Annotated in this window: 78 protein-coding genes, 1 tRNA gene and 3 pseudogenes; 25 read left to right on the plus strand and 57 right to left on the minus strand. The window is 43.8% G+C overall.

The features are described from left to right. Positions 1 to 1,054: transposase (locus NG795_RS23645; protein ID WP_367291078.1), on the plus strand; the 1,054-nt coding region annotated here is incomplete at its 5' end. Between the two features lie 47 nt (positions 1,055 to 1,101). Here NG795_RS23645 and NG795_RS23650 read toward each other — a convergent pair. From NG795_RS23650 to NG795_RS23825, 36 genes are all read right to left on the minus strand, one after another. Continuing rightward, positions 1,102 to 2,103 carry an MraY family glycosyltransferase gene (locus NG795_RS23650; RefSeq protein WP_367291079.1) on the minus strand — a complete coding sequence of 334 codons (1,002 nt, stop codon included), beginning with the start codon at positions 2,101 to 2,103 and terminating at the stop codon, positions 1,102 to 1,104. Between the two features lie 2 nt (positions 2,104 to 2,105). Then, entirely contained in the window at positions 2,106 to 3,002 is an 897-nt protein-coding gene (locus NG795_RS23655; protein ID WP_367291080.1) for an NAD-dependent epimerase/dehydratase family protein, read from the minus strand. Positions 3,003 to 3,035: 33 nt separating this feature from the next. Next, entirely contained in the window at positions 3,036 to 4,151 is a 1,116-nt protein-coding gene (locus NG795_RS23660; RefSeq protein WP_367291081.1) for a glycosyltransferase family 4 protein, read from the minus strand. Positions 4,152 to 4,178: 27 nt separating this feature from the next. Next, positions 4,179 to 5,042, minus strand: coding sequence for a methyltransferase domain-containing protein (locus tag NG795_RS23665; RefSeq protein ID WP_367291082.1), 864 nt, complete (start codon positions 5,040 to 5,042; stop codon positions 4,179 to 4,181). Between the two features lie 189 nt (positions 5,043 to 5,231). Beyond that, positions 5,232 to 6,455, minus strand: coding sequence for an ISAzo13 family transposase (locus NG795_RS23670; RefSeq protein ID WP_367291083.1), 1,224 nt, complete (start codon positions 6,453 to 6,455; stop codon positions 5,232 to 5,234). A 405-nt stretch (positions 6,456 to 6,860) separates the two neighbouring features. Further along, the gene (locus tag NG795_RS23675) at positions 6,861 to 7,568 is read right to left on the minus strand and encodes a class I SAM-dependent methyltransferase (protein WP_367291084.1); all 708 of its coding nucleotides are present in this window, start codon (positions 7,566 to 7,568) and stop codon (positions 6,861 to 6,863) included. Positions 7,569 to 7,874: 306 nt separating this feature from the next. Beyond that, positions 7,875 to 9,038 carry a glycosyltransferase family 4 protein gene (locus NG795_RS23680; protein WP_367291085.1) on the minus strand — a complete coding sequence of 388 codons (1,164 nt, stop codon included), beginning with the start codon at positions 9,036 to 9,038 and terminating at the stop codon, positions 7,875 to 7,877. A 73-nt stretch (positions 9,039 to 9,111) separates the two neighbouring features. Beyond that, positions 9,112 to 10,212, minus strand: a complete 1,101-nt coding sequence (locus NG795_RS23685) for a hypothetical protein (RefSeq protein ID WP_367291086.1) — start codon at positions 10,210 to 10,212, stop codon at positions 9,112 to 9,114. A 143-nt stretch (positions 10,213 to 10,355) separates the two neighbouring features. Further along, on the minus strand, positions 10,356 to 10,748 hold the full coding sequence (locus tag NG795_RS23690; protein WP_367291087.1) for a hypothetical protein: 393 nt from the start codon (positions 10,746 to 10,748) through the stop codon (positions 10,356 to 10,358). A gap of 146 nt (positions 10,749 to 10,894) precedes the next feature. After that, positions 10,895 to 11,779: a glycosyltransferase family 2 protein gene (locus tag NG795_RS23695; RefSeq protein WP_367291088.1), complete on the minus strand. Its 885-nt coding sequence runs from the start codon at positions 11,777 to 11,779 to the stop codon at positions 10,895 to 10,897. Between the two features lie 76 nt (positions 11,780 to 11,855). Beyond that, positions 11,856 to 12,812 carry an NAD-dependent epimerase/dehydratase family protein gene (locus NG795_RS23700; RefSeq protein ID WP_367291089.1) on the minus strand — a complete coding sequence of 319 codons (957 nt, stop codon included), beginning with the start codon at positions 12,810 to 12,812 and terminating at the stop codon, positions 11,856 to 11,858. Then, the gene (locus tag NG795_RS23705) at positions 12,809 to 13,258 is read right to left on the minus strand and encodes a dTDP-4-dehydrorhamnose 3,5-epimerase family protein (protein ID WP_367291090.1); all 450 of its coding nucleotides are present in this window, start codon (positions 13,256 to 13,258) and stop codon (positions 12,809 to 12,811) included. Before NG795_RS23705 ends, NG795_RS23700 begins: the two co-directional genes overlap by 4 nt. Then, entirely contained in the window at positions 13,251 to 14,330 is a 1,080-nt protein-coding gene (gene rfbG, locus NG795_RS23710; RefSeq protein ID WP_367291091.1) for a CDP-glucose 4,6-dehydratase, read from the minus strand. The genes NG795_RS23705 and rfbG overlap by 8 nt, the downstream gene beginning before the upstream one ends. Continuing rightward, entirely contained in the window at positions 14,315 to 15,097 is a 783-nt protein-coding gene (gene rfbF / locus NG795_RS23715) for a glucose-1-phosphate cytidylyltransferase (RefSeq protein ID WP_367291092.1), read from the minus strand. Before rfbF ends, rfbG begins: the two co-directional genes overlap by 16 nt. A 14-nt stretch (positions 15,098 to 15,111) precedes the next feature. Then, positions 15,112 to 16,353 (minus strand): glycosyltransferase, encoded by a 1,242-nt coding sequence (locus NG795_RS23720; protein ID WP_367291093.1) that lies wholly within the window; start codon positions 16,351 to 16,353, stop codon positions 15,112 to 15,114. After that, positions 16,331 to 17,266 (minus strand): NAD-dependent epimerase/dehydratase family protein, encoded by a 936-nt coding sequence (locus NG795_RS23725; protein WP_367291094.1) that lies wholly within the window; start codon positions 17,264 to 17,266, stop codon positions 16,331 to 16,333. The genes NG795_RS23720 and NG795_RS23725 overlap by 23 nt, the downstream gene beginning before the upstream one ends. A gap of 137 nt (positions 17,267 to 17,403) precedes the next feature. Then, complete coding sequence (locus tag NG795_RS23730) at positions 17,404 to 17,991, minus strand: class I SAM-dependent methyltransferase (RefSeq protein ID WP_367291095.1); 588 nt, start codon at positions 17,989 to 17,991, stop codon at positions 17,404 to 17,406. After that, on the minus strand, positions 17,988 to 18,524 hold the full coding sequence (locus NG795_RS23735) for a class I SAM-dependent methyltransferase (RefSeq protein WP_367291096.1): 537 nt from the start codon (positions 18,522 to 18,524) through the stop codon (positions 17,988 to 17,990). The genes NG795_RS23730 and NG795_RS23735 overlap by 4 nt, the downstream gene beginning before the upstream one ends. Before the next feature lie 5 nt (positions 18,525 to 18,529). Then, positions 18,530 to 19,732: a hypothetical protein gene (locus tag NG795_RS23740; protein ID WP_367291097.1), complete on the minus strand. Its 1,203-nt coding sequence runs from the start codon at positions 19,730 to 19,732 to the stop codon at positions 18,530 to 18,532. Positions 19,733 to 19,839: 107 nt separating this feature from the next. Continuing rightward, positions 19,840 to 20,667 carry an SDR family oxidoreductase gene (locus NG795_RS23745; RefSeq protein ID WP_367291098.1) on the minus strand — a complete coding sequence of 276 codons (828 nt, stop codon included), beginning with the start codon at positions 20,665 to 20,667 and terminating at the stop codon, positions 19,840 to 19,842. After that, a complete protein-coding gene (locus NG795_RS23750) occupies positions 20,668 to 21,369 on the minus strand; it encodes an acylneuraminate cytidylyltransferase family protein (RefSeq protein ID WP_367291099.1) in 702 nt (233 codons plus the stop codon). It abuts the gene before it with no gap. Continuing rightward, positions 21,366 to 22,286 carry a Gfo/Idh/MocA family protein gene (locus NG795_RS23755; RefSeq protein WP_367291100.1) on the minus strand — a complete coding sequence of 307 codons (921 nt, stop codon included), beginning with the start codon at positions 22,284 to 22,286 and terminating at the stop codon, positions 21,366 to 21,368. Before NG795_RS23755 ends, NG795_RS23750 begins: the two co-directional genes overlap by 4 nt. A gap of 8 nt (positions 22,287 to 22,294) precedes the next feature. Further along, complete coding sequence (locus NG795_RS23760; RefSeq protein ID WP_367291101.1) at positions 22,295 to 22,945, minus strand: LbetaH domain-containing protein; 651 nt, start codon at positions 22,943 to 22,945, stop codon at positions 22,295 to 22,297. A 7-nt stretch (positions 22,946 to 22,952) separates the two neighbouring features. Next, a complete protein-coding gene (locus NG795_RS23765; protein ID WP_367291102.1) occupies positions 22,953 to 23,987 on the minus strand; it encodes a nucleotidyltransferase family protein in 1,035 nt (344 codons plus the stop codon). 11 nt (positions 23,988 to 23,998) lie between these two features. Then, a complete protein-coding gene (hisH, locus tag NG795_RS23770; protein WP_367291103.1) occupies positions 23,999 to 24,643 on the minus strand; it encodes an imidazole glycerol phosphate synthase subunit HisH in 645 nt (214 codons plus the stop codon). Further along, the gene (gene hisF / locus NG795_RS23775) at positions 24,630 to 25,400 is read right to left on the minus strand and encodes an imidazole glycerol phosphate synthase subunit HisF (protein WP_367291104.1); all 771 of its coding nucleotides are present in this window, start codon (positions 25,398 to 25,400) and stop codon (positions 24,630 to 24,632) included. The genes hisH and hisF overlap by 14 nt, the downstream gene beginning before the upstream one ends. After that, the gene (locus tag NG795_RS23780; protein WP_367291105.1) at positions 25,397 to 26,734 is read right to left on the minus strand and encodes an N-acetyl sugar amidotransferase; all 1,338 of its coding nucleotides are present in this window, start codon (positions 26,732 to 26,734) and stop codon (positions 25,397 to 25,399) included. Before NG795_RS23780 ends, hisF begins: the two co-directional genes overlap by 4 nt. Before the next feature lie 104 nt (positions 26,735 to 26,838). Then, on the minus strand, positions 26,839 to 27,480 hold the full coding sequence (locus NG795_RS23785; RefSeq protein ID WP_367291106.1) for an acetyltransferase: 642 nt from the start codon (positions 27,478 to 27,480) through the stop codon (positions 26,839 to 26,841). A 65-nt stretch (positions 27,481 to 27,545) separates the two neighbouring features. Next, positions 27,546 to 27,749: a type II toxin-antitoxin system HicB family antitoxin gene (locus NG795_RS23790; protein ID WP_367291107.1), complete on the minus strand. Its 204-nt coding sequence runs from the start codon at positions 27,747 to 27,749 to the stop codon at positions 27,546 to 27,548. 106 nt (positions 27,750 to 27,855) lie between these two features. Beyond that, positions 27,856 to 28,929: an N-acetylneuraminate synthase gene (gene neuB / locus NG795_RS23795; protein ID WP_367291108.1), complete on the minus strand. Its 1,074-nt coding sequence runs from the start codon at positions 28,927 to 28,929 to the stop codon at positions 27,856 to 27,858. 1 nt (position 28,930) lies between these two features. After that, positions 28,931 to 30,100 carry a UDP-N-acetylglucosamine 2-epimerase gene (gene neuC, locus NG795_RS23800; protein WP_367291109.1) on the minus strand — a complete coding sequence of 390 codons (1,170 nt, stop codon included), beginning with the start codon at positions 30,098 to 30,100 and terminating at the stop codon, positions 28,931 to 28,933. Beyond that, positions 30,097 to 31,272 carry a LegC family aminotransferase gene (locus NG795_RS23805; RefSeq protein WP_367291110.1) on the minus strand — a complete coding sequence of 392 codons (1,176 nt, stop codon included), beginning with the start codon at positions 31,270 to 31,272 and terminating at the stop codon, positions 30,097 to 30,099. Before NG795_RS23805 ends, neuC begins: the two co-directional genes overlap by 4 nt. 13 nt (positions 31,273 to 31,285) lie before the next feature. After that, positions 31,286 to 32,293 carry an NAD-dependent 4,6-dehydratase LegB gene (locus NG795_RS23810; protein ID WP_367291111.1) on the minus strand — a complete coding sequence of 336 codons (1,008 nt, stop codon included), beginning with the start codon at positions 32,291 to 32,293 and terminating at the stop codon, positions 31,286 to 31,288. 58 nt (positions 32,294 to 32,351) lie between these two features. Next, a complete protein-coding gene (locus NG795_RS23815) occupies positions 32,352 to 34,169 on the minus strand; it encodes an ABC transporter ATP-binding protein (protein ID WP_367291112.1) in 1,818 nt (605 codons plus the stop codon). 67 nt (positions 34,170 to 34,236) lie between these two features. Next, positions 34,237 to 34,704, minus strand: coding sequence for a DegT/DnrJ/EryC1/StrS family aminotransferase (locus NG795_RS23820; protein WP_367291113.1), 468 nt, complete (start codon positions 34,702 to 34,704; stop codon positions 34,237 to 34,239). A 60-nt stretch (positions 34,705 to 34,764) separates the two neighbouring features. Continuing rightward, positions 34,765 to 35,001 (minus strand): hypothetical protein, encoded by a 237-nt coding sequence (locus tag NG795_RS23825; protein ID WP_367291114.1) that lies wholly within the window; start codon positions 34,999 to 35,001, stop codon positions 34,765 to 34,767. A 471-nt stretch (positions 35,002 to 35,472) separates the two neighbouring features. Between NG795_RS23825 and NG795_RS23830 the strand changes: the two are divergent. Next, positions 35,473 to 36,363: pseudogene (locus NG795_RS23830) on the plus strand (transposase); the annotation flags it as partial. A 68-nt stretch (positions 36,364 to 36,431) separates the two neighbouring features. Here NG795_RS23830 and NG795_RS23835 read toward each other — a convergent pair. Then, positions 36,432 to 36,779, minus strand: a complete 348-nt coding sequence (locus tag NG795_RS23835) for an ISAs1 family transposase (RefSeq protein WP_367291153.1) — start codon at positions 36,777 to 36,779, stop codon at positions 36,432 to 36,434. A gap of 269 nt (positions 36,780 to 37,048) precedes the next feature. Here NG795_RS23835 and NG795_RS23840 point away from each other — a divergent pair. Continuing rightward, a pseudogene (locus NG795_RS23840) lies at positions 37,049 to 37,537 on the plus strand (IS4 family transposase); the annotation flags it as partial. Between the two features lie 256 nt (positions 37,538 to 37,793). On the opposite strand, the gene NG795_RS23845 reads toward NG795_RS23840, so the two are convergent. Continuing rightward, positions 37,794 to 38,555: a Uma2 family endonuclease gene (locus NG795_RS23845; protein ID WP_367291116.1), complete on the minus strand. Its 762-nt coding sequence runs from the start codon at positions 38,553 to 38,555 to the stop codon at positions 37,794 to 37,796. 169 nt (positions 38,556 to 38,724) lie between these two features. Beyond that, positions 38,725 to 39,162 (minus strand): zinc-binding dehydrogenase, encoded by a 438-nt coding sequence (locus NG795_RS23850; RefSeq protein ID WP_367291117.1) that lies wholly within the window; start codon positions 39,160 to 39,162, stop codon positions 38,725 to 38,727. A gap of 143 nt (positions 39,163 to 39,305) precedes the next feature. On the opposite strand from NG795_RS23850, the gene NG795_RS23855 reads away from it, so the two are divergent. Both NG795_RS23855 and NG795_RS23860 read left to right on the plus strand, forming a co-directional pair. Then, positions 39,306 to 39,644 carry a hypothetical protein gene (locus NG795_RS23855; RefSeq protein WP_367291118.1) on the plus strand — a complete coding sequence of 113 codons (339 nt, stop codon included), beginning with the start codon at positions 39,306 to 39,308 and terminating at the stop codon, positions 39,642 to 39,644. Positions 39,645 to 39,656: 12 nt separating this feature from the next. Beyond that, a pseudogene (locus tag NG795_RS23860) lies at positions 39,657 to 40,373 on the plus strand (ISAzo13 family transposase); the annotation flags it as partial. Between the two features lie 153 nt (positions 40,374 to 40,526). Here NG795_RS23860 and NG795_RS23865 read toward each other — a convergent pair. Continuing rightward, complete coding sequence (locus NG795_RS23865; RefSeq protein ID WP_367291119.1) at positions 40,527 to 41,093, minus strand: alcohol dehydrogenase catalytic domain-containing protein; 567 nt, start codon at positions 41,091 to 41,093, stop codon at positions 40,527 to 40,529. Between the two features lie 308 nt (positions 41,094 to 41,401). On the opposite strand from NG795_RS23865, the gene NG795_RS23870 reads away from it, so the two are divergent. After that, positions 41,402 to 43,075, plus strand: a complete 1,674-nt coding sequence (locus NG795_RS23870; protein WP_367291120.1) for an IS1182 family transposase — start codon at positions 41,402 to 41,404, stop codon at positions 43,073 to 43,075. Between the two features lie 121 nt (positions 43,076 to 43,196). On the opposite strand, the gene NG795_RS23875 is transcribed toward NG795_RS23870, so the two are convergent. Further along, positions 43,197 to 43,436, minus strand: a complete 240-nt coding sequence (locus tag NG795_RS23875) for a DUF2281 domain-containing protein (RefSeq protein ID WP_367291121.1) — start codon at positions 43,434 to 43,436, stop codon at positions 43,197 to 43,199. A 181-nt stretch (positions 43,437 to 43,617) separates the two neighbouring features. Further along, a protein-coding gene (locus NG795_RS23880) for an ISAzo13 family transposase (protein WP_367291154.1) occupies positions 43,618 to 44,846 on the minus strand; the annotation gives its coding sequence in 2 pieces (ribosomal slippage) (positions 43,618 to 44,267 and positions 44,267 to 44,846; 1,230 coding nt in all). A 140-nt stretch (positions 44,847 to 44,986) separates the two neighbouring features. Between NG795_RS23880 and NG795_RS23885 the strand changes: the two genes are divergently transcribed. Beyond that, on the plus strand, positions 44,987 to 46,915 hold the full coding sequence (locus tag NG795_RS23885; protein ID WP_367291122.1) for an FAD-dependent oxidoreductase: 1,929 nt from the start codon (positions 44,987 to 44,989) through the stop codon (positions 46,913 to 46,915). Between the two features lie 598 nt (positions 46,916 to 47,513). After that, entirely contained in the window at positions 47,514 to 48,416 is a 903-nt protein-coding gene (gene hetR / locus NG795_RS23890) for a heterocyst differentiation master regulator HetR (protein WP_367291123.1), read from the plus strand. Between the two features lie 329 nt (positions 48,417 to 48,745). Here hetR and cysW read toward each other — a convergent pair whose 3' ends face one another. The 6 genes from cysW to NG795_RS23920 form a co-directional block, all read right to left on the minus strand. Next, a complete protein-coding gene (gene cysW / locus NG795_RS23895; protein WP_367291124.1) occupies positions 48,746 to 49,624 on the minus strand; it encodes a sulfate ABC transporter permease subunit CysW in 879 nt (292 codons plus the stop codon). After that, on the minus strand, positions 49,617 to 50,468 hold the full coding sequence (cysT, locus tag NG795_RS23900) for a sulfate ABC transporter permease subunit CysT (protein ID WP_367291125.1): 852 nt from the start codon (positions 50,466 to 50,468) through the stop codon (positions 49,617 to 49,619). Before cysT ends, cysW begins: the two co-directional genes overlap by 8 nt. 149 nt (positions 50,469 to 50,617) lie before the next feature. Further along, positions 50,618 to 51,628 carry a sulfate/molybdate ABC transporter ATP-binding protein gene (locus NG795_RS23905; RefSeq protein ID WP_367291126.1) on the minus strand — a complete coding sequence of 337 codons (1,011 nt, stop codon included), beginning with the start codon at positions 51,626 to 51,628 and terminating at the stop codon, positions 50,618 to 50,620. A gap of 87 nt (positions 51,629 to 51,715) precedes the next feature. Continuing rightward, positions 51,716 to 52,762: a sulfate ABC transporter substrate-binding protein gene (locus NG795_RS23910; protein WP_367291127.1), complete on the minus strand. Its 1,047-nt coding sequence runs from the start codon at positions 52,760 to 52,762 to the stop codon at positions 51,716 to 51,718. A gap of 125 nt (positions 52,763 to 52,887) precedes the next feature. Then, positions 52,888 to 53,238 carry an NIL domain-containing protein gene (locus NG795_RS23915; RefSeq protein WP_367291128.1) on the minus strand — a complete coding sequence of 117 codons (351 nt, stop codon included), beginning with the start codon at positions 53,236 to 53,238 and terminating at the stop codon, positions 52,888 to 52,890. An 81-nt stretch (positions 53,239 to 53,319) separates the two neighbouring features. Continuing rightward, complete coding sequence (locus tag NG795_RS23920) at positions 53,320 to 54,480, minus strand: sulfate ABC transporter substrate-binding protein (protein WP_367291129.1); 1,161 nt, start codon at positions 54,478 to 54,480, stop codon at positions 53,320 to 53,322. Positions 54,481 to 54,801: 321 nt separating this feature from the next. Here NG795_RS23920 and NG795_RS23925 point away from each other — a divergent pair. The 5 genes from NG795_RS23925 to NG795_RS23945 all read left to right on the plus strand — a co-directional run bounded on the left by NG795_RS23925 (position 54,802) and on the right by NG795_RS23945 (position 60,765). Then, positions 54,802 to 54,875 (plus strand) — tRNA-Val (locus NG795_RS23925). 740 nt (positions 54,876 to 55,615) lie between these two features. Beyond that, a complete protein-coding gene (locus tag NG795_RS23930) occupies positions 55,616 to 56,647 on the plus strand; it encodes a WD40 repeat domain-containing protein (RefSeq protein WP_367291130.1) in 1,032 nt (343 codons plus the stop codon). 226 nt (positions 56,648 to 56,873) lie between these two features. Next, positions 56,874 to 58,088, plus strand: a complete 1,215-nt coding sequence (locus NG795_RS23935; RefSeq protein WP_367291131.1) for an ABC transporter permease — start codon at positions 56,874 to 56,876, stop codon at positions 58,086 to 58,088. A 78-nt stretch (positions 58,089 to 58,166) separates the two neighbouring features. Further along, the gene (locus tag NG795_RS23940) at positions 58,167 to 58,925 is read left to right on the plus strand and encodes an ABC transporter ATP-binding protein (protein ID WP_367291132.1); all 759 of its coding nucleotides are present in this window, start codon (positions 58,167 to 58,169) and stop codon (positions 58,923 to 58,925) included. Positions 58,926 to 59,706: 781 nt separating this feature from the next. Beyond that, positions 59,707 to 60,765 carry a diguanylate cyclase domain-containing protein gene (locus NG795_RS23945; protein WP_367291133.1) on the plus strand — a complete coding sequence of 353 codons (1,059 nt, stop codon included), beginning with the start codon at positions 59,707 to 59,709 and terminating at the stop codon, positions 60,763 to 60,765. Positions 60,766 to 60,932: 167 nt separating this feature from the next. Here the strand turns inward: NG795_RS23945 and nblB are convergent, their stop codons facing one another. Both nblB and NG795_RS23955 read right to left on the minus strand, forming a co-directional pair. Further along, positions 60,933 to 61,601, minus strand: a complete 669-nt coding sequence (nblB, locus tag NG795_RS23950; protein WP_367291134.1) for a phycobilisome degradation protein NblB — start codon at positions 61,599 to 61,601, stop codon at positions 60,933 to 60,935. Positions 61,602 to 61,744: 143 nt separating this feature from the next. Further along, positions 61,745 to 62,209 carry a CBS domain-containing protein gene (locus tag NG795_RS23955; protein WP_367291135.1) on the minus strand — a complete coding sequence of 155 codons (465 nt, stop codon included), beginning with the start codon at positions 62,207 to 62,209 and terminating at the stop codon, positions 61,745 to 61,747. Between the two features lie 317 nt (positions 62,210 to 62,526). Between NG795_RS23955 and NG795_RS23960 the strand changes: the two genes are divergently transcribed. Further along, positions 62,527 to 62,844, plus strand: a complete 318-nt coding sequence (locus NG795_RS23960; protein ID WP_367291136.1) for a (2Fe-2S) ferredoxin domain-containing protein — start codon at positions 62,527 to 62,529, stop codon at positions 62,842 to 62,844. A gap of 86 nt (positions 62,845 to 62,930) precedes the next feature. On the opposite strand, the gene NG795_RS23965 is transcribed toward NG795_RS23960, so the two are convergent. Together NG795_RS23965 and NG795_RS23970 are read right to left on the minus strand one after the other, a co-directional pair. Further along, entirely contained in the window at positions 62,931 to 63,830 is a 900-nt protein-coding gene (locus NG795_RS23965) for an alpha/beta fold hydrolase (RefSeq protein WP_367291137.1), read from the minus strand. Between the two features lie 202 nt (positions 63,831 to 64,032). Next, entirely contained in the window at positions 64,033 to 65,847 is a 1,815-nt protein-coding gene (locus NG795_RS23970) for a CapA family protein (RefSeq protein WP_367291138.1), read from the minus strand. A 240-nt stretch (positions 65,848 to 66,087) separates the two neighbouring features. On the opposite strand from NG795_RS23970, the gene rfbB reads away from it, so the two are divergent. The 5 genes from rfbB to hpsJ-A all read left to right on the plus strand — a co-directional run bounded on the left by rfbB (position 66,088) and on the right by hpsJ-A (position 70,944). Next, positions 66,088 to 67,197, plus strand: a complete 1,110-nt coding sequence (rfbB, locus tag NG795_RS23975; protein WP_367291139.1) for a dTDP-glucose 4,6-dehydratase — start codon at positions 66,088 to 66,090, stop codon at positions 67,195 to 67,197. Positions 67,198 to 67,729: 532 nt separating this feature from the next. Then, positions 67,730 to 68,458: a DUF4114 domain-containing protein gene (locus tag NG795_RS23980; protein WP_367291140.1), complete on the plus strand. Its 729-nt coding sequence runs from the start codon at positions 67,730 to 67,732 to the stop codon at positions 68,456 to 68,458. A 199-nt stretch (positions 68,459 to 68,657) separates the two neighbouring features. Beyond that, entirely contained in the window at positions 68,658 to 69,497 is an 840-nt protein-coding gene (crtA, locus tag NG795_RS23985) for a cyanoexosortase A (RefSeq protein WP_367291141.1), read from the plus strand. Between the two features lie 11 nt (positions 69,498 to 69,508). Beyond that, entirely contained in the window at positions 69,509 to 70,183 is a 675-nt protein-coding gene (locus NG795_RS23990; protein ID WP_367291142.1) for a cyanoexosortase A system-associated protein, read from the plus strand. Positions 70,184 to 70,221: 38 nt separating this feature from the next. Beyond that, on the plus strand, positions 70,222 to 70,944 hold the full coding sequence (hpsJ-A, locus tag NG795_RS23995; RefSeq protein WP_367291143.1) for an HpsJ-like protein, cyanoexosortase A-associated: 723 nt from the start codon (positions 70,222 to 70,224) through the stop codon (positions 70,942 to 70,944). 61 nt (positions 70,945 to 71,005) lie between these two features. Here the strand turns inward: hpsJ-A and NG795_RS24000 are convergent, their stop codons facing one another. From NG795_RS24000 to rpaB, 3 genes are all read right to left on the minus strand, one after another. Next, positions 71,006 to 71,524, minus strand: coding sequence for a DUF456 domain-containing protein (locus tag NG795_RS24000; protein WP_367291144.1), 519 nt, complete (start codon positions 71,522 to 71,524; stop codon positions 71,006 to 71,008). Between the two features lie 59 nt (positions 71,525 to 71,583). Beyond that, the gene (locus NG795_RS24005; protein ID WP_367291145.1) at positions 71,584 to 72,237 is read right to left on the minus strand and encodes a cofactor assembly of complex C subunit B; all 654 of its coding nucleotides are present in this window, start codon (positions 72,235 to 72,237) and stop codon (positions 71,584 to 71,586) included. 95 nt (positions 72,238 to 72,332) lie between these two features. Continuing rightward, positions 72,333 to 73,061: a response regulator transcription factor RpaB gene (gene rpaB / locus NG795_RS24010; protein ID WP_367291146.1), complete on the minus strand. Its 729-nt coding sequence runs from the start codon at positions 73,059 to 73,061 to the stop codon at positions 72,333 to 72,335. A gap of 169 nt (positions 73,062 to 73,230) precedes the next feature. Between rpaB and radA the strand changes: the two genes are divergently transcribed. Together radA and NG795_RS24020 are read left to right on the plus strand one after the other, a co-directional pair. Then, complete coding sequence (radA, locus tag NG795_RS24015; protein ID WP_367291147.1) at positions 73,231 to 75,066, plus strand: DNA repair protein RadA; 1,836 nt, start codon at positions 73,231 to 73,233, stop codon at positions 75,064 to 75,066. Between the two features lie 219 nt (positions 75,067 to 75,285). Continuing rightward, a complete protein-coding gene (locus tag NG795_RS24020) occupies positions 75,286 to 77,355 on the plus strand; it encodes a WD40 repeat domain-containing protein (RefSeq protein ID WP_367291148.1) in 2,070 nt (689 codons plus the stop codon). Here the strand turns inward: NG795_RS24020 and NG795_RS24025 are convergent, their stop codons facing one another. Beyond that, entirely contained in the window at positions 77,356 to 78,102 is a 747-nt protein-coding gene (locus NG795_RS24025; protein ID WP_367291149.1) for a creatininase family protein, read from the minus strand. 236 nt (positions 78,103 to 78,338) lie between these two features. On the opposite strand from NG795_RS24025, the gene NG795_RS24030 reads away from it, so the two are divergent. The 4 genes from NG795_RS24030 to NG795_RS24045 all read left to right on the plus strand — a co-directional run bounded on the left by NG795_RS24030 (position 78,339) and on the right by NG795_RS24045 (position 83,764). Beyond that, complete coding sequence (locus NG795_RS24030) at positions 78,339 to 79,091, plus strand: response regulator transcription factor (protein ID WP_254565510.1); 753 nt, start codon at positions 78,339 to 78,341, stop codon at positions 79,089 to 79,091. A 260-nt stretch (positions 79,092 to 79,351) separates the two neighbouring features. Next, entirely contained in the window at positions 79,352 to 80,722 is a 1,371-nt protein-coding gene (locus tag NG795_RS24035) for a sensor histidine kinase (RefSeq protein ID WP_367291150.1), read from the plus strand. Between the two features lie 106 nt (positions 80,723 to 80,828). Then, positions 80,829 to 81,512 (plus strand): phosphate signaling complex protein PhoU, encoded by a 684-nt coding sequence (gene phoU, locus NG795_RS24040; protein ID WP_015148120.1) that lies wholly within the window; start codon positions 80,829 to 80,831, stop codon positions 81,510 to 81,512. Further along, a complete protein-coding gene (locus tag NG795_RS24045; protein WP_367291151.1) occupies positions 81,509 to 83,764 on the plus strand; it encodes a PhoX family protein in 2,256 nt (751 codons plus the stop codon). Before phoU ends, NG795_RS24045 begins: the two co-directional genes overlap by 4 nt. 78 nt (positions 83,765 to 83,842) lie before the next feature. On the opposite strand, the gene nadC is transcribed toward NG795_RS24045, so the two are convergent. Next, positions 83,843 to 84,751: a carboxylating nicotinate-nucleotide diphosphorylase gene (nadC, locus tag NG795_RS24050; RefSeq protein ID WP_367291152.1), complete on the minus strand. Its 909-nt coding sequence runs from the start codon at positions 84,749 to 84,751 to the stop codon at positions 83,843 to 83,845. Between the last annotated feature and the right edge of the window lie 221 nt (positions 84,752 to 84,972).

Here is an 84,972-nt window from a genome sequence, read left to right on the forward strand (position 1 = left end):
TTTGTCTTTAGTTAGCGTTCAACAGAGAAAATCCTTTCCTATTCACATCGAACAAACCCTAAAAACTCCAGAAGAAAAGGCGGCAGCCCAAGAAAGAAAGCAAGCTAAATCCCAGGAGAAAAAATCAGCGAAAAATTTTAAATCAGGCTCCCCAGATAAGACGAGCCTTCAGGATAAGGGGGATAAATCTCTAGTCAAAAACAAAGGAGGCCGACCCCCCGGGAGCAAAAATAAAGACAAAACACAAGTAACTTTTACTCCCGAGTTATTGCACATCAAGGCAGCAATTGCGCAATTGCTCGGCTGTATAAATCAATTTCTCCCTTTGACGTATTTATTGCTGGACGGACATTTCGGAAATAATAACGCATTGCAAATGGCTCGTCAATTAAAGCTTCATTTAATTTCTAAATTGCGCCAAGACTCCGCTTTATTTTTTCCTTATGAACCCTCTAATTCCGAACCAAAAACTAACGCCAAGTATGGCCCCAGGCTTCATATTGGTCAAATTCCCGCCAAGTATTTGAAAAAAAAGACAACGGACAAAAACAAAATCACGACAGAGATTTATCAAGCTACTCTTCTGCACAAAGAATTTGCCCAAGATTTGAATGTCGTGATTATAATCAAAACCAACCAGCGGACTTCAAGCCAAAGCCATGTCATTTTATTCTCCAGCGATGTGAACTTAAGTTATGAAAAAATAATGGATTATTATGGACTGCGATTTCAAATAGAATTTAACTTTAGAGATGCCAAACAATTTTGGGGACTAGAAGACTTTATGAATATTAAGGAGACCGGGGTGACTAATGCAGCAAATCTTTCATTTTTTATGGTGAATTTATCCCATTATCTCTTAAAGGTTACCCAGCAGGGGCCTCTGTCCAGTGTTCGGGATCTCAAAAGTCAATTTAGAGGGTACCGTTATGCAGAAGAAACCATCAAACTGCTTAAGGAAAAACCTGACCCAGTTTTATTGGGTCAGATTTTGAAACGCTTATCCAGCCTGGGCTGTATCCATCAACATTCCCATGAGGCCAGTGACCATTAAATTGGCGAAGGTATTGGAATAAGAAACCCCGTTTCTGCCCCCCCAGATTACCCCTTCCCCAAATACACCTCTCCCCCAGCCATTCCCACCCCCACTAGGGCTAATCCAATCCAAGCCCCCACGCCACCCCACAGCAAAATACTCAGGGCAATCAGCAGGGTACAGCCCATATAGGTACTGGCAACTTGTCGATGACTCCACCCCGATTGCTGTAATCGTTGATAGAGGTGGCTCCGGTGGGCTTTGAAGATGTTTTCCCGGCGGATGAGGCGGCGAACTAGGGTGGAGATGGCGTCAGCGGTGAGGGGGAGGGTGATGGCGAGGGCGGTCCAGGCTGGGGTGGGGCGATCGGCGTTGAGCAGGGCAATGGCGACGGAGGCCCCTAGGACGGTACTGCCGACATCCCCCATGAAGATTTTGGCCGGGGACCAGTTCCACCACAGAAAGCCGAGGAGGGCAGCGGCGAGCAGCCACCAGAGGGGTTGGTTGAGGTAGAGGGCGAGGAAGCCGATTTGCACAGTGGTGACTCCGGCAACTAAGCCATCTAAGCCGTCCATGAAGTTGTAGAAGTTAATCAGGGCGGTGATGGCGATGAGGGTGAGGAGGATGGCGATGATGCTGCCCGCTGTTCCCCAGGGGGTGAGCCACGGTTGGGGAAAGGGGCCGAAACAGAAGATGGCGATACTGGCGGCGGTGAGTTGGACTAGGTAGCGGATGCTAGAGGGGAGGTTATGTTTGTCGTCCAGGAAGCCGATGAGGGCGAGGGGAGTGAGGATGGCCCAAAGTTGCAGTAAAACGGGTTGGGGAGAGGTGAGGGGTAACAGGTTTTCTGGGAAAAGTTTGGGGAAATAGCTTGACAAGATAGGGGTTGATAGGGTAATGGCGGCAAAGGCGATGATGAAGCCTAAGCCGCCGCCCCGTGGGGTGGGTTGGCTATGGGAACTGCGATCGTTGGGGATGTCAAGCAGGTTTTGGCTAAAGCGTTGTTTGAGCCAGCCTGTGGTGAGGAGGCTGAGGAGGAAGGAGGTAAGGGCGATCGCAAGATACATGGCTAACTGGAAATCATGCCTAGGCTACGCATTAACTCTACCTCTTGACGCAGACCTTCTTCTAAGGTACGGGGGAAAAAGTCTAAATCTCGTTGGGCGGCATCATGGGGATAGGCTTTGTCTTCTTGTAGGCGAAGGATTTGTTCGCGACGGACGGGCGATCGCTCTTTTACGATATTTTCCAGAAGTGTGGCTGACCAGATACCTGCATTGAGGGGTAATGAAATCTGGCGTACTGGTTTGCCGAGTAGTTTTCCGACTAAAGTTAGCAGTTCTCGGAAGGTGACCACCGTACCACCAGAGAGGTCATAAGCCCCTTGGATATGGGGTCTTTGAAGTGCGGTTAAGATGGTTTGGGCTAAGTCGTCAGCATGAACGGGTTGCACCAGGTTGTCACCAGCGCCAAAGACGGGAAAGAATCCGTAGCGATCGCAGAATTTTATCAGTTTATGAAGGTTCTTATCTCGGTGGGAACCATATATCATGGTTGGTCTTAGCAAACAATAAGACCCTTGATATGTTTGGAGTTGACTTTCTGCTATTTTGTAGTCTTGTGAGTATTCATTATATTGAGAATAAATTCCAGTAGTTCCAATAATAATTAAACGCGGTATTTTTTCCAATTTATTTAAACAAGAAATAATAGTGGGTATATGTCGAAGTTGGGCTAGGTGAATGATGGTATCAGGAATAAAATTACTAAAAATATTTTCCCAAGTTTCAATAGTTGAACTATCGCCAACACAGTAATTTAATTTTAAATTTACATTACTGATGGTAGTGCGATCGCTATTAGGTCGAACCAGACAATTTAATTCTCGTTCTGGAAATACTTGGGAAAAATAATTTAAAAATAGACCTCCAGTTAGCCCCGTACATCCAGTCACTAATATACTCATAATATTTTGATAAATTTTGGTGATTAACTTATCTTAAATGTGAATTACTTTGGAGTATGATGTTAGTGCCTTCTGATAAGTTTGGATAGTACATTGATACATCATTTCAAAGGTATATTCTTTTTCATATCTTTTACGAGCTAATTGACCCATTTTGACGCGGAGTTCTGAGTCGCTGATTAGAGTTTTTAGACGAGTTCGTAAAGTCTCTACATCTCCTTGTGGAATAGAGTAACCTGTTTCACCTTCAATAATTGCTTCAGAGCAACCATTGACATCAGAAACCACAGTAGGCAAACCTGCTCTCATTGCTTCCAAAGTGGAAATAGGAAATCCTTCCCAATTCGTCATCAGTGCAAAAATTTGATATTGAGTAAGTCGATCAGTGACATTACTACAAAACCCTAAAAAATTTACCCGGTCAGCAATCCCTAATTCTCTCGCCATTATTTTATAGGTTTCCATATCAGGCCCATCTCCAAGCAAGTCTAGTTCAACTTCTTTTAACGTTTGGAGTGCCATCAACATAGTTCTATGGTCTTTTTGGGGTTCAAAGCGAGCCACCATGACAATCCTAACTGGATTGCTATGACCAGGACTAGCGATGAGTTCGGGAGAAATATCGCTAATACCGTTGTGAATTTTAACTAAACGATTAGGTTCAATGCCTGCTTTAATCCCTAATTGGCGATCGTACTCTGAAACACAGATAATTCGATCGGTAAATTTAGCCGTCCACTGCTCCAATAGTTGGTAAATGGTGCGCTTCGGTTCGGGAATTCCTTCCGCGAAAGACCATCCGTGAGCAGTGAAGATACAAGGAACCTTGCTTTGCTTACTAGCCCAGCGTCCTAAAATTCCCGCTTTGCTGGAATGAGTAGCCACTAAATCGGGCTTAAATTGGCTAATTGTTTGCTTGATAAAACTGAGGGTTTGCCAATCTTCTAAAGGGTTAATATTGTTTTTAAACGTTGGGCAAGCAACATTCTGAATTCCACTTTTTTCTAATAAATCGTTATACTTTCCTCTGACCCCCGTGAGAACCATGACCTGATATCCATCTCTCAGAAGCCTTAATGCTAAATCTCTGACATGAAGTTGTGCGCCCCCTACTGCATCCGATCTGGTAATAATTAATAAAATTTTCATCGACTCATTTATAGTTACTCAAAATATCTAAACAGGCTGTAAAATTGTTGAAAACTCAGATACCAGTAATTCTTCATCTGGCATATTTTTAAATGGAAGTGCTAAATTTGCCCGTGAAGTTGGTAATTTATCCCATTTTTTGATTTCAACAGATGTAATCTGAAAATTAGCCTCTTGAAATAAATCGATCATTTCAGAATAACGGATTCTATTGGTATAAAATCCTGATTTCACCATAAAATCTGACTCCCAAATTTTTTCCGGGAATCTAAGACTATTAAGATTTCCCCCTAGATGATCTTTTAAGTCAATTACATGAGAACAAGAACCAGTATTTTTAATAATTCGGCGTAACTCTTGCATAAGAACGAGAAATTCATGTTTTCTAATATGCTCTAAAACTGCTTGAGACCATATAAAATCAACTGAGTTATCGGGAATAGATTTTAAAGAAGATAAACCGGATGTCAGATAATGAGCAGAACAACTTTCAAGAATATCTGATACTGATTGCCAATTAGTCCATGTAGAATCGACTGCTAATTCTTTTTGATCAAGAAATTCAGCCATTATTTTGTAGGAGTCGATATCCTGAGTAGCATAGTCTCCAGTATCAACAAGATAGGATGAAGAACCTCCAAAAGCTTTTGTAACTATAGCAGAAAACAAAGAGTCTCCCGGTCCTAATTCCAAGCTAGTAAATCCGGCAGGTGGTTGAATGCGATCGAAGTGCTGCTTAAAAACTGAATAAGCATAAGCAGGATCCTGCATTGAACCATGTTCAAATAAAGAAAAATTTTTCCATAAATGATAACTCGTTGGCAAACGAGATAAAATCACTTTCCCACCAATTTTTGCCCACCAGGGGACATATTTTGTTAAAGGCTTCATAGAAATTTTTTACAGAAAGTTTGTGGTCTGTGTAAAGCTTTAATCTAAATATAATACCCAAATCGAGAATCTTTGGATATTTATACCTTGATATAAACTTTCTTTGTCGTTTTATAATTAACTATTATTTAGCTAAAACCAAGAGAGCGTATCCACCTAGGGAGTTCCACAAAATAAAATCTGCAAATTTTACGGGGTACTATAGAAGATGTCTACAAACCATTTACCCAAGTTGTACTGATTTTCTGGCTCTATGTTGATAAAACGAGTGAGCTTAGTTTCCAGCTCTTTCATCGCTTTAGACGTTAGCTGAACTCCTGTTTTATAGGTCTTTTCCACGAGCTTTACTACGGGATTATTACCTTTCCAAGTCATGGTTTCTGCCCACTGCAAAGCGGTTTTGATATCCTCAAGAATGGTGCCATTCCAATGATTTTCTAACACAGCCCAAGTCCGCTCAATTGGATTGTATTTACTGTGATAGGGCGGATAGTATGCCAGACGCACATTGATTTTATAAGTTTCAACAAACTCGACTATGCGTTTCATAAATTGAGTTCTTCGTGAATGATTCTCGGGGCCATTATCTTGTTTGATTAGCAGGGTCTTACACTCCCCAAACCTGGAGCCAAATTCTTGCCACCACTCTTCTAAAATATCAACGATGCAATCGCTCGTAACTTGGGATTTTATAAAATATAAAAATAAGTCGTCTGACTGAGGTAAAAAGATCCCATAAGGTATGACTTTACTGTTTGAATTAAAATCATGATCGCAAGCTAAAGTTGGGATGCGAGTTTTTCCTTTTCGGGAAAAAGGCCCAATGTTAACGGCAGCTTTGCCATCCATTGATATTTCTAACGTGTCAGGACACAGTAAAGACTCTTCGTTAATCACTTCCATCCGCTCAAAAATTTCATCGGTTTCGGGAATTTTTTTTTGAGGTTTACTTTTTTTCACTTTTTGCGGGTAATAACCTAAGTCGTTAAGTTTCCGTCTAATGGTTTCTGTCGTGGGCAACTCTTCTGACCTATAATTTTTTTGCAGAATCAGTTGCTTTCTAACTTCTTCCGCGCTCAAGCGGGTATATAAGCGGTTACTTTTAAATGTAGGATCCGTTTGACTCTGACTATCTACTATCGATTGAATATCTGCCAATAGATGAGGCAAATGGTTCTCAGATTTTTTGCGCCCCCGGCCTTTATAATTATCTACACAAGTTATGCCGGTCTCTAGTTCCCGCACTCCTTTCCTTACTGTATCCCTATCCCATCCCAATTCTTTGTTAGCTCGACTCTGACCCCCAGCCCCCAATTCCTTAACCGTCTGAGCCATGAAACGACGTCTCGCGGCTCCTTTCAATTGCTTTGCTGTCTCAATTAATAAAGTTTTCACCGAATCTGTTAATTCCATCTGCGTTCTCCTTGCGCACGGGGTTAATGCTTATTTTATCACGGCATTGCAGAATTTATTTTCTGGAAATCCCCTAGTAATCGGACGGCCAGGTCTTGATTGATTTTAAAGGCTACCTCTCTCGGAATTTTTAATATTCTAGACTTTATACTATTTGGCAAATCGTTAGACCCCGCAGTATAAAAATAATCAACTATATTGTAACCGGAATCTTTTAGGCTTTCCAGAGCAGTATCTTTAGAAAAGTAGTGTAAATGTCCTTGAATTTTGGGATTAATAATCTGTTAAGATAAGAAAAAGGCATCAGGGGAAATATCATAGCCATGAAAATCAACATTATCAGGTAATTTTTTACACCGATTATGTTGATTTTAATTTTTATGAAAAATTATTGCTTACAATCTATTATTTTATTTCAAAAGATTGTAAATCCCATATACCCAGACTTTTATCACTAAAAGTTCCTGATCCTTCAGTACATTTTTCATTAATCAATTTTATGGGTTTTGGAAAATTAAAAGGAGGTAACTCCAAGTTTAAAGGTCTCCAATTTCCCGTAATAATATCTCTGTTAATTTGGCAATCAATAAATGTTGTTGTCATCAAATACTTTGCCCCACTTTGTTTAAAATTTTTAAGAGATTTGATTGCATCTTCAAATGATAAATGAACTAAACAATCTCTACATATGATCAAATCAGATATAGGGAGAGGATCAGAAATAATATTTTTGACTAAAAACTCTCGCTTATCGTTACTGTATCTTTTATGGTTTTCATTAATTAAAATTGGTACTATATCTACTCCTATATACTTAAGTACGTCCAGTTTTACTTCTTTCATCCAGTGAAAATCGCCACATGGAGCATCAACAACAACTTGTATATTTAATTGTTCAATAATAATAGGAATTGCCTGTTGTATCGTAGATGTTTGGAGGAGTTCAGAGCCGGTTCCTGAGCGAGAAAGAGGGCTTTTCCAAGTGTTTTTAGTATAAATTTCTACAAATATTTTATCTATAGGTTTGTTTTTTAGTTTTCGTGCTTTAAGTTGAGTTAAGAATATTATAACATCGGGGAATGTTTGTTTTACAAGTGCTTTCAAATGTCGCATTTTTTTATTTCCTCTTCAAAGCTATTTACAAAATATCTGAAAATTGTGTTTGTTGATCCTTATATGCTTCTAAAGCTAACTTTTAAGATGACGATTCCATACCAAATACAATACTATATAGCGACCCCAAATCCTTTTGGCAATGAACCCTCGCCCCCAACTCCTCTCCCAGAACGGGAGAGGGAAGCCGCTCTTTATGTCAAATTGATTTAGACTGGCTATATTTAACTAACATATTGAATGTGTTGTTACCGTGAAATCGGCATAAGTTTTTTTCACGCATCAAGATTAATCATAATACATATTTTACTTTCTCGTCGGGATAGTTTTATAAAAATTTTCATACTGAACAACAAAATTATCTAAAGAAAAATTATTGATTATTCTGCTCCTTGCTAGTTTACCCAAAGCCACTCTGCCTTCTTGCCCCAAATCAATTACTTGTTTCCAAGCATTAGCCAAGGCTAATGGTTCTCGCGGAGGAACTAGGTATCCTGTTTGGTTGATAACATAAGCTAAATCTCCCACATCGGTAGCCACGCAAGGAATCCCACAAGACATAGCTTCAGCAGTTACGTTGGAAAAGGTCTCACTATAAGAGGATAAGGAAGCAATATCTAAAGAAGCAGTAAGGGAGGGTATGTCATTTCGCTCACCCAGTAAATGCATTCTTGTAGTGAGACCTAGTTGAGTAACGGATTTAGATAAGAAAGTATTTTCCCAATTAATACCTTTTCCTGCTAAAACAAAATGGATATCTAAATCAGGAACTTCTTCAATCAGCAAGGCTGCTGCTTTTAAAAAGGTTTTATGATCTTTCATAGGGTGGAACCTAGCTATTAATCCAATTAGTAAAGAATTATTAGATAAACCTAACTCTGCTCTAATCGCACTTCTAGCTTTTTGTGAGGGGACAAATTGACCAGTATCAATACCATTAGGAATAACTATTGTATTTGGTGAGAAGTATCCTAATTGTTCATGCTGACGCTTACTGACGTTAGAAACAAAAATAATACCTGTTGCCAACCTAGAAAGAAAAGCAGATAATTGAATTACATACCTGGTCATTTTTTTTTCATACTCTAGTGAATATAAACAATGATGAATACTAAGTAAAACAGGAATGTTTTGAGAAACAAAAAAATTGCTAACTTGCGCTGCCAAATTTCCGTGATACATCCAACCTTGAATTAAATCTGCTTTAAGCTGAGATAGTGTTTTAATTAAAAAATAAGTTTGTCCTGGTGTTGGTATGGAATTTTTTAGGCCAATGGTATAAACGGGTACACCTAAAGATTGTATTTCTTCGACTAGCTCACCTCCATCCATTAAAGAAATTACGACTGAATCATAGCAATCTCGATTGAGCCGAGACAAAAGTCTATATAATACCATTTGAGCGCCATGTGCTGCCAGATCTGTTGTTACATGAACAATTTTAATAGGACTCTTTTTTAAGTTACTCATTTATTTTTCAAATTAAAAACATATTTTGAAGGTTTGAAATTAATTAATTCAAACAATGATTATGGTAATTATACTATATCAGTGCTTGTTTTGGTTTGCTTTTTAGACATAGAGCATAGGCAAATACAGCTTGTCCTACGATATGAAATATCGTAGCATAATGAAAAGTTGTAACTACTAGAATTATAATGGTTTTATAATTTCGTTTGTTAAGATGCATAACTATAGTGATAATAATAATTAACAAGCCTAGGATACCACTGACAGAAAAAAAGTTTATCCAACCAAAATCGCCTCCTATCTGAGTAGTCTCTTTAGTAGTAAAAATCTGCCCAAACCATATTCTATATATACCATCGCTTAAATTGTAAGATTCAAAAAATTGATTGAATTTAAAATCCCACAAAAATAATATATACCAAGGAGATATCTTAGTTATAGGGATGTGAGTTCCCAATTGTTCAAAAAAACTTGCGACCACAAAATAACTTCCTAATAAGGCAGGCGTTACTGTAATAAATAGAGAGAAATTTTTAAATTTACGAAGCATAAATAAGATACATAACGCTAAATAACCAACTCCAGAAACACAAAGTAAAACAGCAATTACAGGTAAAATCTCAGCAAATTTGTTATTTTTATGTTTGATTTTTATATTATCTTCCTGTAAAGACATCAGAGAAACCAAAACACTACTGGTCACTGATGGTTGTCCGCAAAAACCATAAGGACGTTGATAAAAACCAAACAAGGCTGTACGGACAGTAGCTATATTTGGATCGGGATAATTTGGTAAAAATTCAACAGGCACAAAAGTGTTAACTAAAAATGCTTCAAAAATAGTTAGAAGTGATAAATATAATAATAGCTTTCTCAAATTTAAAAAATTATAATCGTTTAAAGATTTGAAATAAACATAATATACTATAAATCCGAAAGAATACATTCCATCTAAAAGCCCCATATACACGCCACTAAAGGGTAATTTTATCAAACTAAAAATTATGATTAGCGTTATTATCAAAATATCTTTGAAATCAAGTTTAATTTTCCTGGAAAATCCCGTAAGAGTTAAAAATAACGGGTACATGAAAAAACCAACCCCAATATAACAAACAATAAAGGGCAAATAAACCAATATTTTTCGTAACTTTAGCCGCAAAGGAAAATACATAATTAATTTAATACACTTGATAAACCATCTAATAATTCACCCATTGTGCAAGTGATGATTAATAAATAAGGCTATGAATTCTATGTTTGACTAATGCTTCATTTAAATTATAACTCTGAGTATATTGCATACAGAAATCGAATCTAAAAATCATAATTTTCACAATGAAGCCAAGGCTGACCAACAACCAGGATTGATAATCGTAAATCTGAGAAAAATTTAATAGTAGGCAGTAATCCTTTCCGATTCGATACAGAACCGCAATAAATTATATCAAATTCTGGATTTTTTGATGCTCTCTGAAAAAGACCAGAATCAACTCCCATATCGCGGTAAATATAGGGAATTTTCTGGGGAAACGCCAATCCCTCACGTACATAACGATTTGAAAAAATATATCCTGATGGTTGAATATTGATAAGCCGCTTTAAAAGATTCTTGGTTTTTGCAAAAGGGGGAGTTGATAAAGTGGCATAATCATGAACTTCAATAATGTCTTTGTTTTTCGTTTGAGTAAATACTGATTTTATACCCAAAAAATATAAATATCCAATTTTGGGGACAGTTCATATTCATTTCCTAGCTCAACATACCACCCGTTTGATTGCAGATAAGTTTTATAAGCAAATGCTTCTGGCAAATACGATGTAGGTCGTAGTCCAATTCCAACTTTCATGTTAATTTAGATTTTTTTACTTACCAAAGAGAATGTTCCCCTCATTAACACAATTATTAGCATATATAACACCTTGATACTAACAATTAAATCAGTCGATCTAAGTAACAGTAACAACAGAAAATGTTGACAATCTTTGTCGTTGCCAATGAGAAAATTGGCTTTGGATAAGCAATACAACCACCATACAGGGGGCTCTATTTTATGAATTTGAGTGTATGGGCGCATATACAAAAAGTATAAGCGGTTTGAAAAAACCAATAAACGTTGGGGATTACTTATATTATCTCCTCCAACCCAATAATAGCCTAATACCTTGGGAATATAGATGAATTTATCAGTCTCTTGAGCAATCCGAAGCCAACAGTCATAATCTTCTGCTGCAATGAGTTCTGGATCTTCAGACTGCCCACCAATTTGTTTTAGTATTTCAGCTTTTACGACAACACTAGAGTTAAGAAGTCCATTGCCATTATAAAGCAGGTCGTCATAGACAGGAAGAGAAACCGAACGGGAACGTAATCTTCGCCGTAAAAAGCGTTGATTTTCCGACTTAACAAGCCATAAATCATGGGAACAAATATCAAATCCCTGTTCTAGTTGTGGCACACATATCTCTAGCTTTTGGGAAGTCCACCAGTCATCAGAATCAAGAAATGCAATGTAAGTTCCTTTTGCGTGTTGTATTCCATAATTACGGGATGCGGCTATTATTCCATTATTTCTAAAGTTGATTAGCCGAATGCGCTGATCTTGACATTCCCTAACAATAGAAACTGTATCATCAGTAGAAAAATTATTTATAATTATTAATTCCCAATGCTGATAAGTCTGATCAAGCAATGATTTTATTGCCCGACCAATGTAATGTCCATGATTGTAAGTGGGCATTATAACGGAAACTAATAAGCTTTGCATATGAATGATTACAAGTATGAAGTTCTAGGATTCAATTATTGATCGCGGTCTAGTTGTATGTTGATGACACCAAAGATAAAGTATTTAGTATTTCTTCCTTGTCATAACTGGAAGCCTTGAAGTTAGTATTAAAAAATTTTGTCGAGTCAAAAAAGAGAGTATTGTTTTTGAATTCCTCTTTAAAGAGGAATTCAGGACGCTTGATTTTTGGAAAAAACCCTAAATACTCAGAACACAAGTTCGCAATAAGTTGTGCCATTTCCAATATTGTCCTTGATTTTCCAGATCCAAGATTGAATAATCCATCACCAATATTTTCTATCGGTAATTGCAGACAATGATGTACTGCGAATGCAACATTCTCAAGTGCAATAAAGTCTCGACTTTGATATCCTGATGAATGTAACGTAAGACACTTCTTCTGTATAGCTTGTGAGCACAAATCGTTGACCAATAAAGTCCATCGATCAACATTTAAGTGAATTGGTGTTCCGAATGCATTGGATAAGCGGACAACAATACCGATAATTTCTTGTTTTTGATGTGCAGCCAGAACAAAATCTTCAGCAGCATGATGAGTTATCGCATATGGATGAATCGGCCTGGGTATGATGTCTTCAGTAATATGACCAGCGAGAGGTGAACCATAGACATGAGCTGTTGAAAAATAAATAAATCGTTCTACATTAGCTGCAAGCGCAGCTTGCAATACATTTAATGTTCCTAGCGTATTAACTAAAATGGCTTTTTGGGGATCTGCAATACATTCATGTTCATTCATTGCAGCAAGATGTACAACCGCATTGACCCCGATCATTGCTTCTGCAAGAGATGACGGATCAACTACATCCATAGCTATTGTTTCTGCTTGAGGAAGCCAGACTGGTGGAGAATGTCCCCTACGACTACCTAAACGAACTAAATAATTTGGCAGTTGAGCCAGTTTAACGGCTATCCGTCCCCCCAAATAGCCAAATCCTCCGGTGATCAAGACACAATTTCTCATCGATGCTTAAGTTCCCATTGGTAAGGAATAGAAGGGTCAAAAGGATCGCGACGCTCGATTTCATCTGGATCGTGGGGAATGGTAGCACAATTGGCGACGATCGCCATTTCTTCTCCAATTCCCTTAAATCCGTTCCATATCATGGGAGGAACGGTTACTAAACAGTAGTTGTCTGGACCCAAAAAAAGTTCCTGAATCTCTCCATAGGTTGGACTTTCTGGCCGCTCATCATAAAGCACAAACTTAATATGCCCATGAAGTACGGCGTAGTTCAGTGTCATTTGCTTATGAATATGCCATCCTTTGATTGCGCCCGGATAAATACAGGAAAAGTAAATTTCTCCAAATTGCTGAAAATTCGGATCGCTGACTTTGAGCATATGCATGACTTTACCACGCTCATCTAGTATTTGACGTAAAGGTGTCACTTTAACATCTTTAATCATAAATAGTTTCTGTATATCGCTGGATTTGTTCGATACTTTTTTGGGTAATTGATTGACCTTCTAAGAAAGCTCGATACCAATCGACTGTTTCAGTTGCAGTACGCTCAAAGTTCCAACGAGGTCGCCAGCCCAACTGATGATGAGACTTGTCACAATTCAAATGCAGCAGTCCTGCTTCATGCCAATCGCTATCCTGCTGTGCCACATTGATTTGTCCTGAACCCCAAAGGTCAATCATCGCTTGAGCCAGTTCTTTGACTGTACGGTTCGCCTCCCCATGCGGCCCAAAATTCCAAGCCCCTGAAAATTGTTTTGGGTTCTCTGTAAGCGCACCTGCTAAGGTTAAATATCCACTCAACGGCTCTAACACATATTGCCACGGCCTTGTGGATTTTGGGTGGCGTAATACGATTGGCTTATTATGATAAATAGAACGAAAGCAGTCTGGGATAATGCGATCGCTTGACCAGTCACCTCCACCAATCACATTGCCAGCGCGAACACTGGCATAGCCAAAATTCGGGCGTGACGCGAAAAACGAATCCCCATAGGCCGAAAAAACAATTTCTGCTGCTGCTTTAGAGGCACTATAAGGATCGCGTCCACCAAGTTCATCATTTTCGCGATAGCCCCAAATCCATTCTCGATTGCGATAGCACTTGTCTGAAGTCACATAGATTAAAGTTTTCACAGATGGCGTTTCCCGCACGCACTCCAGTAGGTTGACTGAACCCCCAATATTAGTATCAAAGGTTGCTTTCGGATTTTGATAAGACTCTCGTACTAATGCTTGGGCTCCAAGATGAAAGACAAATTCAGGTTGAGCTTGTTGAAAAAAGCGCCTGAGTTGATCGCGATCGCGAATATCTCCATCAAAATGGTCTATGCGATTGCGTAACCCCAGCAAATTGAAATGATCCTCTTCTCTTAGAGGTGGCAGCGCGTAGCCATATACTTCTGCCCCTGCTTCAGCCAGCCAGAGAGCCAACCAAGAGCCTTTAAAGCCAGTATCGCCCGTTAGCAATATTCGCTTACTCCGTAGAGATGCAATTGTATTTACCAGATTAACCATGGGGCTTGCTCCTGCTCTAGCAACTTATTCAACAACTGCCAATCCCGATAAGTATCCATACATTGCCAGAAATCGTCATGTTTGTAAACTGCAAGTTGGCGATCATGTACCAAGGCTTTCATGGGTTCCTGCTCAAACACAAGATTGTCGCGATCGTCTAAATAATCAAATAACTCACGCCGACAGACAAAAAAACCACCCGAAATCCTTCCTTCTGTCGCCTGTGGCTTTTCATTAAACTCCGTCACTAAACCTTGTTTGTCAGCCATCAGTTCCCCAAAACGACCGGGTGGACGAACTCCTGTAACGGTTAGAATTCGGCCATGATTTTGGTGAAATGCCAGCAAAGCATGGAGATCGACATTACTCACTCCATCCCCATAAGTTAATAAAAAATTTTCGTCATTCTCTATATATTTTTTAATTTTCCGAATCCTACCCCCTGTCATTGTTTCCAACCCAGTTTCTGCCAGCGTAATCCGCCAGTCTGTTTCCTGGTGACTAATATGAAACTCAATTGATGTATTTCTTCCCAGAGTAACCGTACAATCACGAGTATAAGCTTCATAGTTCAAGAAAAAATGCTTAATTGAATGCCCCTTATAACCCAAGCAAAGAATAAAATCTTTAAATTTATAGCTAGAATAATATTTCATAACGTGCCAAAGAATCGGTAGACCGCCAATGGAAATCATTGGTTTAGGAATATCGTCACTAACATCACGGATTCGAGTGCCATAGCCACCGCAAAGAATAACAGTTTTCATGTATTTTTATACAATTATTTGTGTAGTGATTGATAAAGATTCAGATATCTATCTACAGCAATTTCAGCAGAAAAGTAGCCTTCAAAACGCTTCTGTCCAGCTTTTCCCATACGATAGATAAGTTCTCGATCATTCAACAGGCTTTGAATTGCATCAGCTAATTTTTTTGAGTTTTTGGGGGGAACCAGATAACCAGTTTCTCCATCAACTATTTGTTCCTGTGTACCTGCCAACTCAGTAGCAATTACTGCTTTTCCTAATGCCATTGCCTCCAGAGTAACATTGGGAAAGTCTTCATTATCTATAGAAGGTAGAATCAAAGCATCTATCGCATTCATAAAATCAAAAACATTCTCTTGATTTCCGATAAACTTGATAACGTCGTTAAGTCTTTTCCGATCAACAATGTTTCTAAGTGTTTTCTCTAAATCACCGTTGCCTTCTAGAAACAAAATCAAGTCATCTCCTAGATGTTGATGATGTTTCTTGAGAATTTCTATGGCTTCAAAAAGGATTTTATGTCCTTTTCGCTCGATCATTAACGCAACAACACCAAACACTACTCCTGAATAATTGCTTGTCAAGCCAAGTTTTTTTCTTACTTGTTCCTTGGTTTCTTTTATCTCTCGTAAACTAATACCATTATGAATTGATCCAATTTGAGATGAATCAAGTTGTAAAACAGATGCAAGTCGTTCAGATGCAGCAACAGAACCAGTAATAAATTGGGTAGTAGATTGCACTACCCATCTATCTAATAAGCAGTCTAGCCATCGATCGATCGTGTTATAAGGAACAGCAAGATTATTGACTACCATTATGATTGATTGACATCCTGCTAGACGAGCAGCTATGGCAGCCGATAGAACTGTTCTTGCAGCAGGATATCCGCCATTATTCAAATGGACAATATCAGGCTTGATTTTTTTAAATAAACAAAAAAACGTCCAAACTTCATAGAGAAAGAATACAAATCTTCCCAAAAGAAAACGATAGGTAAAGCGTATCGCTTTAGAAATAATTTTGAAGGGTGGAAGAAAATGATTGCTAGGCCAGTTCAGGGGAGGTAATTTCAAGGGGATAATTAAAAAATCAGGATCTAGATGGGCATATAAACCCTGTTCATATTGTTTTGATTTTCTGTAACTAAAGCTAATTTTATACTTTTTTCTGAGATTATCGTTGAGCCAGAAATTAACTAACATTTTTTCACAACCAGCAAAGAATAGACAGTCAGAATGATAATGAATTTTCATAAAAATACTTGCGGTAACTTTCAATTGTTAATCTTAGACCTTCCACTAGACTTACTTGCGGTCGCCACCGAAGGTACTGGGTGGCGGCTTCTAAATTTACTGAATAATTTCTGATCTCATTTTTTCGCTCAGGTAAAGCCCCAAAATCTAGTAATTTATCTGCTTCATTACCAATTAAATATGCTGCCAGAAGAGCAATTTCACGAATGGGCAAAGCACGACCACTGCCAATGTTAATAACTTGTCCAATTACATCAGACTCGATCGCCGCACAACAAGCTTCAACAAGATCGTTAATATAAATATAATCTCGGCTTTGATTTCCATGAGTCATTTTAAACACTTGGCCAGAGAGAAGGGATTCAATTAAGGCTGGTAAAAACATATCTCGCCCCTGTCCAGCTCCGTACACTATCGTTGGTCTCAATATAACCGCTGGAAAATCTATTGTTCGATGAAGAGTTTGAAGCAGATGAGTTGCTGCCGTCTTAGAATATGAATACGATGATATTGGCATCTCTCGCTGATTCTCCTGAAAAGGAGCTTGCCCATTTCCATACTCCTCACAGGTGCCAAGCATGATAAATCGATTCACTTGAGAAGTTTTAAGACAACTTTCCACTAGATTCATTGTGCCGAGCAGATTTACTTCGACACTTTTTTTAAAACCAGAATAGTCTCCGAAGAATCTAGTTTTGTCTGCCGCAAGATGAAAGACAACATGGGGTTTGACACAATTAATAGCCTCGCTCAAAGCATCGCGATCGCGCAAATCTACTACTACATGATCGGAAGAAGAGCGAAAAGATGGATTGCGAGTTAATGCAACAACTTTATAGCCCGAATCTATCAATCGCTTTCTTAATGTGGTTCCAATAAAACCTGTTGCACCAGTAATAAGAAATGTTTGCAAATACCCTCTAACCAAAAAACATTAATTGATTTTTTTCGCAATCACAACCACATCTAGGAATAATTCTCCTGAATCTGGAAATATTTTTTGTAAAAATATTCCGAACATTTGGATAGGAAAACAAAGCAGTAATGAAACTAGGCGAGTCCCCCCCTGATTGGGGGTCGAAGATTAGATATGCACCACACTGAAAGTAATTGAGCAATAGCTTCCAGCCCACAAGTTGTTTTTTTACACTCAACTACTTCAAATCCTACTTTAGTAAGCATTTTAATAATTTGAAAGCTAGAAAATCGATAAAAATCATACGGTTGTTCATGCTCTTGATAAACAAATGGTGCAGATAAAATTAAGTTTCCACCAGGTTTTAAAACTCGAAAAGCTTCCACTAAATAGGTTTCAGGCTCAACCACATGCTCAAGAACTTGCGTAGTTAAAATTCCATCAAAAGAGCAATCTTTCTCAGGAATTCTCTGGCCATCATAATGGTAATCTGCTAATTTTAATGTCTTATCTCTACCAGAAACTTCGACATCTATCCCAATATATTCTGCTTTTCCACTAAACAAATACTCATAAGGGCGGTTTCCGCAACCATAATCCAGCCATCTTTCTCCTGTTTGATCCGATTTTATGACTTTATCTACCGCTTTTGAGATTTGTCTGTGTAAATTATATTCAACAATAAAAATTGGCCTCAATGGTGACAAATAAGGCTTTTTCATTTGCATACTCTTAAATAAAAGGTAATATCATCAAGAGGATATAGATGTGACAAATACCACTCATAAGCACTTGGTTTCCAATTCGCAATCATCAAAATTATTTTTTTTAAAATGCTATTTTTCAGAGTTTCATTAAATATTCGCTTTTCAATTTTAAATCGAGCCAAACTGTAATCATAAAGCTTGCAGTGAATATGATCTGGATCGAAATAGCTCATTGAATCTGCTGAAAAAAAGTGCTTATGAGTTGGATCGATACAAGACCAGCGCGATCTGAAATATGGAACAATGATTTTAACTAAGGCATTGGGTTTTCCAATACGGTAAAGTTCTTCTAGTGTTTTAATTACATCATTGAGATGCTCTAGTACATTATCAACATATATTTCATCGAATATAGATTCTTCAAATGGATAAGGAGTTATATTTAAGTCATGGATGACATCAGCTTGCGATCGAGGATTGATATCTATGCCGATCGCCCCTGCTCTCTTCCGATTCCCGCAACCCACATCAAGAACTTTATAAGTCATAATACTTAAAAATAATTATTTTTTTGAATAAAACGTGAAAATTCTTCCCAAGGTTCTTCTTCAACAACTTCGTCGGTTTTGATATAGTTGTTGATATATAATTTATATTTATTTTTATCAATGTTTTTACTTTTTTGGTAAGCATCAGTGTATTGTTTTTGAGATGCTTCCATAAATAGTAATGGACAATTTAGCTGAATATTCCATTCTCTCATTTCAACTCCCCAAGATGACCGATCTAGTTCTTTAGATGTAAGTATAATAATCGGCTTATCCCACAAAATAGCATAAGACAAAGCTGTTGAAATATGTGATAAAACTAGGCTGCTGTGACAGCAAAGTTCTGGTGTTATGCCAAAATAGACATTTCTATCCCCGAAAAAACTTTCATATTGGTTTAGTGATTTCGTAGATGGGTGAGCTGCTATTACTACAGGTAAGCCCACTAATTTTTCGATATTATTGAAGGCTTGTAGCAATAAATTATAGTAATCTTCTGGTTTCATGGCTGGTGATATTCCCAATAATTTGATATCACTAGCCACTGTGATTGCATCATCAATAAATAATATATAATCACCTAAAGCCAATAAATTATTATTTTTTGATTCCGAATTAACTTTCTTGTAGCTGTAGTAATCTCTAGATGCTATCCAGAGAATATTTTTAGATTGATTTGTCCAATAATCCCGGGTTTTAGCCCCTGCCAATAAAGAAATATCGGGTGGCAATGGTCTATTTTCCTTTCTACTCATCACCAACTTATTCATTAATTGGAAGATTAGGTTTTTTGGATTCTTAATTAAACCTTGAATTATTCTATTTTTCTTAGAAGGAGCAGGTAAAGCACCTGTCTTCTGAACAACAAACTTTACCCCATATATTTTTAGGGTTTCTTGGATAAACCGTGTATATCTGCCCAGACCAAGAAAGTCAATTGCATAGTTAGGTTTTATTTGACTAATGACATCTATAAATTCTTTAGCACTCGATATTTTAATTAAATATGGATAGTCATACTCACTGAATTTCAATTCACTAAATCCACTCCTGAGCCAAGTGTTGCAGTCAAGAACAACCACATTGAATTTATGTTTTAGGTATGGAATACCTATTCTTTCATAGTTTTGTTCAGTAAAAGGCGCACCCAAAAGTAGAGCAATTAAAATTTTATTATCGGATAGTGAATTTAGTCTTGATTTAATCATGTTTACTATTTATAATATTAGTTAAATTTCAACGATTCTATAAATTAGACCGTTGTGATTTAACCTTGGTTCATTTTTCACTGATCACTTCAATTGTTCAAATTTTGTTACCAAGTAGTTAAACCACCATCCACAATTATATTCTGACCTGTGACATAACTTGAAGCTTTTGATGCTAAATATAGTAAAGCTCCTACCATTTCAGTTGGCTTTGCCATTCGAGCCAAAGGTACTCTGGCTGAATATTTTTGTTTGAATTCACTATTTTGACCGCTTTCTACCCCGCCAGGGGTGAGAGTGTTGACACGAATTTTCTGGTCTGCCCAATAAGCGGCTAAATATTTTGTTAGCCCGATAACTCCAGATTTAGATGCGCTGTAAACTGCTGGGCTATCAATCTGGCGACCTAGATAAAATGAACCATCATAAATCCGACGATCTGGAGCGATCACTCCATATATTGAAGCCGTTTGGATGATACTACCTCCTTTACCTTGCGTGACCATTTGTTTACCGATCGCCTGAGCCACTAAAAACATTCCATCAAGGTTGACTGACATAATTTGTCGCCATTGTTCCAAACTGTAATCTTCAAAGGAAGCAAAGAAAGCATTAAGATCCTCAGATTTACCTGCGGCATTATTATGCAAGATATTAATTTCGCCAAACTCAGAAATAACTTGCTCAACCATCGCCTGCACAGATTCAGATTTAGATACATCACAACCTATTCCGATCGCCTGATTTGAGTAATCATCTCTAATCTTTTTAGCTAGTTCAATTGCCTTGGCTTCCTGTAAATCCACCACAGCTACTTTAGCACCAGATTCAGCAAGTCCAGCACAAAAATGCTGACCTAGAATTCCAGCGCCTCCAGTGACAACAGCAACCTGGCCTGTTAAATCGAATAAGCTTCGATAAGAAATTTTACTCATTTAATGAATTGATTTTTTCCTCATCAAAAGTTCAACAATTTCAAAATCTAGTTCGCTATCAATGTCGATTGAACGTTCCTCTGGCATCAGAAAAAGCCGAGTATCAGGATTAAATACTGTGGTTGCGTTAAATAACACATCTCGCTGCCAAACATAAATTGAAGCATTCATATCAAAACACTTTGGAGAATCTTGCCGACGAACGATTGGTTGATTCAATGGCTTGGATAAGCGCACTACACTATCACGACCTAACTCTACTAGATTAAAATAGGGAGACCTTCTAGATGGAGTTCCTGTAATCACATTACTAATTTTTTCAGTTTCTAGTAGGCTAACAGCACTTTGGATATCTTCGGGCAAACGCAAAGGTGAAGTAGCATCTAGATCAACTACTACATCAAACTTTTGCCCACTAAGTCGTTCTACTTCCTCCACACAATGCTGAATAGCGGGAATTTTAGCTGACCGATCGGTAGCCAGTTCGGGAGGACGATTTACTAATATATCTACACCGTAATTCTGAGCAATGTCGAGAATCTTTTGCGAATCGCTACTCATAGCAATTATATCGAACAACTGGCATTCTTGTGCTTGCCTGAGAGTATAGACGATCAGGGGTTGTCCTAGCAAATCACGAATATTTTTGTTTTTGACTCCTTTTGAACCGCCACGAGCACAAATAGTACAGATTCGTTTCATCGCTCAATCCAAGTATGACAGATTGCTGCCTGTTCAGACGCTTCGATTGTGAATAAAGTTTCTCTAGCTTCTTCAAAACTACATAATGTAGCAAGATTGCTATCTAAATCTAATATAACTTGGTGTTCTGATCGATAAGTTGCATCTTTTTCTAACGAGATAGCTTCCTCATCTCCATTAATTTTCATTGTGTTTTGACACAAATCAATATGTATTGTATGGCTATCTGTATTAACAAAAATTTCTCGACGTGGTACTTTATCGAGATAATTCATATGAATAGAAACTAACGGACAACAATCCGTTTCCATTAGTATTGAGTAAACATCATCACTATCGATTTCTAATGAACTAAATTTTCCTCCTTGTGCTGTTAACCGTCTCCAAGACCCAAACAACCATAAGACATAATCTAACTCATGGCTAAGGTCTCTAAGTACACCGCCTCCTGCTTGGCGATGAGCAGAATAACTGGTTCTATAGTCTGTTTTTGATCGCCAATAAGGTAGATAAGAACCGACATAGATAGTAACTGTTACTACGTTTAACGCAGATTCCAATATTTTTTTTAGCTTCTTTAATAAAGGATGAAAACGTAAATTGTAAGCAACAGCAGATCGATAAAAATTATGTTTTGGTATTTGAATATTTGTATCAAATAACGGTTTTTCTACTAAAACTGACCCATTAAAATTGTTTGTAATAAGAACTTTAATATCTTCATAATGCTCACTGGTTCTGCTGGCGATGACCACATAATTCGGCTGCCAATCAGTTAAAGCATTAGTCAAATTAGAAAAACACGGGAAGCAATCACTTGAGCGACGACTAACTACAGCGACCTTACAGCCCAACTCTTTTAGTAAAATAACGTGGCGTTGTCCAATCGAACCATAACCAACCACTAAAACTTTCATTCCTGATCTCAATTCCACTCGCGCGAACATACAGAAACTGAATTAGGCTTAAATCTATGATTTGGATACCGGCCAACTACGATAGTGTCGTCCGGTATATCTGTATTAATAAGGAAAGAGTTTGATCCGAAAACAATATTGTTACCTACATGACAGTTTCCCACGAGACTACTTTTAGCATAAAAGATAACTTCCTTACCCAGTTTTGGGTAAAGACCATCGTCAGAACCAATGGTAACGTTTTGATAGATAACGAGGTAATCACTATATTCCGCTTGGCCAATTACTGTACCAACAGGGTGTACCAACATAAAGACTTTTGGCATTTGAACTGAAAAGTATAAATCAAGACTATGCAATATCTTATTTAAGTAGAACAAGCGCGTTGGAAGTTCTTCATCACCTGTAGCTTGCCATACTGTATTTCCTAAGAAGTATAGTAGCGATGCCATATGATCTGTATTGAGGTGGTTAAATACTACTTTCCCTTCATTTCGATAATACTTCCTGTGAATATGAGAAAAACAATAATCAATTCGATCCATCGCATCTTTCAGAAACTGTTTTAACGAATAACCAGTCCATCCATCAGGGATGTGATTGCTAATCGATGATAGCAGGTAGTTTTCAAGTTGATCAATGGTTAGGCTGGTGATCATAACCTTTTTAGGTTTCTTGATTAGCTTTTTCTAAATCACTCATTCTGCCAATATCAAGCCAATATTCTCTTAATGGATAGGCAGCAGTTGCTTGATTGGTAGAAATTAAATGTTCAAATAATGTTGGCATATCAAAAAAAGTATTCTTAGGAATATACTCTAAAACCTCTGAGCTTAATGTATAGATGCCTGCATTGACGGAGAAACGCTGTAAAGGTTTCTCTTCAATCGCCTTAATTTTTGTACCATCCATCCGCACTACACCATAAGGCACTTGAAAATCATACTCGCGAACGGCCATCGTTGCCACAGCATCTTGTGCTTCATGGAATTTGAGTAGACTATCAAAGCTGGTGCGAGTTAGTATATCCCCATTCATTACAATCATGGGGGTGGTAGGTCGTTCTGGTAACAGAGACAAGGCTCCAGCCGTTCCTAAACGCTCTTTTTCATGGATGTAATTAACTTGTACGCCCCACCGATCGCCATCCCCAAAATATTCTTGGATCATTTCTGCCTTGTAGTTCACAGATAAAAATATCTGCTTAAAGCCTTGTTCTGCAAAACTCTCCACAATCATTTCTAAAATAGGCTTGCCCCTCACTTTTAACAGAGGCTTGGGGCATTCTTGTGTTAATGGGTGTAATCTAGTTCCTAAACCTCCTGCCATAATAATAACCCAGTTAGGGCGTTCGACTACACCAATTAAGTCGTCTAGAGTCGCTAAACCGACCACCTGATGTTCTGCATTAACCAATGGTAAATGGTGAATCACCAAGCGGCGCATTAATCGTAACATTTTGCTACGAGGCATAGAAGCCGGAGCTACAGTAGGTTGAGGGTTCATCACCTCGGAAACACTAACATCCAGACTCTTTCCTGCTAATATGGCACGACGAAGGTCCCCATCACTCAACACACCAGCAAGGGTTTCGTCAGAGTTTAAAACCACTGCCAATTGAAGCCCCGATCTATCTATTTTGGCGATCGCCTCTTTCAATGGCGTCTCACGCCTCACAACAACTTTTTTCCAGTCGTTCATTGACGAAAATCCTATGCTAAAAACTGCCTTAATATCTTTAGCCCCGCTTCACCACTTTTTTCTGGGTGAAACTGGCAACCCCAAAGGTTCTCTCGACCAATAACTGCTGATATGTTTACTCCTCCATAGATACAGTCAGCAATACGATGATTGATATCCAGCGGATTAGCCATAAAGGAGTGAACAAAATAAGTAGATTCTCCAGGAGCGACTGTTTCAAGTATGGTATTTCGCCAAGTTGACTTGCTTGGAGACAAAACCAAATTATTCCAACCAATATGGGGAATTTTCTGAGGCTGACCAGTTGTTGAAGTATGAGGCACTGGTATAACACGACCCGGAATTAAGCCCAACCCCTGAGTCAGTCCAAATTCTTCACTTTCGTCTAAAAGTAACTGCATTCCCAAACAAATCCCTAGCAAAGGGATGCCTTCCTGGGCAACCTCCTGAATCACTTCGACAAGCTGTAATCTTTTTAACTCAGCCATAGCATTACCAAATGCCCCTACCCCAGGTAACACTACTCGTGAGGCTGCCAAAATGGCGGAAGGTTGGTTAGTAGTATAAACTTCTGCACCACAATGCTCTAAAGCACGTTGAACACTGAGAAGATTACCTACACCGTAATCAATAACTGTAACTTCAGGAGCTTTCATAACGTCTGACCTCAATCCCAGATGATTCAGCTACCCTGCGAATTTCACCGATGGTAGTACGCTGATAGTGCAAAATATCAGCCATTGCCACGGCATCAGATTCCCCGTTCTGTACGACTTCAATCAAATGGTCGGGCGTACCCATCCCTCCACTGGCAATCACTGGAACGGACACTTCTTGGGTAACGGCTTTAACCAATGGAATATCAAATCCTCGACGAGTTCCTTCTCGATCTACGGATGTGAGCAGAATTTCACCAGCCCCTAAAGATACTCCTTTTTTCACCCAATCAATAACATCAAGTCCCGTTCGCTCACGGCCATTATCAGTATAAACTTCCCAACGTCCAGGAGCAATTTGTTTGGCTTCGATGGAAAGCACCATACATTGACTGCCAAAACGACGAGCAATGTCCGTAATTAAGTCTGGATTAGCAACAACTGCGGTATTTACAGCAACCTTATCGGCTCCGCAACGTAATAAGTGAGTGGCATCCTCTACCGAGCGAATACCACCACCAACAGTTATGGGAACAAAGATATTTTGGGCAGATTTTTCAACAATATGGCTCAGATTATTACGACCATACAGACTGGCAACACAGTCCATATAAAGCAATTCGTCTGCTCCTTGCTGGTAGTAGCGTTGAGCATATTCACTAGGCGATCCAATCACCCGTAAGCCTTCCAAGTGGACACCTTTGATTAAATTAGGCCCTTTGACATCTAGGCGGGCAATCAGGCGAATTTTTCTCATGGGGTTACTGCAACCTTTTTTTCATGCCAAACCGCGTGGCGGAGCTTCCATTCACCATTTTCGTGATACCACAGGTGAGGCGAGCGAAAATGATCGGTTAAAAGTTGAAAATACACTCGATCCATGATTGGTTGTTCAAACATTTTGCTGGCAATGGGGAATTCCTTTTCAGAAAGACTGAGGTAATGAAAAATTTCATCGGCAAAGCGTTCGGGAAACTCATGGTCGAAGCGTTTTACTAAAGCGACTCCTTCCTCTCGTTCTATATCACCCGAACGAATTTCCTGAGCCGCATCATAGCTGGCTCTACCAATACCAAATTTAATTCCTGTTGTGTAATAGTGGAAGTCATCAATGCGATCGTCAATGCTGTTGTACTTACTGTATGTGCCAGGTGTCCGTTCTGGTGATGCCTGAAATCCACCGTGCTGTACTGCATAGTAGTAACAGCTTTGCGGATGCCACTTTAGGTAGTATCCTAAGTAGTGAACTTCTACTTTTTTCTCTGCCAATTGGTTGGGATCGGCTGGCAAATATGGTTGTAAATCATTTTGATCTAACCCGAACTGTTCTTTTAAATCACTAACAGAAACTCCTCCCAGGAACACCTGAGACTGATTCGATGCGGAAAAGTATGCCCAATCTCGTTGCGCCGTGTCCGTATCAGTGATGGGATTGCCATATTCTGCTTCATTTTCACCATAAAAGACCAGTGGAATGTTAAATAGAAGAGCCATTTTAGGGGCTAATGACTTCTGTCCGAACATGAAGGCTTGAAACGGATGAAAGAGTAATTCTGTAGAAAGTCTAGTTAGCAATCGATGAACTCGACCATTAGGAGTCATTAAGTAGTTATCTAATCCGGCATGAATCCAGGATTGAAAGTTTTTCCAGCCCCACTGAGTGTAAATGTGGGGAGCCCAAGTTACTGTTAATGGGTGCATTCCATATTCATTTTTGAGGATATGAGCAGCGTAAAAACTGTCTTTACCTCCCGATCCTGGAACGATACAGTCATAGCTACCATCAGGTTTCCGAAACTTATCGCAAAGTTCTCTTAATTGTTTATCTCGCTCTGTCCAATCAATACTATGCTTCTTGCGTTCGGTAAAATTGCAAGCATCACAAACTCCGTTTTCATCGAAGTTAATCGTTTTCTTTTTGGTCTCTTTGGTATGTTGATACTCAACCGCAGAGTTGGGTCGCTGATTAGAAATTACACATTTCCTACAGAATTTAACTTCAGGGGGCAATCCATATAAAACGTCTGGATTCGTCTGCTCCTTACCAAAACGAGATAGATCAACAGCAGAAGGATAAGAAATTATATTCATTTTGACCTTTTTTTGATTACAGTTCAATTTTCAAATTCATCTACTTGCCTCTCCCAAAGATGTTTCAGGAGAAATAACGATATCTTTCCAATTCGCTTTAGTCATTAGTCATTGACCCCAATCTTAACCGCAGGATTTCCTGCGACAATCCAACCATCTGGAACGGTTTTTGTCACTACTGAACCTGCGCCAACAATTGCGTTTTCTCCAATATTAATATTGGGAATTACTACGGCACCTGCGCCAATAAAAGTAGATGAGGCGACCGTGACATTGCCACACAGCGTTACCCCAGGAGCAATAAAGGAGTGGGAGCTAATCATACAGTCATGATCGATACTGGCTCTTGTATTAATGACTACATTCTCTTCCAGAGTCACTCCAGCTTGGATAACGACTCCAGCCATAACCTGACACCCCTCTCCCATACTGATGGCACTGCTCACAATTGCTGATGGATGTTTAAATGACTTAAATGTAAATCCCCGTGTTTTCATAACAGTAAATATATTTCGGCGTTTGAATATTTTAGGATTAGCACCCAAGCCATTCACTAAAAATGTTTTAGCAATTGTTACACCATCTAAATATTCATCTCCCCCTAAAATGGGAACTCCGAGTAGTTGCCCTGAGAGTTGGGCATTGGCATCGAGAATACCTGTCACTTGAATCCCGTTAGCCAGTAGTGCATCTAAAACAACTCGCCCGTGACCACCTGGACCTAAAATATAGACGGATTCAGACATCTAAGGTTTCATCGCTAGAGTAATTTCTCAAATAAATTCTTTCGCTTTGACTGTAGTAAAGTTGCTCACCATAAAATACTCAATGATTTAAAAATTAAACCCTCTTTAGGTATAGGTTGACTATCTGCTTTTAAACTTTCAAGATATAATTCAATAGCTTCTGTAATATTGTCAATTGTTTCTTCAAAAGTGTCTCCTTGAGAATGACAGCCTTTGAGAATAGGACAAAAAGCATGATAGCCGCCATCTTCTTCCTTATTCAAGTTCAAGAATCACGGTGTAATTATAAATTTGTTTGCTGTTATTGGTCATATCTATTTTTTACTTGAACTGATGTTAGTGTAAAATCTTTTGGGTGAATAGGGAAAAACAGATTCAGACATCAAGAGTTTCATCTATATCGTAATTTCGGGTTGCTACTTGCTCAATTGTTTGCCAATAGCTAAAAGGAGAAACTCCTGTCCCTGGTCTTTTACAAGTTAAGTTTTCTTCTGTAATTACTTCACCAGCCTCGATCGCCTTAGCTGCCACCAAACTCTTACGGGCAACATATCGATTTTTCCACTCTGAGGCTGTAGGTCGTTTAATCCCATCCCCTAATGCTTGCTCAATTTCCCGAATTTGTTGCACTAGCTGATTTAATTCGCGGGGTTCTAAGGATGCCTGATGGTCGGGACCTGGGAGACTGCGATCGCTCGTAAAGTGTTTTTCAATAATTTTAGCACCTCGTGCCACAGCAGCTAAGGAAACGTGAATCCCCGGAGTATGGTCAGAATAACCCACCGGAAGCCCAAAAGCTGCTGCCAGAGTATCCATCGCCCGTAAATTCACCTCCGCAAAGGGGGCTGGATATTCAGTAGTGCAGTGGAGGAGGGTGACGCGATCGCGCAACTCCTGCTGTCCTTGATATGAAGCAAAAGCTTGCTCAAAGTCTCCCCGCTGGGGAATAGCTTTATCCCTCGTGAAACCAAAGGCTAAGACCCCTAAAGCTGCCTCCACTTCCGCTAAGGTACTCATTCCCGTTGAGAGGATGACCCTTTCAGCAGAACGGGCGATTGCTAGTAAAAAAGGGGCATTAGTAATTTCTCCAGAGGGAATTTTAATCGTTTTTAAACCAAAATCTCGTGTCAGGAGATGTAAACTGGGAACATCGAAGGGGGTTGAGAGAAATTGAATACCTCTGGACTGAGCATGATTGATTAAAACCTCGTGATCCGACGTGCTCAATTCCAGTTGACGGATCATTTCTAATTGACTTACCGTTTTCCCTGTCGTTTGAGTTTGATACTCAGCCTTGGGTGCATGACGACTCACCACACGATCAGCTTGAAAAGTCTGGAATTTAACGGCATCTGCCCCTGCATCAGCAGCGATATCAATCAGTTGTTGGGCGAGATGGCGATCGCCGTTATGATTAACCCCTGCTTCTGCAATGATAAATGTGGACATTTTAGAAATTATGCTCAATATCAAAAAAGGCTTTTTGGGTTTGCAGTGGAACAGCTTTTAGTTTTTCCTTGATTTGCTGACTCACGTTTCCTGTTCCATATAAGGATTTGACTAAGGGTAGCATCAATTGAAACTCCTCAGATAGGGCGCGGTGAATGCCCGCCACAATATCCTGGCTTCGTTCTGGCGTATCAATCACTGATTTGGCTTTGAGACGACCCTTTTGGCGATCGCCGATGTTCACGGTTGCTTTTTTCAGGGCTGGCGCTTCTGTAAATCCACTAGAAGAATTTCCAATAATGACATCCACTTGACCCATCAGGCTTAGATACCGTTGTTGACCCAGGGAAATAAAAGCTTTCGCTCGATGTTGATTGTGCTTCACCCATCGATCAATATGCTCAATCAAAACGCGCCCCCCTGTATCAGCATTAGGATAGGTCAGAATGACAGTTGCCTCTGGAAAACGATCTAGAGCCACCAATAGCTCCTGCATGGGGATTGACGGAGACTGTTTATCTAGCGTAACCGGATGATAAGTCACCAGGAAGATGGGCGATCGCAGTTTCAGCCCTAGTGATTCCTCTAAAGTAGGGCGATCGAGCCAGTCCATATATTGAAGATGGTCTAGACCTGGAGAACCAACGTTAAACACGCGATCGGGAGATTCTCCCAGTTGAATCACTCGCTGACGATAAGGCTCTGCGGCGACAAAATGCCAGTGGGCAAATTTAGTGATGGCGTGGCGAATTTGCTCATCGAATGCGCCTTCTGTGGTTTCTCCCCCATGAATATGAGCTATGGGAATTCTAGCTAACATTGCCGCTTGGGCTGCGGCGAGAATTTCAAAGCGATCGCCCAACACCATCAAAATATCAGGTTGTAGCCGCTCTAAAACATCAGCAAAGCCTATGACTCCCAAACCAAGAGATTTCGCAATTCCCACAGGTGTATCAGAGGACAAGAGGATTTCCACCTTGGCATCAATGCTAAAACCATCCGCTTCCATTTGCTGATAGGTCAAACCAAACTCAGGAGAAAGGTGCATCCCCGTAGCGATGATTTGTAAATGTAAGTCATTATCATCAGCAATTTCTTTAATGAGCCAGTACAGCAAACCATAGTCAGCCCTGGTTCCTGTGACAATACAGATTGTGCGCGGTGAAGTCATGTTTCAGCCCCCGCAAGTTTTGCACTACTAGGTACATTAATCAAACTCGCTTCCAACTGCTCTGCAACAGGTAAGGGAGCATGGGGACAATCAGCATACATGGGCAGCTTATGCAGTAATGTCCAAGTGGGACGACATTGATAACCTGCATCATTAGCAGCGGTTAAGAGGCGATCACGGACTGATACACTTGGCTGTTCTAACCGCAGAGTATTTAACCAATAATTACTCTGACTGTTTGAAGGCTCAACTACAAAACCTATTCCCTCAATATCTCTAAATACGTCCTGATATTGCTGGGCTAACAAGCGTTTGCGAGCCAAAAAATCAGGCAATTGTTCCATCTGAGCGCATCCCAAGGCAGCATTCAAATTAGGCAAGCGATAATTCCAGGCGATGCGATCATGAAAAAACTCCCAACGGTGAGGCTGTTTTGCAGTTGTGGTCAAATGTTTAGCCTGTTGAGCCAATTCTGTATCATTGGTTAAAATCGCTCCCCCTCCTCCTGTCGTAATCACCTTATTACCATTAAAACTTAATGTTCCCAACCCCCCAAAAGTTCCCGTGTGTTGCCCCTGATGCCTGCTGCCCAAAGATTCCGCTGCATCTTCTACCACCGGCAAATGATAACGATTCGCCACATCAATCAAAGATGTCATATCTACCGGATGACCATAGGTATGCATAGGCACAACAGCAGCGATCCGCCGTCCTGTAAATCGATTCGTTAATCCCTCTGAACTAGACAAGCTACAATGCTTGAGATAGTCATTCAAAGCATGAGGATCTATCCCCAAGGTTTCAAATTCACTATCGATAAAATGGGGAATGGCTCCACAGTGGGACACCGCATTTGCTGTAGCCACAAAAGATAAAGCCGGAATTAATACCTCATCTCCGGGTCTAATCCCTGCCAACAATAAAGCGATATGCAGGGCTGCCGTACCATTTACTAAGGCTACAGCATACTTTGCCCCTGTATATTCCGCCAGCATAACTTCAAAGCGCTCGACATATTTGCCGACGGATGAAACAAAGGTAGAATCAAGGCAATCTTGGACCCGTTCCCACTCATTGCCGATAAACTCAGGTTCGTGGAGTGGCACAAAAGTATTTGGCTGTCCCAAGACAGTTTGCATCGCGTGTAAAAAATCCTGTTCTATTTTGTCCACTCTTCAAATCCCCTTAAATATTGTAGCGATCACTTTTGTAGCCAGCCAAATTTGCGGGATTCATAAACCATTCTGCCGTTTCTGCCAAACCGCGCTTAAATCCTTCACGCCCACCATATAAGGGTTCCCACCCCACAATCTGTTTAGCCTTTGTATTATCTGCCCATAAACGATTCACTTCACTTTTCTCAGGACGTAAACGAATCTCATCGGTCTCTATTTCTATCTCCACACCCATTGCCTCTGCAATAATCTGTACCGTATCACCAATAGAAATTTCAAAATTACTGCCAATATTAATCACTTCGCCAATGGACTTTTCCGACTCAGCTATGGCAATAAATCCTCGAACTGTATCTTTGACATAATTAAAATCCCTTGTGGGATGCAATGCACCCAACTTGATTTTCCTTGCTCCCTTAGCAATCTGAGTAATCACCGTAGGAATAACTGCCCGGGCTGACTGTCGCGGGCCGTAGGTATTAAAAGGACGAATAATTGATACCGGAGTATTAAAAGACTGGTAAAAACACATAGCAATTTGGTCAGCCCCTATCTTACTCGCTGAGTAAGGAGACTGACCTTGTAAGGGATGGTCTTCTGTAATGGGAACGAATTGAGCCGTGCCATAAACTTCACTGGTTGAAGTATGAACGACTTTCTCAACCCCTAGTTCTCTCGCTGCCTGAACTACATTTAGCGTTCCTTTTACATTCGTATCCACATAAGTTGCGGGTGAATGATATGAATAAGGAATAGCGATTAATGCTGCTAGGTGTAATACGATATCACACCCTTTCATTGCTTCCTTAACCCCATAAGGATCGCGAATATCGCCAGAAAATACTTCCAACTTGTCTACAACATCTTTTGAAGAATGGTCTAGCCACCCCCAGGAATTGAAGGAGTTATAAATAACAAAAGCTTTTACAGAATAACCCTGCCTCACCAATTCGTCTGTTAAGTGAGAGCCAATAAAACCATCTGCACCCGTAACTAATACTTTCTTTTTATAAATCAACTGATTTTCCTCATGACGAAATATTTATTATTATCAAAAACAATAATTGATTGAGCCGTTAATTTTTGGCTGAACTAACTACTTGAGCCATAATCTGAAATTCTTGATTGCGTTGACATAATTCGTCATAAGTTCCTGAATCTATAATCTGTCCCTGACTCATAAAATAGAGGCGATCGCAATTTTTCACGGTACTTAAACGGTGAGCAATCATAATCAAGGTTTTCTCTCCACTCAACTTCTCCACGGATTCCATTACCCCAGCCTCAGTCTGATTATCCAAAGCTGCCGTTGCCTCATCCATCACCAATACCTCTGGATTATGATACAACGCTCTGGCAATCCCCACCCGCTGCCGTTGCCCCCCTGACAGGCGTACCCCTCGTTCTCCGACCAAAGTATCCAAACCTTCGGGTAAACTTGTTAATAACTCAGTCAACTGGGCTGATTTAACTGCGGCCTCAATCCAACCTTCATTAATCTCCTTTTCAGGAATCCCAAAGGCAATATTATTTCGTAAAGTATCATCACACAAATAAATACTTTGGGGAATATAACCAATCAACCGCTGCCAAGCGGATAAATCGTCATAAATATCTCGACCATCCACTAAAATTTGCCCCTGAGTGGGTGGCAATAGCCCTAGAATTACATCCACAATCGTGGTTTTCCCAGCCCCAGAAGACCCCACAAAGCCCACGGATTTTCCTTTAGGAATGGTTAAAGACACCCTTTGGAGGGAATTATCACTGGCTCCAGGATAACGATAGAACACATTCTGTAATGCGATCTCGGTTTCTAAAACGGGCTGCACTTCAGCGAGTTTGCGAGATTCACCTAAGTGCGAATTTTCTAGCACTGGTTTTAGTTCCATCAAATCCTGGTAAAGAACATAAACGCTAGAAGAACTAAAACGAATCGCTGTAACTGAATTCAAAATCCGATTAATGGACGGCATCAAGCGAAAAGCGGCTGCTGCAAATAAAGACAAAGTAGGGATTACCGCACTTAAATTTCTCCCTTGAGCCAAAACTGACACCACAATTAACATCAAACCTACGATGGCTATGGACTCAATAAAAAACCGAGGCAATTGACTCATCAATTGATAAAACTGTAAGGCCCGAGTAGAATAAATATTATGCTTTTCAAACTCCTCAATAAACAATGGCTCTCGCCCTAACACCTTCGCTTCTTTAACCCCTCCCAACCCGTGATTAATCGTCCGAATCACCTGTCCATAGTGGTATTGACGAGCCTCACCCAACTCACTTAACTTCAGGCGAACCACCCGATAAAAACTCATAGTTGCTAGGCCAATTCCTCCTGCCGCTGCCAGAGAAGTCACAGGCTCGACAATCAATAAAAATAAAGCAATACAAGCCAGAATGGTTACTTCAGTCAGTGCCAATAATCCGGGTATTAAAACGCTATTAAAAAAAACTCCTGTTTCAGAAGTTAGATTACGAATTAAATCCGCACTATTGCGCTGCAAGTGAAATGGATAGGGACTATATAAATAGGCACGAAATAGACGAGAACATAGTTCAACTTGTTTATCATAAATAAAACGACACTGTAAATAAGTAAGCCCCGTTAGATAAGCATTTTTAAGTAAATAAATGCCGATAAATCCTAAACCCGCCCAGATTAAAAACTGCCGCAATTCTGGTTCGCCAACCGCTTGATAAACCCATCTCAAAAGTCCTGCTTCTTCAACCCTCTGGGGCCTTTCTAGCAGAGAAATAAAGGGCAGAACCAAACCTACGCCCAAAGTCTCAACGCCAGCCCCAATCAAAATCAGCAGAAAAAGTCCGGCAATTTGCCACCGTTCTCTAGTTGTAAATAAATAGAGGAATTTTTGTAAAAATTTCATTAATTTGGCTAATGCAATGCTTTCTGGGTAGTCTCACAAAAAAATTAGAGTCAGAATCAACTATCTTTTAATCTAGTAATAATCCGGTTTTACAAAGATTACTCATTAAATTAATATTATGTTGTTCCAACTCAGGACAGATTGGTAAACTCAACACCTCAGTACCTAGCAAATCACTTACTGGCATTTTTGGATACTGCCCCTGATAAACAGGTAACTGGTCTTGCGGGACAGGATAATAAATCATTGAGCCAATCCCCTGTTCACCCAAATACTCCTTTAACTTATTTCGTGTCCCATCCAACACCCAAACCGTGTACTGGTGGAACACATGACCATCCGCCAACTCTGGAGTGATGATCCCCGCCATATCCACGAATAACTCATTGCAAGCTTTAGCCCCCCTGCGTCTGCCCTCATTCCACTGTTCCAGATAGAGCAACGTCACCCGCAAAATTGCCGATTCCAACGTATCCAGAAGGTCATTATATCCCAAAACCTCATTATGATACTTTTTTTTGCCCCATGCCAGCACTTCTCATTTTGACCAGCATCCTGTTCAAGATGCCAAATCTTGAACGAAGGAAGGGGCTTTTCAAGAAGGACTCTTGAGACTGTTCTCAATAAGCTTCAGCAAAATTTCCCTAATGAGAATTGCTGCTTGTTCGGCGCGCCTGGGGTTCTGCTCAATGCCCAGCAATCGAAAACCCACCTTTGCTTTTTCTACGGCAAAAGGCAAGCCAAGATATCCGAGACCCACCACCCCCACCATAGCAGTGCAGTCTTTAATTTTTTCTTGCAGGGTCAGTAAGGCTGGAGGCGTGTGACTCATGGGGTTTGCAGTGATAATGATTTTCTTTAATTAGTAAATTTACGTTGCGGTGTTCCAGACAAAGTTTGCCTGAAAAGGTTCCTCTACAGTGTCTGGAGCAGGCGATCTCTCTGAGATTGTCTCGACCCTGGGGCGATCGCCTGGGCTGGACAGAGGCTATCAGTTCCCAGAAGCCTATCACAACTGAGTCAGAAGAATCTACAGGCCCACGGAGAAATATCCGGGTCCCAACAACAGTCTGCTTGAGTTGCTTGCACCTGAGTTGCTTGCAGGCGATCGCCCGCAAGCCAATTACCAGAGCATCTATACCCGAATTTACCGCGATGGTGCGGGGTCTCTTAGCCCTCTTCGGTCATGGTCGCAGATGGGGAGATCCGTCTCCACTATTACAATACCTTCGCCAAAAAAAGGGAGGGCTAACGTAGTACAATTGTTGTTGACGAAAACTACAACTGACATCTACATTAGCCCATGAAAGACATCTTACCACTTTTACAATGCCTCGTGCCAGTCGTAGGGGCCACAACTGTCCGTCAATTAAGCCGGATTGCCAAAGCCATACTGGCAATGGAAGGCCGAGTGACCATGTTGGGGATTTCTCGTTGGACCCCAGTGGGGGGCAGTTATCGCACGGTACAACGATTCTTTTACACGGTTTTACCTTGGGCCACAATGTTGTGGGTATTTTTTCGGGAGCATTTGTTCAACAAAGATGACATTTATTTGGTCGCGGTCGATGAAGTGATTGTCACCAAAGCTGGAAAAGAAACTCACGGTCTTGACCGATTTTTTGCCAGATTATACGGCAAGCCAGTGCCGGGGTTATCTTTTTTTGCTTTGTCTTTAGTTAGCGTTCAACAGAGAAAATCCTTTCCTATTCACATCGAACAAACCCTAAAAACTCCAGAAGAAAAGGCGGCAGCCCAAAAGAAAAAGCAAGCTAAATCCCAGGAGAAAAAATCAGCGAAAAATTCTAAATCAGTCTCCCCAGATGAGACGAGCCTTCAGAATAAGGGGGATAAATCTCTAGTCAAAAACAAAGGAGGCCGACCCCCGAGAAGCAAAAATAAAGACAAAACACAAGTAACTTTTACTCCAGAATTATTGCGAATTAAGGCAGCAATTTCTCGATTGCTGGGCTGTACAAATCAATTGTTCCCTTTGACGTATTTATTGCTGGACGGGCATTTTGAAAATAATAACGCTTTGCAAATTGCTCGTCAATTAAAGCTTCATTTAATTTCTAAATTGCGCCAAGACTCCGCTTTATTTTTTCCTTACAAACCCTCTAATCCAAAAGAAAAACCTAAAGCCAAGTATGGACCCAGGCTTCATATTGGTCAAATTCCCGCCAAGCATTTGAAAAAAAAGACAACGGACAAAAATAAAATTACCACGGAGATTTATCAAGCAGGGTAAGAGCATCTCAATCAGGCTTGACACAAGGATTTGAGAATAAGCATCATGTACTCCTCACTCATGGCTGCCCGGTTCCTTTTTTGTCTCAAGCTACGGGATAGGGTGGTTTCTTGATTGAGGGCATTAAGGGCCATCCGTCTAAGTACAGCCAAATTTCGAGGACTATTAAACGCTCGGACCCTAGATTTATCTTCTTCAAAAGTTACATCTAAAACCCAATGTTCTTTATTTTCAATGCTCCAATGTTCCCGGATAATAGAACCATGTTTTTGGGCATCTACGGTTAAAGAACTTAGATAAAACTGGACTTCATGAGAGCTTCCATTCCACTCGTCTCGAAACCGCTCGACTATAACAATCGTCTAGAGTCCCGCCCATTTGTCTTGATTATAAAGACCTCCAAATTCGGAAACGGGAATAGCCCAAACTCTTCTTTTTTCAACCCGGTTATGCCCTTTTTCTATTTGACGATACTCGGTCATTTTAACCCCAGAAAATTGGCTCTTTACTTGAAATTGAAACCAAGATTTAACTTAATTGTAAAGAGTTGGGTGATTGCTTTTTAAGCAGACTACATAATTAGCTTTTTGATGAACAATCTGTTTAACAATATCCGTTTGAGTTCCCATTGCATCCAGCGACTCTTCTACACAAAGAATTTCCCCAAGATTTGAATGTCGTGATTATAGTAAAAACCAACCAGCGGACTTCAAGCCAAAGCCATGTCATTTTATTCTCCAGCGATGTGAACTTAAGTTATGAAAAAATAATTGATTATTATGGACTGCGATTTCAAATAGAATTTAACTTTAGAGATGCCAAACAATTTTGGGGACTAGAAGACTTTATGAATATTAAGGAGACCGGTGTGACTAATTCCGCGAATCTTTCCTTTTTTATGGTGAATTTATCCCGTTATCTCTTAAAGGCTACCCAGAAGGGGCCTCTGTCCAGTGTTTGGGATCTCAAAAGTCAATTTAGAGGGTACCGTTATGCAGAAGAAACCATCAAACTGCTTAAGGAAAAACCTGACCCAGTTTTATTGGGTCAGATTTTGAAACGCTTATCCAGCCTGGGCTGTATCCATCAACATTCCCATGAGGCCAGTGACCATTAAATTGGCCAAGGTATTGCTATTAAGGAGAGACTTAAGCGGATCTGACTGTATTTTTGAGTTGCTATTAAGAAAAACCGTCGTGATCGCGTTTCCCTGTAAGAGCTATAGAATTCAGTCAAGACAAAGGTTTTCCCAGTGTGACAGAAGAGGGATAAAACTTATGGTTGTTTGATCTGGAGCATGATTGCCCGCAGATCAGCAGGATGGGGCTTTTGCGTTCAAACCCTGCCGAGGCGGGCTTTTTTGGATGAGTGGGTTATGGATTCGGTTCTATCCCCATCGCCCGTAACTGTTCTGCTAACTCCTGCGCTCGTTGTTCGGCTCGTTCAGCCCGTTGGCGCTCGGTTTGAGCCCGTTGGCGCTCGGTTTGAGCCCGTTGGCGCTCAGTTTCGGCCAACTCATCTTTAGAGGGGAGTAATTCTCCCTCTAAAGTGGCCCAGCGTAGCCAAACGGTTTCTACATCCCGGTACTGTCCGGACCACCGCACGAGGGCCAATCCGAGTTTTTGGCTGAGTAACCGTCCTTGTTCGTCTTCTCCCAAAGGTTCATAGACTCCTTTTGTCAAGAAAAACCCCGCCCAATCTTCTGGATTGTAGGGGTCGTACCAAAAATACTCAGTGACCCGCATCTGATTTTGGTAAATCTGCTTTTTCTCAGTTTTGTCCTGTTTGGCGGTACTGGTGGACAATAGCTCAATGACGACATCGGGCCCTTTTCCTTCTTCCCAAAGGACCCAGCTTTTACGTTCGCCCCGAGGTACGTCTAGGACGGCGAAGACATCGGGACCTTTGAAATCGCGATCGCGCACTTGGGCGAGACTATAGTAAACAAACATATTGCCCCCCACAAAGGCATCACGGTCTTTCAGCCAAGTCCACAGGGGGTCAACCAATAAATCCATTTGCAGTTTATGCCGCAGGGTTTCCATAGGAACACCGTCATCACAGGGCAGTTCATCTTGGGTGGGTGGAAGGGGAATCTCCGTCGGTTCTGTCAATGCAAGTTGAGAAGCAGACATGATACCTCACCGATCGCGACTACAGTTTTAATTTCTATGATAATTGGCCTACTCAAACCCCCAGGAAAATATCGCCATAGAAATGTAGGGGCGATTCGCGAATCGCCCCTACATTTAGATAATGTGTAGCTCTTACCCTATTTTTGGAAGTGATTTGCGGGGACCGCCCTTACGGATACAGCAAAATCTTATAAGTCTCGGGGGTCGGCTGAACTGCTTTTTGTACAGCTGCGGGTAATTCCTCCAGTGGATATTTATCACTCACCAATTTATCTACATCAATCCTCTTATTAAAGACAATATCTGTTGCGAACCCTTGAACTCGATAGCTGGAACTGTAGCTTCCCATCAAGTCAATTTCGCGGCCATATAAAATATTCGGATTAATTGGAATTTCTCCCTCATCAGGAAATTCGGCAAAAAATAGGATTTTCCCGCCTTTGCGGGTACAGTCGAGGGCTTGGAAAAAGGCCCGATCGTTGGGAACTGCCAAGATACTCGTATCCACTCCCATTCCCCCCGTTCGTTCTTTCACCTGATCGGCTAAGTCTGGGTTACGAGCATCAAAAGCAGCTTCTGCCCCTAAGGAATGAAAATTTAATAACACAAGCAAGCTATAATAAACAAATGAATATCAATGTACTTGACATTTCATTTTTAGGTTAAAAACTTATCCTTATTCGATGTCAAGTTTGTTGCTTTTGCTGATAATTGTTGGGATTGGTTTCAATCATTTTTTCAGGTAAATTTATGTATTACTCTTCTGAAATTACTGGTCAGATGCGGAAATTTTATCAATCTTTGTCCGAAAAAGATCGGCGAAGATATGCAGCAATAGAAGCCCAAAAACTTGGGAATGGTGGAATTAGTTACATATCCCGAATTTTGGCAGCAGACAGAAATACAATAGCCAAAGGCATTAAGGAATTAAAAAGTGAATCAGACAATACTTTTAATCAACACAGAATTCGTCGAAAAGGAGGAGGAAGAAAAACTAGCGAGTCTCTCCTGCCTGGGTTGAATGAAACTTTTTTAGAGGTTTTAAAAATTCATACAGCAGGCAGCCCAATGGATGAAAAAATTAAATAGACTAATCTCACGCAAAAAGAAATATTTGAAGGGCTGAAAGTTTATGGCATAACAGTCAGTGTAACCGTTGTTAAAAAATTATTAAAAAAGCACGGATATGTAAAACGTAAAGCTCAAAAAAAACAAACAACAGGAATAACAAAGAATCGTAACGAACAATTTAAAAATCTTGCCAGGATTACTGAAGAGTATGAGTTACAGGGAAATCCTATCATTAGTATGGATACAAAAAAAAAGGAATTTATTGGAAATTTATATCGCTCAGGAACTCTTTATACTACCGAAACCGTTACCACATTTGACCATGACTTTTTCAGTTTGGCTGATCGCAAAATAGTGCCTCATGGAATTTATGATGTGCAAAATAACCGAGGATATCTAACTCTAGGTATTAGTAAAGATACGAGCGAATTTGCTTGTGAAGCGATTAAATTATGGTGGATAAATTACGGAATCTCTCTCTACCCTCAAGCCCATTCAATTTTGATTAAATGCGATGGAGGTGGGAGTAATAATTCCAATCATTATATTTTTAAATCAGACTTGCAAAAATTAGTCAATGAGCTAAATATAGAAATTAGAATAGCCCATTATCCTCCCTATACATCCAAGTACAATCCAATTGAGTATCGCTTATTTTTTCATGTAACGAGAGCTTGTCAAGGAGTGATTTTTACCAGCATTAAGTTAGTCAAAGAACTCAGAGGAAAAACTCACACAAAATCTTGACTTTCTGTGGTATTAAATGTACTCGATAAAGTTTATAAAACTGGTCGAAAAGTAGCTGAAGGATTTAAGGAGACAATGAAAATTATTTTTGATGAATATTTGCCCAAATGGAATTACCGTGCTGTTCCGACAATTGACTAGATAGTGAAGTTATTAAATTTTCATTCCTAATTCCAAGGCTTTCTCTAAGCGAGAGGGGAGCAAATCCGTGGCGATCGCCCTTGCACCAAAATAGTTCACCGGCATCACAAACATCAGTCCGATGGGACCCGCACCCGTAATTAACACGGTCTGTCCTGGCTCCACTCGGGCCTTTTTCACCGCTTTTAAGCAGCAGTTTGTGGGTTCCACAAAACTGGCTTGCTCAAAAGTGACCTGATCAGGAATAAGAATCAGCCCCCCATTCCGGACAATATGTCCAGGGACCTTCACATATTCGGCAAATCCACCGCCACTAGGAGCAAATCCCGCAGTGGTGGTGATATTTTTATAAACCTCACACATGGAAAAGTTTTCATTCAGGCAGTAGGTGCAGTGCATACAGGGGATATGGTGCATCACCACTACGCGCTGTCCGACTTGCCATCCTGTTACCTCCTCTCCCACAGCAGAAATCACCCCCGCCGTTTCATGTCCAAAAATTCGCGGGGGTTCATAGAGTGGATACCGAATTTTTTTAATATCCGATTGACATAGACCCAGCACCCGTACTTGTACCAAAACCTAATCAGCAGAGAGTTCTGGCATGGGGATGTCTTCATAACTGAGCTGATTGACCCCTCTAAAAACCTGTGCTTTCATAATTTGGTGATTGTTAAAAAACTCTAACTTACCCTACCAGACTCGATTCACGCCTAATTACAGTTTATAAAAACCCGCACCCTAAAGGACTCTGTTGGCTAATCACATAGGGGGTCTGACCCCCTAGTTACTCCCAAGGAGTTAAGCCCGTTAAAATAGTACCTGAGAAAAACTTATGGTGGTTTAAGGACACTACCCTGTTTCTCCCCTAATTTATGGAGTGAATCATGACCCTTCATCCTCAAGAACAATGGATTATTCCTGAACAAACCGTTGCCGTGGCAAGGGCCGCATTCCCCAAAGGTAACGTTTATATGCTGATGTATGAAGAACTAGGAAGACTCTACACCGATCAAGACTTTATCGAACTTTACCCGAACTGTGGGAAATTAGCCTGGTCTCCAGCTTGTTTAGCGTTGGTTACCTTAATGCAGTTTTCCGAAGGTCTAACCGATAGACAAGCAGCCGACTCAGTACGGGCTAGGATTGATTGGAAATATGCCCTGGGGCTAGAATTAACCGATGAGGGTTTTGACCACACCATCTTAAAAGAATGGAGGGACCGCCTAGTTAAAAAAGAGTCCGAATCAATTCTCCTTGATAAAATGTTAGCCCGATTTAAAGAAAAAAAATTATTAAAAGGTCGAGGAATCCAGCGCACCGATTCAACCCAGGTTTTAGGGGCTATCCGAATGCTCAACCGCTTGGAGTTAGTTGGAGAAACATTACGTTACGCCTTAAATGACCTGTCTATTCACGCTCCAAACTGGCTGTGTTCTGTTATCCAAGAAGATTGGTTTGACCGCTATGGCTCTAGGGTAGATGCTTATCGATTACCGAAAGATAAAAGCGAACGTGAACGCTTAGCTTTGACTATAGGAGCCGATGGACATCACTTACTGGCCGCCATTTACGAGGGGGGTACGGCCTTTGATTTATGTGAACTACCCAGCGTGGAAATTCTCCGACAAGTGTGGATACAGCAGTATGCTTTTATTAATTCTGAACTCAAGTGGCGAGACCCGAAAGACCTGAAACTCCCCCCAAATTCTATCCAAATTGAAAGCCCTTACGATATTGAAGCTCGTAATGCTACCAAAGGGGAGAAAAATTGGACCGGATATCAAGTCCATTTGACCGAAACTTGTGATCCCGATTATCCTCATTTAATCGTGAATGTAGAGACGACTCCCGCCACCACCGTAGATGGGGATATGACTCAAGTTATTCATGAAAAGTTATTGGAGCAAGAATTACTCCCCCACCAGCATTTAGTTGATAGTGCCTATGTCGATTCTCACCATTTAGTCACGTTACGTTCAAATTATGAAGTTGACCTGGTTGGTAAAATCAGGACCGACAGTTCTTGGCAAGCGCTCCAGCAAACCGGATTTGATTTATCCTATTTTAAGATTGATTGGGACCACCAGCAAGTTAGCTGTCCCGTTGGCAACATCAGTAAAACTTGGCGTAACCGAACGGACAAATCCAATCAACCCGTGATTGAAGTTCATTTCTCTAAAACTGATTGTGCCGCTTGTCAAGAGCGAGAGCTATGTACTCATTCCAAAACCAACCCCCGATTACTCAAGTTGCGACCCCGTGAGCAACAGGAGGCTTTGCAAGCAGCAAGGCATCGTCAAACCACCGAAGCGTTTAAAGAAGATTACGCCCTTCGTGCCGGTTGTGAAGCCACAATCAGCCAAGGGGTGAGGGCATTTGATTTACGTCGCTCTCGTTATGCGGGTCTAGCCAAAACCCATTTACAGCATATAGCAATAGCTACAGCTATGAATGTAAGTCGTTTGTTTGAGTGGTGGACAAAGCCCAATAGGCCCTTGCGTCGTCCGAGCGCTTTTGCTGCTCTTAAAGCTCAATATCCGCCGCTCCACTTTTTCTGATTCTAGTCGCATCTTGGTTGGGGGGGTAACACCCCCCATCTGATTAGCCAACAGAGTCCGGAACGGGTGGGGCGTTTGCGGACGAAGCCTGTCTACGCAGCGTCATCCAGGAAATGGACTTTTACCAACTGGATTTGGTATCACTCCAATATTCAGGGGAAATGGGGTCGTTGAAATCATCGCTAATCCACCCCATCCCTCGATGTAACCCAGGGATGCGAGGTTGATGGGGTTCAGGTTCGATGTATTTTTGAACCAAAAATTCAATGTAGTCTAAGACTTGTTGCTGCTGTTGAGGGGGTAGTTGTTGCAGTTGCCCGATCACAGATTCAATTAAATTTTGGGTGGTTGAAGTGGACATTTTGACCTCCGGAAAGGTTATGGGGTGGGCGGTTTGAATGAATTTAGCCTAACACGAGGGTTGAGACTCCCGCAGGTGCGATCGCCTTGACGGTCCCCTACAGCAAGGTTGGATCTTCTCTGGGCGATCGCATCCCTACCCGAATGCTCTAATAGGAGTCGTGTAAAAATAAGTTGGTCAATTACGCCGAGTTTCGGGGCTTAATGATATAGTTCCATTCACCCCTCCAAGAGTGGCGCTCAATAGAAATAGAATTAAAGTCTTGGTTGGTCACTTTGATTCCTATTTCATAGCGACTTTCATCTAAGTTGGTTTGCACTTCTAATCCTTGTTGGGTCGTCGTGTTTTTAATTAAATTAATTAGGACTTGCAAGCTAGTTAAAGGTCTACCCCGCCAATTTTGAGTCAAATGACAGAATAAGCGATGCTCAATTTTATTCCATTTACTGGTTCCGGGAGGAAAATGACAGACTTGAATCGTTTTCTGAATTTCATCGGCAAACTCTTGGAGTTTTAACTTCCAGAGTCTCGACCGATAGCTATTACTCCCTCCACAATCTGCTATGATCATTATCTTTTGACCATTAGGATAACAATCTTGACCCATTGACTGCCACCAATGACGAATTGATGACACCGCAAATTCTGCCGTGTCCTGGTCAATTCCCACATTTATCCATCCTTTGTTCTTGGTTAAATCATAAATTCCATAAGGAATCGCTTTACCCAACTGTGGGTCTATAAAATCATGCATTCGGACCTCAATAGGCTGCTCCTTAAGGCTCCAATCGGTTCCTCCGTTTTTAAAATCTCCAATTAATTCCTTTTTTTAGTATCAACAGAGATTACGGGTTCGTTGGCCATTTGAAAACTTTTTACCTCGGCAGCAATATGTAAAAATTGCTCATCTCTATCTTGACAAGATGAGCCATCCCGAGTTTTTCGATTTGATTGTAAGCTATAGCCTAGATAGTCCAGTAAATTATAAACGCTTTTCGGACTGATTCGGTGTCCCCCACGATTTAGCTCTTCTGCCAGTTTGGCTACACTTTTAGAAGTCCATTTTAGTGGGGACTCCGGGTCTCCCAATGTCATGGGTTCTATCAAGGATTCCAAATCTGATAGCAGCATTCCATCTTTTTCTTCTAGTAATCGCCGTCCACCACCTTCACGACGGATGCGAGTTAGGTCTTGTTCTGAGCGCGTATCTGAGGATTCAGACAGTTCACGGATCCCTGAATTTATTGTGGTCCGCGATAGTCCAGTTGCCTCAGATAAGAGCGTTACCCCTCCCCATCCCAAAGACATGGCTTCACAGGCGGCCCAAATCCGTCGTGTTTTTTCATTCAAATAAGGTAATAATGACTGATATTTATCTCGAATACTTTTGAGGGTTTCATTATCCACAATCCTATAGCTCGCCGTAGCGCTACTTCTTAAGTATCCCACGGGGGGTCTAATTGGTCAAGTTATTTTTACACGACTCCTAACTGACAAGCGATCGCCCCTCGGACTCTCTGTCTTTACTTTTGATTTCTATCTATATCTATATGAATGAACTCCAATCTGATGTTTTAGTGGTGGGTGGCAGTACGGGAGGAACCGCTGCAGCAATTCAAGCGGCGCGTCGGGGTGCTCAAACGGTTTTAGTTAGCGAATTTCCTTGGGTGGGAGGAATGCTTTCAACCGCAGGGGTTTCGGCCCCCGATGGAAATGAGTTAGCCGCGTTTCAAACAGGTCTATGGGGTGCTCTCCTGCAATCTCTGCAATGTCAGCAAGGGGGCGGATTAGACCACGGATGGGTGAGTTTTTTTACCTTTGACCCACGCACTGCGGCCCAAATTTTTGCGGACTGGGTGAAAGAACTGCCGAATCTGCACTGGATTTCTGGACAAGTTCCTGTGGAAGTGTTGCGCGACGGAAATGCGATCGCAGGGGTTCGTTTTACTGATGTGATTGTTAAAGCGAAAATTACTTTGGATGGCACGGAACTGGGTGATTTACTGGCGTTAGCAGAAATTCCTTATCGTTGGGGTTGGGAATTTCAAGGGGAGTGGCATGAACCCAGCGCCCCTGTTGCCTCCAATCTTTTAACAGAACGATATCCAGTACAAGCGCCTACCTGGGTGGTGGTGATGCAGGATTATGGGGAAGGGGCGAGTGCCCCAGAAATTCCTGCGCCTGCCATTGAGGATTGCAGTCGCTTTTTGGGCGCGTGGGACAACTATGGCCCTCACTCTTTTCTCAATTACGGCAGATTGCCTGGAAATCGCTTCATGATTAATTGGCCAATTCAGGGCAATGATTATGGCGAAGGGGTGGGGCGACTGGTGGAAAGGGACGCATCACGTTTAGAGTTTCTCCAAGAGGCCCGATCGCATTCCCAAAGTTTTGCAGGTTTTATCCAAAGGCATTTGGGGCCTCGTTATGGGTTGGCTGAGGATATTTTTCCGTTCTTTATAAAAGGAGTTGAAGGCAACTGCAATTGTTTTAAAACCCCTAGTTTTGGAGGCGGGGCCTACGCTTTGCATCCTTATTATCGAGAAAGTAGGCGTCTGGTGGGGGTAAAAAGGATTACAGAACAGGATATTTTGCCTGCGCTTGGGGGTCGAGTCGCTAAATTATCAGTGGATGAGTCAGGAGTCTGCGATGCGATCGCCTTGGGGAATTATGCCAATGATCATCATTATCCCCATTTAGAAAGTTTGGATCCCTCTTTCACTCTGGCCCCCAAATCAATTCGCTGGGGTGGTCGCTGGACTGGGACGCCTTTTACGATTCCTTATGGTGCGTTGGTGCCGTTGGCAACAGATGGACTGTTAGTTTGTGAAAAAAATATTTCTGTGTCTCATATTGCCAATGGGGCCACTCGTCTGCAACCTGTGGTGATGGGAATTGGACAAGCAGCAGGAATGGCAGCAGCGCTTTGTGTGGAAAAAAATTGTCAACCGAGGGATTTGCCTGTTCGGATGTTGCAAGTTGCATTATTAGAGGATGAGATCGCCCCAGCAGCCCTGGTCCCTCTGTTTAATCTCACTCCTGACCATGATGATTGGTTGGATTGCCAGAAATTTTATTTAGAAAATCCAGACCAATATCCCCTCAGTGGCGATCGCCCCCTCCAGAATAAAATTCATCCCTCAGTTCGTAGTGACGACTTTAGTCGTCCCTCCCCCCTCAACTCGGAAATTCCCGAAACTCACAAAACGCTTTCAACTCATCTCAAATCCTCTGTTGCAGCTCGCTTAATTAAGAATTGCCAATCCTTCATGGGGATATTTCAACGAAAAGGATTGCAGGACTATGCGATCGTCTTAACGCATCCGGTAGAAATGGCAGGTCAAACTTGGAATCTGGTGACCTTGCTTGCCGAAGTAGACTGTCAATTAGAAAAGTGCCAAGATGAGCAACCGCTAAAGATTTTGGGCCGCCACAATTCCGCTGGAAATTGGATCATTGTGGAAGAATTAACGGCTTAAATTTTGATTGGCTTGGTCAAGGATGAGGGAAAAGAATAGAATTTCAATGGCTTTGATACGCTCGCTCACTCCTTGGCGCAAGAGATTGATTGACAAAAGTCTCTCTTGCCATGCTTATTCCGGTCAAGATATAATTTTAAGCAGTTAACCACTCAAGAAGCGATCAGTGGCCCATCTAGGCAGGGGCATTTTATGGCTAGAAAAGAGGTTTTTTCCTAAAGAGCAGAAGCAGCAGGAGTGGAAAGATCAAGTGGTCTTGACAACAATCCCCTGAGTGTGGGAGATTATCGCGGTTTCTGTCGCACCCTTTATCAGCCATTGGAGTGATCCGTAACTCCATCCTGTCCGAGAGCTAAGTGCTAGGGGCGATCGCGAGTTAACAGTCCGGTGATGCTTTTACCCCTGGGAATAGGGTAAGCTACTGTTATTCATCGACAGCCTAATCCTTCAACAGAAGGAGTCGGAGGTTGCGAGTCTGGCTGCCGTCCAGTCAGCCCTAACCGGCAAAAACAATTGTCCGGTGAGTTGCAACCATCATGGACAACAATAAACGGAGAAGGGTGCAACTACCTTGACCTATCCGTAATTGAGGAATGTGATGAGCAACGACTTAGATCTGATCAAAAGCCTTAGCCCCAGCGCAATGGATCAGATCATGATATATCTGGCCTTCAGTGCCATGAGAACCAGTGGGCACCGGCACGGAGCATTTCTGGATGCAGCGGCAACAGCAGCCAAATGTGCCATTTACATGACCTATTTGGAGCAGGATGAGAACCTGCGAATGACAGGTCATCTGCACCATATTGAGCCGAAGCGGGTTAAAGCCATTGTTGAGGAAGTTAAAGAAGCCTTAACAAAAGGCAAGCTCTTAAAAATGCTGGGTTCCCAGGAGCCTCGCTATCTGATCCAGTTTCCTTATGTGTGGCTGGAACAGTATCCGTGGAGACCGGGACGGCCCCGCATTCCGGGCAACAATCTGACGAGTGAAGAAAAACGTCAAATTGAACGCCAGCTTCCCAACAATATTCCCGATGCTCAACTGATCAACTCCTTCCAGTTTATGGAATTGATTGAGTTTCTGCACGCGCGATCGCAGGAGGATTTTTCGCCAGACAGACGGATGCCTCTTTCTGAAGCCTTAGCAGAACATATCAAGCGGCGGTTGGTTTACTCGGGAACGGTGACGCGGATTAATTCCCCTTGGGGAATGCCCTTTTACGCCCTGACTCGGGCTTCTTATTCTCCAGTAGATGACCAAGAACGCACCTACGTTATGGTGGAGGATACCGCACGATACTTCCGCCTGATGAAGGATTGGGCAGAACGGCAGCCGAAAACGATGCGGTTGTTGGAGGAATTGGATATCCCCTCTCATCGCATGGACCAAGCGATGGAAGAGTTGGATGAAGTCATCCGCCAATGGGCCGATCGCTATCACGAGGAAGGGGGTGAACCCATGTTGCTCCAAATGGTATTCGGTCCTCAAGAAGAGTCCTAGAGTAGCATCGGGCTTCCCCTCGTTCAATCCTTGCTGAATGGGGAAGGAATGCCCTCTACTTCAAGCGTCAATCAGTGTGTTTCGGATCAATGTGTTTCGGATCAATCTAGTTTAAAGTCTATAAATCTCCTTTAACGCCCCTTTATAGGGGCGAAATATTGGGGATTTACAGAAAAAACTTCGGCATTGAACCGAAGTTACAAAGATTCCAGAAAGTGGGTTTATTTGAGAGTTTAGAAGGGAGAAAAAGCCCAATTAAACCTCCTAAAGCTAGTTTCTAAGGTGAAGAATTGAGCGTTGGGAGTGACCGGGCGATCGCCGGGAAAAACTCAAGCTTTGCGAATACCGATTGGCCTAGAACTCCCCTGTTGACGCTCTAAAATTTCTTTCGCAACTAAACTAATCAATCCTAGACAGGCTAATAGTGCCGCTGCGGAAAATGCCGACTGGGTTTGATACTGTTTATAAGCTTCTTCTACAAATAACGGTAACGTTTGGGTTTTTCCAATTAAGTTGCCAGAGACGACGGCAACCGCACCAAACTCGCCCATCGCTCGGGCATTGGTTAAAATGACTCCATACAGCAGTCCCCAGCGGATATTCGGTAAAGTAATGCGCCAGAAAATTTGCCAATCATTTGCTCCTAGGGTTTTTGCTGCTTCTTCCTGTTCGGGTCCGGTTTCCTCTAAGACGGGAATCACGGAACGAGCGACAAAGGGGAGAGTTACAAATAAACTGGCAATGATGATTCCCGGTAAGGCAAAAATAATCTGAAGATTGGCCGATTGAATTAGGGGACCAAACCAGCCATTGCGTCCATAAAGTAGAACAATCATCAACCCAGCGACAACGGGTGAAATGGAAAAGGGCAAGTCAATGATGCTCACAATAAACGCTCGACCGGGAATTTTATGGCGGGCGATCGCCCATGCCGCGCATAATCCAAATAGGGTATTAATCGGGAGGACAATCGCAGCAACGATGACGGTGAGCTGAATCGCGGCTAAAAAGTGAGGATCCCTAAAGTTGGTAAAGAAGGGGCCAAACCCGCTTCTAAATGCTTGATAAAAGACATTCAGTGCAGGAATGAAGAGAACCAGTGCTAAGTAGGCGATCGCTACCCCAATGGCAATTCTCCGCACCCATTGTTCTTGCTTTTTTGAATGGCCACTCTTCTCTACGGGCTGATTACTGATTGGTTTAAGCATACCGTCTTCCCCAAGCTTGCACGAGATTAATTGCGAATAAAATGGCCAAAGAAACTGCTAACAGCACAACGCCTATCACTGTTGCTCCATAGTAGTCATATTGTTCCAGTCGTTGAAAAATTAAGACCGGGGCGATTAAATCCTTAAACGGAATATTGGACGCCACAATCACAATTGACCCATACTCTCCCACCGCCCGGGAAAATCCCAAAGCCACACCAATTAAAATCGGTGAAATCAACTGCGGAATAATAATCCGCCAAAAGGTTTGAGAATTAGAAGCGCCCAAACTCCAAGCGGCTTCTTCCACTTCTGACTCTAGTTCTCTTAAAACAGGTTGCACCGTTCGCACGACAAAGGGAAGGGAGATAAATAACATGGCAATGCCTACTCCGAACCGGGTAAAGGCAATTTGAATCCCAAACGGTGCAACCAGGGAACCGATCCAACCCGCTGGACTATAAACCGTGGCGATCGTCAAACCTGCTACTGCTGTGGGCAAGGCAAAAGGCAAGTCAATCGTTGCATCAATAATCCGCTTAAAAGGAAAATCATAGCGCACTAAAACCCAGGCAATTAAAGTCCCAAATACGCCATTAATCAGCGCAGTAACAAAAGCGGTAACAAAGGTGACATCATAAGCAGACAGCGCCACGGGACTGGTCGCAATTCGCCAAAATTCACTGGGGTCTTTTGTCGCAGACATCCACAACAAGGCAGCCATCGGCAGTAACAGCATGATGCTAAGATAGCCAATCGTGATCCGCCAAGGCCAAGACAGATGGAGGAGGCCACCGAGGGAGGTTAGTAATTTCTTACGAGGATTATTGAAGGAAATTGCCATAATAAGCTTGATATTATTGTTGCTCTTTATTAGTGAAATCAAACATCCCTAAAACCTCAGATATTTTGGATGGCCAATATTTTTATCTGTTTTAATGGGGGGTGAATAGTAACCATTTAGGTAGGACATTGTTTTTATTTTTAATTTAGTTAATAAACAGCAGAAAATATTCTGGTTTCTTTTGGTTTGACGTAAACCTCCTGATTGGCTTCAATTTGTAGTTCATCATACCGCTCTCGACTTAATTGTGCAGTCAGAATTGCCCCAGATTTCAACACCAATTCTAATTGAATCTCCCATCCCAAATGAACCAATCGGGTTACTTTTGCAAAAACAAAGTCAGGTTCCGGATTGGTTCTAATTAATAAATCATGAGGACGCAAAAATATTTTGTCCGAGGGTGAAATCTGAGACTGAGTTGTACAGAGTCCTGAATTAATAGGAAGAACATTCACCGGACCAATAAAACTCATGACAAACGAACTGGCGGGTTGATCATAGATTTCGCTGGCGCTTCCTACTTGTTCCACCCGACCATTGTTCATCACCACAATTTCATCGGCGACTTCCATCGCTTCTTCTTGATCGTGGGTGACAAAAACCGTGGTGACATGAACTTCATCATGTAAATGTCGAAGCCAAGCTCGCAGTTCTTTACGAACTTTGGCATCTAAGGCACCAAAGGGTTCATCTAGTAACAAAACTTTGGGTTGTACGGCTAAGGCTCTGGCTAACGCAATCCGTTGGCGTTGACCCCCGGAGAGTTGCGCCGGATAGCGATCGCCTAATCCTTGCAGTTGGACCAACTCCAACAACTGCTCCACCCGTTCACGAACTTGGGGCTTGGGAACCTTCCGAATTTCTAAAGGAAAAGCAATATTTTTACGAATGGTCATGTGTTTAAACAGGGCATAATGCTGAAACACAAAGCCAATATTTCGCTCCTGGACCCGGACTTGGGTCGCATTTTCTCCGGTTAAATAGATTTCACCTTGATCCGGTGCTTCTAGTCCGGCAATCAATCGCAGTAAGGTCGATTTCCCGGACCCAGAAGGTCCTAAAAGGGCAACCAGAGAGCCGCTCTTAATGTCGAGGTTGACCTGATCAAGGGCCAAAAATGAACCAAAATTTTTACAAACGTCCTGAATTAAGATTCCCATGATTACAACTTGCGGGGTGAAGTCAATAAAAGGCTGGATTAGAGAGCATCATCGGATTCAACGGATGACCTTCAAACTGATGCGATGTTAGGGACGGTAGAGACTCGCTTGAATCTCATCAAAAACTGCCCCTTCGTCAAAAAACTGTTGTTGTACGGCATCCCATCCGCCCAAATTTTCAATGGTAAAAGGGCTGTTAATCTGGGGAAAGCGATCGCCTTGATTGCTCTCCACTGTGGGTTCTACCGGGCGAAACCCGTAGCGCGCAAAAACGGTTTGGGCTTCTGGGGTAAATAAATATTGAACAAATGCTTCAGCCAGTTCCCGATTCCCATGTTTCTCGACATTTTCATCAATTACCGCGACAGCATTTTCGATCGCAATATTAACCGGAGGGACAAAGTAAGACCGGGGGCGATCGTTCAGTCCCGCTAAAATCATTTCATTTTCATAGTTGACCAACACATCTCCCTGGCGTTGCTCCACAAAAGCATCGGTTGCTTCCCGAGAGTCTTTAGATAAAACCACTGCATTCTCATACACTTTCTGGGTAAATGCTCGCGCTTCCTCTGGCGTTCCTCCGGCTTGGGTGACGGAGCCCCAAAGCGCTAGAAAACTCCACCGCGCACCCCCAGAGGTTTTCGGGTTAGCCAGAACAATCTGGACATCATCTTTGGCTAAATCCGCCCAGGTTTGAATGCCTTTGGGATTATTGGGTCTAGTGGCAATTGTTGCCACAGAACGAGTAACGATGGAATTATTGGGTGCTTCTTGTTCCCAACCGGGTTCAATCAGTCCGTCTTTTTCCAGTTGTTGGATATCCAAGGCTAACGCTAGGGCGACGACATCAGCATCGAGTCCGTGGAGGACCGTGCGGGTTTGGGTCCCGGAAGGGCCGTAGCTTTGGCGAATCACCGCCTTGCGATCGTGTTGCTGATTCCAAGTTTCTAGGAATTGGGGAATGATTTCTTGATAGGCGGAAGGGGTCACCATATAGGAAACCAGGGTCAGTTCCAGGGGATTACCATTGCCCAGATTACCTGTGCAGGCAGCGATCGCCAGACTTAAACTAACTCCCGATAGGAAAACAACGATCCACCGGATTAAGAAATTTGGGGACAAAAAGCGACTCATTTTCACCAAAAGCCTAGGTAGTTTAGCAAGAATAATGAAGAAGTTTAATAGAGCCGAGGGCAGGTGGAGCAAGTCCACCTTATCCCCTGCTCAAAATCATCTTCCGTGAATTGATCTCCTGGCAATTACCAGTTTTCTTCATCAGGGTCCGTCGATTTACTCCAAATTTCTACATCTAGGTCGTTCAGATAAATCATTGCACTATCAATCTGGCCTTGTTTTCCTCGCAGATCGAGGTCAAACCACCCATCATTTTTGATATTAGCTGACAACAAGGCTGCATTCAGGTTAACAGTCAATCCATAATCAGAAATCAGGCGAGAAATAATCGGTTCCTCTTGATACTCTTTCGGAATCCGAATCCGAATTCGTAGGTGTGTGGGTCGGGAGTCATCATTTGCGAGGTTTAAAGACTGAGGTTGGGAACCTAGATAACTCCCGTTTAATTGAGCGTGATAATTAGAGTGAGTTGCCATATATTTCTCCGCTTGAGCTAATTTTATCTATTCGTCAATAAGGTTGGGAATCAAATGTTGTAGGGGACTTGTGATGCTCTCTTATCGTCTGACTTGGCTCAAAATTGTGTCAAAGATAGCGCCATCGTCAAAGAATTTAGTTTGCACTGTATCCCACCCCCCCAAATCAGCAACGGTGAACAAGGTTTGGATCGGCGGAAATTGATTGCTAAATTCAGCAGCAACATTCGGATCTACAGGCCGGAATCCAACTTTTGCAAATTCCCGTTGAGCGCTTGGGGTAAATAAATATTGGACGAAGGCTTCCGCAACTTCCCTGGTGCCATGTTGATCCACATTGGCATCAACCACGGCAATGGGATTATCGATAGAAATATTCACCTCGGGAATCAGATATGGAAGTTCTTGGCCGTTTTGTTTCGCCAATATCACTTCGTTTTCATAGTTGATTAAGACATCCCCTTGACCCTGCTTGAAAAAGACGTCACTGGATTCCCGAGCATCTCGGGGAAGGACGGGGACATTTTGGAAGACTTGGCGAGTAAATTCGTTGGCAGTGGTATCATTCCCTCCGGTTTGGGTGATGGCACCCCAAAGACCTAAGAAATTCCATCGCGCACCGCCAGAGGTTTTGGGGTTAGCAGTAATCACGCTGACATCATCTTTGGCTAAGTCTTGCCATCTGTTGATACCTTTGGGGTTACCGGGTCGGGTAACTAAAGCAGCGACGGATTTATGGACGATCGCATTGTTAGGCGCTTCTTCTTCCCACCCCGGTTGAATCAGTCCGGCTTTTTCAATTTGTTGGGTATCTAATGCCAGCGCTAAGGCAACGATATCGGCTTCTAATCCATCAATGACGGCTCGGGTTTGGGAACCGGAACCCCCATAACTTTGGGTAAAGGTGACTTCTTGGTTATGTTCTTCTTTCCACTGCTGTGCAAATTGCGGAATGATTTGCTCATACGCGGCACGAGTGACGGCATAAGACACCAGGGTGAGTTGGACGTTATCTCCGCCTGCTGTTCCTGTGGGACTTCCACAAGCTGCGATCGCCGCACTCAAGCTCAGTCCCACCAGAAACAATGAAACGGATTTTTGAATTTGTCGATACTTCCCTCGACCCGGGAACCATTCTTCCCACCAACGAACGAGGGTCCCTAGCCTAAACCCCCCACTCCCTAATCTACGGTTTTGATCCGCGAAGTTTGTTCCCTCTGCGATGCGTTGCCATTGACCCATATACCCACCTCGGTTTAATCTACGGTAACTTGGTCGAGATACCGATATTTAATGTTGAAAATAAACACTATCGGAAAATTTCAAAAAAAGCAAGTGTTTTTTTAAATTCCTACAGCGCCAGAAATAGGCCCCTAACAGGGCCGGAATTTTCACCCTACCTGGGGCTTGGTCGCCCTAAAATCAGTTGGTAACTTGTAATTTACGGAGGCTGGATCAGCTAAAATCGAGTTTCTGTAAGGATTTCACCAGAAATTCAACAAATTTCAAAAAACCCCTTGCTTTTTTCCAAGCCCTTATGCTACATTTATAAACTGTTGGCAAGGACGCATAGCTCAGTTGGTTAGAGCACCACGTTGACATCGTGGGGGTCACTGGTTCGAGTCCAGTTGTGTCCATTCAAAGCTTAATTTATGAACCTGAACTGGGAATTGGCCAGAGATACCCGATTACTGGTGATTCTGTGGATAAAAGGGATTCAATCAGTTGCCTTTGACCCGTCGGTGTTCAAGGGGCCTATTTTGCTTTAAAAAAATCAGTGGGTTGCGCACTGAGGCAGAGGCGATCGCCTGCCAAGTTCCGCCAGTGAAGGCAGTTACTCCTCCAAAGTACAACCAGCAAGCCATCACTTCTAGGAATAAAACATCTCCAAACCTTTCTCTGGGGAACGCCTCCAACGGTTATGACTGGTGAATTTTTGATAAAATTGTTGTGTCTTTTATGACCGGGTTAGAGGTAAATTACGATAGGTTAGTGGAGGGATAAAACTACGGGAAACAACCTATGATTCTGATTTTTAGAGAGTTTAAAAATATTGATTTTCTCACTTTAAAATATGTTTTTGTAAAATAAATAATAGGCAAAAATCAGGAATTCTCCTAAAAATAGCCAAGGTTTTTCCGTGAAAAACATTTGAGGAGTTAGGGAGAGGTGCAGGGTCATCAAGGAGGTCGGTCCAACGGTTCCCCACTCCACAAGGCCACCGCAGGAAGGGGGGATAGCAGATCGGCGAGGTCTTACCGATCTCATAAAACTAACCCCTCTAAGGGTATAACTATGGATTAAAGATGAACTTTTCAAAAAAAAAGAGTATCTTCTTGATTGCAACCCAAAGAAATATAGAGGATCGGACCTGAACATGAGATTATCTTGGCGCTGGTTTTTACTTTCTAGCTTAATAAGTTTAACCTTCGCGATCGCCCTCCAGGATCGGTCGCAAGTGGCCCATTCGCAAATCCAGCCTCCCTCAAGCGAGAGCCTGAACCAGCAATCCGGACCCCTTTTTATCTTAGACAAAACCCTGGAAGGACACACCAGTTGGGTAGGAGCCCTAAAATTTAGTCCCGATGGCAGCATCCTAGCCAGTGGCAGTCGAGATAATACAATCAATCTCTGGAATTGGACAAGTGGGGAATTGATTCGCACCCTGCTGGGACATTCAGATGATGTGAATTCCCTCGCTTTTAGTCCTGATGGACAAGGTTTAGCCAGTGCCAGTACCGATCTCACCGTCAAGTTGTGGGATGTGAATCAGGGCATTTTAACCGGGACGCGATTGGGTCATACCTTTGCGGTTCGTGGGGTCACCTTCACCCCCGATGGACAAACCCTCGCCTCTGCCAGTGCCGATCGCAGCATCATCCTGTGGGATGTCAGCACCGAACGAGAACGGCGCACCCTCAACTGGCATTCCAGCTTTGTCTGGTCAGTCGCCGTCAGTCCCGATGGCAATACCTTAGTGAGTGGGGGCTACGATAACACCATCCGCTTTTGGAGAATGCCTAATGGCAGAAGGTGGCGCTCCATTGAAGGGCATTCTAGCCCGATTACCGCGATCGCCTTTAGTCCCGATGGACAAACCATCGCCAGTGCCAGTGCCGATCACACCATCAAGTTATGGGATGTCAACACCGGGTCGTTGAAAAGCACCTTAACGGGTCATGCGGATTGGGTCCTAGCGGTGGCATTTAGTCCCGATGGTCAACTGCTTGCTAGTGGGGGTGCCGATCGCACCCTGCGCCTGTGGAATGTCGAAAATGGTTCTCTGCGAACCCTCTTTAACAATCATCAAGGGAGAGTCCTCTCCGTTGCCTTTAGTCCCGATGGACAGGCCCTAGCCAGTGCCAGTGCCGACCAAACCATTAAAATTTGGAGAGCTACGACTCCATAAACTCAGCCAATTTTCAAAGAAAAAACCGGGATATTTCTCCAGATAGGCAGTCCTGGCATTTTCTCTGAACAAACTCAGATAATTCTCCTGTGGATGCCGTCTAACTGGAAAGAAAATCATCCCGGCTTTTACAGGATTTTAATATTTTCAGGTTAAATTAAAAGGGTTTTAGGGGGGATAACACTTAAAGCATTAACAGTTAATTTTAGGGCAAGGAGAGACCGCCATGAACCTATGGGAAAGCCTGGATATGGCCACAAAAACCCTCGTGGCCAATAAAACCCGCAGTACCTTGACGATGTTGGGGATTATTATCGGGAATGCTGCCGTGATTGCTACCGTTGGGGTGGGGTCAGGGGCGCAAAATTTTATTGGCGGACAAATAGAATCCCTAGGAACGAATGTATTGATTATTGCCCCCGGGAATCGGAATAGCCGGAGATTAGGAGGACCGCCACAAACTTTGGTCTTGGACGATGCCAAGGCGATCGCCTCCCAAGTCCCGGGGCTTAATGGGGTCTCTCCAGAACTCAACGGCAGCGAACTGGTGCGCTATGGCAATCAAAACTTTTCAGCATTGATATTTGGCACCATGCCCGATTTTCTGAACGTCCGCAACTTTGAGGTAGAAAAGGGACGATTTTTAAATGAATTAGATGTTCAACGCAGCAATCCAGTGGTGGCGTTAGGTTCAGATTTAGCCATTGCTTTATTTGGAGACAGCAACCCCATTGGAGAAAAGGTCCGCATCAAAAATGTCAGCCTAGAAGTGATTGGGGTGATGAAACCGAAAGGAGCATCCTTTGGTACGAACTACGACGAAACCGCGTTAATTCCCATTACGACTATGGCGAATAGAATCCTGGGACGACAATCGCCTTATGGACTCCCGTTGTCTTTTATTTGGGTGACGATCGCCAATGAAGAAGGGATGGGAATGGCACAGTTTCAGATTGAAAATTTGCTGCGTCTGCGCCATCGAATTACGGAGGAAGATGATTTTTTCGTTCAGAATCAGCAAGATTTAATGAATACCTTTGATGCCATTACCGGCGCGTTAACGGTGTTACTCGCAGCGGTGGCAAGTATCTCCCTGCTGGTGGGTGGGATTGGGATTATGAATATTATGTTGGTATCCGTGACGGAACGGACTCAGGAGATTGGCTTACGCAAGGCGATCGGCGCAACTCAGCAAGATATTTTAATTCAGTTCATCATAGAAGCAGTGATTCTATCGGTGGCGGGGGGTGCAGTCGGCATTGGCATTGGGGTGGGGGGAATTTTTTTGATTGCCCTAGTCACGCCTTTTGAGGCGGGCGTGTCAGGAATGGCGATCGCCCTGGCAACCAGTGTCTCTGGAGGCATCGGTTTATTTTTTGGCGTGGTTCCTGCCCGTCGTGCAGCCCAACTAGACCCGATTATAGCTTTAAGAAGTGAGTAATTGAATTGGGTCATTGGTCATTAGTTATGAGTCATTGGTCCTTGTTTTATCTGGGAATTTACTGAATTAAAGGTTACTATGAACTCTCAAAATCAACTCCAATCTACTCTACCGATTCCCGAACAAAAATCGGCGATCGTTGAACTCAAAGATGTTTACAAGATTTACGGGTCCGGGAATACAGAAGTGCAAGCCCTCAAAGGGGTTAATTTAAGCATTTATGAAGGAGAATATTGCTCAATCATGGGTGCATCGGGTTCGGGGAAATCTACCGCCATGAATATTATTGGTTGCTTGGATAGACCCAGTAGCGGATATTATTATCTCGATCAAGTCGATGTGACCCAAATGGAAGATGCGAATTTAGCCAAAATTCGGAATTTAAAGTTAGGATTTGTTTTTCAACAATATCATTTGTTAGCTCAACTGAGCGCCTTAGAAAATGTGATGTTGCCGATGGTATATGCGGGGGTTGCCGCATCGGAACGACGGGAACGAGCGATGGAGGCATTAACAAGGGTGGGCCTAGAAAACCGGATGAATAATAAGCCGAATCAGATGTCTGGGGGACAACAACAACGGGTAGCGATCGCCCGGGCGATCGTCAATCGACCTGTTTTACTCTTAGCGGATGAACCTACCGGCGCTTTAGATACCAAAACCACCGAAGAAGTTATTCATATTTTCTCAGAACTAAATGCCAGTGGCATGACCATCGTGATGGTTACCCATGAACCCGAAGTTGCCCGCGCCAGTAAACGAATTGTCATGTTTCGCGATGGAGAGGTCATACAATCCCATCTCACCCCGGCTGATTTGCATGGCGCTACGTTTTAAAGGTTAAGCTTTATAGCATTCAAATTGGATGGTCCTAGCCTAGCTCAATGTCAGTGCGCCGCGCCCAGGGGATAGTACACCATGCACTAGAGAAAGAGCGATCGCAATCCTTCATAATTGAGGGAAGGGAATTACTTCCCCGATAGCAGCTTATTTAAACAAAAAAAATTGGCAACCGGCTTAAGCCTCATGAACAGCAGAAACGTGACTCCAAAAAAAACAGCCGCTCTCGGCTGATAAATCTACCTAGAGTAGAAGGTTTCACGGCCTTAACTTATTTATTATGGGAAAGAGATTAAAAGGAGTTTCTGTCCAAAACATAGGAGAGAATTTCGCACTCACAAAAGTGAAAATCCCCTAAAACTAGCCAGTCACCCGGATAAAAGCGGGCCAGATTAGTCATCAACGGTTTGGGGTTCAGATTTTCTCAAGCAGGAAGGAACTCAAACGGGTCTGTATGACTTGGGAATGGGATTGCAGAAGTGGGGCCTCTGAAACCCTGAGTGTGAGGGATAGATTCCCCTTGATTCTGGCTTCAATCCGGGGTCAGAAAGTCCCTACTACTGAGGTCAAGTCACCCGGTTTAGGTCCGATGCAGGTGATGGAAGTCACGCCGATCTACTACGGAAGGTCACTTCTAGGGACGTAAGCGATCGCTCACAAGGGGGCAATCGATGATTCATAATGAGCTCAAGGGAGTTATTTTATAAAAATGCCATCGTTAAAATACACAACGACGGGACTCACAAGGGGATGGACTAGGGTACTTAATGATAGGCGAATGGAGAATCCTATAGCGGGCGCAATTAAAAAATCATCGACTCCGGATAAAGAACCGCCCCTGATCTTGATCGTCGATGATGACCGTTTTATGCGGGATCTCCTCCGTCAAGTCATGGAAAAAGAAGGCTACCGAGTAGCCGAGGCGGAAAATGGCCTTCAGGGTTTAGAGGCTTATATTCGCCTGCATCCCGATATGGTTTTAGTGGATGCCATCATGCCTGTTATGGATGGTTTTACTTGCTGTACTAAGCTGCAAGCCATGTTTGAGGATGATTCTGGGGAGTATGACTTTGCATCCCATACCCCTATTTTAATGATTACCAGTCTTGAGGACAGTAAATCGGTGGATCACGCATTCGAGGTGGGTGCGGTAGATTTCGTCACGAAACCGATTCACTGGGCAGTTTTGCGTCAACGGGTGAGACGGTTGCTAGAACAAGCGCAGCTTTATCGACAGCTACAAGCGGCGAATGAAGAGTTGCAGCGTCTAGCGTTTCTGGATGGGTTGACTCGGGTTGCCAATCGGCGAGGTTTTGACCAAGCATTAGAACATGAGTGGCGGCGACTGATTCGGGAAAGTGTTTCGGCGAAAAATGCCGGAACAGAAACTCATTTTGTCCAAAATCCCTCCTCTTTGTCTTTGATTTTGTGTGATGTAGACTTTTTTAAGCGCTACAACGATTCCTGCGGGCATTTAGCCGGGGACGAATGTTTACAACAAGTTGCAGAGGCGCTGCGTCGTGCAGTCAACCGTCCCGGCGATTTGGTGGCCCGTTATGGGGGAGAAGAATTTGCCGTGTTGCTTCCCAATACGGATGCAGCAGGGGCAGTGAGTGTGGCCCAAAAAATTAGGACAGAAATCCGCAATTTACAGATTCCCCATCCGACTTCTTCCGTGAGTGAATTTATTACCATTAGTTTGGGGGTGACTGCCACGATTCCCTGTCGGAATACAGCCCCCTGTGAGTTGATTTCTATTGCGGATAAAGCCCTCTATCAGGCGAAAGAATCGGGGCGCGATCGCCTGATTTTAAAAATTTTTATCCTCCCCAATTAAGAAAACTCTCCGAGTTAAAATCTTAGGACTCTATGACTCGGTTTAGGTGAATGAAAATTTATCGGGGCTTAACACAGCAGACAAATTGCTCAAGGAGATGTTCAGTTGTGAATTGCCCTAATTTTGAAAGAATGAAAAAGGGTGGGAAATTCCCACCCTTTTTCTCTTCAAACCACGGCGGATAAACTGACTTGTGCCGTTTGTGCCACCGGGGAAACTTCATCTTGGGCCAATGTTTCTAAGACGGGACGAACTTCAGGACCCCCGAGCAGTCCCAAGGCTTGAGCGACGCGATGGCGAATCTGCCAATCCGCATCGGTAGCGTAGGGAATTAATAATGCAGTAGCTCGGCGATCGCCCAGTTCCCCGAACGACCCGATCGCCGCTGTTTTAATGAGACTTTCTGAAGAATTCAGGGCATCTTCTAAAATTTCAAAAGACCGACTATCCCCCAATTCTCCTAAAGCCGCAACAATACTGAGTTTAAGCAGCCATTCAGAGGTATTGTGATAGATTTGTTGCAACTCTTCAAATGCTTCCGTTAATTGCAAACCCCCTAGAGAGTCCGCCGCTGCTGCTTGGACATCCGTTTCAGAATCATTTAACAGGCGATCGCGCAGGACCGTTAAGGCAACATCCCGATCCAGCTTGCCTAAACTGGCCATTTGACTGACTGCTGCATACCGCACCCGCGCACTGCTATCTTGAATCGTCGGTAAAATCAGTTCTAACGCGATCGCCGGTTCCAGTTGTCGAAGTTGATTCACTCCGCGTAGGCGATCGCCCATTGTTTCTGAATGCAGTAATTCCCTTACTGACTCTGGAGTAACGTTCATTTTTTATGATCTGTTCCTTATCTGATATTCCTTAGCCCAAATTAAACGGATCTTCAGTCCCCTTAATCCATCGGTTTGTGAGGATCATTCAGCATTTTTTGTCCATTCGGACCTCAAACCTATCCCCTGGGGAATGTCAATTCTTACCCTTCCTCAGTTGCCATTGCCCGCACAATATCTCCCCGAGTCAGGATTCCAATTGGCTTACCCTCTGAATCAATTACCGGCAAGCGATTTACTCCCTTCTCATGCATCAATTCTGCCGCCTCTCGTAAAAACTTATCCGGTCTAATCGTTTGAGGATTTTTGGTCATCACTTCCCCCACGGTTTGTCCCAGAGCCTTATGTAAATCCCGCTGATATTTAGCGGGATTTTCTAAATAAATCACACTATCAAGCACCATAATATAGGGCGGCGGCGTCACCCCACTTTCCCGCCACATCAAGTCTCCCTGGGAAATAATCCCCATCAACTTTCCCTCCGCATCCACCACGGGAAGTCCACTGAACCGCCGTTCCGCCATAATCTGAATCGCCTCATCCAAAGACGTCTGTGAAGTCACGACGAGCGGATCTCGGGTCATAATCTCGGCAACTGTTTTCGCCATCTTCTTTTATTTTTATCTCAAGCTAATTTGTGAGGGTCATCTAAAACATTGAGCTATTCGTCTGGCTGCATCTGTGGGGTCAAACTTGATGGCTTAAACCCAGCCTGATCTGTTTTTTCCCCCGATCCCAAGTTGTAGCCCACTCAGGTCACCTTTAAAATTCAAGTAACCGTAAGGGAGATTTTCTCAGATATTCGGACAAAAGTCGATGTTTTAACAGGGGGGTGAAAGTTCTGGGGAAGTGCAGATCCACCAGGAAACCACAGACTCTGGCAGTTAGAATCAGTATTGTAAAGATTTATGTCCCTGTATAGGCTATGACACCCCCCGATTCCCCAGACCCTCTGTATCGGAATATTTCCGTTTGTCAGCACCAATCTTGTCAGCGCCACGGCTCCCCAGCGGTTCTGAAAGCCTTTCAGCAGACGCCACTCCCCCCCGGAGTCACGGTTAATGGCAGCGGTTGTTTGGGACAATGTAGCTCGGGTCCCACGGTTAAAGTCAACCCGGATAATGTTTGGTATTGTCGGGTCACACCGGCTGATGTTCCTGTGATTGTAGTCGAACATTTAGAAAACGGTGAGCCCGTGGATGGGCTCCTCAATCCCAGAATTCATTTCAAATTTTCGTTTTAGACGATTCCAGGAAAAAGGAGCGATCGCCCCTTTTTCTCCTGAATAACAAGGCGACTTCCGGTGACTCTCTCCGTTTTGTCCGATGATTACCGCACCTTAGACAGAACCCAATCGCGAATTAATTCATTGACGCGATCGGGAATTTCATCATGAGGACAATGGCCTGCCTTGAGAAAATATTCCGTAACCTGGGGATAATATTGGCGAAACTTCTCGCTACGTTCCTGGATTTTCATCCAGGGATCTCCTTCTCCCCACAGGGTTAACAGGGGAGCCTTAAGTTGGGAGAGCAATCTATCTACTTTTTCCCCCGGTGACGTTTTAAAAATCCCGGCGAATACTTGTGCCGCACCGCGATCGCAAGAGGGACGATAAATTTCCTCCACCAGTTGATCCGTCACGGCGGAGGGATCCAGATAAACTTTCATCAAGGTTTTCCGAATGGTGGCACGGCGGCGGGTCCATTGGAAGAGGAGGAAGCTCACCCAATTTTGACGAAATGCTGCTTTCAAGGCAGAATTCATCGCTTTCCGATAGAAGGGCGGTTCCGGGAGGGGTTCGGTTTCAGTAAAGGGACCTGCGCTATTGAGTAACACAACCCCAGCAACGGATTCGGGATAGTGAGCTGCTAAACATAATGCGGCATATCCTCCCAGGGAGTTGCCGACAACCACTGTAGGTTGGCCGATATGGGTGTGAATGAAATCTTGTAATTGGTCCCGCCAGAGTTCTCCACTGTAAGTGCAGTTGGGTTTAGCCGATCGCCCAAAACCCAACAAATCGATCGCCCAAACCTCAAACTCCGTTTGTAACCCAGCGATTGTTTTCCGCCAGTGATCCGTCGAGGCCCCAAAACCATGAATCAGCAGCAGGGGGGGTCTATCGGGACGGCGATCGCCAGCACGGACGTAATAAATAGGGCGATCGGCCCATTCCCAGTATCCACCCGGTATCGGCTCAGTGTTGATTGACGAGGTTACCTGCATCACTTAATACGATTTTTTGCAATAGAAACAAAGAACTCTCTTCATTGTAAAGGATTGTAAAGGGCAACGGGCTATGGTGAAACTCTATCCCGTCCTTGCATTTCCGAGCTGCATCCTCTCATTTGGCCTCATCTCAAACCCTCGCCTCACCTCTTTTCATCCCCTTCCCGTGAGCCATTACTTCCCGCTTAACTTACCCCTTTTACTCCCCATCTACCTTCACAATTTTTCCATCCGCTTCGATAGAAAGGGGAGTTTCAGGAAAATCGCTCTGGGTTAATTTTTGCATTAATTTCACCGTGCGATTTTGAGAATCATAGCTGGGAATCCCTTTACTATCCAAATGAATAGGAATAATCTGACCGGCTATAAAATTACCTTCTAAATCAATCTGTGCTTCCAAAATTAAAGAATATCCCAATTCCGCCACCGTTGAAAAACTGCGATATCCCATAAAATTGCCTAAAGAATAAGCAATTAATTTGCCATTATAAACCTCTAATGCCCGGGGAACATGAGGACCATGACCTAATACTAAATCCGCCCCTGCATCAATCATCGCCCGGGAAAATTCCACCAAATTCCCTCGGTTTTCGCTAAAAAAGGTTTCCGTGCGGTTTTTAACATGGACCGCGCCGGTTCCTTCTGCACCGCCATGAAACGAAATCACCACCAGGGTAGCATTTTCCTGGGCTTCCGCAACCAGCGCTTTTGCTGCCTCTAAATCAAGAATAGAGTTGTGATAGGAGTAGGTACTAAACCCAATAAAGGCGATGGGGATGTCATTCACAGTGGTATAAGCAATTTCCCCTTTCCTGCTGGCGGCAACCATTCCCGCCTCCTCTATATTTTTGATAGTATCTTCAAAGCCTTGGTCCGTAAAATCCAATGAATGATTGTTCGCGACACTTAAAACGTTAAAACCCGCCTCTTTTAATAGGCGGGTATAACTGGGCGGAGTACGAAAGGCAAAAACATTGGGACGACTGACATCTTTTCCTGAATAGGGATGAGCGGTTAAGGTACTTTCAAAGTTACCAAAAACTAAATCAGCTCCTTGTAAATAAGGGGTGACACCCTGAAAAAGTTGCTCCGGCTGGGGGTGAAGCTTATTTATAGGAAAGTCCACTCCCGGGATAATATCTCCAACCGCTTTAATGGTAATAGGCCGGTTGGGAATGGAAGAGTCAACAATTTCAGAAAGTTGTTGGAAGTTGTTAAGAATGTTGTCGGCTTGTAAGGGTTGGAGGGAGTTGGAACGGGCTGCAAAAGATGGGAATTCAGGGGGATTAGGGAGTTTGACTGTAGCTAGGGTTTTGGAAGCGGTGGATAAAAGAACGGCGGGATGGAATTTTTCGCCGTTTCTGAATAAGTCCCAACCTGTGCCGAGAATCAGGCTCATGATTCCCAGGGTGGGTAAGACAATTTTCAGGGTATGGCCGATCGCCTGGGATGTTTTCGAGGGGACTGTCTTTCGCGGTGGGTTGTTGTTTATCTCGGCGATCGCCGGTTGGGGTATCACTGGATCGCTTAGGAGGCGATCGCTCTGAGGGTTGCTACTCTGCCTGGGGGCCTGTGCCGATGTCTCTACGGAAGGGACGGAAGGATTCGAGGAGATTAAAGGTTTGTCTATCGCAATGGGCAAGGATTCCGGAATGGCAACGGGTTCTGAAGCCGGTTTCTCTGGGGCAGCCGAGGGAGAAGATAGGGGGCTAATGGTGGCTTTGCCGAACTCAAAGGCTTCATCCCATGCCGGAACTTTTTGCCCAATTTGTCGGGCATAAACCCGGACGGAGTGAATGGAACGGACATTCAGACGAGTTAATCCATCCTGAATGTAGGCGATATAAGCTTGGCGATCGGGGATGCGATCGGCTTCTAAGAGGATATGCAGCCGATTGTCGTTACGAACTACTTGGGCGGTCATGTTCCTGATTCGTAATGCTTGATTCAGCAATACGGCGATCGCCCCTGGATCTCCTTGCTTTGCTAAATTCACGATATTTTGCGCGTCCACAATCCGTCTCCTCACACCAATAAATAGAGTTTGTAATGTTAGGGGTAGAAATTGGACAGGGTAAGCCCTCTGATGGGATGGCGATTGATCCGCTTAGAATAGCCACTTCTGTGTTCAAACCCCTTTGAAGTATGCAAATACTGTGCCGATAGTGATCTATTACAAGATCGGGGTCACTCTTCGCGGCGATTTTCAGGGTATTTTTGAAGAAGTTTGCTAAGAAATAGAGAAGCTATCTGCATGACCTCTAGTCTGAACTCCCCTCAAAATCGAAAGTCCCGTCGAGTATTAGTGACTGGTGGTGCCGGGTTTATTGGCGCGAACTTCGTTCATTACTGGTGTCGGCGCTATCCCGGCGATCGCCTCGTGGTCCTTGATGCCCTTACCTATGCGGGTAATCCCCAAAATTTAGCCAGTCTCGAAGGCAACGAGAACTATCGGTTTGTTCAGGGGAATATCTGTGATCGCCCCTTGGTGGAAACTCTGCTCAAAGATGAGGCGATCGATACCGTCGCCCACTTTGCCGCAGAATCCCATGTAGACCGCTCTATTTTAGGTCCCGCAGCATTCATTCAAACCAATGTGGTTGGTAGTTTTACCCTGTTAGAAGCCTTTCGGAATCACTGGCAAACTTTGCCAGTTCCTAACTCGGGAGAACGGGGACCGATTTTTCTCCATGTGTCCACAGATGAAGTCTATGGCAGTCTGGGACCGGAGGATCCAGGGTTCACAGAGCAGACTCCATACTCACCCAACAGTCCTTATTCTGCTTCCAAAGCAGGAAGTGACCATTTAGCCCGTGCCTATTATCACACCTACGGTCTCCCCACCCTGATTACGAATTGCTCCAATAATTATGGCCCTTACCATTTCCCAGAAAAGCTAATCCCCCTGATGTGCATTAATATGCTACTTGGGAAACCGTTACCTGTGTATGGGGATGGGCAAAATATTCGGGACTGGTTGTATGTGGAGGACCACTGCCGGGGGTTAGATGTGGTGATTCATCAAGGGACCCCGGGAGAAACTTATAATATTGGGGGTAATAATGAAGTCAAAAATATCGACTTGGTAAGGATGTTGTGTCAGTTGATGGATGAGTTGGCTCCCGATTTGCCCGTGCGCCCTTGCGAGTCATTGATGACCTTTGTTAAGGATAGACCGGGCCATGACCGCCGCTATGCGATCAATGCCACAAAAATTAAGACTGAGTTAGGCTGGACCCCAACAGTAACAGTGGAAGAGGGTCTACGCCAAACGGTCCTATGGTATTTGACTCATCAAGAGTGGTGGCGTCCTCTACTTTCTCCGCAGTATCAGGACTATTATCGCCAGGTTTATGCCAATTAAGGGGTTAGGGACCTAGAATGGCTGAGGCGATCGCCATCATCAGTTCCGTAGGTTTACAGGGTGTTTTGACTACATCAGGGCGATCGGACAGAATGGGTCAACCCATTCAGGCATTAATACTCTGAATATTTCGTGAGTAAATCTCCGTAGAAGTACGGAGATTTTCCCCTACTCTTTTTGTCCAATCAGCGAACGCCGAAATATCTGTTTTGAGCTTGCGATCGAGATCACTAAAACCAAGCCGCAGCGATCGCAGCTTTTATCCGGCGATGGGAGTATATTATTGTAAGAAGGGCAAACCTATCAAAGCCTATATTTTCCAGGGCCAGAGATTATTGTGAAGATTCAATAAAGCCTCTAGCCTCTAGCCCTAAATTAGGCCATCATAGAAACAGATATAGCAATCATAAATCACTTTTGATAGAAATTCATGGGTTTGGACAGTTTTGAGTTCACCCTTTTCGGGGAAATAGGAAACTAATCCATCTCTTTCAACCTCATTCGATTGCTATATACAAAAATTTAAGTTTCAATGATGCAACACAAAAACAAAGGAGTGCAGAAAGTGAACAAAACACTAATTATCGGAATAACAGCAGCAACAGCAACAGCAATGTTTGGAGTGGCTGGTCCAGCCAACGCCTTCACCTTTGGTACGAATGGGATTAGCTTTGACACCGACCAAGAACTCCGGTTTAATTTTGGCAGTTCTAATGGAGCTTACCAATCCACCCTGAAAATCTTTGAGGTGCTCCAAAATGGCAAGCTACAAGCAGTAGATGATGGAGTGCTGTTCAACGAAGTAAAACCTTTCGATGGTGGAGCAAACAACGGATTCAAAGGAACATTAGGTAACGCTGTTGAACAGGTAAACAGCTCCTTTAAGTTCTTAGCGAATAAAGTTTATACCCTGGGGTTGGTCAGCACTTGGAAGGATGCTGATAGAGGACCGGTCTATAGCACCTCCAGCCTGAACCTGAAGGGTACCAATTCCCAGCGTGCTGCTTTCGGATCCACTGGTGCAGCAGAAGGTCAAACTTTGGCCGGAGCCAACACCTTCCTGTCTGGCAATCCATTAACTGGCTCTGTAGCCATTGCCTTTGAAGATATCCAGTTTGGAAATGGAGATAATGACTTTAATGACTTTGTTGTGACCGCAGAGGCAGTTCCTGAACCCTTGACAATGGGTGGACTAGCTTTGGGTGCTGCTGGTCTTGCTGCCGCTCGTCGCTCTCGCAAACGCCGCACCACTGAAGCCTAAGTCAGTCATGAGAGGACAGGGTTCTCTAAATGAGCCGTCAATTTAGTAGAATAGGGCAGTTGGCAATGGTGTCAACTGCTTTTGCTTACACGGCGATCGCGATGGGCCATTCAAGCACTGTATTCTAAGGCGATCGGCCCCTCAATCATCGGTAGCATTCGGCATTCATCCTACATTAACGCTCTGTGGGGAATTCAAAATGTCTTTTGTGCAAACGCTACAAGAACCAAAATATTGGTTATTGGGAATCGCAGCTGGATTAATGACCATCAACATCACGTTGATGTGGAAATATGCTCCCGTCGATGTCGTCGGTACCAGTCTTCTCTTTTGGGGGGGGGCTGCCTTTCTCATTTGGGAAAGATATGAATCTTTTAAACTGCAAAGTGGGCCTATTTCTAGCCTTTTGGGAGTGGCGATCGTCGCATTAATCCTGCTCAAAAGTGCAACCCTAAATAGTTATGATATTTTTCTTCGTCTTTCTCCATTCCTGTCAGGAATCGGCCTAGCCTTCATCGCTTCCGGTATTAAAGGACTAAAGCAATACTGGCAGGAACTCTTTATTTTAGGCTTTATGTCGATTTCGACCGGCTTATTATTACGAATTTTTGATATTTCTCCCTTAACCGCTAAATTTTCTGCCTTGATTCTGTGGTACTTAGGATTTCCAGTCACTCGGCAAGGAATCTACGTTAACCTACCCACGGGAAGTATTGAAGTTTACTCCGGCTGTTCCGGATACAGTGCCATTCTGCAATTATTGGGACTATCTATTTTATTTTTATTTATGTTTCCGACAACAAGGAAACAGAAAATATATATTCCCCTCGCTGCTATCATTCTGGGCTTTATTGTTAATGGAATTCGGGTCGCCCTCATGGCATTTTTGGTTGCCTATTCTACTAAAGAATCATTTGAATATTGGCACTATGGAGACGGTTCCCTAATTTTTTCCATGTTTGGCGTATTCCTTCTGGGGTTATTTTGCTGGTTCTTTATCCTGCGAAATGAGCCAGAAAACCTGAAAATTGATCCTTAGATCTCCGCATCATGCAGAAAATGTACTGGAAACCTTTGCGGATTTTTTTATTAGCTCTGACCTTCAGCAGTGTCCTGGTCGTTGTAGGAAAATCTTTACTTTATTCCAATCCTGAAAAAGGTCCATCCGCTGACTTTAGTTTTCCCCCAGACATTCCCCTAACGGAGTGGCAGCCATTAGAGAGTGATTCACTCCCCGCTCAAAACACCTCAAACTTAATCGCAGCGAGAGTTTATCGATATCAGCATCAGCAAAATAAATTTTCGCTAGATATTGAGATGCGCTACGTCATTGACACCGATGGCGATATCAAAACTATGCTAAACAAGCATCTCAATTCTGAGACCTACCCTGGTAAACTAACCATACATCACCAAGAAGGAATAGGGTTCTACGGTCTTGCTGCAACAGCAGAGCGAGCCTATCTCAGTTCCTGTATCAACCCATACGGGGGGAGTACCGTCACTGCCGAACAGTTTCGGAACAACCGCAATACTTATGATTTGCAGGTTTCTCGTTTGGTCCCTTGGTTGCTGGGTCAACAAGAACTGCGAGATTTTCGTTGCCTCTGGACTGTTCTCTCTATGCCGTTAGAAGATACTACTGCCGAGCAAGCCTATCCAGTCTTGGAAAAAGCTTGGGTTTCTTGGTATGCTTGGTGGCAACCGCGTTTTCCTGACCCTTAATTTGTGTTAACCCTATTCTCAACAGGGATGCAAAATTTATGACTAAATCTGAAGGTTTCGATCTGACTCGTTCCGTTGATGAACTTTTGCGGTTTAGTGCCGATCAATTGCGCTCTATTGGTCGGCTTCGGCTGATTGGCTATGGCTTATTAGTATTAGCCTTATTTGATACGATACAGCTTTTTATTGCCCCCAATTTCATGAATCCTGCCTGGGAATTACAAACAATGGGAGGATTGGTTGAGCGAGTGCCTGTCCCCTTATTGGGCCTAGCCCTTGTTTTTTTTGGGGAAGACTATAACCGCAATCGGTTAGAAGATCTTCTTTTAAAAGTTCTGTCTTGGGTGACTTTACTACTGGCGGTGCTATCTCTGTTAATGATTCCGTTAGGGGTTATCAATACCGGGCGGATTAATACCAATACCACGAATCAAATTAACACCCAAGCTCAACAAGAGTTGTCGCTATTACAACAAATTGAGGAGCAAGTCCAAACCGGAACACCTGAACAACTGCAAACTTTAGCCCTGGAACTAAATCGATTGGGGTTGCCGGTGGATGGACAAAATACGGAACAGCTAAAAGCCGATATTCTCACCAATATTCCTACGGCGAAAGAACGAGTGCAGGTTCAATCCCAACAGCAGATCCAAAATCAGCGCCAGACTTTACTCAAAAATTCAGTGAAATGGAATCTGGGGGCGTTGGTTGCTAGTGTCCTGTTTTTTATGATTTGGCGGGGAACGGGTTGGGCTCGGTAAATCAGGGAATAAAGGGGAAGGGACTGGAGAATAAAAGTTTCCAGTCCCTGGGATGATTTTTTTATAATCCTAAACCCGGTGGCGGCCAAGTCGTGGCTACAAAGAAGATAACGACGGCTAAGGCCAGGACTCCCTGAATTAAATTACCGATGACGGAACTCACCACAACGGCAATCCCAGCTTTGACGGCAATGTTGATATCCCGTCGGTAGAGGTATTCTCCAATGATTGCTCCTAACAGAGGACCCAGAAAAATGCCGAGTAAAGGGCCTCCAATGGGTAAGGCTGGGAGTAGCCCTAAAAAGCCGAAGAAAAAGCCAACGATCGCCCCGATTTGTCCCCACTTACTGGCCCCGCCTCGTTTAGCCCCGAAATAGGTGGCTAATAAGTCGATGCTCACACTGAGTAGTAAAACGACGATCGCCACCCCTAATGCCCAACCCACGGTCCCAAAACCCTGAGCGATCGCCCAAATAATAATCGATCCCAAAATTAAACTCGATCCGGGAACCCCCGGAACTACAGCGCCGATGACGCCCAAAATCATCACGGCAATCAGTACCCAATACAAAATTGTCATAAGCTCTTTAATGAATGCGGGTGCAAAGCGATTTTGAACGGTGATTCGTGAGCCATTTTTTAGTCACTCTCTAAATAATGACTCAAATTCTCGGCTATTTTCTCAGCAATCCCTTCGATCCATCGCTCATCCTGTTTCGTGTAACTGCGCGGAGCATTTGCCCCCAAAATCAGCACCCCCCGACTGCCCAAAGGTTGACAAATCACCCCTTGGGTATTTTCCGGCAAATAGTCAAACTCAATCCGTCCGGGATATAACTTCAGGGCCACCAAATAAACCGGCTTCTGCTGAGCGATCGCCCGTTGCACGATCGCCCCTGGTTTGACCTCTTTTTCCGGCCCTAAAATCCCTCGGCGCAGCAAAACTCGTCCGTCATACCACACCACCAGCGATCGGGTTACCGTATTCGTCAGCAACATCAAGGACGCCCATGCCAACTCCGTTTTGCTCCGTTCCGGCAAATCCGGTGCCAGCTCAAACCCCTCTTCCCCAATTAACTTCACCGATTCCGGCGCTCTCGGTTGCACCTGCTGCCAAAGTAACCCTGTTAAAATTAACAATGCACTTAAAATCACCCCCAAGACATCCGATCGCGCTTGGGAATTCGTAACTTCAACACTTAAAACCCGGTTGGCAAAAAAAAGCACCCCGCCCAATCCACCAGCAACCAGGGGTAAGCGCCGCAATACTACATTTCCATCCGGTTTAGCCATACTCAAAAAATCATCCCATCACAGATTGGGAACCGAGTCCAGAAAAGTCTTGAGAATTTAGAACTCAAAATTCTAAATTCTAAATCCTCAACTGCTTAAGCCTCCTCTGCCTCAATAATGCGCTGGAACAGATATCCCGTTCCCCTCGCCGTCAAAATCAGCTCCGGATTACTCGGATCATCCTCTAGCTTCGCCCTTAAACGAGAAATATGCACATCCACCACCCGAGTATCCACATGGCGTTCAGGGGTGTATCCCCACACCTCTTGCAAAATTTCTGAGCGCGAAAACGGGTCCCCGGATTTACTCACCAACAGTTCCAACAAGCTAAACTCCATGCCGGTTAGACGAATGCGATCGTCTCCCTTATAAACCTGGCGCTTATTCGTGTCTATTCGGATATTCGCCACATGAATGACGCCCGAGCTGGGAATACCAGAAGCACCCGTTTTCTCAACTCGCCGTAGTACCGAACGGATCCGGGCTTCAAGTTCCTTGGGTGAAAACGGCTTGACCACATAATCATCGGCTCCCAACTCCAATCCCGTGATGCGATCGGCCACATCCCCCAGGGCTGTTAGCATGATGATAGGGACGTCAGATTCCTTTCTCAACTCTTGACAGACGCCATAGCCATCTAGCTTCGGCATCATCACGTCCAGTACCACTAGGTCTGGATTTTCCGTCCGAAAGGTTTCTAGTGCTTCTTCCCCGTCTGCCGCTGTGACTACATCGTAGCCAATCATGGAAAGCCGTGTTTCCAAAATTCGACGAATACTGGCTTCGTCATCGACTACGAGTATTTTTTCCTTATGGTTTTCCAAGATACTCAAGGCTCCTTAAGCGTCTTATCTAATCTTTAATTTTTAATACTGTACCATTTGGATTGTCTTGCTCTTAGCCAGCAGAGTAATCTGACGGCTCCCGACCAATTCATCGATCGCATCGCATTTTTTGCCTCCACTCATTACTCAGGGTCAATATCAAGAACGAATGCCTAAGCAGCGAACTCAATATATTTGTGACGAGTGCGGAGCCGAATTTCCCCAATGGTTTGGCAAGTGTCCCGCCTGCGATACTTACGGCTCTCTAACCGAGCAAGTGATTCCGGCAACTTCTAGCAACCCGTCCCGGCCTAGTTTAAGTGGAAATTCTTGGATGCGGGAGGGCGGGGGAGATCAAAACAAATCCGAGGGACAGCCGCGATCGTCGTTTAAATTATCTCAGATTGCTGAACAGAGCATCGCTCGGTGTTCTTCGGGATATGGAGAGATGGATCGGGTCCTCGGAGGTGGCATTGTCCCGGGCTCCTTGGTCTTGATTGGTGGAGAGCCAGGAATTGGCAAATCCACCTTGCTGCTGCAAGTGGCGAGTAATCTGGCCCTAGACCATCGGATCCTTTATGTTTCGGGGGAGGAGTCTGGACTGCAAGTCAAATTGCGTGCTCAGCGCTTAATCAGCGGAGTGGACAATGGAGTGCTGGAGGAGGAGACCCCACCACAACTTCCGGCGATCGCCGATGAGATGATAGAGATAGAAGAATTTAATCGCAACGAAGAAGAACGGCTCACCCTCTCGGCTGCTCTCCCCCAAAATCCCTTTGGACCTGACTTAGGACCAGAACCCTTGCGAGAAAACGACAATCAACTGACGGAACAGCTAGAGGAGACAGAACCCCTAGAGGAAACCCAGGCGACCCTCGAAACGCCCTCTGAACCCGTAAAACAAACTGCCACGGCTCAATCCCAAGAAGAACCCCGCTTTTATTTATTGCCGGAAACGGACCTTGAAGAAATACTGCGGGAACTGGAATCGCTGAAACCCTATTTAGCGGTGATTGACAGTATTCAGACGATTTACTTTCCCTCTCTGACTTCCGCACCGGGATCCGTCGCTCAGGTCCGAGAATGTACTTCGGCGCTGATGCAGGTTGCCAAGCGAGAAAATATTACTTTATTTATTGTCGGTCACGTCACGAAAGAAGGGGGGATTGCGGGACCCAGGGTTTTGGAACATTTAGTGGATACGGTGCTGTTTTTTGAAGGCGATCGCTTTGCCAGTCACCGTCTGTTGCGTTCCATGAAAAATCGATTTGGTGCCACCCATGAAATCGGTGTTTTTGAGATGGTGGCGAATGGACTCAAAGAAGTGGCTAACCCGTCTGAGCTGTTTATCGGCAGTCGGGAGGAATTTTCCTCCGGTTCTTCTACAATTGTGGCTTGTGAAGGCACTCGTCCGATTGTGGTGGAGTTGCAGGCATTAGTCAGTCCCGCCAGTTTTGGGTCCCCGCGTCGTGCTACCACGGGGATAGACAGTAACCGACTGGTGCAAATTTTAGCGGTTTTAGAAAAACGAGTGGGGGTCCCCCTGTCTAAGTTGGATACTTATGTTAGTTCTGTCGGGGGTTTGAACGTCAGCGAACCGGCGGCGGATTTGGGGGTGGCGATCGCCGTAGTGGCGTCTTTTCGCGATCGCATTGTCGATCCCCATACGGTGATTATTGGAGAAGTTGGGCTAGGGGGTCAAGTTCGTCCGGTGTCTCAATTAGAATTGCGCCTGCGAGAAGCAGCGAAACTGGGATTCAAACGGGCGATCGTTCCCCACGGCCAAAATCCTCCTGACTTGGGATTGGAGGTTATTTCTGTCTCTAAAGTGCTCGACGCTATCATTGAAGCCATTCCGGGTCCAGCGAATCAAGCCTTTGCTGAAACTCCCAATTCCGAGGAGTCTAGTACCCTCGTGGCGGGTGAGACCAACGTTGACAACTTTGTAAATGAGTTTGACGATGATTTTGATGATGACTTTGATTCGGAAAATCCCGTTTTTTAATCCAGGAGGTGGCCCAAAATGGCGGTTGGATTAAAGACCCAAGGCGATCGTCAACCCTGACAGGAGAGATGGGGCGATCGCCAACCGTCAAATCTTCTGCTCTATCTTTCATCCTAGGGTGGCAGTGCCGAAACCTTAACGACCATTCCATCGCTTATCCCTAAACGCGATCGCCCGAGCCACCTTTCCCGAATCTTTAAATAGGGGTAAATCGTTCAGTTGAGCGAAATCGTGAATGACTTGGATGGCAAAACCTTGAGTAATAGCAACAAATCCGTGCTAGACGAACTAAGCGCCTTAATCTGGGGAACCTCTTTATTTGGAGGTAAAATTACTGGTGCTTTAAATTCTGGGATTTTAGGCCAGCTTTCCCTTGCTCAATTAAGCCATTTATTTATCATTTGGCGGAATGCTACATTTCTCCCCCAAAATTCTCGCGTGCGGCTGATATTCATCGAAGCGCTGATTAAGGGGATTATCGTAGCCCTCCACCCCTCTCAGTTTCACCAAACTGACTTGTTTGCCCCTGCTCATCCAATCAAAGGCTCAGAGTACAGTCAAATTCAGGCATGGCTAAAACGTCGGGTTACCGCTTTACGGCAAGAAGCATTTGACAGTTATGAAAGCAAATGTTGGCTAAAAAATATTATCCAGAGTCCCGTGCTTTGTGGGAGTGCCGAAGAAATCTTGAGTTTGGACATCCGGACTCGGAGTCACGAGCTTCAAGGCCTCAAAAAACAGATTGAAACTGAACTTTATATTGATGCTTTGCCCGAAAGAATCAGGAATGATTTTCGCTCCGATTGGTTGCCGTCGGTGAGTTTAATTTTGTCCGAAACTCTTCAAAAAAATCAACTTTTAGCAGATTTTTTGGAAGATGAAACGGAAAATTTTGCCGCTTTTCAATGGGATGTCCTTTCTACTACTGAAGATGTCAAAGGGGTTATTAATCAAATTAAAAATATATTGGGGCATCCTCAAAATTATTTAAGCTTTATTCAAATTGTTAATTTTGACAGCGAAGCTATTTCTCAAGAGATTCAAAAATTAGACAATAAAGATTCAGGTTTATCCAGTCTAATAGAAGATGTTTCAAAAACCAATAGTCAACGGATTTCCCTGACAGATTCTAAAGTAGAAAAAGTTTTAGAACTGTTAGAAAATAGTCAGGAATTTGAAGGCTCAACCTCTAAACAAGAAAGAGTAGAAGAAGATCTGACAAATCCACCTAATTTTTCGCCGAGCCGTTTTTCTCCTGAGAGAAAACGGGTCCCTGTAGCATCGGTGGTGCTGACAGGACTCCCGGTTCCCCGTGCAGAATCCAGTTTGAATGCAATGCGCCCAATTTGGCGATGTGTCAATACTCTGAGCGGTCATTCGGACTCCGTGGTATCTGTGGCATTTGGTCAGCAAAATGGTGGCCCGGAACGGCGATCGCCTTATTTAGTAGTCAGTGGGAGTTGGGATAAAAGCATCAATATTTGGCAATTAAAAAATTTGGAACAATCTCAGGGATTACCCGATAGCATCACCGATAATTCAGCCTCCATTTATTCGGTGGCGATTAGTCCCGATCGCCAGTTTTTAGCCACAGGTTGTGCCGATTCCACCGTTCGACTCTGGCATCTCCCAACCAATCGGCGGCTGCATATTTTAACGGGTCATTCTGTCCCCATTTATTCCGTTGCCTTTAGTCCAAATGGAGAAATTTTGGCCTCCGGTAGTGGAGACCAAACCATCAAGCTTTGGCAGGTTTCTACTGGAGAATTACTCGGCACTCTCATCGGACATTCTAGCTTTGTCTATTCAGTCACCTTTAGTCCGGACGGGGAGCTTTTAGTCAGCGGAAGTACAGACAAAACCATTAAAATTTGGCAATTAAAAACCCAAAAATTAGTCCGGACCTTGATGGGGAATTCCCCCGTCACTTCCGTTGCTTTAAGTCCCAACAGTCACGTTTTAGCCAGTGCCAGTCGGGATGAAACCATTAAACTCTGGCAAATCCAGGGCAGTGCTTCTGACGGAGGGACCAGAGCCGCCCCGACCCGGACCTTGCGGGGTCACACCGCTGAAGTGCTTTGCGTAGCCATTAGCCCTCGATCGCCCGTATTAGCCAGTGGTTCTCATGATAAAACCATTAAGCTATGGCATTTAGAAACCGGCGAATTGATTGGCACCCTCACCGGCCATTTTGATTCCGTCAATGCCGTTGCCTTCAGTTCCGATGGTCATTTCCTCGCCAGTGGCTCTCATGACAAAACCGTGAAGATTTGGCGACCTTTTTATTAATTATTCAGCCTTGACAAACTCTAAATAAGATCGAGTTAACTCTTGAACTGCTAAATCATACAATTGCTTTCCATGTTCAGGGGTGGCTAAAGCTGGATTAGAACCCATTCTGCCATCGGGATATTTGCGGCGAAAATCTACCGCACCATAAATCGGATAACCGGAAGCTACCTGTTTGGATAAGGGAGCGGTTTTAATCGATTCAGGATAAACATACTGGGTGAGCGCAACTTCGCTAGGAGTAGCATGAGAACCTTCTTCATTCCCATATAATTCTTTAGCAAGTTTATAAACTGAACTGCAAGTAAACCAATTGGCAATTTGGCACTGGATAGAGTCGCCATTGGGGAGGTTTAAACCCCCGATGGTATGATAGCTTTCCGAAAAGGCTGCTTTGAGGGTGGCGATATTTCCGCCATGTCCATTAATAAAGAAAAATTTGGTAAATCCCGCCTGAGCTAAACTGGTGAGATAGTCCTGAATCACCAGAATTAAGGTACTGGGACGGAGGCTGATGGTGCCGGGAAAAGCGGTATGATGCAACGCCATTCCTACATTAATCGTGGGACCTACGACAGCCTGGGTTGCTTCCCCAACTCCTCGGGCGATCGCCTCGGCACAAATCGCATCGGTGCCAATTAATCCCGTAGGGCCATGTTGTTCCGTCGAACCAATGGGTAGAATGATTCCACTGTGTTCCTTGAGATAGGCTTCGACTTCAGGCCAGGTACTTAAGTGCAGTAACATCTAGGGTGCTGGTTCAAGTGATAAAAGTGCGCGTTAAATGGATTCGATGGGATTTCAACCGGAGTTGCCATCAAGCCTGGATATTCTACCATTTTTAGGGGTAAATAGCGGCGTAAAAAAGTGGCGATCGCCCCTTTAACCTTCAATCGGTAAATTTGGATACCCTGACCGAAACACTTTTCATGGCCGTTTTGTTGTAACAATGGAAATGATATTAATCACAACAATCATTAATCATGTTTTCTGTGGAAGCAACCAAAACCCTTCCTAGGGCAGAATTCAGCAAAAATCATCGGATTTTAGTCGTAGAAGATGAAGACCTGATTCGGGAAATGCTGGTTTTAGCCTTAGAGGAGGAAGGTTACGAAGTCAGCATTGCCGCAGATGGGCAGAGCGCCCTCAACAGTTTGTATCGAGCCGAACCCGTCTCAACGGATTTTCCCTTTGACTTAATTGTTTTAGATATCATGCTCCCCCAAGTCAACGGACTAGATTTGTGTCGCCTCCTCCGTCAACAAGGGAACCCCGTGCCGATTTTGATTTTGAGTGCCAAAGGCAGTGAAACGGACCGGGTATTAGGGTTAGAAGTAGGGGCAGATGACTACCTCACCAAACCCTTCAGCATGAGGGAGTTTATTGCGCGATGTCGCGCTTTGTTCCGTCGTCAACGTCTGAATGGGTTAATGGATCCACAAGTCTTGCGATTTGGAGAGATTACGTTATATCCCCAGGAATGTCGAGTCATGGTCTCCACGGAAGAGGTTAACTTATCTCCGAAAGAATTTCGCCTGATTGAGTTATTTATGAGCTATCCCCGGCGGGTGTGGTCCCGGGATCAGTTACTCGATCGCGTCTGGGGTCCGGATTTTGTCGGAGATAGTAAAACCGTTGATGTTCATATCCGATGGTTGCGCGAAAAATTAGAGCGGGATCCCTCCCAACCCGAGTACATCATTACCGTTAGGGGATTTGGGTATCGGTTAGGTTAAAAGCGGCGATCGCTTCTACTGCCTCCTGGGGTTACCTCTGGCGACCATCCCCCAATTGCTTATATCATGAGACGAAGAGCGTTAGAAATCTTTTCAAAGTCCCTCTCCTCTGAGGAGAGGGATTTAGGGAGAGGTTCCGATCGCCGAAGTTGATCCCCAATCATCAACGACTAGAGCTTGCTGGATTCATAATGGCTGAACCCGATGGCGCTGTGGGGTCAATCACTTTCAGCAAAAGCGCTCTATATTGAGGAAGCGAAATGGCTATCGTCGCATTTTTCTTGGGCCTAGCTGTGGGAATTGGATTTTGGCTGTGCCAGCAGTTTTGGATGCGCCAGCAGTTACAGCAATGGTTGGGGGGCTTGCCGATCGATTCCTTTGGCTTATATATGCCAATCATGTCTCGATTGCGGAGAGTGATCGCTTGGATGAAACAAGAGCGACAACAGTTAGAGGCCCAGGTAGAAGAGGGACGGCAATTATTACAAGTTGCTCCCGTCGGGTATCTCCAGGTTGATGAAGAAAACCAATTAGTCTGGTGCAATTCCCAAGCGCAGGAGATCCTCCAGATTCAGAAGTGGGAACCGAGTTCCCCCCGTTTATTACTGAAGTTCGTGCGTTCTTATGAATTGGATCAGCTCATTGACAATACTCGACAACAGCAAAAAGCGCAGATGCGAGAGTGGGTGTTTCATCCCGCTTGTCAAAATGGGTCAGAAATGGGCAAAACGCGATCGCTCACCTTACGCGGCTATAGTTGGCCCTTGCGCGAGGGACAAGTCGGAGTATTTTTAGAAAATCGCCAACCCCTAGTCACCCTGGCGCAAAACCGCGATCGCTGGATGAACGATTTAGCCCACGAACTAAAAACTCCCCTCACCAGTATTAGCTTAGTGGCTGAAGCCTTACAAGGCCGGTTAGAGCCTCCCTGGAGTCAGAGAGTTGAGCGGTTATCGGGAGAAACAAATCGGCTGATTAAACTGGTTCAAGACTGGCTCGAACTGACTCATTTGGAAGTAGATCCCGGGGATAAACTGGTGATCAAATCCGTGGAACTCTGTGCCTTGATTCAGTCGGTCTGGCAAACCCTAGAACCATTAGCCCGTCAGAAACAGATTAATTTTGAGTATTCTGGACCGGAACAGGTAAGGATAGAAGCCGATGAGTCCAAACTCTACCGAGTCTTTTTGAATATCCTCGATAATAGTATTCGGTACAGTTCCCCCCAGGGAAAAATTCAAGCCATAATCGCAACTGAGATTTTGGGCGAGCGTAGCCCTCATCGCCAGCCAACCTGGGAACGAGAAATTGTCCAAATTGATATGATCGATTCAGGATCGGGCTTTAGTCCGTCGGATATCCCTTATATCTTCGATCGCCTCTACCGAGGGGACCCAGCCCGCGCGAGACAGTCCCTTGACCCGACTCAAAGCCAGGGGAAAGCCTATTCCACCAGTCCCGGATCGGGTCTAGGGTTGGCGATCGCCGAACAAATCATCACAGCCCACGGAGGCACCATTAAAGCCAGCAATCATCCTGACACCGGGGGAGCTTGGTTGCAACTGCGACTCCCCTGCGATTCTCGTTCCGATCGCGAAGCGTCTCGGAACGTTCTCCATCCCAACCCCTAAAATTCTGTGTCCCCAACTGCCATCCGGTCAAACGTATCCCCTAATACCGTTTTTAGAACCCGTTTTGTCAAATTATTAACCATTTGTAGAGTTATTTTTAAACCCAATGGCTAGTCAAGCCGGACTCTCTGCTTCGTCCTATAGTAAAAATTCTAGATTGACTCATTTTAGGCGGAAAGTAAAACGCTTAGAGCGCGATATCTTGCGGATGGGTGCCTTAGTGGAAAATTCTTTCCGGCTAAGTCATCAAGCTTTATTTGCCCGAGATTTGTCCGCTGCCGAAGCAATTCCCTTACTCGACAAACAAATCGATCGCTTTTATCGGCAAATCGAAGCCGAATGTGTCATGCTCATGACCTTGCAAGCCCCCGCCGCAATGGACTCCCGGTTACTCGGGGCCTTTATGCAGCTCGTCCGAGACCTCGAACGAATTGGTGACTATGCTCAAGATATCTCCGAAATTGCCGTTCAACTCTTTCCCTATCCCCCCCATCCCTGTATGGCGGAAATTGAGGAAATGTCCCACCAAGCTAGAGCAATGCTGGCAACCAGTCTCGTCGCCTTAGCCGATCTCGATGCCGAAGTGGGTCAACGGATCAAGCAACTCGACTCGATTGTAGATGATGCTTATCATAACCTTTACCAGATCTTAGCCAATCAGCGCGATATTAAAGGAGTGGTTGAACCGCTGTTATTAATGGCATTACTGATTCGCCATCTTGAACGAATGGCGGATCATGCGACCAATATTGGCCAGCGAGTCTCCTATATCGTCACAGGTCATCGATGATGAATATCAAACGTCGAGAATTCTTGCTGTTTTTGAGTGGATTTGCCGGAACGGTTGCCCTGAGTTCCCTCCAATCTTGTAATTTCCCCGGATTACAGTCATCACCCAAGAGTCTCAATTTTAAGCCCCTCAAAGGTCCTTTGCCAGTTCCCACCGATGGCATTGCACCCGCTCAACAAATCGCCGAGTACAGTAGCTATGAGGTCCTCGACGATCTAGTTCTTCCCGAGGGGTTTACTTACGATGCGATCGCCCAATGGGGAGACCCGGTGGGCGATTCTCGTTTTGGCTATAACAATGATTATCTCTCTTTCATAGAAACGGCTCCCAATGAAGGATATCTAGTCATTAATTTTGAATATGTCAGCGCCAGTACCTGGATGCAGACCTATCCCTTAGTAATTCAAAAACCCTTGCCGTTAGAAGAGGTTAAGGCGGGAATGTCTACAGATTCTAGGGGAGAAACACCCTCTGTGATTAACGCCTTTGCACTTCCCAATAGCAACCCACTCAAAGCCCAAATTCAGCAAATTTGTGAAGAAGCCTTAATTGATCAGGGACTCGGGGTGATTTCCTTACGCCAAACCCCGGAAGGCCAATGGGAACGGACCAATTCCCCGGCAGACCGACGGATTACTGGCATTTCTGGGTTAAAAGATGGCCGCTATTTAAAAGTTACTGGTCCTGGTGTCAAGATTTTTCAGAAACAGCAGGTACAAGGGTATCGCGATGGATTGGGCGATCGCATCATTGGCACTTTTGGCAATTGTGCCGGTGGGACTACCCCCTGGGGAACGGTATTGAGTGCGGAGGAAAATTTCCAATCTCAAGTTTCTGAACCTGTCTATGCCGATGGCTCCTCTTTCGATCCAGGGGAGGTATCTTTTAACTTGGCAGATAATCGTCTGCACGGACAAGGCAATGTATTTGGGTTAGCTGGGAATAAATATGGATGGATCGTAGAAATTGACCCCACCGACCCCAATGACTATGGGACCAAGCACACTTGGTTGGGACGCTATCGCCATGAAGCTGTCGGAGTAAGGGTGGAGTCGGGTAAACCCTTGGCGTTTTATTCGGGATGCGATCGCCAGGGGGGTCACCTTTATAAGTTTGTCAGTCAAGGAGTTGTCACCAATCCCACGGATAAAGGTAACTCCCAATTATTGGCCGAGGGTCAACTCTATGGAGCGAAGTTCAACCCGGATGGAACGGGAAATTGGATTCCCCTGACTCCGGAAACGGCGATCGACCCCCAACTCCCCAGTCAATTGGTGGGGAATGTCATCGCTTTACCCCAACGGCAACCGCCAACTACCGCAAGACAGCGGAATCAACCCCAAGGTGGTTATTTCATTGGCGATCGCGACCAACAGATCCAGTCCTTTAAACAACAGTTCAAAACCCTCAATGACCTCTATGTAGGCAACCCCGAAGAAAAACAAGGGGCCATTTTAATCGATGCTCACTATGCGGCTAATGCTGCTGGCGTCACCTGCACCGCCCGTCCAGAAGATACCATCATTGCTCCCGATGGTTCCCTCTATATCGCTTTTACTGCCGGAGGGTCCGCAACCGAAGGAGGCCCCGATAACCGCATCTTTACCGGACCCAATGGCGAAACTCCCTATCCCTTTGGCTGGATTTTCCGCCTCCAGGAAGACAGCAACGAACCCGCTTCCCTCTCCTTTACTTATGAAAAATTAGCCCTCGGCGGTGAACCCGCCCAAGGGGGAGTAGGATTCTCTAACCCAGATAATCTATTAGTAGATTCTGGAAATAATCTCTGGATGGTGACGGATATGAGTACCGGGGGACTCAATCGCCCTGTTCCTTCTCGGGTGGATGACTCGGGACAGGCGATCGCTCTTGCCCAGCAAATGGGCATCTTTGGCAATAATTCCATCTGGTTCATTCCCACCTCGGGACCCGAAGCTGGCAAAGCCTATTTATTCGGGTTGGGACCAATGGAGTGCGAAACAACCGGGCCATTTTTAACCCCAGACGAACGCACTCTATTTTTAGCCGTGCAACATCCCGGTGAAACCAATGGAATCCGGATGAATCGAGCCACAGAAACGCGGGAGTTCGCCATGCTGACTGTAGAGGGAGAGGAATTTATCCAAACTCGTCAGGTCCCGTTGGGTTCAAACTGGCCGAATAAAGGACCCAATGACCCCCCGATACCAGCGGTTGTCGCGATTCGCCGTCTGGATTCCCAGGCAATTCCGCCAAGGATGACTTCTATATAGATATAGACAACAAAGATGGAGCGACGAATTTGAGTCCCCTGCATTTGAAAACAGGCGCTTCAAGCGCCTGTTTTCGGTTTACCCTCTAATTTTCATACTCAAGTCCAACCAAGTCGATCGGGTAATTGGCGCGCTGGTGGAGATGTAGTCCACTCCGGTTTCCCCAACTGCGCGGATTGTTTCTAGGGTGATGTTGCCAGAGGCTTCAATGGAGATCCGCTCGTTATGCTGACGAATCAGAGGGACCGCTTCCTTCATCCGCTCAACCTTCATGTTGTCCAACATAATAATGTCGGCTCCATGTTGGAGGGCTTCTTCTACATCCTTTAAGGTTTCTGTTTCGACTTCTACCGTTAACGGATAGGGAATTTGGGACCGGACTCGGGCGATCGCCGCTCCAATTCCTCCGGCTGCGACAATATGGTTGTCCTTAATCATGACAGCATCATCCAATCCCATGCGGTGGTTTCTAGCTCCCCCAACTTGAGTCGCATATTTTTCTAAGAGTCTCAGTCCCGGGGTAGTTTTGCGCGTATCCACCAGTTGCACCGGCAAATCTGCAATTTTTTCCACATACTTCCGAGTCAAGGTGGCAATGCCGCTCAAACGCATCACCAGATTTAGAGCAACTCGTTCTCCCGTCAGCAGAGCATTCACGGGGCCAGTAATTTGAGCGACCACCTGTCCGGGCTGGCAATACTCCCCTTCCGCGATCGTGGGAGTGAAGTCCACAGAGGAATCTAAAAGACTAAAGATGCGACGGGCGAAGGGTAATCCCGCCACTGCTCCCGGTTCTTTGACAATCCATTCCGCTCTTCCTGGGGGAGCTTCCTCTATATAGATAGCGCTCGTGGTGCGATCGCCTCGACCAATATCCTCTAATAACCATCCCTGAAATAGAGGGTCCAACACAATCCAAGGGGGCAATACAGCTTGAGAATTTACTGCGATCGCCCCCTTGGACTTTCCTGTCTTAGGAAATACCAAATTTCTTTCCAACTGAAACTCCTTCCCTGTATGGCTTTCAGACTTTTCCCAAAAAAAGTCAAAAATTTTCCTCAAAAACGCTTGACAAACCCTAGTGGGTTAGTTAAAGTAGTAAAGCGCGGTGAGGAAAGGCAACGAACCGAGTCGCGCCTGAACCAAGACAATTAAAGAGTTTGAAAGCCAATAGAAACCTGGTCTCGTCAAGAAATCAGAAGTCTCTA

This window comes from Laspinema palackyanum D2c (assembly GCF_025370875.1).
GTDB classification, from domain to species: Bacteria; Cyanobacteriota; Cyanobacteriia; order Cyanobacteriales; family Laspinemataceae; genus Laspinema; species Laspinema palackyanum.

What these genes read in the sequence shown, in the direction of transcription:
- nblB (WP_367291134.1), bottom strand. Translation starts at nt 61,601, where the DNA reads ATGAACGTTACTCCAGAGTCAGTAAGGGAATTACTGCATTCAGAAACA.
- NG795_RS23815 (WP_367291112.1), bottom strand. Translation starts at nt 34,169, where the DNA reads ATGAAATTTTTACAAAAATTCCTCTATTTATTTACAACTAGAGAACGG.
- NG795_RS23785 (WP_367291106.1), bottom strand. Translation starts at nt 27,480, where the DNA reads ATGTCTGAATCCGTCTATATTTTAGGTCCAGGTGGTCACGGGCGAGTT.
- NG795_RS23940 (WP_367291132.1), top strand. Translation starts at nt 58,167, where the DNA reads ATGAACTCTCAAAATCAACTCCAATCTACTCTACCGATTCCCGAACAA.
- NG795_RS23655 (WP_367291080.1), bottom strand. Translation starts at nt 3,002, where the DNA reads ATGAGTATATTAGTGACTGGATGTACGGGGCTAACTGGAGGTCTATTT.
- NG795_RS23720 (WP_367291093.1), bottom strand. Translation starts at nt 16,353, where the DNA reads ATGAAAATTCATTATCATTCTGACTGTCTATTCTTTGCTGGTTGTGAA.
- NG795_RS23965 (WP_367291137.1), bottom strand. Translation starts at nt 63,830, where the DNA reads ATGCAGGTAACCTCGTCAATCAACACTGAGCCGATACCGGGTGGATAC.
- NG795_RS24045 (WP_367291151.1), top strand. Translation starts at nt 81,509, where the DNA reads ATGATGAATATCAAACGTCGAGAATTCTTGCTGTTTTTGAGTGGATTT.
- NG795_RS23705 (WP_367291090.1), bottom strand. Translation starts at nt 13,258, where the DNA reads ATGATTAAAGATGTTAAAGTGACACCTTTACGTCAAATACTAGATGAG.
- NG795_RS23920 (WP_367291129.1), bottom strand. Translation starts at nt 54,480, where the DNA reads ATGGGTCAATGGCAACGCATCGCAGAGGGAACAAACTTCGCGGATCAA.
- NG795_RS23955 (WP_367291135.1), bottom strand. Translation starts at nt 62,209, where the DNA reads ATGGCGAAAACAGTTGCCGAGATTATGACCCGAGATCCGCTCGTCGTG.
- NG795_RS24030 (WP_254565510.1), top strand. Translation starts at nt 78,339, where the DNA reads ATGTTTTCTGTGGAAGCAACCAAAACCCTTCCTAGGGCAGAATTCAGC.
- hetR (WP_367291123.1), top strand. Translation starts at nt 47,514, where the DNA reads ATGAGCAACGACTTAGATCTGATCAAAAGCCTTAGCCCCAGCGCAATG.
- cysW (WP_367291124.1), bottom strand. Translation starts at nt 49,624, where the DNA reads ATGCTTAAACCAATCAGTAATCAGCCCGTAGAGAAGAGTGGCCATTCA.
- NG795_RS23760 (WP_367291101.1), bottom strand. Translation starts at nt 22,945, where the DNA reads ATGATCACCAGCCTAACCATTGATCAACTTGAAAACTACCTGCTATCA.
- NG795_RS24005 (WP_367291145.1), bottom strand. Translation starts at nt 72,237, where the DNA reads ATGGCTAAACCGGATGGAAATGTAGTATTGCGGCGCTTACCCCTGGTT.
- NG795_RS23755 (WP_367291100.1), bottom strand. Translation starts at nt 22,286, where the DNA reads ATGAAAGTTTTAGTGGTTGGTTATGGTTCGATTGGACAACGCCACGTT.
- hisF (WP_367291104.1), bottom strand. Translation starts at nt 25,400, where the DNA reads ATGAGAAAAATTCGCCTGATTGCCCGCCTAGATGTCAAAGGGCCTAAT.
- NG795_RS23660 (WP_367291081.1), bottom strand. Translation starts at nt 4,151, where the DNA reads ATGAAAATTTTATTAATTATTACCAGATCGGATGCAGTAGGGGGCGCA.
- neuC (WP_367291109.1), bottom strand. Translation starts at nt 30,100, where the DNA reads ATGACTTCACCGCGCACAATCTGTATTGTCACAGGAACCAGGGCTGAC.
- NG795_RS23885 (WP_367291122.1), top strand. Translation starts at nt 44,987, where the DNA reads ATGAATGAACTCCAATCTGATGTTTTAGTGGTGGGTGGCAGTACGGGA.
- NG795_RS24025 (WP_367291149.1), bottom strand. Translation starts at nt 78,102, where the DNA reads ATGTTACTGCACTTAAGTACCTGGCCTGAAGTCGAAGCCTATCTCAAG.
- NG795_RS23935 (WP_367291131.1), top strand. Translation starts at nt 56,874, where the DNA reads ATGAACCTATGGGAAAGCCTGGATATGGCCACAAAAACCCTCGTGGCC.
- rfbF (WP_367291092.1), bottom strand. Translation starts at nt 15,097, where the DNA reads ATGAAAACTGTTATTCTTTGCGGTGGCTATGGCACTCGAATCCGTGAT.
- NG795_RS23905 (WP_367291126.1), bottom strand. Translation starts at nt 51,628, where the DNA reads ATGGGAATCTTAATTCAGGACGTTTGTAAAAATTTTGGTTCATTTTTG.
- radA (WP_367291147.1), top strand. Translation starts at nt 73,231, where the DNA reads ATGCCTAAGCAGCGAACTCAATATATTTGTGACGAGTGCGGAGCCGAA.
- NG795_RS23745 (WP_367291098.1), bottom strand. Translation starts at nt 20,667, where the DNA reads ATGAGTAAAATTTCTTATCGAAGCTTATTCGATTTAACAGGCCAGGTT.
- cysT (WP_367291125.1), bottom strand. Translation starts at nt 50,468, where the DNA reads ATGGCAATTTCCTTCAATAATCCTCGTAAGAAATTACTAACCTCCCTC.
- NG795_RS23960 (WP_367291136.1), top strand. Translation starts at nt 62,527, where the DNA reads ATGACACCCCCCGATTCCCCAGACCCTCTGTATCGGAATATTTCCGTT.
- NG795_RS23980 (WP_367291140.1), top strand. Translation starts at nt 67,730, where the DNA reads ATGATGCAACACAAAAACAAAGGAGTGCAGAAAGTGAACAAAACACTA.
- NG795_RS23870 (WP_367291120.1), top strand. Translation starts at nt 41,402, where the DNA reads ATGACCCTTCATCCTCAAGAACAATGGATTATTCCTGAACAAACCGTT.
- NG795_RS23675 (WP_367291084.1), bottom strand. Translation starts at nt 7,568, where the DNA reads ATGCGACATTTGAAAGCACTTGTAAAACAAACATTCCCCGATGTTATA.
- NG795_RS23700 (WP_367291089.1), bottom strand. Translation starts at nt 12,812, where the DNA reads ATGAGAAATTGTGTCTTGATCACCGGAGGATTTGGCTATTTGGGGGGA.
- hpsJ-A (WP_367291143.1), top strand. Translation starts at nt 70,222, where the DNA reads ATGACTAAATCTGAAGGTTTCGATCTGACTCGTTCCGTTGATGAACTT.
- NG795_RS23780 (WP_367291105.1), bottom strand. Translation starts at nt 26,734, where the DNA reads ATGAATATAATTTCTTATCCTTCTGCTGTTGATCTATCTCGTTTTGGT.
- NG795_RS23740 (WP_367291097.1), bottom strand. Translation starts at nt 19,732, where the DNA reads ATGATTAAATCAAGACTAAATTCACTATCCGATAATAAAATTTTAATT.
- neuB (WP_367291108.1), bottom strand. Translation starts at nt 28,929, where the DNA reads ATGTCCACATTTATCATTGCAGAAGCAGGGGTTAATCATAACGGCGAT.
- NG795_RS23875 (WP_367291121.1), bottom strand. Translation starts at nt 43,436, where the DNA reads ATGTCCACTTCAACCACCCAAAATTTAATTGAATCTGTGATCGGGCAA.
- phoU (WP_015148120.1), top strand. Translation starts at nt 80,829, where the DNA reads ATGGCTAGTCAAGCCGGACTCTCTGCTTCGTCCTATAGTAAAAATTCT.
- NG795_RS23910 (WP_367291127.1), bottom strand. Translation starts at nt 52,762, where the DNA reads ATGAGTCGCTTTTTGTCCCCAAATTTCTTAATCCGGTGGATCGTTGTT.
- NG795_RS23825 (WP_367291114.1), bottom strand. Translation starts at nt 35,001, where the DNA reads ATGAGTCACACGCCTCCAGCCTTACTGACCCTGCAAGAAAAAATTAAA.
- crtA (WP_367291141.1), top strand. Translation starts at nt 68,658, where the DNA reads ATGTCTTTTGTGCAAACGCTACAAGAACCAAAATATTGGTTATTGGGA.
- hisH (WP_367291103.1), bottom strand. Translation starts at nt 24,643, where the DNA reads ATGAAAGCTCCTGAAGTTACAGTTATTGATTACGGTGTAGGTAATCTT.
- NG795_RS23680 (WP_367291085.1), bottom strand. Translation starts at nt 9,038, where the DNA reads ATGAGTAACTTAAAAAAGAGTCCTATTAAAATTGTTCATGTAACAACA.
- NG795_RS23915 (WP_367291128.1), bottom strand. Translation starts at nt 53,238, where the DNA reads ATGGCAACTCACTCTAATTATCACGCTCAATTAAACGGGAGTTATCTA.
- NG795_RS23765 (WP_367291102.1), bottom strand. Translation starts at nt 23,987, where the DNA reads ATGAACGACTGGAAAAAAGTTGTTGTGAGGCGTGAGACGCCATTGAAA.
- NG795_RS23750 (WP_367291099.1), bottom strand. Translation starts at nt 21,369, where the DNA reads ATGAAACGAATCTGTACTATTTGTGCTCGTGGCGGTTCAAAAGGAGTC.
- NG795_RS23930 (WP_367291130.1), top strand. Translation starts at nt 55,616, where the DNA reads ATGAGATTATCTTGGCGCTGGTTTTTACTTTCTAGCTTAATAAGTTTA.
- NG795_RS23945 (WP_367291133.1), top strand. Translation starts at nt 59,707, where the DNA reads ATGGAGAATCCTATAGCGGGCGCAATTAAAAAATCATCGACTCCGGAT.
- NG795_RS23685 (WP_367291086.1), bottom strand. Translation starts at nt 10,212, where the DNA reads ATGTATTTTCCTTTGCGGCTAAAGTTACGAAAAATATTGGTTTATTTG.
- NG795_RS23855 (WP_367291118.1), top strand. Translation starts at nt 39,306, where the DNA reads ATGTATTACTCTTCTGAAATTACTGGTCAGATGCGGAAATTTTATCAA.
- NG795_RS23735 (WP_367291096.1), bottom strand. Translation starts at nt 18,524, where the DNA reads ATGACTTATAAAGTTCTTGATGTGGGTTGCGGGAATCGGAAGAGAGCA.
- rfbG (WP_367291091.1), bottom strand. Translation starts at nt 14,330, where the DNA reads ATGGTTAATCTGGTAAATACAATTGCATCTCTACGGAGTAAGCGAATA.
- NG795_RS23730 (WP_367291095.1), bottom strand. Translation starts at nt 17,991, where the DNA reads ATGAAAAAGCCTTATTTGTCACCATTGAGGCCAATTTTTATTGTTGAA.
- NG795_RS23695 (WP_367291088.1), bottom strand. Translation starts at nt 11,779, where the DNA reads ATGCCCACTTACAATCATGGACATTACATTGGTCGGGCAATAAAATCA.
- NG795_RS23665 (WP_367291082.1), bottom strand. Translation starts at nt 5,042, where the DNA reads ATGAAGCCTTTAACAAAATATGTCCCCTGGTGGGCAAAAATTGGTGGG.
- NG795_RS23845 (WP_367291116.1), bottom strand. Translation starts at nt 38,555, where the DNA reads ATGTCTGCTTCTCAACTTGCATTGACAGAACCGACGGAGATTCCCCTT.
- rfbB (WP_367291139.1), top strand. Translation starts at nt 66,088, where the DNA reads ATGACCTCTAGTCTGAACTCCCCTCAAAATCGAAAGTCCCGTCGAGTA.
- NG795_RS23990 (WP_367291142.1), top strand. Translation starts at nt 69,509, where the DNA reads ATGCAGAAAATGTACTGGAAACCTTTGCGGATTTTTTTATTAGCTCTG.
- NG795_RS24035 (WP_367291150.1), top strand. Translation starts at nt 79,352, where the DNA reads ATGGCTATCGTCGCATTTTTCTTGGGCCTAGCTGTGGGAATTGGATTT.
- NG795_RS23650 (WP_367291079.1), bottom strand. Translation starts at nt 2,103, where the DNA reads ATGTATCTTGCGATCGCCCTTACCTCCTTCCTCCTCAGCCTCCTCACC.
- NG795_RS24000 (WP_367291144.1), bottom strand. Translation starts at nt 71,524, where the DNA reads ATGACAATTTTGTATTGGGTACTGATTGCCGTGATGATTTTGGGCGTC.
- NG795_RS23670 (WP_367291083.1), bottom strand. Translation starts at nt 6,455, where the DNA reads ATGGAATTAACAGATTCGGTGAAAACTTTATTAATTGAGACAGCAAAG.